At 53.3% G+C, this 115,343-nt stretch carries 99 protein-coding genes and 3 pseudogenes (1 of these 102 running past the window's edge); 56 read left to right on the top strand and 46 right to left on the bottom strand.

What is annotated here, in order from left to right; translation table 11 throughout:
- Window positions 1-154 carry the 3' end of a cupin domain-containing protein gene (locus tag ABRZ28_RS15670; protein ID WP_319605400.1) on the top strand. 197 nt of this gene lie to the left of the window's left edge, so the window shows 154 of its 351 coding nt (coding positions 198-351); the start codon falls outside the window, past its left edge; its stop codon occupies window positions 152-154.
- 152 nt (window positions 155-306) lie between these two features.
- Here the strand turns inward: ABRZ28_RS15670 and ABRZ28_RS15665 are convergent, their stop codons facing one another.
- Window positions 307-1,089, bottom strand: coding sequence for a tyrosine-protein phosphatase (locus ABRZ28_RS15665; RefSeq protein WP_319605401.1), 783 nt, complete (start codon window positions 1,087-1,089; stop codon window positions 307-309).
- A 67-nt stretch (window positions 1,090-1,156) separates the two neighbouring features.
- Complete coding sequence (gene udp, locus ABRZ28_RS15660; protein ID WP_319605402.1) at window positions 1,157-1,927, bottom strand: uridine phosphorylase; 771 nt, start codon at window positions 1,925-1,927, stop codon at window positions 1,157-1,159.
- A gap of 410 nt (window positions 1,928-2,337) precedes the next feature.
- On the opposite strand from udp, the gene ABRZ28_RS15655 reads away from it, so the two are divergent.
- Window positions 2,338-3,165 (top strand): dienelactone hydrolase family protein, encoded by an 828-nt coding sequence (locus ABRZ28_RS15655; protein ID WP_319605403.1) that lies wholly within the window; start codon window positions 2,338-2,340, stop codon window positions 3,163-3,165.
- Between the two features lie 43 nt (window positions 3,166-3,208).
- Here the strand turns inward: ABRZ28_RS15655 and metE are convergent, their stop codons facing one another.
- Window positions 3,209-5,473: a 5-methyltetrahydropteroyltriglutamate--homocysteine S-methyltransferase gene (gene metE, locus ABRZ28_RS15650; protein WP_330520854.1), complete on the bottom strand. Its 2,265-nt coding sequence runs from the start codon at window positions 5,471-5,473 to the stop codon at window positions 3,209-3,211.
- Between the two features lie 103 nt (window positions 5,474-5,576).
- Between metE and metR the strand changes: the two genes are divergently transcribed.
- A complete protein-coding gene (metR, locus tag ABRZ28_RS15645; protein WP_319605405.1) occupies window positions 5,577-6,512 on the top strand; it encodes an HTH-type transcriptional regulator MetR in 936 nt (311 codons plus the stop codon).
- Here metR and ABRZ28_RS15640 read toward each other — a convergent pair.
- From ABRZ28_RS15640 to ABRZ28_RS15615, 6 genes are all read right to left on the bottom strand, one after another.
- A complete protein-coding gene (locus ABRZ28_RS15640; protein WP_330520853.1) occupies window positions 6,418-7,317 on the bottom strand; it encodes a carboxylate/amino acid/amine transporter in 900 nt (299 codons plus the stop codon). The genes metR and ABRZ28_RS15640 overlap by 95 nt on opposite strands.
- Window positions 7,318-7,517: 200 nt before the next feature.
- Complete coding sequence (gene pagP / locus ABRZ28_RS15635) at window positions 7,518-8,075, bottom strand: lipid IV(A) palmitoyltransferase PagP (protein WP_442878710.1); 558 nt, start codon at window positions 8,073-8,075, stop codon at window positions 7,518-7,520.
- Between the two features lie 397 nt (window positions 8,076-8,472).
- On the bottom strand, window positions 8,473-9,294 hold the full coding sequence (gene cysE / locus ABRZ28_RS15630; RefSeq protein WP_319605408.1) for a serine O-acetyltransferase: 822 nt from the start codon (window positions 9,292-9,294) through the stop codon (window positions 8,473-8,475).
- Window positions 9,295-9,405: 111 nt separating this feature from the next.
- Entirely contained in the window at window positions 9,406-10,422 is a 1,017-nt protein-coding gene (gene gpsA / locus ABRZ28_RS15625; protein ID WP_319605409.1) for an NAD(P)H-dependent glycerol-3-phosphate dehydrogenase, read from the bottom strand.
- Window positions 10,422-10,892 (bottom strand): protein-export chaperone SecB, encoded by a 471-nt coding sequence (secB, locus tag ABRZ28_RS15620; protein ID WP_319605410.1) that lies wholly within the window; start codon window positions 10,890-10,892, stop codon window positions 10,422-10,424. Before secB ends, gpsA begins: the two co-directional genes overlap by 1 nt.
- Before the next feature lie 133 nt (window positions 10,893-11,025).
- Window positions 11,026-11,457 carry a rhodanese-like domain-containing protein gene (locus ABRZ28_RS15615; RefSeq protein WP_319605411.1) on the bottom strand — a complete coding sequence of 144 codons (432 nt, stop codon included), beginning with the start codon at window positions 11,455-11,457 and terminating at the stop codon, window positions 11,026-11,028.
- A 348-nt stretch (window positions 11,458-11,805) separates the two neighbouring features.
- On the opposite strand from ABRZ28_RS15615, the gene envC reads away from it, so the two are divergent.
- From envC to coaD, 17 genes are all read left to right on the top strand, one after another.
- A complete protein-coding gene (gene envC / locus ABRZ28_RS15610; protein ID WP_319605412.1) occupies window positions 11,806-13,107 on the top strand; it encodes a murein hydrolase activator EnvC in 1,302 nt (433 codons plus the stop codon).
- Between the two features lie 65 nt (window positions 13,108-13,172).
- On the top strand, window positions 13,173-14,075 hold the full coding sequence (locus tag ABRZ28_RS15605) for a divergent polysaccharide deacetylase family protein (protein ID WP_330520872.1): 903 nt from the start codon (window positions 13,173-13,175) through the stop codon (window positions 14,073-14,075).
- Window positions 14,076-14,230: 155 nt separating this feature from the next.
- The gene (gene rfaD / locus ABRZ28_RS15600) at window positions 14,231-15,163 is read left to right on the top strand and encodes an ADP-glyceromanno-heptose 6-epimerase (protein WP_330520850.1); all 933 of its coding nucleotides are present in this window, start codon (window positions 14,231-14,233) and stop codon (window positions 15,161-15,163) included.
- A gap of 71 nt (window positions 15,164-15,234) precedes the next feature.
- The gene (gene rfaF / locus ABRZ28_RS15595; RefSeq protein WP_330520849.1) at window positions 15,235-16,287 is read left to right on the top strand and encodes an ADP-heptose--LPS heptosyltransferase RfaF; all 1,053 of its coding nucleotides are present in this window, start codon (window positions 15,235-15,237) and stop codon (window positions 16,285-16,287) included.
- Window positions 16,284-17,267: a lipopolysaccharide heptosyltransferase RfaC gene (rfaC, locus tag ABRZ28_RS15590; protein ID WP_330520848.1), complete on the top strand. Its 984-nt coding sequence runs from the start codon at window positions 16,284-16,286 to the stop codon at window positions 17,265-17,267. The genes rfaF and rfaC overlap by 4 nt, the downstream gene beginning before the upstream one ends.
- 29 nt (window positions 17,268-17,296) lie before the next feature.
- Window positions 17,297-18,550, top strand: a complete 1,254-nt coding sequence (locus ABRZ28_RS15585; RefSeq protein ID WP_319605416.1) for an O-antigen ligase family protein — start codon at window positions 17,297-17,299, stop codon at window positions 18,548-18,550.
- A gap of 243 nt (window positions 18,551-18,793) precedes the next feature.
- Window positions 18,794-19,876 carry a lipopolysaccharide core heptosyltransferase RfaQ gene (gene rfaQ / locus ABRZ28_RS15580; RefSeq protein WP_330520846.1) on the top strand — a complete coding sequence of 361 codons (1,083 nt, stop codon included), beginning with the start codon at window positions 18,794-18,796 and terminating at the stop codon, window positions 19,874-19,876.
- Window positions 19,873-20,994: a glycosyltransferase family 4 protein gene (locus tag ABRZ28_RS15575; protein ID WP_330520845.1), complete on the top strand. Its 1,122-nt coding sequence runs from the start codon at window positions 19,873-19,875 to the stop codon at window positions 20,992-20,994. Before rfaQ ends, ABRZ28_RS15575 begins: the two co-directional genes overlap by 4 nt.
- A gap of 9 nt (window positions 20,995-21,003) precedes the next feature.
- A complete protein-coding gene (gene rfaP / locus ABRZ28_RS15570; RefSeq protein ID WP_330520844.1) occupies window positions 21,004-21,801 on the top strand; it encodes a lipopolysaccharide core heptose(I) kinase RfaP in 798 nt (265 codons plus the stop codon).
- A gap of 22 nt (window positions 21,802-21,823) precedes the next feature.
- Complete coding sequence (waaB, locus tag ABRZ28_RS15565; RefSeq protein ID WP_330520843.1) at window positions 21,824-22,924, top strand: lipopolysaccharide 1,6-galactosyltransferase; 1,101 nt, start codon at window positions 21,824-21,826, stop codon at window positions 22,922-22,924.
- Between the two features lie 11 nt (window positions 22,925-22,935).
- The gene (gene waaO / locus ABRZ28_RS15560) at window positions 22,936-23,949 is read left to right on the top strand and encodes a lipopolysaccharide 3-alpha-galactosyltransferase (protein WP_330520841.1); all 1,014 of its coding nucleotides are present in this window, start codon (window positions 22,936-22,938) and stop codon (window positions 23,947-23,949) included.
- Window positions 23,950-23,972: 23 nt separating this feature from the next.
- Entirely contained in the window at window positions 23,973-24,965 is a 993-nt protein-coding gene (locus tag ABRZ28_RS15555; protein WP_330520839.1) for a glycosyltransferase family 8 protein, read from the top strand.
- Between the two features lie 32 nt (window positions 24,966-24,997).
- Window positions 24,998-25,762, top strand: coding sequence for a glycosyltransferase family 25 protein (locus tag ABRZ28_RS15550; RefSeq protein WP_330520838.1), 765 nt, complete (start codon window positions 24,998-25,000; stop codon window positions 25,760-25,762).
- Window positions 25,763-25,910: 148 nt separating this feature from the next.
- Complete coding sequence (locus tag ABRZ28_RS15545; protein WP_330520837.1) at window positions 25,911-26,690, top strand: hypothetical protein; 780 nt, start codon at window positions 25,911-25,913, stop codon at window positions 26,688-26,690.
- 100 nt (window positions 26,691-26,790) lie between these two features.
- Entirely contained in the window at window positions 26,791-27,759 is a 969-nt protein-coding gene (locus ABRZ28_RS15540) for a hypothetical protein (RefSeq protein ID WP_330520836.1), read from the top strand.
- 160 nt (window positions 27,760-27,919) lie between these two features.
- A complete protein-coding gene (gene waaA, locus ABRZ28_RS15535; protein WP_330520835.1) occupies window positions 27,920-29,197 on the top strand; it encodes a lipid IV(A) 3-deoxy-D-manno-octulosonic acid transferase in 1,278 nt (425 codons plus the stop codon).
- Between the two features lie 35 nt (window positions 29,198-29,232).
- Entirely contained in the window at window positions 29,233-29,712 is a 480-nt protein-coding gene (gene coaD, locus ABRZ28_RS15530) for a pantetheine-phosphate adenylyltransferase (protein ID WP_330520834.1), read from the top strand.
- Between the two features lie 88 nt (window positions 29,713-29,800).
- Here the strand turns inward: coaD and ABRZ28_RS15525 are convergent, their stop codons facing one another.
- The 5 genes from ABRZ28_RS15525 to radC form a co-directional block, all read right to left on the bottom strand.
- Complete coding sequence (locus tag ABRZ28_RS15525) at window positions 29,801-30,694, bottom strand: glycosyltransferase family A protein (protein WP_330520833.1); 894 nt, start codon at window positions 30,692-30,694, stop codon at window positions 29,801-29,803.
- A 118-nt stretch (window positions 30,695-30,812) separates the two neighbouring features.
- Window positions 30,813-31,622 (bottom strand): bifunctional DNA-formamidopyrimidine glycosylase/DNA-(apurinic or apyrimidinic site) lyase, encoded by an 810-nt coding sequence (mutM, locus tag ABRZ28_RS15520; protein ID WP_319605429.1) that lies wholly within the window; start codon window positions 31,620-31,622, stop codon window positions 30,813-30,815.
- 304 nt (window positions 31,623-31,926) lie between these two features.
- Window positions 31,927-32,094 (bottom strand): 50S ribosomal protein L33, encoded by a 168-nt coding sequence (gene rpmG, locus ABRZ28_RS15515; protein ID WP_004392084.1) that lies wholly within the window; start codon window positions 32,092-32,094, stop codon window positions 31,927-31,929.
- Between the two features lie 11 nt (window positions 32,095-32,105).
- On the bottom strand, window positions 32,106-32,342 hold the full coding sequence (gene rpmB / locus ABRZ28_RS15510) for a 50S ribosomal protein L28 (protein WP_048637009.1): 237 nt from the start codon (window positions 32,340-32,342) through the stop codon (window positions 32,106-32,108).
- Between the two features lie 238 nt (window positions 32,343-32,580).
- Window positions 32,581-33,246: a RadC family protein gene (gene radC / locus ABRZ28_RS15505; protein ID WP_319605430.1), complete on the bottom strand. Its 666-nt coding sequence runs from the start codon at window positions 33,244-33,246 to the stop codon at window positions 32,581-32,583.
- A 183-nt stretch (window positions 33,247-33,429) separates the two neighbouring features.
- Here radC and coaBC point away from each other — a divergent pair, with 183 nt between their 5' ends.
- The 3 genes from coaBC to slmA all read left to right on the top strand — a co-directional run bounded on the left by coaBC (window position 33,430) and on the right by slmA (window position 35,832).
- Entirely contained in the window at window positions 33,430-34,683 is a 1,254-nt protein-coding gene (coaBC, locus tag ABRZ28_RS15500) for a bifunctional phosphopantothenoylcysteine decarboxylase/phosphopantothenate--cysteine ligase CoaBC (RefSeq protein ID WP_413556315.1), read from the top strand.
- On the top strand, window positions 34,661-35,119 hold the full coding sequence (gene dut / locus ABRZ28_RS15495; RefSeq protein ID WP_319605431.1) for a dUTP diphosphatase: 459 nt from the start codon (window positions 34,661-34,663) through the stop codon (window positions 35,117-35,119). Before coaBC ends, dut begins: the two co-directional genes overlap by 23 nt.
- Before the next feature lie 116 nt (window positions 35,120-35,235).
- Complete coding sequence (slmA, locus tag ABRZ28_RS15490) at window positions 35,236-35,832, top strand: nucleoid occlusion factor SlmA (RefSeq protein ID WP_319605432.1); 597 nt, start codon at window positions 35,236-35,238, stop codon at window positions 35,830-35,832.
- Between the two features lie 114 nt (window positions 35,833-35,946).
- Here the strand turns inward: slmA and pyrE are convergent, their stop codons facing one another.
- A complete protein-coding gene (gene pyrE / locus ABRZ28_RS15485) occupies window positions 35,947-36,588 on the bottom strand; it encodes an orotate phosphoribosyltransferase (protein ID WP_319605433.1) in 642 nt (213 codons plus the stop codon).
- A 105-nt stretch (window positions 36,589-36,693) separates the two neighbouring features.
- A complete protein-coding gene (gene rph, locus ABRZ28_RS15480; RefSeq protein WP_330520810.1) occupies window positions 36,694-37,410 on the bottom strand; it encodes a ribonuclease PH in 717 nt (238 codons plus the stop codon).
- 339 nt (window positions 37,411-37,749) lie between these two features.
- Here rph and dgcA point away from each other — a divergent pair, with 339 nt between their 5' ends.
- From dgcA to ABRZ28_RS15440, 8 genes are read left to right on the top strand one after another with little or no spacing between them, the layout of a single operon-like run.
- A complete protein-coding gene (gene dgcA / locus ABRZ28_RS15475) occupies window positions 37,750-38,715 on the top strand; it encodes an N-acetyl-D-Glu racemase DgcA (protein WP_319605435.1) in 966 nt (321 codons plus the stop codon).
- Between the two features lie 20 nt (window positions 38,716-38,735).
- Window positions 38,736-40,625: an ABC transporter ATP-binding protein gene (locus ABRZ28_RS15470; protein ID WP_330520809.1), complete on the top strand. Its 1,890-nt coding sequence runs from the start codon at window positions 38,736-38,738 to the stop codon at window positions 40,623-40,625.
- A gap of 39 nt (window positions 40,626-40,664) precedes the next feature.
- Window positions 40,665-42,206 carry a glutathione ABC transporter substrate-binding protein gene (locus ABRZ28_RS15465; RefSeq protein WP_330520808.1) on the top strand — a complete coding sequence of 514 codons (1,542 nt, stop codon included), beginning with the start codon at window positions 40,665-40,667 and terminating at the stop codon, window positions 42,204-42,206.
- A gap of 25 nt (window positions 42,207-42,231) precedes the next feature.
- The gene (locus ABRZ28_RS15460) at window positions 42,232-43,152 is read left to right on the top strand and encodes an ABC transporter permease (protein ID WP_319605438.1); all 921 of its coding nucleotides are present in this window, start codon (window positions 42,232-42,234) and stop codon (window positions 43,150-43,152) included.
- 8 nt (window positions 43,153-43,160) lie between these two features.
- Window positions 43,161-44,060: an ABC transporter permease subunit gene (locus tag ABRZ28_RS15455; RefSeq protein ID WP_319605439.1), complete on the top strand. Its 900-nt coding sequence runs from the start codon at window positions 43,161-43,163 to the stop codon at window positions 44,058-44,060.
- A 9-nt stretch (window positions 44,061-44,069) separates the two neighbouring features.
- Window positions 44,070-45,128: a DmpA family aminopeptidase gene (locus ABRZ28_RS15450; RefSeq protein WP_330520806.1), complete on the top strand. Its 1,059-nt coding sequence runs from the start codon at window positions 44,070-44,072 to the stop codon at window positions 45,126-45,128.
- A gap of 10 nt (window positions 45,129-45,138) precedes the next feature.
- Complete coding sequence (locus tag ABRZ28_RS15445) at window positions 45,139-45,960, top strand: M55 family metallopeptidase (RefSeq protein ID WP_319605441.1); 822 nt, start codon at window positions 45,139-45,141, stop codon at window positions 45,958-45,960.
- Window positions 45,961-45,982: 22 nt separating this feature from the next.
- Window positions 45,983-46,933 (top strand): isoaspartyl peptidase/L-asparaginase family protein, encoded by a 951-nt coding sequence (locus ABRZ28_RS15440; RefSeq protein WP_330520804.1) that lies wholly within the window; start codon window positions 45,983-45,985, stop codon window positions 46,931-46,933.
- Here ABRZ28_RS15440 and ABRZ28_RS15435 read toward each other — a convergent pair.
- The 6 genes from ABRZ28_RS15435 to ABRZ28_RS15410 are packed head-to-tail and all read right to left on the bottom strand — an operon-like array spanning window position 46,924 to window position 53,501.
- Entirely contained in the window at window positions 46,924-48,432 is a 1,509-nt protein-coding gene (locus ABRZ28_RS15435; protein ID WP_330520871.1) for a serine hydrolase domain-containing protein, read from the bottom strand. The genes ABRZ28_RS15440 and ABRZ28_RS15435 overlap by 10 nt on opposite strands.
- On the bottom strand, window positions 48,423-49,169 hold the full coding sequence (locus ABRZ28_RS15430) for an ABC transporter ATP-binding protein (RefSeq protein WP_319605443.1): 747 nt from the start codon (window positions 49,167-49,169) through the stop codon (window positions 48,423-48,425). Before ABRZ28_RS15430 ends, ABRZ28_RS15435 begins: the two co-directional genes overlap by 10 nt.
- On the bottom strand, window positions 49,169-49,996 hold the full coding sequence (locus ABRZ28_RS15425) for an ABC transporter ATP-binding protein (protein ID WP_319605444.1): 828 nt from the start codon (window positions 49,994-49,996) through the stop codon (window positions 49,169-49,171). The genes ABRZ28_RS15430 and ABRZ28_RS15425 overlap by 1 nt, the downstream gene beginning before the upstream one ends.
- The gene (locus tag ABRZ28_RS15420) at window positions 49,997-50,899 is read right to left on the bottom strand and encodes an ABC transporter permease (RefSeq protein ID WP_330520803.1); all 903 of its coding nucleotides are present in this window, start codon (window positions 50,897-50,899) and stop codon (window positions 49,997-49,999) included. It lies immediately after the preceding gene.
- Window positions 50,896-51,906: an ABC transporter permease gene (locus ABRZ28_RS15415; protein WP_319605446.1), complete on the bottom strand. Its 1,011-nt coding sequence runs from the start codon at window positions 51,904-51,906 to the stop codon at window positions 50,896-50,898. Before ABRZ28_RS15415 ends, ABRZ28_RS15420 begins: the two co-directional genes overlap by 4 nt.
- Window positions 51,906-53,501: an ABC transporter substrate-binding protein gene (locus ABRZ28_RS15410; protein WP_319605447.1), complete on the bottom strand. Its 1,596-nt coding sequence runs from the start codon at window positions 53,499-53,501 to the stop codon at window positions 51,906-51,908. The genes ABRZ28_RS15415 and ABRZ28_RS15410 overlap by 1 nt, the downstream gene beginning before the upstream one ends.
- A 208-nt stretch (window positions 53,502-53,709) precedes the next feature.
- Here ABRZ28_RS15410 and ABRZ28_RS15405 point away from each other — a divergent pair, with 208 nt between their 5' ends.
- The 5 genes and pseudogenes from ABRZ28_RS15405 (at window position 53,710) to ABRZ28_RS15385 (ending at window position 57,581) form a co-directional block, all read left to right on the top strand.
- Complete coding sequence (locus tag ABRZ28_RS15405; RefSeq protein WP_330520801.1) at window positions 53,710-54,786, top strand: dipeptidase; 1,077 nt, start codon at window positions 53,710-53,712, stop codon at window positions 54,784-54,786.
- 130 nt (window positions 54,787-54,916) lie between these two features.
- Window positions 54,917-55,825, top strand: coding sequence for a LysR family transcriptional regulator (locus tag ABRZ28_RS15400; protein ID WP_319605449.1), 909 nt, complete (start codon window positions 54,917-54,919; stop codon window positions 55,823-55,825).
- A 115-nt stretch (window positions 55,826-55,940) separates the two neighbouring features.
- Entirely contained in the window at window positions 55,941-56,804 is an 864-nt protein-coding gene (locus ABRZ28_RS15395) for a YicC/YloC family endoribonuclease (protein ID WP_330520800.1), read from the top strand.
- 191 nt (window positions 56,805-56,995) lie between these two features.
- Window positions 56,996-57,176 (top strand): annotated as a pseudogene (locus tag ABRZ28_RS15390) (hypothetical protein); the annotation flags it as partial.
- 87 nt (window positions 57,177-57,263) lie between these two features.
- Window positions 57,264-57,581, top strand: coding sequence for a helix-turn-helix domain-containing protein (locus ABRZ28_RS15385; protein ID WP_330520798.1), 318 nt, complete (start codon window positions 57,264-57,266; stop codon window positions 57,579-57,581).
- Between the two features lie 21 nt (window positions 57,582-57,602).
- On the opposite strand, the gene ABRZ28_RS15380 is transcribed toward ABRZ28_RS15385, so the two are convergent.
- Window positions 57,603-57,863 carry a helix-turn-helix domain-containing protein gene (locus ABRZ28_RS15380; protein ID WP_121576508.1) on the bottom strand — a complete coding sequence of 87 codons (261 nt, stop codon included), beginning with the start codon at window positions 57,861-57,863 and terminating at the stop codon, window positions 57,603-57,605.
- A gap of 98 nt (window positions 57,864-57,961) precedes the next feature.
- On the opposite strand from ABRZ28_RS15380, the gene ABRZ28_RS15375 reads away from it, so the two are divergent.
- Together ABRZ28_RS15375 and ABRZ28_RS15370 are read left to right on the top strand one after the other, a co-directional pair.
- Window positions 57,962-58,285, top strand: a complete 324-nt coding sequence (locus ABRZ28_RS15375; RefSeq protein WP_330520797.1) for a helix-turn-helix domain-containing protein — start codon at window positions 57,962-57,964, stop codon at window positions 58,283-58,285.
- Between the two features lie 1,422 nt (window positions 58,286-59,707).
- Window positions 59,708-61,540 carry an NACHT domain-containing protein gene (locus ABRZ28_RS15370; protein ID WP_330520796.1) on the top strand — a complete coding sequence of 611 codons (1,833 nt, stop codon included), beginning with the start codon at window positions 59,708-59,710 and terminating at the stop codon, window positions 61,538-61,540.
- Window positions 61,541-61,809: 269 nt separating this feature from the next.
- On the opposite strand, the gene ABRZ28_RS15365 is transcribed toward ABRZ28_RS15370, so the two are convergent.
- The gene (locus ABRZ28_RS15365) at window positions 61,810-62,928 is read right to left on the bottom strand and encodes a PIN domain-containing protein (RefSeq protein ID WP_330520795.1); all 1,119 of its coding nucleotides are present in this window, start codon (window positions 62,926-62,928) and stop codon (window positions 61,810-61,812) included.
- An 822-nt stretch (window positions 62,929-63,750) separates the two neighbouring features.
- Between ABRZ28_RS15365 and ABRZ28_RS15360 the strand changes: the two genes are divergently transcribed.
- A complete protein-coding gene (locus ABRZ28_RS15360; RefSeq protein WP_330520794.1) occupies window positions 63,751-64,446 on the top strand; it encodes a DJ-1/PfpI family protein in 696 nt (231 codons plus the stop codon).
- Between the two features lie 77 nt (window positions 64,447-64,523).
- Here ABRZ28_RS15360 and ABRZ28_RS15355 read toward each other — a convergent pair whose 3' ends face one another.
- From ABRZ28_RS15355 to ABRZ28_RS15345, 3 genes are all read right to left on the bottom strand, one after another.
- The gene (locus ABRZ28_RS15355) at window positions 64,524-65,045 is read right to left on the bottom strand and encodes a hypothetical protein (RefSeq protein ID WP_330520793.1); all 522 of its coding nucleotides are present in this window, start codon (window positions 65,043-65,045) and stop codon (window positions 64,524-64,526) included.
- Between the two features lie 310 nt (window positions 65,046-65,355).
- Complete coding sequence (locus ABRZ28_RS15350) at window positions 65,356-66,777, bottom strand: DASS family sodium-coupled anion symporter (protein WP_330520792.1); 1,422 nt, start codon at window positions 66,775-66,777, stop codon at window positions 65,356-65,358.
- Between the two features lie 35 nt (window positions 66,778-66,812).
- Window positions 66,813-68,165: a class-II fumarase/aspartase family protein gene (locus tag ABRZ28_RS15345; RefSeq protein ID WP_330520791.1), complete on the bottom strand. Its 1,353-nt coding sequence runs from the start codon at window positions 68,163-68,165 to the stop codon at window positions 66,813-66,815.
- 244 nt (window positions 68,166-68,409) lie between these two features.
- Here ABRZ28_RS15345 and ABRZ28_RS15340 point away from each other — a divergent pair, with 244 nt between their 5' ends.
- Window positions 68,410-69,144, top strand: coding sequence for a GntR family transcriptional regulator (locus tag ABRZ28_RS15340; RefSeq protein ID WP_330520790.1), 735 nt, complete (start codon window positions 68,410-68,412; stop codon window positions 69,142-69,144).
- Between the two features lie 158 nt (window positions 69,145-69,302).
- The gene (locus ABRZ28_RS15335) at window positions 69,303-70,346 is read left to right on the top strand and encodes a MerR family transcriptional regulator (RefSeq protein ID WP_330520789.1); all 1,044 of its coding nucleotides are present in this window, start codon (window positions 69,303-69,305) and stop codon (window positions 70,344-70,346) included.
- Window positions 70,347-70,369: 23 nt separating this feature from the next.
- On the opposite strand, the gene ABRZ28_RS15330 is transcribed toward ABRZ28_RS15335, so the two are convergent.
- The gene (locus ABRZ28_RS15330) at window positions 70,370-71,728 is read right to left on the bottom strand and encodes a DHA2 family efflux MFS transporter permease subunit (protein WP_330520788.1); all 1,359 of its coding nucleotides are present in this window, start codon (window positions 71,726-71,728) and stop codon (window positions 70,370-70,372) included.
- 102 nt (window positions 71,729-71,830) lie between these two features.
- Here ABRZ28_RS15330 and ABRZ28_RS15325 point away from each other — a divergent pair, with 102 nt between their 5' ends.
- Complete coding sequence (locus ABRZ28_RS15325; protein ID WP_330520787.1) at window positions 71,831-72,721, top strand: LysR family transcriptional regulator; 891 nt, start codon at window positions 71,831-71,833, stop codon at window positions 72,719-72,721.
- Window positions 72,722-72,759: 38 nt separating this feature from the next.
- Here ABRZ28_RS15325 and ABRZ28_RS15320 read toward each other — a convergent pair whose 3' ends face one another.
- Window positions 72,760-73,659: a LysR family transcriptional regulator gene (locus tag ABRZ28_RS15320; protein WP_319605462.1), complete on the bottom strand. Its 900-nt coding sequence runs from the start codon at window positions 73,657-73,659 to the stop codon at window positions 72,760-72,762.
- Window positions 73,660-74,332: 673 nt separating this feature from the next.
- Here ABRZ28_RS15320 and ABRZ28_RS15315 point away from each other — a divergent pair.
- The 6 genes and pseudogenes from ABRZ28_RS15315 to ABRZ28_RS15290 all read left to right on the top strand — a co-directional run bounded on the left by ABRZ28_RS15315 (window position 74,333) and on the right by ABRZ28_RS15290 (window position 81,369).
- Window positions 74,333-75,985: pseudogene (locus ABRZ28_RS15315) on the top strand (ABC transporter substrate-binding protein).
- Between the two features lie 58 nt (window positions 75,986-76,043).
- Window positions 76,044-76,978: pseudogene (locus ABRZ28_RS15310) on the top strand (ABC transporter permease).
- A complete protein-coding gene (locus ABRZ28_RS15305; RefSeq protein ID WP_249245003.1) occupies window positions 76,978-77,850 on the top strand; it encodes an ABC transporter permease in 873 nt (290 codons plus the stop codon). Before ABRZ28_RS15310 ends, ABRZ28_RS15305 begins: the two are co-directional and overlap by 1 nt.
- A 10-nt stretch (window positions 77,851-77,860) precedes the next feature.
- Window positions 77,861-79,498, top strand: a complete 1,638-nt coding sequence (locus ABRZ28_RS15300) for a dipeptide ABC transporter ATP-binding protein (protein WP_319605465.1) — start codon at window positions 77,861-77,863, stop codon at window positions 79,496-79,498.
- 75 nt (window positions 79,499-79,573) lie between these two features.
- Window positions 79,574-81,061: an amidase gene (locus ABRZ28_RS15295; protein ID WP_330520785.1), complete on the top strand. Its 1,488-nt coding sequence runs from the start codon at window positions 79,574-79,576 to the stop codon at window positions 81,059-81,061.
- 47 nt (window positions 81,062-81,108) lie between these two features.
- Entirely contained in the window at window positions 81,109-81,369 is a 261-nt protein-coding gene (locus tag ABRZ28_RS15290; RefSeq protein WP_349824365.1) for a GNAT family N-acetyltransferase, read from the top strand.
- A 131-nt stretch (window positions 81,370-81,500) separates the two neighbouring features.
- On the opposite strand, the gene ABRZ28_RS15285 is transcribed toward ABRZ28_RS15290, so the two are convergent.
- Together ABRZ28_RS15285 and argG are read right to left on the bottom strand one after the other, a co-directional pair.
- Window positions 81,501-82,469, bottom strand: a complete 969-nt coding sequence (locus ABRZ28_RS15285) for an Rpn family recombination-promoting nuclease/putative transposase (protein ID WP_330520784.1) — start codon at window positions 82,467-82,469, stop codon at window positions 81,501-81,503.
- A gap of 676 nt (window positions 82,470-83,145) precedes the next feature.
- A complete protein-coding gene (gene argG, locus ABRZ28_RS15280; protein ID WP_319605100.1) occupies window positions 83,146-84,489 on the bottom strand; it encodes an argininosuccinate synthase in 1,344 nt (447 codons plus the stop codon).
- Window positions 84,490-84,887: 398 nt separating this feature from the next.
- Here argG and ABRZ28_RS15275 point away from each other — a divergent pair, with 398 nt between their 5' ends.
- Complete coding sequence (locus ABRZ28_RS15275; protein ID WP_319605099.1) at window positions 84,888-85,463, top strand: DJ-1/PfpI family protein; 576 nt, start codon at window positions 84,888-84,890, stop codon at window positions 85,461-85,463.
- A 223-nt stretch (window positions 85,464-85,686) separates the two neighbouring features.
- Here the strand turns inward: ABRZ28_RS15275 and ABRZ28_RS15270 are convergent, their stop codons facing one another.
- Together ABRZ28_RS15270 and exaC are read right to left on the bottom strand one after the other, a co-directional pair.
- A complete protein-coding gene (locus tag ABRZ28_RS15270) occupies window positions 85,687-86,679 on the bottom strand; it encodes an acyltransferase (RefSeq protein ID WP_330520783.1) in 993 nt (330 codons plus the stop codon).
- A 219-nt stretch (window positions 86,680-86,898) separates the two neighbouring features.
- Window positions 86,899-88,434: an acetaldehyde dehydrogenase ExaC gene (gene exaC / locus ABRZ28_RS15265; protein WP_330520782.1), complete on the bottom strand. Its 1,536-nt coding sequence runs from the start codon at window positions 88,432-88,434 to the stop codon at window positions 86,899-86,901.
- Window positions 88,435-88,736: 302 nt separating this feature from the next.
- On the opposite strand from exaC, the gene fdhD reads away from it, so the two are divergent.
- The 3 genes from fdhD to ABRZ28_RS15250 all read left to right on the top strand — a co-directional run bounded on the left by fdhD (window position 88,737) and on the right by ABRZ28_RS15250 (window position 92,681).
- Complete coding sequence (gene fdhD / locus ABRZ28_RS15260; RefSeq protein ID WP_330520781.1) at window positions 88,737-89,555, top strand: formate dehydrogenase accessory sulfurtransferase FdhD; 819 nt, start codon at window positions 88,737-88,739, stop codon at window positions 89,553-89,555.
- 289 nt (window positions 89,556-89,844) lie between these two features.
- A complete protein-coding gene (sodA, locus tag ABRZ28_RS15255; RefSeq protein ID WP_330520779.1) occupies window positions 89,845-90,471 on the top strand; it encodes a superoxide dismutase [Mn] in 627 nt (208 codons plus the stop codon).
- 311 nt (window positions 90,472-90,782) lie between these two features.
- A complete protein-coding gene (locus ABRZ28_RS15250) occupies window positions 90,783-92,681 on the top strand; it encodes a methyl-accepting chemotaxis protein (RefSeq protein WP_330520778.1) in 1,899 nt (632 codons plus the stop codon).
- 1,254 nt (window positions 92,682-93,935) lie between these two features.
- On the opposite strand, the gene ABRZ28_RS15245 is transcribed toward ABRZ28_RS15250, so the two are convergent.
- The 5 genes from ABRZ28_RS15245 to ABRZ28_RS15225 form a co-directional block, all read right to left on the bottom strand.
- Window positions 93,936-94,298: a YibL family ribosome-associated protein gene (locus tag ABRZ28_RS15245; RefSeq protein WP_330520777.1), complete on the bottom strand. Its 363-nt coding sequence runs from the start codon at window positions 94,296-94,298 to the stop codon at window positions 93,936-93,938.
- A 94-nt stretch (window positions 94,299-94,392) separates the two neighbouring features.
- Window positions 94,393-94,929 carry an MltR family transcriptional regulator gene (locus tag ABRZ28_RS15240; RefSeq protein WP_330520776.1) on the bottom strand — a complete coding sequence of 179 codons (537 nt, stop codon included), beginning with the start codon at window positions 94,927-94,929 and terminating at the stop codon, window positions 94,393-94,395.
- Between the two features lie 134 nt (window positions 94,930-95,063).
- On the bottom strand, window positions 95,064-96,212 hold the full coding sequence (locus ABRZ28_RS15235) for a mannitol-1-phosphate 5-dehydrogenase (RefSeq protein ID WP_319605110.1): 1,149 nt from the start codon (window positions 96,210-96,212) through the stop codon (window positions 95,064-95,066).
- A gap of 62 nt (window positions 96,213-96,274) precedes the next feature.
- Window positions 96,275-98,191 (bottom strand): PTS mannitol transporter subunit IICBA, encoded by a 1,917-nt coding sequence (locus ABRZ28_RS15230; protein ID WP_319605089.1) that lies wholly within the window; start codon window positions 98,189-98,191, stop codon window positions 96,275-96,277.
- A gap of 350 nt (window positions 98,192-98,541) precedes the next feature.
- Window positions 98,542-99,249 carry a DUF3053 domain-containing protein gene (locus ABRZ28_RS15225; protein WP_330520775.1) on the bottom strand — a complete coding sequence of 236 codons (708 nt, stop codon included), beginning with the start codon at window positions 99,247-99,249 and terminating at the stop codon, window positions 98,542-98,544.
- Between the two features lie 419 nt (window positions 99,250-99,668).
- Between ABRZ28_RS15225 and ABRZ28_RS15220 the strand changes: the two genes are divergently transcribed.
- From ABRZ28_RS15220 to ABRZ28_RS15210, 3 genes are all read left to right on the top strand, one after another.
- Window positions 99,669-100,631: a helix-turn-helix domain-containing protein gene (locus ABRZ28_RS15220; RefSeq protein ID WP_330520774.1), complete on the top strand. Its 963-nt coding sequence runs from the start codon at window positions 99,669-99,671 to the stop codon at window positions 100,629-100,631.
- An 80-nt stretch (window positions 100,632-100,711) separates the two neighbouring features.
- Window positions 100,712-102,169, top strand: coding sequence for an APC family permease (locus tag ABRZ28_RS15215; protein WP_330520773.1), 1,458 nt, complete (start codon window positions 100,712-100,714; stop codon window positions 102,167-102,169).
- Window positions 102,170-102,191: 22 nt separating this feature from the next.
- Window positions 102,192-103,553, top strand: coding sequence for an aminotransferase class III-fold pyridoxal phosphate-dependent enzyme (locus ABRZ28_RS15210; RefSeq protein ID WP_330520771.1), 1,362 nt, complete (start codon window positions 102,192-102,194; stop codon window positions 103,551-103,553).
- A 61-nt stretch (window positions 103,554-103,614) separates the two neighbouring features.
- Here the strand turns inward: ABRZ28_RS15210 and ABRZ28_RS15205 are convergent, their stop codons facing one another.
- Entirely contained in the window at window positions 103,615-104,760 is a 1,146-nt protein-coding gene (locus ABRZ28_RS15205) for an iron-containing alcohol dehydrogenase (RefSeq protein ID WP_330520770.1), read from the bottom strand.
- A gap of 745 nt (window positions 104,761-105,505) precedes the next feature.
- On the bottom strand, window positions 105,506-106,819 hold the full coding sequence (pgtP, locus tag ABRZ28_RS15200; RefSeq protein ID WP_330520769.1) for a phosphoglycerate transporter protein PgtP: 1,314 nt from the start codon (window positions 106,817-106,819) through the stop codon (window positions 105,506-105,508).
- A gap of 420 nt (window positions 106,820-107,239) precedes the next feature.
- Between pgtP and ABRZ28_RS15195 the strand changes: the two genes are divergently transcribed.
- Complete coding sequence (locus ABRZ28_RS15195; RefSeq protein ID WP_330520768.1) at window positions 107,240-107,758, top strand: helix-turn-helix domain-containing protein; 519 nt, start codon at window positions 107,240-107,242, stop codon at window positions 107,756-107,758.
- Between the two features lie 19 nt (window positions 107,759-107,777).
- On the opposite strand, the gene glyS is transcribed toward ABRZ28_RS15195, so the two are convergent.
- From glyS to ABRZ28_RS15165, 6 genes are all read right to left on the bottom strand, one after another.
- Window positions 107,778-109,847 (bottom strand): glycine--tRNA ligase subunit beta, encoded by a 2,070-nt coding sequence (glyS, locus tag ABRZ28_RS15190; protein WP_319605081.1) that lies wholly within the window; start codon window positions 109,845-109,847, stop codon window positions 107,778-107,780.
- A gap of 9 nt (window positions 109,848-109,856) precedes the next feature.
- A complete protein-coding gene (gene glyQ / locus ABRZ28_RS15185; protein WP_319605080.1) occupies window positions 109,857-110,786 on the bottom strand; it encodes a glycine--tRNA ligase subunit alpha in 930 nt (309 codons plus the stop codon).
- 320 nt (window positions 110,787-111,106) lie between these two features.
- A complete protein-coding gene (locus ABRZ28_RS15180) occupies window positions 111,107-111,784 on the bottom strand; it encodes a hypothetical protein (protein ID WP_330520765.1) in 678 nt (225 codons plus the stop codon).
- The gene (locus ABRZ28_RS15175; RefSeq protein WP_330520764.1) at window positions 111,781-113,715 is read right to left on the bottom strand and encodes a LysM peptidoglycan-binding domain-containing protein; all 1,935 of its coding nucleotides are present in this window, start codon (window positions 113,713-113,715) and stop codon (window positions 111,781-111,783) included. The genes ABRZ28_RS15180 and ABRZ28_RS15175 overlap by 4 nt, the downstream gene beginning before the upstream one ends.
- Before the next feature lie 13 nt (window positions 113,716-113,728).
- Window positions 113,729-114,271 (bottom strand): hypothetical protein, encoded by a 543-nt coding sequence (locus tag ABRZ28_RS15170; protein WP_330520763.1) that lies wholly within the window; start codon window positions 114,269-114,271, stop codon window positions 113,729-113,731.
- Window positions 114,264-115,211 carry a DUF2345 domain-containing protein gene (locus tag ABRZ28_RS15165; protein WP_330520870.1) on the bottom strand — a complete coding sequence of 316 codons (948 nt, stop codon included), beginning with the start codon at window positions 115,209-115,211 and terminating at the stop codon, window positions 114,264-114,266. Before ABRZ28_RS15165 ends, ABRZ28_RS15170 begins: the two co-directional genes overlap by 8 nt.
- Between the last annotated feature and the right edge of the window lie 132 nt (window positions 115,212-115,343).

The raw sequence follows: 115,343 nt of genomic DNA, 5'->3' as shown, positions 1-115,343 counted from the left end.
AATGCACATTTTGCGCGAAGGGGATGTGCTCCAGTGCGATCCGGGAGAAGCGCATTTTCTGATCAATCATGGAACACAGCCATGGAAGGGCGTTTTTGTAAAATCACCTCATCTGGCAAGCGATAGCCATCCCGCAGAACCAGAAGCCTATTAAAACACGCCCCTAAACCGATATGGCTATCGGGGCGTGTGGCAGAAATCCTGGGGATATTATCGCTTACAACCCGGTAAGGTCGGCGCTAAAGCGAACGGAGATGATTTTAATATCCCTCTTTTTACGCATAGGATTAGCGCCAAGGGCCGGCATCAAGCCAGATACTTGTCCTGTAGGCGGCGGCGGGCGCGCTCGTCCAGCCCGTACTCGTTTTCCAGCCAGCCATCGACCGAACCATAGCGTTCATTAATCGCCCGCAATGCCGTCGCGATGAACTCCTCCTGTACCGACAGCACGTAGGAGAACTGCGTCAGCGCCTTCTCATTGAGCGTGGTTGACAGACGGGTCAGCAACTGCTGGCGAAACGGCGTCAGCGTGGTTTCGGTCAACAGGTAATCTTCAATCACCGTTTGCTCGTCCGCGCCCAGGGCGAACATCACCAGAGCCGACCCCATCCCGGTACGATCTTTACCCACGGCGCAGTGCTGCACCAGCGCGCCGTCGTCGTCCTGAAGCAGAAGCGATACCAATTGGCGATAGGCGGAATTATCGAACGGCAACAGGCTATAGAGCTTCAGCATAAATGCGCGCGAATCAAAAGCCGCCAGCACCTCGGAGCCGAGCGAATCCAGATTCGCCGTGACTTCATGGCGCAGCGGGTTCGCCGGGAAAGCGTGATAGTGGGCGCCGGGCCACAGAATATCGGGCTTTAGCGCGATTTCATCATCATCCCGGTAGTCAACCACCTGTGAAACCGGCACCCCGGCCAGACGTTGGCAGTCCGCCGGACTTAACCGATCCAGCGAACCGGAGCGGAACAATTTTCCGTGACGAATAAGGCGTCCGTCCGCCGCGCGGTTCCCGCCCAGATCGCGGAAGTTAATCCCGCCATCCAGCGGAACCAGTGAAGGATGGAGTAACGTAGGTTCGGTCATACATCTCCTTGCGATTGTCATCGATAAAGAGCCGGCCTGAAATACGCCCATCAGACCGATGTAAAGCCTATGCGCCGGCCAGCAGCCGTCGCGTAGCGTCCAGCAGTACCTTAACGACCGTCGTTTCCGCCTGTTTCATGGTTTCGACATCGGGAATTTCCTGCTGGGTGCGATTGACGATAACCCCGGCTATCATCCCGGCGCGCAGCCCCTGGCTGGCGCACATGGTCAACAAGGTGGCCGACTCCATTTCATAATTCAGTACGCCCATGCTTTGCCACTCTGCCATGGAACCCTGAAAACGGCGTACCACACGGCCGGAAAACGTATCATAGCGCTCTTGTCCGGGATAAAACGTATCGGATGACGCGGTCACGCCGATATGAAGCGCCGCATCCGCCGCCTTCGCCGCCTCGACCAGCGCGGTGGTACAGGCAAAATCGGCTACCGCCGGGAACTCCATCGGCGCAAAGTGCAGACTCGCGCCGTCGAGGCGCACCGCCGCCGTGGTAACCAGCACATCGCCCACATTGATGTCCGGCTGAATCGCGCCGGTCGTACCTACCCGCAGAAAAGTGCGAATACCCAGTTGGGCCAACTCTTCTACCGCTATCGACGTTGACGGCCCGCCGATACCGGTGGAACAGACGATAACCGCCTTGCCGTCCAATTCGGCGCGCCAGGAGGTAAATTCACGATGCGACGCCAGATGCGCCGGATTCTCCATCAATCGGGCTATTTTTTCGACACGCGCCGGATCGCCGGGTACAATCGCCAGCGTCGCACCCTGTAAATCCGGCTTCGTCAGGCCGAGATGGAATACATCAGATGTAGACATACATGCCTCCCAGGCAATGAGTTGAGTAATCAGAGAAAGAAAAAAACACCGGGCACATTTTTAAACGTTGTATAACAGCGGCCTCAGGAAGATGACGGGCGAAAATAGCCCACCATCGCCAAGACTCTATCGTATTGCCACGGCTATTTTTGTGACCATAATCACCAATAAAAAAGAAATAAAGGCCAGTAATACATTAAATATGTGACACATATCACCAATTAAAGAGCTTCAGCGCCGCATCCGCCAATCGATAGCCTCAATGACCAAAACATTCGCGCCGTCCTTCATTCCTCTCCTGACGGTTATTCAGCCTGTTTATTGTAGTTTCTTCAATCGTTGATACTCTTTGTCATAGACGCGAAACCTGACATCACTATGAATTGAACGCACCCAAAGGGGAAAACGCCATGAATACCGATGAGCAAACCGTTCTCAGACAGATGCCGCGGGAATTGACTTCGGCGGTCAGCGCGCAGACGTCTTCAACCATCAATACGGATACTGCCGGGATCATCGCCAGTGAAACGACGGTCCCGTCGCAAGGGGAGCTGTTGCCGGCCTATTTCGCCAAGCCCGCCGCGCAAAACGAACCCTTTCCCGTGGTATTGGTGGTGCAGGAAATTTTCGGCGTTCACCACTATATCCAGGATCTGTGCCGCAGACTGGCTAAGCAAGGCTATTTGGCCATCGCGCCCGAACTCTATTTCCGTCAGGGCGATCCCCATCAATATCAGGATATTCAGCGAATTCTCAGCGAACTGGTCGGCAACGTGCCGGATGCGCAGGTGTTATCGGATCTGGACCATACGGCGAACTGGGCCATCAAACACGGCGGGGATGCCAATAAACTCGCCATTACCGGCTTCTGCTGGGGGGGACGAATCAGCTGGCTGTATGCCGCCCATAATCCGCAGTTGAAAGCCGCGGTCGCCTGGTACGGAAAATTCACCGCGCCCAAGACGATAAATACCCCCACGCACCCGCTTGACGTCGCCACATCGCTCAACGCGCCGGTTCTCGGATTGTACGGCGCCCGGGACGACAGTATTCCGCCGGAGCAGATAGATAAAATGCGCCAGGCGCTGCGGGCCGGCAATGCCAACGCGGAGATCATCGTCTACCCGGATGCGGGACATGCTTTCCATGCCGATTATCGCCCCAGTTATCATGCCGAATCGGCTCAGGACGGCTGGCAGCGGATGCTGGCGTGGTTTAAGAAATACGGGATAGGCTGAGTTTAGGTCAGGGAGGCTTTCGCCTCCCTGTGCGCTTCGATACTTACTGCGCTTCGCGCAGACGGCGCGCCGCCTGAACCAGATTGGCCAGCGCCTGACGGGTTTCCGGCCAGCCGCGGGTTTTCAGACCGCAGTCCGGATTAACCCACAGACGTTGCGCCGGGATACGCTGCGCCGCTTTCTTCAGCAGCGCTTCGATCCACTCCACGCTCGGGACGTTCGGCGAGTGGATATCATAGACGCCCGGGCCGATTTCGTTCGGATACTCAAACTCTTCAAACGACTCCAGCAGTTCCATATCGGAACGCGAGGTTTCGATGGTGATCACATCGGCGTCCAGCGCGGCGATGGAATCCATAATGTCGTTGAACTCGCAGTAACACATATGGGTGTGGATCTGCGTATCGTCTTGCGCCACGGCCGCGTTCAGACGAAACGCCTCTACCGCCCAGGCCAGATAGGCATCCCAGTCGGAGCGATGCAGCGGCAGGCCTTCACGCAGAGCGGGCTCATCGATCTGGATGATGCCGATACCGGCTTTTTCCAAATCGGCCACTTCGTCGCGCAGCGCCAGCGCAATCTGCTTGGCGATGGTTTCACGCGTTACGTCTTCGCGCGGGAACGACCAGCACAGAATGGTGACCGGGCCGGTCAGCATCCCTTTCATCGGCTTGTCGGTCAGGGATTGCGCATATTTCGCCCACTCAACGGTAATGGCCTGCGGGCGGCTGATGTCGCCGATAATCACCGGCGGCTTGACGCAGCGGGAACCATAGCTCTGCACCCAGCCATTCTGGGTAAAGACGAAACCGTCCAGATGCTCGCCGAAGTATTCCACCATATCGTTACGCTCGGCTTCGCCATGCACCAGCACGTCCAGCCCCAGACGTTCCTGCTCGATCACCGCTTGCTTAATGTGCTCGGCGATACCGGTACGATAGTTGTTGCCGTCCAGACGCCCTTGCTTGAAGTCCAGCCGCAGGCCGCGAATTTCCGTGGTTTGCGGGAACGAACCGATAGTGGTGGTCGGCCATGCCGGCAGCTTGAAGCGCGCGCGCTGAGCCGCCGCGCGCTGCGGGTAAGGGCTCTGACGCTGACTATCCTGCGCAGTGATGGCCGCCAGACGCTGAGCCACCGCCGGGTTGTTGACGCGGGAGGACGTACGACGGGCGCGAATCGGCGCGCTGTACGCCTCCAGCGCCCGACCATCGCCGCTGTTCAGCGCCTGGGAGAGCAGAGACAGCTCCGCGCATTTCTGAATGGCGAAGGCAAACCAGCTTTTCACCTCATCGTCCAGCCGCGTTTCGACGCTTAAATCGATCGGGCTGTGCAGCAGCGAGCAGGAGCTTCCCAGCCACAGATTTCGTTTGCCCGCCAGCGGTTGCAGACGTTCAAACCACTGGCTCAGGTCGGCGCGCCAGACGTTGCGCCCGTTAATCACCCCCAGCGACAGCAGCCAGTCCGCCGGCAATTGCGCATGCAGCGCGGCCGCGTCGTCTTTACCGTGAACCAAATCAACGTGCAGCCCCTGTACCGGCAGCGCTTTGATGGTGTCCAGGTTCTGGCCGATGCTATCGAAATAGGTGGTCAGCAACACATTCACCCGCCCTTGCAGCGCATCGTACGCCGGCTTGAACGCGGCCAGCCATTCCGGCGGCAGTTCCAGCGCCAGCGCCGGCTCATCAATCTGTACCCATTCAATGCCGCGTTTAGCCAATTCAGCCAATACCTGCTGATAAACCGGTAAAATAGCCGGCAACAGCGACAGGCGATCGAACGACTCGCCTTTGACCTTACCCAGCCACAGGTAGGTAACCGGCCCCAGCAGCACCGGCTTCACCTTGTGGCCCAGCGCCAGCGCTTCGTCTACTTCGTCCAGCAGTTGCGTCCAGGTCAGTTTGAACTGCTGGCCTTTGACAAATTCCGGCACCATGTAATGGTAGTTAGTGTTGAACCATTTGGTCATCTCGGCGGCGGCGGCAGGCTCGCCGGTCGGCGCGCGGCCGCGGCCGATGCGGAACAGCGTGTCCAGATCGACCGTGCCGTCGGCATTCTGATGGCGGGCCGGCACGTTCCCCAGCAGCAGGCTGGTGGTCAGCACATGATCGTACCAGGCGAAATCCCCCACCGGCAGCAAATCGACGCCCGCATCCTTTTGTTGCTGCCAGTGACGCGCCCGCAGTTCGCGTCCAACGGCCAGCAACGCTTCCTGCGTCGCATTACCAGCCCAATAACTTTCCTGCGCTTTTTTCAGTTCGCGCCGCAGTCCAACTCGTGGAAAACCCAGCGTGTGATTTAAAATCGTCATCGTTAACCCTTATTTAGCCGTCCAGATGTTTACACATCCATAATCCGCAGGTAGTGTATTCGGCACAAGCGCAATTTATTCACTATCACTGTGAAGGACTCTCATGATCGAACTCAAACACCTGCGAACGTTGCAAGCGCTGCGTAATACGGGATCGTTAGCCGCCGCCGCCGCCGCGCTGCATCAGACCCAATCGGCGTTGTCGCACCAGTTCAGCGATCTGGAACAGCGTCTCGGGTTCAGGTTATTTGTGCGTAAAAGTCAGCCGCTGCGTTTTACGCCGCAGGGAGAGATCCTGTTGCAACTGGCGGAGCAGGTCTTGCCGCAAATCCAGCAGGCATTGCAGGCATGCAATGAACCGCATCAGGCGACGCTGCGTCTGGCGATTGAGTGCCATAGCTGTATTCAGTGGCTGACGCCGGCGCTGGACGAGTTCCACCAAAACTGGCCGCAGGTGGTGATGGACTTTAAATCCGGCGTCACCTTTGATCCGCAGCCCGCTTTGCAGCAGGGCGAGCTGGACCTGGTGATGACATCCGATATCCTGCCGCGCAGCGGATTGCACTATTCGCCGCTGTTTGATTTTGAAGTCAGGCTGGTGCTGGCGCCTGAACATCCGCTGGTCGCAAAAGCGGTCATTGAACCGGAGGATTTAACTGAGGAGACGTTGATGATTTACCCGGTGCAGCGCCAGCGGCTGGATATCTGGCGTCATTTTCTGCAACCCGCCGGCATCAGCCCGACGCTGAAAAACGTCGATAACACGCTGTTGCTGATCCAGATGGTCAGCGCCCGCATGGGGATCGCCGCTCTGCCGCACTGGGTGGTGGAAAGTTTCGAACGTCAGGGGCTGATTGTGACAAAAACGCTGGGAGACGGGTTGTGGAGCCGGTTGTACGCCGCCGTGCGGGACGGAGAGCAGCGTCAACCGGTAATCGACGCGTTTATTCGTTCGGCGCGTCGGCACGCTTGCGAGCATCTGCCGTTTGTACGGGACGCTTCACGACCCAGTGCCGGTGTACCCACAGTGAGGACATAATGATCATCGCGCCGATGATGAAACTCGGCCAATGCACTTTTTCCTGCCAGATGGCCAGATTAACCAGCAGCCCGGCAGGAACATGGAAATTATTCATGATGCCCAGCGTTCCGGCATCAACCTGGGTCGCGCCGTAGTTCCACATAAAATAACCCAGCCCCGACGCGACGACGCCCAGCCAGACCAGAACGCCCCATTGCAACGAGGTGGTAGGTAGTTTCTCGGCGTTGCCGAACAGCAGCCACGCGACCACCGCAACCGCCAGCGCCCCCAGATAGAACCACGAAAAGGCGGTATGCTGCGGCATCGGATGCACTTCCATCAGGCGCTTGTAGCCGACCTGGCCGATGGCGAAGAAAATATTGGCGGCCTGCACCAGCACCAATCCCCACAGAAAATGCGAGCTGACCTCGTCGTAGCGGATCACCGCCGCGCCCAGCACCGCCAGCAGCGCGCTGAACATATAGCCCCAGCGCAGGCGCTCGCCTCGCAGCAGATCGTAAATCAACGTGACATACAGCGGCGTCATCACCGTGAAGAGTAAAAATTCAGGCACCGTAAGGTAGAGATAGGCCTGGAAAACGAACAGATACATGATCCCCAACTGACAGGCGCCCACCAGCAGATAGAGTAAAATCACCCGCGGCGCATAGCCCCGCCAGCGTAAAAACGGCAGGAAGACCAGCGCAGCCAGCCCGACGCGCATCAATACGGAAAACCAGCTATCGACATGGCCCGCCAGATATTCGCCAATCAGGCTGAATGAAAAAGCCCACAAGATCGTGGTGATGATAAGTAATGGCACAGCAATATCCACCGCTCAGAAAAAAAGAAGCGCTATTGTAACGGAGGATAGCGAATAAATTTCAACCAATATGGTTGACATGAGAATAAATAACAATCAATCGATAGACCTTTGCCGCACAGCCTAAAGTCGATTGCGGAAGGCAAGCCCCTTTCGACGCCGCGAAAAGGGGCTGAATATCCGGACACGCTAATCTCTGATTAAATTTGCCATCTAAACCAGGCGAAAAAAACGTTGCCGTTATTATAAGTACCGGGAATATAGGTCGCCTGGAAAGAGAGCTTCTGGTAACTGATGGATGCCAGCGGCAACAATACCGGGATCGGAATATAGTTCCAGTTGTCGCGCATGGTAACGCCGGCGGTAAATCCCAGGCCCAGTTGGAAATCCTGATCGCGGGTTGGGCGCCAGCGCTTCTCAAAGCCATAGCCGCCAATCGGTTCCCACTTGTTATGCGAATCCTTGAACGCCATCAGGTATAGCGAATGCCAGTCGCCGTCTTCATCCAGCCGGGAGACGCCGTAACCCGCGCCCCACGGGCGTTCATTATATTCATCGGTCTTTTCTTTATCGTACGTCCAGCGGTTATGCCAGGTAATCGCGGGAATGTAGATGTCATGGTTCGGTGATTCCGACCAGGTTTTCGACAGATTGTTTTTGCTTCTTTGCCACCAGCTTTCGTCATGCCCGACGGCACTGTCCTTATTCACCACGCTGCCGGCGCTCGCCGCGTCAGTTGCATGAGCCAGAATCGGCATGGCGGACGACGCCATCAAACACAGGATGATTATCACTCGCTTTAAATACATTATTGGACTCTCTGCAACTTTAATATCACTATCCGAATACCCGTCATTATTTCCATTATCGACGCGTTAACCCTATTGCCGCGCCCTGAAATATTCAGGGGATAATAAAATATATAGTTCAACTCATGCTGTTTTCACAGATGGCGCCCCGCGAAAACAGGCGCGCCATTATGCCGGAATAAACGGCGATGGCAGCCAAATAGGGGAAAGGGGGAAAGGGTTTCAGACTGTTCCTACTGGTAAAACATCTTGGCGACGGCGCCGTCATCGCTCGCCGCCTTATTTCGTATATTCACCGCGCACATGAGAATATCAGCCGTTTTGATTGATGCGCCGCCCGGCGAGATTAAATGCCGTCGCCATACTCAAAGCCGCGGTTCGCGCCGTTGAAATACTGATCCATATCCATCGACGGTTTGTCCGTTTCCGGCCGGCCGACTATCCGCGCGGGAACGCCGGCGGCGGTAGTATGAGGCGGAACCGGCTGCAATACTACCGAGCCCGCGCCGATTTTCGCGCCGCGTCCGACCTCGATATTCCCCAGGATCTTGGCGCCCGCGCCGATCATCACGCCTTCACGGATTTTCGGGTGACGATCGCCGCTGGTTTTCCCCGTACCGCCAAGGGTGACGGATTGCAGGATAGAGACGTCATTCTCCACGACCGCGGTTTCACCGATCACGATGCCTGTGGCGTGATCGAGCATAATGCCGTAGCCAATCGTCGCCGCCGGATGGATATCAACGCCAAAAGAGACTGAAATCTGATTCTGGAAATAGACCGCCAGCGCCCGACGGTCCTGCGACCATAGCCAGTGACCGATGCGATAGGCCTGCAACGCATGAAAACCTTTCAGGTAAAGCAGCGGCGTTGAATATTTATCCACAGCGGGATCGCGCAGGCACACCGCCTGGATATCGCGCGCGGCGGCGACAATCATTTGCGCGTCGGCATGGTACGCCTCTTCGGCCACTTCGCGAATCGCGATGGCCGGCATGATCGGACTCGCCAGTTTATTAGCCAGCATATAGCTCAGCGCGCTGCCCAGATTCTCGTGTTTCAGCAATGTGGCATGAAAAAAACTGGCCAGCATAGGTTCGCTATCGGCCAAGCTACGCGCTTCCGCCTTAATGTTGTTCCAGACCAGTTCCAGTTCTTCTGTCGACATTGCCTTACTCTCCGAAATGCCACATCAGGCAGACATAGCCCCCGATGTCTATTACTCACAAAAACATCCGGGCCGTCTTTATTAAGAAAGCCCTAAAAAATCATCATGTTATTAATTGGTGCTTTCGTCTTTACGGGTACGCCCCAGCAAACTTAGCGCTGCTTCCCGGGCGTCTTTTCCACAGTATAAAACTTGCCAAAGCTGTTCGGTGATCGGCATTTCAACAGCGTAGCGCTGCGCCAACGCCAGCACCTCTTTCGTATTGCGATAGCCTTCGACAACCTGACCGATTTTATCCTGCGCGGCCTGAACATCCATCCCCTGCCCCAGCATCATACCGAAACGCCGGTTACGGGATTGGTTATCCGTACAGGTCAGCACCAGATCGCCCAATCCGGCCATCCCCATAAAGGTGGAGGGATCCGCGCCCAGCGCCACCCCCAGCCGGGTCATCTCGGCCAGTCCACGGGTAATCAACGCCGTACGGGCGTTAGCGCCAAAGCCGATGCCGTCGGACATGCCGGCGCCGATCGCGATGACGTTTTTAACCGCGCCCCCCAGTTGTACGCCGATAAAATCCGGATTGCTGTACACGCGAAAACTTTTGCCGCAATGCAGCAAACGTTGCAGGTCGTCAGCGAATTCGCTATCGGTCGCCGCCAGCGCAATCGCCGTCGGCAGACCGGCGGCCAGCTCTTTGGCGAAGGTCGGGCCGGAAACGACCGCCAGCGGAATTTGTTCGCCCAACGCTTCACGCGCCACATCCTGCAACAAGCGTCCGGTTTCCGCTTCCAGTCCCTTCGTCGCCCACACCAGCCGCGCATCCGCGCGCAGATGGGGTTTAATCTGACGCAGGACGTCCCCGAACACATGGCTGGGTACCACGACCAGCACATTACGGCTGGCTGCCAATGCCTGCGCCAAATCAGCTTCCAGCCGCAGCGTATCCGGAAAGGGAACGTCGGGAAGAAACGCCTGGTTACAGCGGGCGGCCTGCAAAGCATGAATATGGTCGGGATCGTGTCCCCAGAGCACGACCTGATGGCCATTACGCGCCAGCGTAATGGCTAATGCGGTGCCGTAGGAACCGGCGCCGATGACGGTCATTGAGGCGTCAGACGCGTTCATCAGGCATCCTGGCTCGGCGCGGCGCCTTCGCCTTCCGCCTGCTGTTGCAGGTAGTTCATAAACAGCGCGTCAAAGTTAACCGGCGCCAGGTTCAACTGCGGGAAAGTACCGCGGGAAACCAGGCTGGTAATGCACTCGCGCGCATAAGGGAACAGAATGTTCGGGCAATATGCGCCCAGGCAATGCGCCAGCTGCGTGCCTTCAATGCCGCCGACGGTGAAAATCCCGCCCTGCTGAACTTCGCACAGAAATGCCGTTTCTTCACCCAGAGAAGCCGTTACCGTAACGCGCAGAACCACTTCATAAATATCTTCCGCCAGTTGGCTGGATGCCGTATCCAGATCCAGTTTCACTTCCGGCTGCCAGTCTTTCTGGAATACCTGAGGCGCGTTCGGCGCTTCAAAAGAGATATCCTTGGTATAGATACGTTGGATTTGGAAAGACATTTCGGCGTTGTTTTGTTCAGACATGTTAAATAATACCTTTTGTTGGATTTCTTTGACGCCTTCCGTCGTCGGCGAAGGCAGGCATCAGTCGATTACGTAATCTTGGCCTGGCGTTGCAGCCAGTCCGCACTGCGAAATTTGTTATATCGCGAACCGTTTATTTACCGCGCACCAGGGGCAGGTTTTCACCGCTCCAGCCAGCCAGGCCGTCCTTCAGCACCATTACGCGTTCAAAACCCGCTTTCAGCAGCTCGTTCGCCGCATCGCGAGAGGTCAATCCGTTGGCGCACACCACGATCACCGGCTGCGTTTTATGCTTTTCCAACTCGCCTACGCTGCCGCTTTTAATATCATTGGGCAACAGGTTAAACGCATTGGCGATATGACCACGACGATAGTCGTCACGATTTCGGATATCGACAATCACCGCATCTTCTTTATTGATCAGTTGGATCGCTTCGCCGCGAACCACTTCCTTCACTTTAGAAAGTTTACTCTTCACCGTAAGCACGATCACAACAACGAACAGGGCAACCCAGGCCACACTCAATATAGGGTGCTTGCTAATGAATGGCATAATCTCTTGCATGGGGTATAACGACTCCCGAATCAGTTAAGCGATAAAATATAAGGTTCCTGAGTATACCTGCGCGATACGGCAATTACAGCCCGTAAGCCAACATCGCGTACTGAATCTGCGGCGCGATACATAATTTCCAGGAGAAATGCCCGACATTGCGCCGGCAACGGCCCGTCCGGCGACGCCGGGCCGCTAAAAATCACTCGCCGGACGCGTAATTCAATCATTCTATGCGCATAGGTTCCCATTTATCCATCCCCTGCCGCGGATTCCATGCCATGCTTGTCACGAATGGAAATAGAAATCCAGAATTAGACGACTGGTAAGCCGCTGTTCATCGTGGAATAATCCTTTGCTATGAGTAAAAAAGCGTTATCTGTACAGTTGAGAACCGCCTGTCGCGCCACGGCTCAATTTCCGTCGTTACAGCAGCGGTTCGCCCGGAGCGCCTGCGCGTTTTGCGTCGGCGTTTTGCTGTTGTCCGATATCAGCCTGGCCGCTGATAATCAGCAGCAGCTCAAAAATCTGCAACAGGATATCGCGGCAAAAGAAAAAAGCGTTCAGCAGCAGCGGCAGCAACGCGGCGCGCTGCTCCAGCAATTGAAAAAACAGGAACAGTCGATTGCCCAATCGAGTCGCCAGCTGCGCGAAACACGCAATACGCTGTCCGCCTTAAACAAAGAGTTGAGCGAACTCGGCGCCTCCATCGCCAGATTGCAGTCACAGCAAAAAAAACAACAAGATATGCTGTCGCGCCAGCTTGACGCCGCCTTCCGACAGGGACAGCACAGCGCGCTGCAACTGATCCTGAGCGGCGAAGAGAGCCAGCGCAGCGAACGTATTCTCGCCTATTTCGGTTATCTGAACGAAGCGCGTCAGAAATCCATCAATGAGTTACAGCAAACGCGAACCGAGCTGGCCAGCCAGAAACAGTTGCTGGAACAAAAGCAAAACCAGCAAAAAACCCTGTTGAGCGACCAACAACAGCAGCAGCAAACGCTGGAACAGGCGCAGTCCGAGCGCAGGAAAACGCTGACGACGCTGGAAAGCTCGCTGGAAAAAGACCAGCGTTTGCTCACTGAACTGCGGCAGAATGAAACCCGGCTGCGCGATCAAATCGCACGGGCGGAGCGGGAAGCCAAGGCAAGGGCGGAGCGTGAAGCGCGGGAAGCAGCCAAAGTGCGGGCCAAAGAGCAGCAGGCCAAACGCAGCGGCGGCAGCTATAAACCGACGGCAAGCGAGCAATCGCTGATGGCGCGCACCGGTGGTTTGGGCCGCCCCGCCGCAAGAGCTTTCTGGCCGGTGCGCGGCCGTATCGAACATCGTTTCGGCGAATCGCTGCAAGGCGAATTACGCTGGAAAGGTATGGTGATCGCCGCGCCGGAAGGCACCGAAGTGAAGGCGATCGCCGACGGCACCGTTTTGATGGCCGACTGGCTGCAAGGCTACGGCCTGGTGGTGGTGGTGCAGCACGGTAAAGGCGATATGAGCTTATACGGCTATAACCAGAGCGCGCTGGTTTCCGTCGGCGCTCAGGTCAAAGCGGGCGAGCCGATTGCGCTGGTAGGGACCAGCGGAGGACAAAGCCAGCCCGCGCTCTATTTTGAAATTCGTCGCCAGGGGCAGGCGGTAAACCCACAACCTTGGTTGGGAAGATAGTCTTGTACCAGTTAAAATCAAAAATACTATTGCTTTTCAGCCTGTTGTCGTTATCTCCGTTCATCATGGCCGGTAAACTTTCCATTGTGATTGACGACTTCGGCTATCGCCCTCATAACGAGAATCAGGTTTTAAACATGCCCACCGCCATTTCGGTCGCGGTTTTGCCCAATGCGCCCTATGCCAGAGAAATGGCGACCAAGGCGCATAATCAAGGCCGTGAAGTGCTGATCCACCTGCCGATGGCGCCGCTCAGCAAACAGCCCCTGGAGCGCGACACCCTGCATCCTGACATGAGCAGCGAAGAGATTGCGCGTATCATTCGCCAGTCGGTCAACAATGTGCCTTACGCCGTCGGGATGAATAATCATATGGGCAGCGCGATGACCTCCAGCCTGCCGGGCATGCAAAAAGTGATGCAGTCGCTGAGCGCCTATCACCTCTATTTTCTCGACAGCATGACCATCGGCAGCAGTCAGGCCAGCCGCGCGGCCGCCGGAACCGGCGTCAAGGTCATTAAGCGCAAAGTATTCCTGGATGACTCGCAAAATGAGGCCGATATCCGCCAGCAGTTTAACCGGGCGGTGCAGATTGCGCGGCGCAGCGGCTCCGCCATCGCCATCGGCCACCCGCATCCGTCGACCATTAAGGTTTTGCAGCAGATGCTGCCCACGCTGGCGCCTGACATCGTTTTAGTTCGCCCCAGCCAGTTGCTGAATGAACCGATGCCGCACGACGAGCCTTTATCCGCGCCAGTTACGCCGAAAGCGCCACAAACCCGGACGCCGGCCGACGGCGGCAAACCATTCATTGGGATAAAACAGTGCAGGGTGAAACATCCGCCTGAAGCCGTGAAAAACGGAGCGATGCTCCAACTGTTCGGCGATGCCGTTCACGACAACGCGGCCGTCGTGTTTGTAAAACGTCGCTGGCAAACCTGGTTCGGATCCGCGGAAAAATCACATTAAACGCTAAACCGTTGCGCTATTTTTCTTTTTCCGCTCGCAGAAATCCCGGATAAACGCACGCCGGGCTGCTTGCGATAAAATGAAATGCTATTATAGCGTTCATAAACAGCGTGAGGCGCGGTGCCTCACCGGCAAGATTAACAAGGGTAGATCCCATGATTATCGTTACTGGCGGTGCCGGTTTCATCGGCAGCAATATCGTAAAAGCGCTCAATGACATTGGCTATCGGGATATTCTGGTTGTCGATAACCTGAAAGACGGGACGAAATTCGTCAATCTGGCGGATTTGGATATCACCGATTACATGGATAAAGAGGATTTCATCGCCAATATCATCGCCGGCGACAATCTGGGCGATATCGACGCCGTGTTCCATGAAGGCGCCTGCTCGTCGACCACCGAGTGGGACGGCAAGTACATGATGGAAAACAACTATCAGTACTCCAAAGAGCTGCTGCACTACTGCCTCGATCGCAATATCCCGTTCCTGTACGCCTCTTCCGCCGCAACCTATGGCGGTCGCGACAATAACTTCATTGAAGATCGCCAATATGAGCAACCGCTGAACGTCTACGGCTACTCCAAGTTCCTGTTCGACCAATACGTACGCGAAATTCTGCCGCAGGCCGAATCGCAAATTTGCGGCTTCCGCTATTTCAACGTGTACGGTCCGCGCGAAGGACATAAAGGGAGCATGGCCAGCGTCGCCTTCCACCTGAACAAACAGATTAATCAGGGTGAAAATCCGAAGCTGTTCACCGGCAGCGAAAACTTCAAACGGGACTTTATCTACGTCGGCGATGTCGCCGCCGTCAACCTGTGGTTCTGGCAAAAAGGCGTGTCCGGCATTTTCAACTGCGGCACCGGCCGGGCTGAATCTTTCCAGGCCGTTGCCGATGCCACGCTGGCGTTCCATCAACAAGGCAGCGTGGAATATATTGAATTCCCGGATAAGCTGAAAGGCCGTTACCAGGCGTACACCCAGGCAGACCTGACCAAACTGCGCGCGGCTGGTTACGACAAACCGTTTAAAACCGTTGCCGAAGGCGTCGCTGAATATATGGCCTGGCTGAACCGTACCGCTTAATCCGGGATCGTTACGCCCCATAGGCAGGCATGCGCCATTAAGGAACTGATAAACAGTATGAAAGCAAAAGCATGAGAATCCTGGTTATCGGCCCTTCCTGGGTCGGCGATATGATGATGTCGCACAGCCTGTATCGCACGCTGAAGGCGGAACATCCGCAAGCGATCATCGACGTGATGGCGCCGGCCTGGTGCCGCCCTCTTCTCGCGCGCATGCCCGAGGTCAATCAGGCGCTGGCGATGCCGTTGGGCCACGGCGCACTGGCGCTGGGAGAACGTCGTCGCCTCGGTATTTCTCTGCGGGCCGCCCATTACGACCGCGCCTATGTATTACCTAATTCATTTAAATCGGCGCTGGTGCCTTTTTTCGCCGGCATCCCGCAGCGGACCGGCTGGCGTGGGGAAATGCGCTATGGGCTGCTGACGGATGTCCGCGTGCTGGATAAAGCCGCCTTTCCGCTGATGGTGCAGCGCTATGTCGCGCTGGCCTACGAACGTGACCGTATTCACAGCGCGCAGGATCTTCCTCAGCCGATATTGTGGCCCCGGCTACAGGTCGGCAACGAGGAAATCGCGACGACGGCGGCGACCTTCAAACTGAAGGGGCCGCGTCCGGTTATCGGTTTTTGCCCCGGCGCGGAATTTGGCCCCGCCAAACGTTGGCCGCATTATCACTACGCCGCGCTGGCGCAAATGCTGATTGAACGGGGTTATCAGGTCGCCTTGTTTGGATCCGCCAACGACCGGCCGGCAGGCGATGATATTCGCTCGGCGTTGCCGGAAAACGCCCGGCCGCACTGCCTCAACCTTGCCGGCCAAACGTCGCTGGAACAGGCGGTGGTGCTGATTGCCGCCTGTCACGCGGTTGTGAGCAACGACTCGGGGTTAATGCACGTCACCGCCGCGCTCGATCGTCCGCTGATCGCGCTCTACGGCCCCAGCAGTCCTGACTTTACGCCGCCGTTGTCGCATCGGGCGGAAGTTATTCGCTTAATTACCGGTTATCAGCGGGTGCGTAAAGGCGATGCAGAACAGGGCTACCATCAAAGTCTCATCGATATTCAGCCGGAACAGGTTCTCACCGCGCTGGAAAAATACCTGACCGCGCCGGGAGAAGGCGCATGAGGGTGCTAATCGTCAAAACATCCTCGATGGGCGATGTTCTTCATACGTTACCCGCCCTGACCGACGCCATGCAGGCATTGCCCGGCATCCAGTTTGACTGGGTGGTGGAAGAAGGGTTCGCACAGATCCCCAGTTGGCACCCTGCGGTATCCCGCGTGCTCCCGGTGGCTCTCCGTCGCTGGAGAAAAAGCTGGTTCAGCGCCGAAACACGCCGGGAACGCGCGCGCTTCAGGCAACAACTGCGTGAATACCGGTATGACGCGGTGATCGATGCGCAGGGGTTGATTAAAAGCGCCGCGCTGGTTACGCGCCTCGCGCGCGGCAAAAAACACGGACTGGATTACAAAAGCGCCCGCGAACCGCTCGCCAGCTGGTTCTATAACTATCGTCATTACGTCAGTCGTCGGCTGCATGCGGTTGAACGTGTACGCGAGCTTTTCGCCGCCAGCCTGCACTATAAAAAACCGGTCGAGAAAGGCGACTATGCCATCGCCCCGCGCTTTCTTTCCCGCTTGCCGGCCGACGCCAATCAATATTTAGTGTTTCTTCATGCCACCACACGCGATGAAAAACACTGGCCGGAGGCGCACTGGCGGGAACTGATCGCCTTGCTGCAACCCAGCGGCTTAAGGATTAAGCTGCCCTGGGGCGCCGAACATGAACATCAGCGCGCGCTGCGTCTGGCACAAGGGTTTCATCACGTCGAGGTTTTACCTCGCCTTGCATTGCAACAAGTCGCGGAAGTGTTGGCCGGCGCGAAAGCGGTGGTTTCCGTCGATACCGGGTTAAGCCACTTAACCGCCGCGCTGGATCGTCCCAACATCACGCTGTATGGCCCGACAGATCCGGGGTTGATCGGCGGATATGGATTGAATCAGGTGGCGGAACTGTCTGAAAATCGGCACATGGCGGCCATTACCGCCGGGGAAATCCGGCAAAAACTGGATCAAATGATAGACTTAACCCCATCAGGCGAGTAATCCCACTCCCGACTTTTGAATAAAAATACATGCTTAATTATTTAAGATATGGGCTGGTAAAAACACCAGACCTGAGTTCCGCGCTGGCGCTAAAAGCCCTTTTTCCCGGTTGTTTATTGACGTTATGTATTATGCCGTTCAGCACCGTTATCGCCGGATGGTTTTTCTATTTAACCGGTTCATTTGCCGTTTTTTATGTGATGACCCATCTGAAAACGGTGCTTGCGGCCAAACGCCTGCTGATTACGCCGCTGTGCCTGCTGATTATCGGCATCATCAATCTCATTTGGTTTTATCACTACTCTCGCCAGGATAGTTTATTTTTTTACGTCTACGACGCCCACTTGTCTGCCGCCCATGCCTGTATTTTGGGGGCGTTCATTATGCTTGCCGCGTTGAACAATATTCAGGAGCGGCGAAAATATCACCTGCCCTGCATACTGGCGATCTGTCTGCTTACGGTAGGCTATGCGTTTTATCAATCCGTATTTGATGATATGCACCGTATCAGGCTGATGTTCGGTCAGGCGACCAGCGCCGCTTATTTCCTGACCTTTATCGGCGCGCTGAGCGCGCAGGTGCTGCTCAAACTCAACTCACGCTATAAATATTATCTCTATCTGGCGCACTTCTTACTCGTCACCGTTGCGATCATTTTGACAGAGACGCGGGCGGCCATTTTTGTCTATCCGATTGTCGGCGTCATGATCCTGTTATCAGAGGTTCGGCACGATAAACCGCTGCTCATCAAAGCCTTTGTCGGCTCCGTCATGACTATTCTGCTGTGTTCGCTGCTGTTTCACGACACCATCCAGAAACGCGCCGACGACCTGCGCAACGACATACGCAACTACAGCATGAATAACAGCAAGACCTCGGTCGGCGCGCGCATTGCCATGTATCAATCGGGGATTGAAGCGGGAGAAGAGGCGTTGTTCGGGCAATCCGCCGAGCAGCGTTCCGCGCACATTACCGCCCTGGCCGCGCAAAAGCCCGGTTTAAGCGGCGCGGTGGAATACCTGAATGTTCACCTGCATAACGAAGCGATCGAGGCGTTTTCCCTTAAAGGGTTGCCTGGCGTCGCGATGTTAACCCTCTTTTATGCGTCCCTGATCTACTTTTCCCTGTTTGTTCTCAGAAGCCACCTGCTGGCGGCCATTGTCTTTGCGCTGATCATGTACGGTTTGAGCGATGTTATTTTGTACTCACGGGATATGTTAATCGCCTGGCTGCTGACCTTTTGCCTCGCCGCCACATTGACCGGCACGTTACTGAAACGATAACCGGGTACAACGGCGGAAATCAGCGCCTGCCAGCGACGTCCCCGCCGCTGGCAAGATGGCGGATATAATCTTAATTATCACTGTGAGAGCATAGCGGCTTTTAGTACCATAGCGGCATAAAGCGGCGCGGCAGTCGCGTGCGCGCCCTATTGGTGATAATCCGGAGCATGACCCGCAGTCTATTGGTAGCTGTTGAGCCAGGGGCGGTAGCGTTCCGTTATTTAAGGAAAGTAAGGAAAGCGAGTGAGTGAAAAAGCCCTTCCCTGTCATCGGATTCTGGTTGTGAAACTGCGCTTTCACGGCGATATGCTGCTTACCACGCCGCTTATCAGCACATTGAAAGCCCATTATCCCGCTGCCAAGATCGATGTGCTGCTGTACGAAGACACTCGCCCCATACTGTCGAAAAATCCGGATATTCATCATCTCTACGGCTTAAAAAGAAAAACGGCGAGTCTGCCGGAAAAAATAAAAGAATTCATTGCAATACGAAAAACGCTTAAGCGCAATCATTACGATCTGATCGTCAATCTGGCCGACCAATGGCCCGTCGCGCTGTTAATCAAATCGCTGGCAAGCCGCAGCATCGCCCTAGACCGCGGCGATAGCCTGAAAGGGAAATGGTGGCGTTCACTGTTCAGCGAATGCGTGCGCCCGCAGGGCGAGCATATTATCGAGCAAAATCGCTCGATGCTTGCGCCGTTGGGTTTGCCTGCGGCACAGCGGAAAGAACGCATGACCCTTGCTTACGGCGCTGAAGAGGCGGCACGCATTTTCGCCGCGCATCCGCACCTGCTGGATCAGCCCTACGTGGTGATTCAACCGACGGCCAGACAGTTATTCAAATGCTGGGATAACGATAAGTTCGCCCAGGTTATTGATCATCTGAAACAAAAGGGATGGGAAGTCGTGCTGACCTGCGGCCCGTCGTCGGACGATCTCGATATGGTCCGCGATATTCACGCACAATGCGGACATAAGCCGGATATCTCCCTCGCCGGCAAAACCAGCTTTCCGGAACTGGCCGCATTGATCGACAAAGCGGTGCTGTATATCGGCGTGGATTCGGCGCCGATGCATATGGCGGCGGCGTTAAACACCCCCGCCGTATGCCTGTTTGGTCCTACCGACCATAAAAAATGGCGGCCCTGGTCGGATAACAGCATCGTCATCTGGGCGGGAGATTATCAGGCCATGCCGGAGCGGCGGCATCTCGACCGAAGCCGCAAGTACCTCTCCTGCATTCCCGCTCAGGACGTGATTCAGGCGGCGGAAAGCCTGTTTGCCGACCACATCTCGCCAGCGGGAAATAAGGAATCGCCATGAATATCGCCATCTGCCTGTACAAATATTTTCCTTTTGGCGGGCTACAGCGTGACTTTTACAGTATTGCCCAGGCCTGCGTCGCCCAGGGGCATCACGTCCGCGTCTATGTTTTGTCATGGCAAGGCGAAAAACCGGATAACCTGGAGATTATTCTGGTACCCGTATCCGGCATCAGCAACCATACCCGCAACCGCCGCTATGCCGAGTGGGTACGCCGCCATTTGCAGCAACATCCGGTCGATCGCGTGCTGGGCTTTAATAAAATGCCGGGACTGGATTTCTATTATGCGGCCGACGTGTGCTATGCGGAAAAGGTGGCGCAGGAAAAGGGCTGGCTCTACCGCCTGACGCCGCGCTACCGCCATTACGCCGCGTTTGAGCAAGCGGTATTCGATCGCGCCGGCCACACCAAAATGCTGATGCTGACCCAGCGCCAGATTGCGGATTTTAAAAAGCATTACGCCACGCAGGATGAACGCTTCTTTATTCTGCCACCGGGCATCGCTCTCGACCGCAAATACGATCGCCGGGCGCCCGACGCCCGCCAGACATTCCGCCGCGCGCAAGGCATCGACGAAAACGCCGTCGTCCTGCTTCAGGTCGGTTCCGATTTCAAACGCAAAGGCGTGGAGCGCAGCATCCGGGCCATCGCCAGTTTGCCGGAGGAACTCCGCCGGCACGTGGTGTTCCTGGTTGTCGGGCAGGATAGACCTGAGCGCTACCAGTCGCTGGCCGCCCAGTCGGGCATTGGTGACAATGTTCGTTTTTTCTCCGGGCGCGATGATATCGCCGACTTTATGGCCGCCGCCGACCTGCTGATGCATCCGGCTTATCAGGAAGCCGCCGGCATCGTACTGCTGGAAGCGCTCACCGCCGGATTACCGGTGATGGTTACCGAGGTGTGCGGCTATGCTTTCTATATCGACAAGGCGCAGGCGGGGCGCGTCATCCCCTCGCCCTACCGTCAGGACGCCCTGAACGACGCCTTGCGGGACGCGCTGAGCCAGCCGGACAGCTTACGGAACTGGGCGCATAATGCCCGCCATTTCGCCGATAGCGAAGATTTATACAGTTTGCCGCAGAAAGCAGCCAGGCTGATTTCAGGCGACGATGAGTAAATGAGCCGTATGATTGAATTAAAACCCCCTTTCGCTTCTTTATGGAAAGATAAAGATCCCTTTAAAGAAGTCGACAAACTCGACGGCGAGATATTTCGGGCGCTTGAAAGCCGACGAACCTTGCGTTTCACCCTGGACGGCCAGTCGTATTTCATCAAAATACATCGCGGCACCACGCTGAAAGAAGCGCTTAAAAACCTGGTTTCGCTCAGGCTGCCGGTACTGGGCGCCGACCGCGAGTGGCATGCCATCCACCGTCTGGCCGAGGCGGGCGTGGATACCATGCGCGGCGTGGGCTTTGGTCAGCGTGGGTTAAACCCATTGCGCCGCCACTCTTTTATTATCACGGAAGATCTTAACCCGGCGATCAGCCTGGAGGATTACTGCGCCGAGTGGCCGCGCCGCCGACCGCTGTTACGGGAGAAAAGGTCGATTATCCGCCGGGTGGCGGAAATGGTGCGCAAAATGCACGCCGCCGGCGTCAATCATCGCGATTGCTATATCTGCCACTTTTTACTCCACCTGTCCTATACGCCGGGCAGCGACGAGCTGAAAATATCGGTGATTGATTTACATCGTTCTCAGATAAGGGCAACAGTCCCTACCCGCTGGCGTAATAAAGACCTTATTGGTTTATATTTTTCATCGCTGGATATCGGCTTGACGAAATCGGATATCTTTTATTTCATGAAAATTTATTTTAATCAGCCGTTGCGCATGATAGTAACAGATGAAAAAAACCTGCTCAGTGAAGCTGAAATTAAGGCTGATAAAATCAAACGCAGAACCGAGCGCAAATCACTCTAATCCACGGCAAGATTGAATCAATATGAATATACTTTTCGTTGGCGAAGCCGTATCCGGGTTTGGCGGCATTGAAACGGTAATACAAAAGGTAACCCGCTTTCTCACCGACGATCCTGAAACCAGGAACAGCTATACGCTCTATTTCCTTTGCCGTGACGACAGAATGGACAAAAACTGGCTTGCAGGTAAAAACGCCGTTTATTCCCGTTCAGGCATCAAGATTTCCTTTATCAGACGACTCAGGCATACCTGCGCGCTCGGACGTTATATTGCAAAAAACCATCCTGATGTTGTGATTTCGTTTGATGCGCCATCCTGTCTGATTGCCTCCAGAGCGATAAAAGCCAGCAAAAGAGATATTCGGCTGATTTCATGGATCCACTATTCTCTCGATCATAAAAAGCACGCCGATCGCGTGCTGACGGCCGATTATCATCTGGCTATCAGCTCGGGTATTCAACAGCAATTGGTCGCCCGCGGCGTGCCGGCGGATAACATCTTTACAATATTCAATCCGGTAACGCCGACGGAGAAAATCATTCCCCGCCCAGGCCCAGCCCAGCCGGCCTCGTTTTTATATGTCGGCAGAATAAAATTCACCGGCCAGAAGCGGCTTAAAGACTTACTGGATACGCTCGCCAAACTTGACGGCGACTGGATATTTCATGCCGTGGGCGATGGTTCGGATATGAAAATCTGCCAGGATTACGCACAGACGTTGGGCATCGGTCAGCGCATCCACTGGCATGGCTGGCAGGCGAATCCGTGGGAATACGTTCAGGACAAAATAAAGCACGTCAGCGCATTCGTGATGACCTCGGCATTTGAAGGTCTGCCAATGACCTTACTTGAGGCGATGTCTCACGGCGTCTACTGCATCAGTTCCGATTGTCCTTCAGGACCGGGAGATATCATTAGGAATGGAATTAACGGGCAGCTCTACCCACCACATGATTTGCCAGCATTACAAAAAATATTACTTTCTCTTATTCAAGATAGAACATTTCCTGATGCTGAAGAAATAAAAAAATCAATTTATGACTTTTATGATAAGAATTATTACTCAAATTTCATTAAAACAATAAATTCATTTTTAGAAAACCACCACTCACTCAAAAAATAATCGGCGGAAAGATGTACTTTGACAAAAAAGTTGTTATTAATAAGAAAATAACTCTCAATAACGATTTACTCACTGCTGAAAATGAGACTTTCAATATTGCCTACGGGATCGATAGGAACTTCATATTTGGTTGTGGAATATCTATTGCCTCTATTTTGCTTAACAACAAAGATATGAATTTTACATTTCATATCTTTACGGATTTCTTCTCACCACAAGATATTATTGATTTTCAAAACCTGTGCCAACAATACAACACACAAATAATCATTTATATTGTAAACTGCGAAGAATTAAAGCAATTGCCTAGTACAAAGAACTGGTCATATGCGACTTACTTTAGGTTCGTTATCGCAGATTTTTTCTATAACGTACTGAATAGCATTCTATATTTAGATGCAGATATAATTTGCAAAGGTAGCATACGGAACTTACAAAAGGTAAATATAGAGAATCATCTCGCAGCTGTTGTAACTGAAGGTGAAAAAGAGTGGTGGGATAAAAGAGCCATCGCATTAGGCGATCATAATATCAGTAATGGTTATTTTAACGCAGGTTTTTTACTGATAAACATTACACAATGGGGAACTGAAGATATCAGCCGGGCTGCGATGGCTCTCCTTGCTAAAGATGAGATCAAGGAAAGAATATCATTTCTTGATCAGGATATATTAAATATACTTTTAGTTGAAAGGGTCGTTTTTGTAAGTAAAGCATACAATACACAATACAGTATAAATTACGAACTAAAAAAAATAAAAAAACACATCATCCCTATTACACAAGATAGCGTTCTTGTTCACTATATTGGCCCAACCAAACCGTGGCATGAATGGGCTAGCTATTATGAATGTTCCAGTTATTTTCTCACTGCAAAGAAAAACTCGCCGTGGTATGACTCAAAACTGCTTAAGGCACACACAGCAAGCCAGTTGCGGTACAGCGCAAAACATCAATTACATAACAGAAAATTACTTTTGGGCTTAAAAAGTTATGCATCTTACTTTTTAAAGAAAATCCTCTAACTATCAAACAACTAAATATAAATATGTATTTTAACGAAAATATCATCAAGCAAAAGATAGAGTTATATCGATCCCATAAAAAAAATCCAAATAAAAAAACATTACATATAGCATACGGCATTGATAAAAATTTTTTATTTGGCGCAGCCATTTCTTCCACATCAGTATTAATCAATAATACTTTATCTATTTCTCTACATTTTTTTATCGATTTCATTGACGCTGATATTATTCATCGATTCGAAAAGATGGCAGAGAAATTTAAAATTGACATCACAATATATCATATCGACAATACTCCCTTAGAGAAACTACCAGCGAAAAACTGGCCATACTCTGCTTACTATCGACTTATTGCTTTTGATTACCTTGGGAAAGATATTAATAAATTACTATATCTTGATGCTGATGTCATGTGTAAAGGAAACCTTGACGAGCTTATAACATTGGACTTAGTTGATCATGTATGTGCCGTTGTTCCCGATATAAAAGAAATGCATCCTAAAGCCGTAGAAAGATTAAATATTCCTGAACTGAAAGATGTATATTTTAACTCAGGGGTGATGTTAGTAAACCTTAAAAAATGGCATCAAGAACAACTAACATCAAAAACTATTTCATTTATATTAGAAAACTCACATCTGAAATATCCCGATCAAGATGCTCTGAATGTATTATTGATTAATCGAACATATCTTCTACCTAGAAAATTCAACTGTATATACAGTATAAAAAGCGAATTGAGTGATAAATCGCATCAACAATATAAACACCTGATTAATAATGAGTCTATTCTTATTCACTACGTAGGCACTACCAAGCCGTGGAGTGAATGGGGGCAATATCCCTCAACCATTTTCTTCAAACAAGCCTATGAACAATCAACCTGGCAAGATGTTCCCCTGCTCGCACCCGGGACGCCTCTGCAGTGGAAGAAAAAATCGAAGCATGAATTCGTTAAAAGAAAGTATATATCTGCGATAAAAAGCAGAATAAAATATATTCTTAGCAAGTAACTATAAAATCATCATTATAGATCCCACAATATATGAGAACATTCATAATAAATCTGCGAGAGAATACTCAACGCAGAGAAGACATGATCGCACAATGCTCTGCGTTAGGTATTGAGCATGAGATATTCCCTGCGATAAAGGGATCCCAGCTTACTGAAGAAGAAAAGAAAAAACACTCATCACCAATAAACTTGCTTAACAATCCCGGTGAGATGGGATGCGCGCTAAGCCATCTATTTATTTATAAGAAAATGATAGATGAAAATATTGCCATGGCGCTTATTTTAGAGGATGACGCGTTACTCGGTGAAGAGACCCCAGATGTCCTGGCATTCCTTGAAAAGGAAAAAATAAATCAACCAACGGCCACATTATTAACACCCGTATCGACATACATCGATAATGAAAAGACCGATGTCGATCATTCGCACGCTATATACAATGCCCTTTCCGCCACGCGCACTCATGGTTATGTTATTAACAATAAGGGTGCTCACGCGCTGTATAATTTTCTTTACCCCGTGTGGTCGGTTGCCGACCATTGGTTTATCTTTAAAGAATATGACATTATAAACCTAAGAGGGCTTATACCGCACTGCATTCATTTAAGTACCTTTGCTGAAAGTTCCGATATCGGTGATGAAAGATTCACTACGGAAAATATCAATAAAAATAGAATAAAGAAGCGAATAATCAGAAGCACATTCCCAATAAAGTTAAAAATAAAAAGAAGAATAAATAAACTATTTTATAGATACATAAAAAAATCCAGAATAAAAAGCTATTCAACAGAATAACCGTCTCGCAGAATTAAAATTTTTATTAGAAACAACGTGTTAATACCTAACAATATTTCAGCGCTGCAGCTTACATGAAAAAATATTATTTTCATTAAATCAATCATATTTCCCTGCGTACAAAATCAGCGCGTTACAAGGACATCGAATGGCAACCAATCATCATTTAGCAGACCCACAGGTTAAAATATTTTCTTTCTATTGGAATAACATAGATCCTCGTCTAGTTAATTCGCAAAGAAAAGTTTTTCAATCCTTTGGCCTAACGATAGAACAACATAATCGCCATGGTATGGATCATGGTTTATGGATGGAAGAAATACTCAATACCGCTAAAGATAACGAAATTATCATTATTGTGGATATCGATTGTATTCCTTTAAACAGGGAAGCTGTACAAAAGGCCATTGACGTAGCGCAAAGCGGGGCTGTTTTCGGCTGCGCTCAATCCGCCAATCATATAGATCATCGCTATATTTATGCTGGGCCAATGTTTTTCGCAATAAAAGCCGAGACATGGCGAGCGTTGGGACGACCATCAATGCAAGCCAGCGATAAATTTGATGTTGGTGGGCAGCTAACTGCGGCCGCATTACAGAATAACGTCAATATAGAGATGGTTTATCCTTCCCACTCAGCCGTTCCCAAGTGGCTGCTTGGCGATAAATATATATATGGTTTATTTACCATCTATGAGGATGGCTATCTTCACCTTTTCGAGTCCCGCAATAAAGCAATGATTGAATGCTTTATCGAAATCGCTGATGAAATCAGCTCAGGGGGAACGCAAATTGATTATAGAAAATATATTTTAAAAGCCTCGATTGAAAGTCACAATAGCTATGCCTTGAACTACTTTATGAAGAAAAGTATATTAGGAAAATTAAAAAAAGAGTTATTACGTTTCAAAAAGAAATTAAAAAAATAATATGATTTATTTTAAAAAATCAATTTTTTCGAGATTATTAAAAATCAACCAATCTAATTTAATATTTTCCCCAACAGCCTCTTAAATACCCGGGTCACATATGAAGATAATATTTCATGAAAATCAATTATGTTATAGAGGAACAACCAATGCAATGTTCCATTACGCATATGAAAACAAAAACACACTTAAAAACGAATCTATAATCTTATATAACAAAAACAGTCCAAATAATTTTTTACCTACTATCGACTTGTTCAAAAAACACTTTGAAGTATATAGTTACACACATCATGAACAGATAGATAAAATAATAAAAGAAACACAGTCGGATATTTTATACGTTATTAACTCAGGAGAAAAATCTAATATTATCAGCGAAAAAATAAAAACCGTAATCCATGCTGTTTTCAAACACCATGAACCACATGGTGATGTATATGCTTATGTTTCAAAATGGCTTTCCGATGAAATGACCGCCGGAGCCGCTCCCTACGTGCCACATATGATATGTTTACCGGACGAGCATGAAAACCTTAGGGATGAGCTGGGTATTCCCAAAGATGCAATCGTTTTTGGTAGACATGGAGGCGCAGAGACATTTGATATAATTTTTGCTCATAAAATCATTAAAAAAATAGCACGAAAAAGGAAAGATATTTTCTTTTTATTTTTAGGGACTGACCCTTTTGTTAAAAAAGGTTTTTTTTATAAATATGATAATATCATCTTTCTTAATGCTTCATCTGACCCCCACTACAAAACAAAATTTATAAATACTTGTGATGCATACCTTCATGCAAGGATCAATGGTGAAACATTTGGTATTGCTATAGGGGAGTTTTCAATAAAAAACAAACCTATAATAACCTGGTCGCAATCAGAAGAACGTTGCCACCTCGATATTTTAGGCTCTAAAGCTCTTACCTATAAAGATGAAAATGAGCTTTTCTCCATCCTTACTGAATTTGATAAAGACTATATGAGCCAACAAAATTGGGATTGTTATAGCAATGAATTCAATAAATATTCCGTAATGGAGAAATTCGATAACGTGTTCATTAAATGATTTCAAAACTTCTGACGCCGCGTCAGCCTGTCTGGCGCACGTTAAGACATCAACTACCCGCTATCAACGCGAGCAATGCCGGTCCTCGGTTTTACAAATAGCCTTCTCCTGCGTAACCCGATAAAATCGCCACCAGCGATAACCAACTATAGTAAAACGCATGCTACAAACCCTCTACACCGTTCTTTTATACCTAATCCAACCATTGATATGGATCCGACTGTGGCTGCGCGGCCGCAAAGCGCCCGCTTATCGCCGACGCTGGAGCGAGCGCTACGGTTTCTGCGCGGAAAAAGTCAAACCCGACGGCATCATGCTGCACTCCGTTTCCGTGGGAGAAACGCTGGCGGCCATTCCGCTGGTCAGAGCGTTACGCCATCGTTATCCCGATCTGCCGATAACCGTCACCACCATGACGCCCACCGGCTCCGAACGCGTGCGCTCAGCCTTCGGCGACTCGGTTTATCATGTCTATCTGCCCTATGATCTGCCCTGCGCCCTGAAGCGTTTCTTTAATCAGGTGCGTCCTAAAGTCGTGATCATCATGGAAACCGAGCTGTGGCCGAACCTGATTGCCGAATTACACCGGCGTAAAGTCCCTCTGGTGATAGCCAATGCCCGTCTGTCGGCGCGTTCTGCCGTCGGTTATAAAAAAATAGGCAGTTTGACCCGCCATATTCTGCAACGAATCACGCTGGTCGCCGCGCAAAATCAGGAAGACGGCCAACGGTTTATCGATCTCGGTCTAAAACGCGCCAGCCTGGCGGTCACCGGCAGCCTCAAGTTTGATATTTCCGTTACGCCGGAACTGGCGGCGCGCGCGGTGACGCTCCGGCGTCAGTGGGCGCCGCACCGTCCGGTGTGGATCGCAACCAGCACCCATGAGGGCGAGGAGGCGATCGTGTTAGCGGCCCATCGCCAGCTGCTGGCGACTTTTCCCGATCTCTTGCTGATCCTGGTTCCCCGTCATCCGGAACGTTTCCCTACGACGCAAGCGCTGACGCAAGAGCTGGGATTCAACTATATTCTGCGCAGCAGCGGGGAGACGCCTTCTGCCGCCACTCAGGTTATTGTCGGCGACACCATGGGCGAACTCATGCTGCTATACGGCATTGCCGACCTGGCGTTTGTCGGCGGCAGCCTGGTGGAACGCGGCGGGCATAATCCGCTGGAGGCGGCCGCGCATGCCATTCCGGTACTGATGGGGCCGCACACGTTTAACTTCAAAGATATCTGCAACAAGCTTGAACAGGCAGACGGGCTGATTACGGTTACCGATACCGCGTCGCTGGCTAAAGAAGTGGGCAATCTGCTCGCTGATGAAGACTATCGTCGCTATTATGGCCGACACGCCGTAGAGGTTTTGCACCAGAATCAGGGGGCGTTGCAGAAGTTACTCTCATTACTCGAACCTTATCTGCCGCCCCGGGCTCACTGATTGAGCGTGGTTTGCGCACAGAGCGGAGGAACGCCATGACGACTAAAGCGATTTATCCCGGAACTTTCGATCCGCTGACCAATGGCCATCTGGATCTGCTGACCCGCGCATCGCACATGTTCGACCATCTGGTGCTGGCGATTGCCGCCAGTCCAGGCAAAAATACGTTATTTACGCTTGAGGAACGCGTGGCGCTGGCAAAAGAGGTCACGCAACATTTGCCCAATGTGGAAGTTATCGGCTTCAGCGAACTGATGGCGCATTTCGCGCAAAGCCAAAATGCCAATATTTTGGTGCGCGGATTGCGTGCGGTTGCTGATTTCGAGTACGAGCTGCAACTGGCTAAAATGAACCATCATCTGATGCCGACATTGGAAAGCGTATTCCTGATGCCGTCAGAAGAATGGTCTTTTATCTCATCATCTCTGGTTAAGGAAGTGGCGAAGCACGGCGGGGATGTTACCCATTTTCTGCCGGCTCCCATCGAGAAAGCCCTACGCGCCAGGCTGCCGTAGCGCCGCCCTGCTTCACCGCGATGCCCGATCGCCAATAACACAGATGTTCAAATGGGGCAGAACGAATCATTTTGCCCCTGACGATTTATTATCGTGAAAGAGGCTCAAATAAATATCTGAACCACCAAAGTGATTTCCAGCATTTATTGAATGGCGGGAGCGTGACGGGCCGTTTGTTATGACGGTATTTTATTTCCCAGGTGAAATTAAGGAATATTCGACTTTGTCCATATTCATCACCAAATAGTTCACATTCCTCTTTTTTTCTTAGATCAATCGGTGTATTACCGGCTAAATCCCGCTGTAATGAATGGTAACTTCCATCTCTATCCACATTGCGCTCAAAGCAGCATATCCTTTTCGGTAAATACTGCTGCTGAGACCCGTGATACTTTTGATATTTCACGAACCGAAAATCTTCCGAGCCGTAGTTACCGGCAAACTCTTCATCATAGCCAAAAAAGCGCATAAATCTGGCGCGCGACATAAAGAACGTATTCGGATGTCCATAATAGCGCTCGCCGGTATTATAGACTTTTCCTCTGCGGACAATCCCGTCCTCTCTACTTTTCCGATAGATTTTATAAAATTTCCTTCCCGGATTTTTTAATTTAATCAAGTACCTGAATGTCTCTTCCGGTAATTCATGATCTAAATCCGTTACGAAAAACTTATCGGATTTTGCATAGGTGACGCCTAAATTCCGCGCCCCCGCCTGATTCCATCTTATATCTTCCTTTATCCTCAGCCAGGTGATGTTTAAATCAAATTCACCGACTTCATATTCAATCGGCGAACCATCATCAACAATAACAAATTCAACCGCGGTACGAATATCTTCAGGAAGTTGCTCATATTTCCTCAGTAAGCTGGTTACTGAATCCATATTATTTTGATTACAATAAAAATGTGTTACATAAGTTAATTTGATATGTTGTTTGTCAAGCGGATGCCTTGTCAAACAAGAATAATCACTGCCCATCTACCCTCTCCTTTACTCTGCTCTTTATATCTTATAAAAAAATAAAACCTTACAAAAACGATTAGCCAATAGATGTTTTCATGACTTAATACGATCGCAACGACCAATTATTCGTCGCTTATCTCTGACAACGACGACAAAAAAAGGTGCTGCGCTGTCCGTGTTTCGCCGTTTCTATCGGCGTTCCGCACACCCGACAACGCTCCCCCGTCCGCCCGTAGACCTGAAGTTCCTGAGCAAAATAGCCGGGTTTGCCATCTGATTGCAGAAAATCACGCAACGTTGTCCCGCCCTGCTCGATAGAACGCAGCAGCACCTGTTTAATCGTTTCCACCAGCCGATCAGCTTCCGCTTCACTCAACGACCCGGCGGCTCTGTCCGGCCTGATGCCGGCCGTAAACAGCGACTCGCTGGCATAGATGTTCCCTACGCCCACCACCACCTTGTTATCCATAATCCAGGGTTTGACCAGCGTCTTTTTACCGCGTGACTTCTGATACAGATAGGCGCCGGAAAAATCCTCGCTCAGCGGCTCCGGCCCTAAATGCGCCAGCACCGCGCTTTCTTGCAGACTGTTGGCCCATAGCCAGGCGCCGAAGCGGCGGGGATCGGTATAACGCAGCACCTTGCCGCTATCCATGACAAGATCAACGTGATCGTGTTTACCCGGCTCAATGTATTCAGGCAGGATCCGCAGGCTGCCGGACATGCCCAGATGGACGATAATCCATCCGGCGGCCAATTCGATCAGCAGATATTTGGCGCGGCGATGAACGCCCAGCACCGTCTGATCGCTGAGGGATAAAATTTCGCCGGCGACCGGCCAGCGCAAACGGGCGTTACGCACTTCAGCATAGAGAATGGTATGACCAACAAGATAAGGCGAAATCCCCCGACGACTGGTTTCAACCTCCGGCAATTCCGGCATGTGTTATCTCCTGAAAAATCCGACAGATGAGTTAAGCCGCTGCCAGAAAGACTATTTCCGCCCGTGCTGTTGTTGCAGTTACGCCTGATATAGCCGCTATTCGCATCGCTGTTTACCCGAGACCGGTTTATCCGGCTAACCGCATAATCGGCCGCATAATCATAAGCTTTACGACGGCCTGAGGCCAGCGGCTGGCGAAAACAGACGCCGGAAAGCGCGGCATGTCAGGGAAACTACGCGTCGGATCGGAATGACGGCCATAAAAAAACCCCGCCGAAGCAGGGTTTTTAGCAATCCGCCAAAATTATTTAATTTTAGCTTCTTTGTAGATTACGTGCTGACGGACAACCGGATCGAATTTCTTCAGTTCCAGTTTTTCCGGCTTAGTACGCTTGTTCTTCGTAGTGGTATAAAAGTGACCAGTACCAGCAGAAGAAACCAGCTTGATCTTCTCGCGAACACCCTTAGCCATGATTCAATTCCTTAATACTTTTCACCGCGGGCACGCAGATCGGCCAGAACCGTCTCAATACCCTTTTTATCGATAACACGCATACCTTTAGCGGATACGCGCAGCGTAACAAAGCGCTTTTCACCCTCAACCCAAAAACGGTGTGAGTGCAGGTTCGGCAGAAAACGGCGTTTAGTCGCGTTCAGTGCATGGGAACGGTTGTTACCGCTCACCGGGCGCTTGCCAGTAACTTGGCAGACTCGGGACATGTCTATTCTCCAAAAATCAAAATCAGCTCGAGCTTCGTATAGGATTTGGCCGCCTCGTCAGGCTCTAGAGCCCATCTCAGCAACTTCACTGAAAAGACTCCGTCATCAGGATAAACCTGCTGAGATAGGCTCTTAACGCCAAACCCAAGATTCTCAAAGGTGGCGTAGTATACGCTCTGAAGCGTAAGTGCTCAAGTCCCGAACAGCTAAAGATCTCTTTGGATCGCGGAAATATCGGTTAAATCCATCCGCGCTCGGCAAAAGAGACATACTCGCCGTGTCCAATGACCAGATGATCAAGCACACGAATCTCTAATAGCAGGCAAGCTTTAATGATTTGTTCGGTTATCGCACGGTCGGCCTGACTCGGTTCCGCTTTCCCCGATGGATGATTGTGCGCCAGAATCAATGCGGCGGCATTGGCTTTCAACGCTTCACGCACAATTTCCCGTGGGTGTACTTCTACGCAGTTAATAGTACCAGCAAACATCTCCTGATGACGAATAACCCGATGCTGATTATCCAGAAACATGACTAAAAAGACCTCCCGCTCCTGGCGAGCCAGCAATAATTGCAGGTATTGCCCGGTTATTTCAGGGCTCAGCATCGCATCTTCTTTCGCCAGACGGGATGAAAACAGCCGGCGCGACAACTCCACCACCGCTTTTAACTGCGTATATTTTGAAATGCCGATGCCCTTCACCCGATCAAACTCGGACTGGCTGGCGAACATCAATTGATGCAGCGAACCAAACTGCGTCAACAGGCTGTCCGCCAACTGCATGACGTCCATGCCGGAAATCCCGGTACGTAAAAAAATCGCCAGCAGCTCGGTATCCGTCAACGCGTTGGCCCCTAAATTGACCAATTTTTCGCGCGGCGCCTGCTTATCTCCCCAGTCCATCGAACCTCCTTTCCGGCAGAGCGACATCATGGCACGGCCGACATCACGGGACGATGCCGACGATCGCAGGCTGCGAATCGGTGCGCAATTTTTGTCGGGAAAAGCGGCGACACCGTTAAGATTCATCTCATGAGCCAAGGTTATGGTAAAATAGCGCCTTCTTTAAGGTTTAATCGGACCATGATGATGACGGCACTTTCCAGCCCGAATGGGCTCTCTTCTGACCAAGGTCTTGCCGGCAAACGAATTTTGCTCGGTATCAGCGGCGGCATCGCGGCGTACAAATGTCCGGAACTGGTAAGGCGTCTGCGCGATTATGGCGCGGAGGTACGCGTCGTCATGACGCAGGCCGCGCAGGCCTTTATCACACCGTTGACGATGCAGGCGGTCTCCGGTCACCCGGTGGCGGACGATCTGTTCGACCCGGCGGCGGAAGCCTCGATGGGTCATATCGAGCTGGGGAAATGGGCCGATTTGGTTATTCTGGCGCCGGCGACGGCCGACCTGATCGCGCGTCTGGCCGCCGGTATGGCGAATGACCTGCTGACCACGCTCTGCCTGGCGACGCCCGCGCCCATCGCCGTTGTTCCCGCCATGAACCAGCAGATGTACCGCGCCGCGCCGACGCAGGACAACCTGCGAACGCTCGCCGCGCGCGGTTTGCCTATCTGGGGTCCGGACAGCGGCAGCCAGGCCTGCGGCGATGTCGGCCCCGGCAGAATGATTGACCCGCAGGCGATTGTCGAACTGGCCCGGCGCTATTTCACTGCGGTCTGCGACCTGCAACATCTGAATATTCTGATCACCGCCGGTCCGACGCGAGAGGCGATGGATCCGGTGCGCTTCATCAGCAACCACAGCTCGGGGAAAATGGGATTTGCCATTGCCCAGGCCGCCGCCGACAGAGGGGCCAACGTAACGCTGGTCGCCGGACCGGTGACCCTGGCTACCCCGGCTAACGTCAGGCGCATCGATGTCGGCAGCGCGCTGGATATGCGGCAGGCGGTGATGGCGGAAGCCGCGCGACAGCACATTGTCATCGGCTGCGCGGCCGTTGCGGACTACCGGCCCAAACAGGTCGCGAACGAAAAAATCAAAAAGCAGGGTGATGAAATCACTGTCGCCATGATAAAAAATCCGGATATTATCGCTGATGTCGCCGCCATGGGTGAAAATCGGCCTTATGTCGTCGGGTTTGCCGCCGAAACCCAGAATGTGGAAGAATACGCCCGCCAAAAGCTGGCGCGTAAGAATCTGGATTTGATCTGCGCTAACGACGTATCCCTTTCCGGGCATGGTTTTAACAGTGAAACCAATGCATTACATCTTTTCTGGCCCACCGGAGACAAGCTGTTGCCGCAATGCGACAAACGTCTTCTTGGCCAAAACTTAATCGACGAGATTGTCAGCCGTTATGATGAAAAAAATCGACGTTAAGATTGTTGACCCGCGAATCGGTCAACAATTCCCGTTACCCACCTACGCCACGCCTGGCTCCGCCGGGCTGGATTTGCGGGCCTGCCTGGATCAGGCCGTGGAACTGAAAGCCGGGGAAACCGTTCTGATCCCCACAGGACTGGCGATTCATATCGCCGATCCCAATCTGGCGGCGATGATTCTGCCCCGTTCCGGCCTGGGTCACAAACACGGCGTGGTGTTGGGTAACCTGGTCGGGCTGATCGACTCCGACTATCAGGGACAACTCATGGTTTCCGTCTGGAACCGCGGTCAACAGACCTTCACCATTGAACCCGGCGAACGTCTCGCCCAGATGGTTATCGTTCCGGTCGTTCAGGTTGAATTTAATCTGGTCGACGATTTCGTCAGCAGCGAACGCGGGGAAGGCGGCTTCGGCCATTCGGGCCGTAGCTGACGCGTCTTCGCCTGCCGTCCGGCAGGATAAAAATTCATATAAGCCACAGCACGCAGCGTGACTGTGGCGCTAGCGGGTGTTTGTCCGTCAAATTTTTAGCAAGGGTATTTTCATACATGGCAGAACAAGGAAATACGAAAAGGAATCGTCGCGAGGAAATTTTGCAGGCGCTGGCGCAAATGCTGGAGTCCAGCGACGGCAGCCAGCGCATTACCACGGCCAAGCTGGCCGCGAACGTTGGGGTATCCGAAGCGGCGCTTTATCGGCATTTTCCCAGCAAAACGCGGATGTTTGACAGCCTGATCGAGTTTATTGAGGATAGCCTGACGACCCGCATCAACCTGATTCTGCAAGATGAAAAAGAGACCTTTACTCGTCTGCGACTGATTTTATTGCTGATCCTGGGGTTTGCCGAACGCAATCCGGGTTTGACCCGCATTCTGACCGGCCACGCCTTGATGTTTGAACAGGATCGTTTGCAGGGCCGCATCAATCAGCTATTTGAACGCATCGAATCACAGCTGCGACAGGTATTACGTGAACAAAAGCTACGTGACGGCAAAGGTTTTCAGCATGACGAAACGCTGCTGGCCAGCCAGTTACTGGCGTTCTGCGAAGGGATGCTCTCACGCTTTATTCGTTCTGAATTTCGCTATCGCCCCACCCAGGAATTTGATACCCGCTGGCCGCTGCTGGCCGCTCAGTTGCACTAACGCCACAAGTCAGAGCGTATTCCTCATTATTCCCGCGCAGGCGGGAATAATGAGGGAGGGACGCAGGCATAACAGGCAGGATGAGAAATATTGCAACCTGCCTTTCAGAGCCGATCACACGCCGTAGCGATCGCGGTAGGCTTCAACGGCGGCGAGATGCGTCGCCATTTCAGGTTTTTCCGCCAGATAGGCGATGAGATCCCGCAGCGTAATGATGGAAATCACTTTGCACTGGTAGTCGCGCTCGACTTCCTGGATCGCGGAAATATCGGCGCGCCCGCGTTCCTGACGATCCAGCGCAATCATTACCCCGGCCAGCCGGGCGCGGTTGGCGGCGATAATCTCCATCGATTCGCGGATCGCCGTCCCCGCGGTAATCACATCATCGACCAGCATCACCCGGCCTTGCAGCGGACTACCCACCAGATTGCCGCCTTCGCCGTGATCTTTGGCTTCTTTACGGTTAAAGCAGTAAGGCAGATCGCGCTCATGGTGTTCGGCCAGCGCCACCGCCGTGGTGGTGGCGATAGGGATGCCCTTGTAAGCCGGGCCGAACAGCAAATCAAACTCGATGGCCGAATCCACCAGCGCCTCGGCATAAAAACGCCCCAGCAACGCCAAATCCCGCCCGGTATTAAACAAGCCGGCATTAAAGAAATAGGGACTGATGCGTCCGGATTTCAGCGTAAATTCGCCGAACTTCAATACCTGTTTGCTGAGCGCAAACTCAATAAACTGGCGCTGATAGGCTTTCATTACTGCATCTCCTCATATCATGCGGTTATGGATTTATTGCTCGCGCCGGTCAACGCCATAAACGACAGACCGTAAAAAAGCGACCTGGCGGTCGCTATCAAAAAATTAATCAGCCAACGCAGCTTTCTGCGCCTGAATGATATGTTCTATCCCCCCGCGCGCCAGCGCCAGCAAAGACAATAACTCCTCATGAGTAAAGGGTTCGCCTTCCGCCGTACCCTGCACTTCAATCATGCGGCCATCTTCGGTCATCACCACATTCATGTCGGTTTCCGCCGCGGAGTCTTCAACATACTCCAGATCGCAGACCGCTTCACCGTTGACGATACCAACCGATACCGCCGCCACCATGCCCTTCAGCGGATTCTTTTTCAGCTTGCCGTTGGCCACCAGGGTATTCAGCGCGTCGGCAAGCGCTACGCAGGCGCCGGTAATCGACGCGGTACGGGTGCCGCCATCCGCCTGCAACACATCGCAATCCAGCGTGATGGTGTATTCGCCCAACACTTTCAGATCGATGGCGGCACGCAGCGAACGCGCAATCAGCCGCTGAATTTCCATCGTCCGTCCGCCTTGTTTGCCCTTCGCTGCCTCGCGGGCGTTACGGCTATGCGTGGCGCGCGGCAACATGCCGTATTCGGCGGTCACCCATCCCTGACCCTGTCCTTTGAGAAAGCGCGGCACACCGTCTTCAACCGTGGCGTTACATAGAACCTTGGTGTCGCCGAACTCAACCAGAACAGACCCTTCGGCATGTTTGGTGTAATGGCGGGTTAATTTCAGGGGGCGCACTTGCTGTGCATTTCGGCCTGTAGGGCGCATGGAACATCTCCGGCGGGTGAAAAGTTAACTGGCGCGCATTATACGGACTTCACGCTGCAATGCCTACCTTGCCTCGCGGCAATAACAAAAAGTCATACGCCGTCGGGGTATAACCTGAGGTTATACCCTACCCATGAACAAGTATTCGTCAGTACGAATTGCGCATGAAATATTCTTCTCAGGTCCTTCCCTTCGCAGAGATAAGCGCGATGTCGACGCGCTTCGGCAACGAGGCGGAAAAATACCGGCAGGCGGCCTGTTTCACTTCCGTCTGATACGCGTTTTCGAACGCCCGTCCGTCGGTATCAATATTGAACAGCACACGGAGCAAGGTTAACAATGCGCCATATGCAAATCGAAGCGGTAAATCTGCCGTTAGCACGAGCGTTCACCATTTCGCGCGGCACGCGTCACGCCGTTTCGGTCGTGCGGGTGACGCTGGAAGAACAGGGATTCATCGGGCAGGGCGAATGTACGCCGACGCCCCACTACGGCGAATCGGTGGAGAGCGTTTGTCGGCAGCTAAATAGCGTTGTTGAAGCGGTGGAAAGCGGACTCAGTCTCGAACAACTGCAAACATACCTGCCGCCCGGCGCCGCCCGCAATGCGCTGAACTGCGCGTTATGGCGGCTCAAGGCGGCGCTGAAAAAACAGACCCTATGGCAATGTCTCGCTATTCAGCCGCCCAAATCCGTCATCACCGCGGAAACCCTGTCCCTCGATAGTCAGGAAAACATGGCCGCCGCCGCCGCGGATGCGGCTTCCCGCGGCGCCTTGTTGCTGAAAATCAAACTGGACCGCGACCTGATCCTGGAGAAAGTCGCGGCCATTCGCCAGGCGGCGCCCGACGTCAGGCTGATTATCGACGCCAACGAGGCCTGGAGCGGTCTGGATCTCGGCAGCCTGTTCAATGCGCTGACCCGCTATCAGGTAGCCATGGTGGAACAACCGCTGCCCGCCGGCAAAGATGATGATTTGCTGCGTTTTTCCCACCCCATACCGATTTGCGCGGATGAAAGTTGTCACCACAGCGGCGATATCGCCGGGCTGCGCAGCCGTTACGACATGATAAACATCAAGCTGGATAAGTGCGGCGGCATCAGCGAAGCGCTGGCGATGGTGGAAGAAGCGAAACTTTACGGCTTGCAGGTGATGGTGGGCTGCATGCTGGGTTCATCCATGGCGATGGAAGCCGCCCTGCCGATCGTCAACGCGGCGGAATATGTCGATCTCGACGGCCCTATCTGGCTGGCGGCGGACAGCTCGCCCTACCTAACCTATAAACTCGGTCGTATCTGGCTATGACCCAACCAACCGGAGTGACAATGACGGATATCATGCAAACTGGTGCGGTAACCGCCCCTGCACCCGGTACAACCCCCAGACCGGTGCTGGAAATCGACGATCTGAGCGTCAGCTTCAGCGGACGTTCCGGCAAGCATCTGGCGCTGAAAGGCATCTCATTCACTCTGAATAAAGGGGAAGTGGTGGCGGTAGTGGGGGAAAGCGGTTCAGGCAAATCCGTCACCTCGTTAACCGTGATGGGGCTGCTGGCCGAGGCCGCCAGCATCGAACGCGGCGGCATCAATTTCACCGCCCGCGACGGTCGGCGTCATAACCTGTTAAACATGAAAGCCGAACAGCGCCGTCAGCTACGCGGCAGCGAAATGGCGATGATATTTCAGGAACCGATGACCTCGCTGAATCCGGTGCTAAAAGTCGGCGATCAGTTGACGGAAGCGCTCTGCGACCACCGGATTTGCGATCGGGCCAGTGCGGATAAAAAAGCGCGCGAGCTGTTGCGCAAGGTACGCATCGCCGATGTCGATCGGGTGATGAAAAGCTATCCCCACTCGCTTTCCGGCGGTATGCGCCAGCGCGTGATGATCGCGCAGGCGCTGGCCTGCGACCCGCAGTTGCTGATCGCCGATGAACCCACCACCGCGCTGGATGTCACCGTGCAGGCGCGTATTCTGCAAATCCTGCGCGATCTGCAACAGCAAAGCGATATGGCGGTGCTGTTTATTACGCACGATATGGGCGTGGTGGCGGAAATCGCCGATCGCGTGGTGGTGATGTATCGGGGCGAAGTGGTGGAACAAGGCAGCGTGGAGCAGATTTTCGCCCGGCCTAAACATCCTTATACCCAGTCTCTGCTGGCCGCCGTACCCAAACTGGGCGACATGCGCGAAAGCGCCTGGCCGAAACGCTTCCCGCTGCTCGGTCAGCAGTCCGGCAGCGATGACGACGATCAAATCACGGCCCGTTACGACGACGATCCGTTGCTGGATATCCGCGGCCTGCGCGTCTACTACCCGGTGCGCGGCGGGATATTTTCTTCCATCACCCACAATGTGCATGCCGTGGAGCAGATTGATTTCAACGTTTGGCCGGGCGAAACCCTGGCCATTGTGGGCGAAAGCGGCTGCGGCAAATCCACCACCGGCCGCGCATTGCTGCGTCTGGTTCAGAGCGAGGCCGAAAGTATTTACTTTCAGGGGAAAGAAATTTCCCTGATGAAAGACAGCGAGTTCCAGCCGCTGCGCCGGGAAATGCAGATGGTATTTCAGGATCCCTATGCCTCGCTGAACCCGCGTCTTACCGTCGGCTTCACCATCGCCGAACCGTTGCTGCTGCACGGGCTGGTGAAATCGCTGGAAGAAGCCACGCCGCAGGTACAGGCGCTATTGAAAAGCGTGGGCCTGCTGCCGGAACACGCCCGGCGTTATCCCCATGAATTTTCCGGCGGTCAGCGTCAGCGCATCGCGATAGCCCGCGCCATGGCGCTGAAACCGCAGGTCATTATCGCCGATGAAGCCGTGTCCGCGCTGGATGTGTCCATTCAGGCGCAGGTGGTCAACCTGATGATGGATTTGCAAAAAAATACCGGCGTGTCGTGGATTTTCATCTCGCACGATATGGCGGTGGTCGAGCGTATCGCCAACCGGGTGGCGGTGATGTACCTCGGGCAGATTGTGGAAATCGGCCCGCGCCAGTCGGTATTCAACTCGCCGCAGCATCCCTACACCCGCCGTTTGCTGGCGTCCGTGCCTGTCGCCGATCCCGCCCGGCGCGGCACGCGCCAGTTCGACGACAGTGAAATCCCCTCTCCGCTGCGTAAAGCCGGCGAGAGCGTCGCCAAAACGCGCTATCGACAGGTCGCGCCGCACCATTGGGTGGCGGACAGCGGTCCCGATGCCCAACCCATGAGTTGACGTTGTTTATTGCATTTTTATCGCTAACCAGGAGACACCATGAAGCTATTCGTTCGCCGTACCGCCGTCGCCCTCGGGCTCTCATTGTGTCTGGCAGCCGTTGCCCAGGCACAGGACCTTCGCATTTCCATCTACGCCGACATTACCGGACTGGATCCGCACGATACTTCCGATACGCTGAGCTACTCGGTGCAAAGCGGCATCTTTGAGCGCCTGTTCCAGTTTGATAATAAAATGAAACTGGTTCCCAAACTGGCCACCGGCTACACCAGCAATGAAGACGCCACGGAATTCGTCATTACGCTGCACGAAGGCATCACCTTCCAGGACGGCGCGCCCTTCAACGCCGACGCCGTTAAAGCCAACCTCGACAGACTCGCCGATCAGACCAAAGGGCTGAAACGCAACAGCCTGTTTAAAATGATAAAAACGGTTACCGTCGTTTCCCCGACCCAGGTGAAAATCGATCTTAACCAGTCGTTCGGCGCCTTTGTGAATACCCTGGCCCACCCGTCTGCGGTGATGCACAGCCCGGAAGCATTGAAAAAATATCCCGACGAAGCCCAGTTGCGTCTCAACCCGGTGGGAACCGGCCCGTTCAAATTTGCTGCGTGGCAGCAGGGCAAAGACGTGAAGCTGGTGAAAAATGACCACTATTGGCAGCAAGGCTGGCCGAAAGTCGACAGCATCACCTTCTTCCCGACGCCGGAAGACTCCACCCGCGTCGCGTCGCTGAAATCCGGTCAGGTCGACGCCATCTATCCGCTGCCGTCCGACCTGCTGAACGCGGTGCAAAACGACGCCAAACTGGCGGTACAGCGCGATGAAGGCATTTACCTCTACTACATGTCGATCAACGCGCAGCACAAGCCGCTACAGGATTTGCGCGTCCGTCAGGCGATCAACTACGCCATCAACCGCGATATGTGGCTGAAAGTCGGATTCGCCGGCATGGGCGTGCCGGCCACCTCGGCCATGCCGCCTAACGTTCAGTTCTACCAGAAACAAACTTCGCCGGACTACAGCTACAACCCGGAAAAAGCCAGGGCGCTGCTGAAAGAGGCCGGTTACGGCGACGGGCTCGATCTGAAACTGTGGACCACCAACCGCACGGACTACATCCGCAGCGCGCAGTTCTTCAAACAGCAGCTGGCCCAGGTCGGCATCCGCGCCACCGTCACGCCGATGGACTCCGGCGCGCGCAACGCCAAGCTGTGGGGCGTGCAGGACCCGAAACAGGCGGAATATGATCTCTACTACGGCGCCTGGTCAACCTCCACCGGCGATGCCGACTGGGCGTTGCGTCCGCTGTTCGCCACCGAATCCTGGGTGCCGACCGCCTATAACGTCTCTTATTACAGCAACCCGGCGGTAGATAAGGCCATTATGGCCGGCCTGCAAACCGCCGATCCGGCCAAACGCGCCGCCGCCTATGCCGAAGCGCAGAAACTGATTTGGCAGGATGCGGCCGTCGCCTTCCTCGGCGCGCCGGACAATCTGGTGGGTAAAACGAAAAATCTGAACGGCGTTTATATCCTGGCGGATGGTTCGCTGGTCTTCAATCAGGCGGAATTCAAGTAATACAGCGGGAAGCGGGGAGAACACCATGTTTGCCTATATCGTCCGACGTTTGCTGGAAATGATCCCGGTTCTGCTGGTGGTCTCCCTGTTAGTGTTCGGTTTTATCAAACTGCTGCCGGGCGACCCGGCACGCATCTACGCCGGCGCGGATGCCTCTATCGAGGCCGTAGAATCCGCGCGCCGGATTCTGGGGCTGAACGATCCGCTGCCGCAGCAGTACATCAACTGGCTTGGCGGTTTGTTCAAAGGCGAGCTGGGCGTCACCTATCGCACCCAGCAACCCGTTACCGAGGTCATCGGTAAAAGTTTTATGCCCACCATGTGGCTGGCGCTGGCCGGTTTTGCCTGGTCGGTGGTGCTGGGCCTGTTGGTGGGCGTCGTTTCCGCGCTCAAGCGGGGAAAATGGCAGGATTGGACATTAATGAGCGTCGCCATCGGCGGCATCTCCATGCCGCCGTTCTGGCTGGGTTTACTGTTGATCCAGTTTGTCGCCATGCCGTTCGGCATCTTTTCCGTCAGCGGCTTTAATCAGCCCAGCGACCTGATTCTGCCCGCGCTCACGCTGGGCGCCTCGGTGGCGGCGGTGATGGCGCGCTTTACCCGTTCCGCTTTTCTGGAAGTCGCGCAGGAAGATTATGTGCGTACCGCCCGCTCCAAAGGGCTGCGTAACCGGCTGATTACCTGGAAACATGTGATGCGCAACGCGCTGATTCCGGTGATCACCATGCTGGGGTTGCAGTTCGGCTTCCTGCTCGGCGGTTCCATCGTGGTGGAAAGCGTATTCAGTTGGCCGGGGTTGGGCTGGCTGCTGATCGAATCGATAAAAACGCAGGATCAGCCGGTGATTCAGGCGCTGGTCATGCTGTTTGTTTTTGAATTCATTGTTATTAACCTGTTGGTGGACCTGCTGTATGCGGTGGTCAATCCGGCGATTCGCTTACGTTAGGAGATAAGATGAACCTTCCTTCCGAGCCCGCCGTAGCGGCTGCGACCCTTGGCGAAAACACCATTCGCTCGCCCTGGCGCGATTTTATCCAGGTGTTTATCCATAATCCGATGGCGCTGATTTCCGGCGGATTTATTTTGTTGCTGGTGCTGGTGGCGGTATTCGCGCCCTGGCTAGCGCCCTGGGATCCGATGGAACCGGACTGGATGGCGCTCTCCGCGCCGCCCTCGGCCGCTCACTGGATGGGAACCGACGACCTGGGGCGCGACGTGATGAGCCGTATTATCTACGGCGCGCGTATCTCGTTGTATATCGGCACTTTCTCCGTCACGCTGGGTATGCTGGCGGGTATTGTATTGGGTCTGCTGGCCGGGTATTACGGCCGTTGGATCGATATGCTGATCATGCGCGGCTCCGATGTGCTGTTCGCCTTTCCCGGCATGTTGCTGGCGATCGCCGTGGTGGCGATCCTCGGGCCGGGATTGAATAATGTTATTATCGCCGTCGCCATTTTCAGCGTGCCGGTCTTCGCCCGTATTGTGCGCGCCTCCACGCTGACCCTGAAGCAGGCGGCCTACGTCGAGGCGGTGCGCTGCGCCGGCGCGCCAAACCGTATCGTGCTGATGCGTCATATTCTGCCGGGTACGCTGCCCAGCGTGATTGTCTATTTCACCATGCGCATCGGCACCAGCATTCTGACGGCCGCCAGCCTCAGCTTTATCGGTCTTGGCCCGGAACCGGACGTACCGGAGTGGGGCAATATTCTGGCCATGAGCCGCAGCCTGATGATGGCCGGCCTGTGGCACGTCAGCGTCTTCCCCGGTCTGGCCATCTTTTTCACCGTATTGGCTTTCAACCTGCTGGGCGATGCGCTGCGCGATACGCTCGATCCCAAACTGAAAAGCTAAGGAATCCACATGTCATCCTATCGACAGGAACAGATCGCGCTGCTGTTGCGCCGCTGGCAAGAACAGAGGCAGCTTGGCGCGCCGCGTTCCGCCGGCGGGCCGCGCAACAGCATCAGCGATGTCGCCGGCGTACGCGTTGGACACTACACGCTGGCGAAAGGCGAAATCCAGACCGGCGTCACGGCGATACGGCCCGCCGACGGCAATCTGTTTACCCATCCCCTGCCCTGCGGCGCCGCGGTATTAAACGGCTTCGCCAAACCTGTCGGGCTGATACAGATTGAAGAACTCGGTCTGTTGCAGACGCCCATTCTGCTCGGCAATACGCTGTCCGTCGGCACGTTATTCACCGCGCTGGCCCGCGAGGCGATCGTGCATAATCCCGAGTTGGGCCGCACCCTTCCCACCGTTAACCCGCTGGTGCTGGAATGTAACGACGGTTGGCTGAATGATATTCAGGCGCTGGCCGTGACCGAACAGATGGCGCGCGAAGCGCTGGAAGACGTCGACGACGCCTTTGCCCGCGGCAGCGTCGGCGCGGGTCGCGGCATGAGCTGCTTCGGTTTGAAAGGCGGTATCGGCACCGCTTCGCGCCTTATTCCGCAATTGCACGCCACGCTGGGCGTGCTGGTGCTGGCGAATTTCGGCGCGCTCTCCGCGCTGACGCTTGACGGCGTACAGATCGGCGCAACCATTGAGCCGCTGTTGCCTGAGCTGGCGCCGCAAAACGATGCGGGTTCGATCATCATTATTATGGCGACGGATGCGCCGCTGGATGCCCGTCAGCTTGGCCGTATCGCCAAACGCGCCGGCGCGGGGCTGGGCCGTCTGGGCAGTTACTGGGGCCACGGTTCCGGCGATATCGCCGTGGCGTTCTCCACTTGCCGGCAACCGCAACCGCCGGCGGACAGCCAGCTCGAACCGCTGCTGAGCGCCGCCGCCGACGCCACCGAACACGCGGTGCTGGACGCGCTATTAAGCGCGGATGCCGTCACCGGCTTTCGCGGACACCACCGTCCGACGCTGCCTCAGGTACTGGATCGTCTGGCGGCAACGCTATCTGATTAAGGAATTGGTCATGAAAATTTTCATTTCGGCAGATATTGAGGGGATTGCCGGGGTCATGCGCCCGGAACAATGCAGCCCCGGCACAGCGGAATATCAACTCGCCCGCGGGCTGATGGAGCAGGAAGTGAATGCCGCCATCGACGGCGCCTTCGCCGGCGGCGCCAGCGAGGTTGTGGTCGCCGACAGCCATGCCGCCATGGTGAATCTGCGGGCGGAAAATATCGATCCCCGCGCGCGGCTGGTGCAGGGTAAGCCGCGCGGCTTGTCCATGGTGGAAGGGCTGGAACAGCAGCAGTATGACGGCCTGATGTTTATCGGCTACCATAGCGCCGCCGGCGAGTTCGGCGTACTGGCGCACACCATCAACGGCCGGGCCTTTTATCGGGTGCGGATTAACGGTGAAATCATGGGCGAAAGCGATATCTACGCCGCCGCCGGCGCGGAACAGAACACGCCGCTCTGGCTGGTCAGCGGCGACGATACGCTGCAACAGTGGATCGCCCGCTATTATCCCGCCGCCGGCTATGCCTGCGTAAAACGCGCCATCTCGCAGAATGCGGCTGAATCGCTCAGCCCGGTCTCCGCCCGCCAGCTGATTCGACAGTCCGCCATGAAAGCGGTGCAGAACGCGCATGACAGCGTGGTCTCGCGCATCCAGGCGCCCTATCGTCTTGAACTGATGGTGGCGAAACCCGTGCTGGCGGATCTGTTCTGTCTGCTGCCCGGCATCGAGCGGCTGGACGCCATTACCGTCGGTTATACCGCGCAAACCATGGCGGAGCTGATCAGTTTGCTGAGCGCGTTTTCTTATCTGGCGACGACGCAGAATTGAGATTGAAAAGAGAATCGGCAGTATGAAAAAACCAGTGATTGTGATCCACGGCGGCGCTGGCGCGCTGACCCGCGCCGCCATGAGCACGGAGAAAGAGCAACGCTATCTGAGCGCATTACAGGCGATTATCGCCGGCGGGCAGCAGATTCTGGCGCAGCGCGGCAGCGCGCTGGATGCGGTCACCGAGGCCGTCAGGCTGCTGGAAGAGTGTCCGCTGTTCAATGCCGGACACGGCGCGGTATTCACCCATAACGAAACCCACGAACTGGACGCCAGCATCATGGACGGCCGCACGCTGGATGCCGGCGCCGTCAGTTGCGTCAACCATATCCGCAACCCGGTGCTGGCGGCCAGAAGCGTATTGGAAAACAGCCAGCATGTGATGTTCACCGCCGCCGGCGCCGAGGATTTCGCCCGCGGGCAACGGCTGGAAATGGTGGCGCCGGACTTTTTCTCTACCGAAGAACGCCGACTCCAGTTGCATAACGCCCAATCAGGAACAGGGAAAGTGGTGCTGGATCACGACGGTCAGACACAGGATCCTATCGATCCCGACCGCAAGTTCGGCACCGTCGGCGCGGTGGCGCTGGACGGCTACGGCAATCTGGCCGCGGCCACCTCCACCGGTGGCATGACCAATAAGCAAGCCGGACGCGTAGGGGATAGCCCCATTATCGGCGCCGGATGTTATGCCAACAACCAGACCTGCGCCGTCTCCTGCACCGGCACGGGCGAAGTTTTCATGCGCGCCGTCGCCGCCTACGATGTCTCCGCGCTGATGGAATACGCCGGACTGACTCTGCAACAGGCCGCCGATCGCGTGGTGATGGAAAAACTGACGCGGCTGGCGGGCAGCGGCGGCCTGATCGCCGTCGACGGCGACGGCAACATTGCGTTGCCGTTCAACAGTGAAGGGATGTACCGCGGTTACGGTTATGTCGGGGAAGATCCGGTCGCCGATATTTATCGCTGATATTTCACCACCCGGCTGCGGTTCAGCAGTAACGTCATGCTGTTATCCTCAAGCTGGATAGCGAAGCGTTTTTCCCACGGGCCATCCTGCGCGGTGGCCAGCAGGCGGCGCTTTCCGAGCGATATCAACGATGCGGTGACGGCCGCCGGCCCAATGCCCATCACCAGCCTGTCGCCCGTAATCGTCAGTTCGCTGCGCCATTGCGGACAGAACCAGCGCCCTTGCGCCCGCTCGATGCCGTCGTCCGCCTGCACGGGCAGGAAGCGACGCGGCACATGACCAATCTCCCCTTCTATCGCCGCCCCGTTCTGCCGCAGCCGCATGGGCATATGGCTGGAAAGCGACGCCGCCTCCGCCGGATCCTCGCTAAGATACAGCGTATCGCTCGCGCCCAGCCAGCAGGCGGTATCGCCGCTAATCTCCAGCCAGTCGCCGCCGCCGTCGGACGCATATAGCCCGCGGGTCAACGCATGTCCCGGCTGCGGCAACGGCTGTTCCAGCAGCGCCGCCATAATGCGCAACGCGCCGTCATAGGTGGCGACATCTTCGCGGTTGGCGACCAGCACGACGCCCGCGCCCTGCTCAGGATCGAGCAGGAAGTAGGTTTTATAGCCGGCATGGGAGCCGCCGTGTCCGACCAGATGCGCCGCGCCAAGTTGCGTATGGGCGATCCCCAGCCCGTAGCCCGTCACCCGGCCGTCGGCCAGCCGACGCGGCGCGCAAAGTCGGGCCAGCACGCCGGCGCCGGGGCCGTCGCTGCTCAGCAACGCCTGTAGCCAGACGCTCAGGTCGCGCACGCTGCCGGTCACGCTGCCGGATGCGGATAAATGCAGGCCGGCGCTGGCCAGTTGCCAGCCGTTTTCCCCCTGCCAATAGCCGGGTACCAGTCCGGGTACAATATCAAACCAGGTTTCCGGCGCGTGCAGATGAATATTCAGCGGCGCGCAGACATGCCGTTGCAGCAAATCCTCGAACAGAATGCCCTTAGCCTTCAACGCTTCCTCCACCAGCCTATAACCGGTGTTGGAATAGGAAATTTCGCTGCCGGCCGGATAGTTGAGCGCGCCCATATCGGCTTCGAACTGCAACAAATCGGCGGCCTGCGTCGCGTTATAAACCGATAGCCCCAGCAGGGACAGCGTCTCGCGGATATCGTCCAGTCCCGACGTCATATCCAGCGCCTGGCCTACGGTGACCTGGCCGTTCGGGCCGGTCAGCTGCGGCAGATGCTGCGCCAGCGTATCCGTCAGCGCGATTTTGTCGGCCATCGGCCCGGTGACCAGCGCGGCAAACAGATGCTTGGTGACCGAGGCGAAACGCACCACGCTGCTGGTGCTGAACGGCGTCCCCTGAGCCAAATCCGCCAGCCCGCCGCAGCACGCGGCCTGGATCTGTTCGCGGTCAAACAGCACTATCGCCCCGCCGGGCTGATGGTCGTGATCCCAGCGCTCGGTTATTGATTGGGCGACTTCCGTCGCCCGTTTCCAGTTCAACATGATGCCGGCTCCTCTAACGCCATACTTAGCGCGTACAATTCCGTGGTGTGCGGGTGCTGCATACGACCCGCGCGTAAATCTTCGGCGCTCAATATTTCTACCATTTCCCCGTGCTGCATGACGCCGACCCGCTCGCAAAGATGGGTCACCACCGCCAGATTATGGCTCACCATCAGGTAGGTGAGTTTCCGCGCCTGCCGGATATCCATCAACAGATTAAGAATTTCCGCCTGCACCGACACATCCAGCGCCGACGTCGGCTCATCCAGCAGCAGCACTTCCGGTTCGGCAATCAGCGCCCGCGCGATGGCGACGCGCTGCCGCTGTCCGCCGGATAGTTGATGCGGAAAACGAAAACGTACCGTCGACGGCAATCCCACGTCATCAAGCGCCTGGGCGATGCGCTGTTCAGCGCGATCGATGTGATGTACCAACAGCGGCTCTTGCAGAATACGGTCAATGGTCTGACGCGGATGCAGGGAACCGTAAGGGTCTTGAAACACCATCTGCACCTGACGGAAGAAATCGCGCCCGCGATGCGCCGTCAGCGCCATGCCGCCGAACAGCATGCCGCCCTGCCAGTCATGGTTAAGCCCGGCCAGCGCGCGCAAAATGGTCGATTTACCCGAACCGCTCTCACCCACGATGCCGAAACTGGCGCCGCTGTCCACCTGAAAAGAGACCCCCTTCACCACCGCGGTCGATCCGAATGAAATACGTAAGTTATCCAGTCTAATCATCAGTTTTTCCAGGCCGCGTCACGTTTCATCACCGGCAGGCGATCCCGCGGATGTTTTAAAGAAGGAAGACAGGCCAGCAGGCCCTGGGTATAAGGATGCTGAGCACGATGCAAATCGCCGGCGGCCAGCATTTCCACAATGCGGCCGGCGTACATCACCGCCACCCGATCGCAAAAATGCGAGACCAGCGGCAGGTCGTGGCTGATTAAAATCAGGCCCATGCCCCGCTGCGAAACCAGATCGTCGATCAGTTTCAGAATATCCGCCTGTACGGTGGCATCCAGCGCGCTGGTCGGTTCATCGGCGATCAGCAACTCCGGGTCGGGCGCCAGCATCATGGCGATCATCGCCCGCTGCCCCATTCCGCCCGACACCTCATGCGGATAGCGCGCCGCCGCCTGCTGCGGATCGCGGATGCGCACCTGATCCAGCAATTCGATCGCCGCCGTCATCGCCGCGCGTTTGCCGCCGCCTTTATGTTCCCGCCAGGCTTCCGCCACCTGCTCGCCGATGGTCATCACCGGATTCAGCGAGTATTTCGGATCCTGTAAAATAAAGCCGACGCGCTTGCCGCGAATGCGACGCATGGTTTTTTCATTGGCGCCGCGCAGATCGATGCCGTCAAAGCTGAGTTTATCCGCCTGAATCTGCGCATTGCCCGGCAGCAACTGCATCAGACTGCGGGCGGTGAGCGATTTACCCGAACCGCTCTCCCCGACGATGGCGAACTTCTCTTTATCCATGCTCAGGGACACGCCCCGAACCGCCTCTGACCTTTCGCGCCCGTTGCTGAACGAGATGCGAAGATTTTCAATTTCCACCAGCATTTAACGCTCCTTTGGATCCAGCACGTCGCGCAAACCGTCACCTAAAAAGTTAAACGCCAGCGAAGTCAGGAAAATGGCAATGCAAGGCATCAACGGCACCCACCATTCGGTAAACAGGAAACGCCGCGCGGTGGCGATCATCGTTCCCCACTCCGGCGACGGCGGCTGCGCGCCCATGCCGAGAAAGCCAAGACTGGCCGCGGTGATAATGATCGAACTCATATCCAGCGTCACGCGCACGATCAGGCTCGGCACGCACAGCGGCATGATATGGCGCAGAATAATGCGCATCGGCGTCGCTCCGGTCAGGCGATTGGCGGCAATAAAGTCGCTGTGGCGAAACTGCATGGTTTCCGCCCGCGCCAGACGGGCATACGGCGGCCACGCGGTGAGCGCAATCGCCAGAATGGCGCTTTCCACGCCGGGCTTTAACGCGGCCACAAAAGCCAACGCCAGAATCAGACGCGGGAACGACAGAAAAATATCCGTCACGCGCATCAGCGTTTTATCCAACAGCCCGCCGGCGTATCCCGCGACGCAGCCCACCAGTAAACCAATCGGCGCGGTAAGCGCCACCACGGCAATCACCATACCCAGCGTGGTGCGGCCGCCGTACAGGATACGGGTATAGATATCGCGCCCCAGTTCGTCCGTCCCTAACCAGTGCGCGGCCGAAGGCGGCGCCAGCCGGTTGGACAAATCCTGAAAACCCGGATTGAAAGGCGTTAATAACGGGGCCGCCAGCGACAACAGCAGCACGGACAGAATAATGACCAGCCCGATCATCGCCATGGGATTGGCCCGTAACCCCAGCCACAGGCGGTAGCGCCGTCCCCATACCGCCTGACGGCGGGTGGCGGGCGTTTCGTCGAGCAACCAGGCTCGTGAGACAGAAAAAATCATTTTACGCGCGGATCCCAAAGTCGGTAGAGAATATCGGCACAGAGATTCAACAGAACATACAGCGTGCCGACCAACAGCGTGGCGCCAACCACCGGATTCATATCGGCGTTCATCAGCGAGGTGGTGAGGTATTGCCCCAGCCCCGGCCAGGAGAAGACGTTTTCCGTTACCACCGCGCCTTCCAGCAGACCGGCGTAGGTCAACGCCAACACGGTTACCAGTTGCACCGCCACCGTCGGAAAGGCGTGACGCCAGATCACCCGGCGCGACGACAACCCTTTCGCCCGTGCGGTAATCACGAACTCGCCGCTCAGCGCATTCAGCATGAAGGTTCGCGTCATGCGCGTGATATAGGCCATGCTGAAGTACGCCAGTATCAAGACCGGCTGCGCCATGTGGGCGACGGCGTCCTTAAAGGCGTCGTAATCGCCGGCCAGCAGCGAATCCACCGTCAGCAGCCCGGTCACCTGCGGCACCATGTCCTGAAAGATGATGTCCTGCCGGCCCGGCCCCGGCGCGATACCCAGCACCGCATAGAAAATCAGCAGGCTGAGCAGCGCCAGCACAAACACCGGCAGGGAATGTCCGGCCAGGCAGACCACCCGGATGATTTGATCGACCCAGGAGCCCTGACGCACCGCCGCCCACACGCCCAGCGGAATGCCGACCAGCGCGGCGATAATAATCGCCGCGGTCGCCAGTTCCAGCGTGGCGGGGAAAAAGCGCGCGATATCCGAAATAACCGGGTTAGAGGTGAGCGCCGAATTCCCCAGGTCGCCTTGCAGCAGTTGATGCAGATAACGGGCAAACTGCACCCACAACGGCTGGTCCAGCCCCATTTCCTGACGTACGCGCGCCACCACGGATTCCGGCGCGTTATCGCCGACCACCGCCAACACCGGATCGGTCGGCATTACCCGACCGATAAAAAATGTCAGCACCGACAGGCCGAACAACGTCAGTATCAGGCTACCCAGCGTACTGAGAACACGTTTGAATACCGACATTACGCTTTTTTCACCCGATCGTAAGCGCTATCGCGCAGCACCGTCATGTTGACGCCGCTGATATTCTTACGGCAGGCAATCGGCAGCGTATTCTGCATCAGCATGATAAACGGGCTGTGTTCCCGATGTTCGCGCTGGATGGTTTCATACAGCGCAATACGCTTATCCGCATCGCTTTCATGCAGCGCCTGCTCGGTCAGGGTATTGAATTTCTCGTCAGACCAGCCGCAGCGCCATGCCAGCGTGCGGCTGCGAGCGTTTTCGCTGTTATCGGTATTCACGCAAAACGCTTCGGTATTGGAGTTGGGATCGAAATAATCCGCGCCCCACGCGGTAACGGCCAGTTGATGCTGGCGGGCGCGCATTTTGGTCAATACCTGACGGTTTTCCGAGGAAATCAGTCTGACTTTAATGCCGATGGCGCCCAGTTGCGTCTGGAGCGCCTGGGCGATATCCGGATAAGGCTGAGCGGAGTAGTGATCGAGCGTGATCTCGAAACCGTTCGGATAACCCGCTTCGGCCAGCAGGGCTTTCGCCTTGGCGATATCCTGATGGAACGGGGTATCGTCCAGCGCGGCCGGGAAGCCGCCGGGCAGGAAGCTCTGATGCACGCGGTGCGTCAGTGGAATGATGTTTTTCTGGATGCCGTCATAATCCACCGCCCACTTCAGCGCCTGCCAGACCTGCGGTTTTTTCAGCGCTTCATGAGTGGTGTTGCAGGACATCAGCATAATGGCGGAAACATCCTTACGAATCACATGGTAATTCTCATCGTTCAGAATCGGGCGCAGTTGTTCGCTGGTCAGATTACGCGCGATATCCACATCCCCTTTCTGCAACATCAACAACTGCGCGGACGGATCGATAATATGCTTCATGATGATGCGCTGGATTTTACTGTCCGTCGGATAATGGGGGTTTTTCTCCAGAATCACGCTCTCGCTGGCTTTCCAACTACGCAGGGCGAACGGCCCCGAACCGGCGCTGTGCTGTTTCACCCAGGCGTTGCCCAGATCGTCGCCCTTCTGATTGGCCAACGCGGCCTTCTTCTGCACCACGCTGCTCACCGGGGCGGACAGGCAATAGAGCAGGAAACTTTCCGCCGCCGGCTGATCCAGATTAATCACCAGCGTACTCGCGTCCGAGGCGGTAACGTGCTGTTCGACGTTGTCTTTGGTAAAACCAAACTGGTTAATGATAAACGCCGGGCTTTTATCCAGCTTGACCGCACGCTGCAACGAAAACGCCGCATCCTCCGCCGTCACCGCGCTGCCGTCGGAAAATTTGGCGTTGGGATCGATATGGAACGTAAAGGTTTTTCCCCCGTTGCTCACTTCCCAATGGGTCGCCAGCTCCCCTTTGACTTCGCTCGGTTTATCCGGGTTTGGCATCACCAGACGCTGATAGAGGTTACCGGCGATTTCAGAGCCGTCGGCTTCAAAACTCTCATGCGGATCGAGACTGGTCATGTTGTCCAGTTGCATCGCCATCACCAGTATGGAAGGCGGGGTCGCGGCGAAGGCGGAGTGAAGATTCAGATAGGAAAGGAACGGCACGGCGCCGCACCCGGCAAGAAAACGTCTCCTGGTAACCATAAACACCTCAACATGTTGATATTAAAATAGTTTTTTGATTTTTTTATTTCAGGTATTGTCTTGACATCGACAAACAAGGCTGGCTTAAAATGGATGAACTAAGGCATTATTTTCCCTTAGCGGCGGTTTGTTCACTTTTGGTGCAGAGCACTGAAATGAAGCAAGCTTACGCACCACTCCATCGCATCCAGAGCCGGTACTTGTGACTATGTCAGACAATCAGTTTCCCTTCAGTGAACAAATCCCTGTTTTCGACGGACATAACGACGTACTCCTGCGTCTTTGGTCTTCTCATCGGGATAACCCGGTAGAAGCCTTCCTAAACGGACCGGCCGCGGGCCAGATCGATCTGCCGCGCATCCGGCAAGGCCGCTTTGCCGGCGGTTTGTTTGCCGTTTATGTTCCCTCACCCAAAGCACCAGCAAAAACCGTACCAGAAAACGGGGGACTATTTGTGCCTCACGCCACGCCGACGATGGAAAACGCAAGGGAGATCACGTTTTCATTCATTTCCACTCTGCTGCGCATTGAGGCGGCGTCCGCCGGGCAGGCCAAAATCTGCCGCAGCGCGGCGGATATCCGCCAGTGTATGGCGGAAGGCGTGCTGGCGATGGTGATGCATATTGAAGGCGCCGAAGCGCTCGATCCCGACCTGACGCTGCTGGATATCCTGCACGCGGCCGGATTACGCACGCTGGGGCCGCTATGGAGCCGCCCGAATATTTTTGGTCAGGGCGTGCCGTTCCGCTTCCCTTCCTCGCCGGATACCGGGGATGGATTAACGGAAGCCGGTAAACGTCTGGTGCGGGCCTGTAACGCCAAACGCATTATGGTGGACGTCTCGCATATGGATGAAAAAGGCTTCTGGCAAACCGCCGCCATCAGCGACGCGCCGCTGGTCGCCAGCCATTCCAACGCTCACGCGCTCTGCGCCCAGTCACGCAACCTGACCGACAAACAGCTGGCCGCGATCCGCGAAAGCCGCGGTTTCGTCGGCGTGAACTTCGGCACCATGTTCCTGCGCGAGGACGGTAAAAAAGATCCTAACGCGACGGTAGGCGAAATCGTCCGCCATGTTGATTATCTGCTGACAAAACTGGGTGAAGACGGCGTCGGCCTGGGCTCGGACTTCGACGGCACCACCGTGCCGCCGGATCTGGCCGATGTCGCCGGTCTGCCGCTATTGGTCGATGCGCTGGCTAAACAGGGTTACGATCGCCCGCTGCTGGAAAAGATTTGCTACGGCAACTGGCTGCGCGTATTGGAAACGACCTGGGGCGGGTGAGGTAAACCAGCGGAAACGGAAAAGGAGCGCTAACCTCTGCCGTATGGCGTGGATATTGCATAGTGAATATTGCAGACAGCGTTGTGCCTGACGGTACAACCACCACCACAGATACACGGGGCGTGCTCCCATGCGTTTACGACATATCGAAATTTTTCAGGCTATCGTACAGGCCGGCACCATCAGCGGCGCCGCCCGTTTGCTCAACGTTTCTCAGCCCAATGTCAGCCGGGTGCTTAACCATGCTGAACAACAGCTGGGCTTCGCCCTGTTTGAACGACATACGCAAGGCATGATCGCCACGGAAGAAGGACGCAGCCTGATCCCCAAAGTGCAGGAGTTGTATAAACAGCTGCAAAACATCAGTAGGTTGACCGAGCAGATTAAAATCGGCAAACAGCAGTCCGTTCGCCTAGGCGCCGCGCACGCGTTTGGACAAATGATTGTCGCCCCGGCATTGGTCGAGTTTCATAAACAGGAAACGCGCGTCAACGTGGAACTGGTAACGGAGCATTTCAGCACCCTGTGCCTGAACATCCTGCAAGACCAGCTCGATTTCGCCCTGGTGTTCGGGCAGCAGGTCGACACGGCATTGCTGGCGGAACCGCTGTTTCAGTCCTCCATGGTGGCGCTGCTGCCGAAAACCAGTCCGGTGAACGGCCCGGTGTCGCTCGAATGGTTATGTGCAAACAATCTGTTGATGATGCAGCGCCAGGATCCGCTCGGACAGGTATTGCACCGCGCGCTGCGCGATCGGAATCTGCAACCGCCGGCCTCGTTGTACATCAAAACCTACTCGGTCATTGCGGATATGGTGCTGGCCGGCGGCGGCGTCGGCGTGGTCGACCTCTTTACCGCCTGTCGCTATGCCGATCTGCTTAAAATCGTGCCGATCGATCAACCCTTGCCGTTTGAAGTCACGCTGATCAGCCGACGAGATAACCCGCAGTCGCGGGCGACATTGCAGCTAAAGCAGATGATGAAAAACAAATGCCGGGAGATCGCCAGACAAAATGAAGCGCTGCTGCACGCCGTATAGCCGCAACCCTGCCCCCAAACGGGCAGCCTGACTGCCGGTTCAAGGATTTTGTCCTACCCTGCCCGCAGACACGACGCTATAATCCCTGCATCATTTGCTTTACAGGTATGCACCGATGATTCGCAGTATGACCGCTTACGCCCGGCAGGAAGTCAAGGGCGACTGGGGCAGCGCAGCCTGGGAACTGCGTTCCGTTAACCAGCGCTATCTGGAAACCTACATCCGTTTACCGGAACAGTTCCGCAGTCTGGAGCCTGTTATTCGCGATCGCATCCGCTCCCGTCTGACCCGCGGTAAAATTGAATGCAACCTGCGTTTTGATCTCGACCCGCGCGCGCAAAGCTCGCTGATTCTGAATGAAAATCTGGCTAAACAGCTGGTCAGCGCCGCCAACTGGGTAAAAATGCAGAGCGACGAAGGGGAAATCAATCCGGTCGATATCCTGCGCTGGCCCGGCGTCATGGCGGCGGAAGAACAGGATCTGGACGCCATCAGCGCCGAGCTGTTGCAGGCATTGGATCGCACGCTGGATGACTTCATCAGCGCGCGGGAAAGCGAAGGCCATGCATTAAAAACGCTGATTGAACAGCGTCTGGCCGGCGTCAGCGCCGAAGTCGCCAAAGTGCGCACGCAGATGCCGAATATTCTGCAATGGCAGCGCGAACGGCTGCTCAGCAAGCTGGAAGACGCGCAGGTACAGCTGGAAAATAACCGGCTGGAACAGGAACTGGTCATCATGGCCCAGCGCATCGACGTCGCGGAAGAGCTCGACCGCCTGGAAGCGCACGTGGCGGAAACCTATAAAATTCTGAAGAAAGAGGAAGCCGTCGGCCGTCGTCTGGACTTTATGATGCAGGAGTTCAACCGTGAATCCAACACGCTGGCCTCCAAATCCATCAACGCCGACGTCACCGCCTCCGCCATCGAACTCAAGGTGCTGATTGAGCAGATGCGCGAGCAGATCCAGAATATCGAATAATTTCCACCCTGCTCCACCGACTGCCACAACGCCCTGTTTTCAGGGCGTTTTTGTTGCTATCGCCGAACGTAAACGCAATCGCCCCGCCAGAATCCATAACGTCAACGATCTGTTTAACGACTGGAAACAGGATTTGGTGCGACGCCTTAAACACCCGCCTATCCCACAGCGGATCTTCGCCAGAGAGATCGCGCCACACCTGCCGCAGCCTGCTGGCTGCGTTAGGCGTTCTGCTATGTCGCCGAACGGTGCCTTAATCATAAGCTGAAAGGCGTTGAAGGCATTTATGATCGGTATGATTACTTTGAGGAACAGCGGGAAGCGCATTGTAAACTGGCAGACCTCGGTAAGCCGATTATTGCGAACTATTAATTTTCTCTACTTCCGGTTGTACCAGCGACATATAAGCTACGACATTCGTAGTATGCAGGCGGATTTATACCTACGAATATCGTAGTCATGAATACTCGCCGACAGCATCGTGATATTTTCAGTCAACGTCTTAAGGATGCCCGCTTACTTCGGGGCTTGTCCCAGAAAGGGCTGGGTATTGCTGCCGGGATTGATGAGTTTGTTGCCAGTGCGCGTATTAACCGTTATGAGAAAGGCGTGCATGAAGCCAACATCGTAACGGCAAACCGATTAGCGGAAGCATTAAACGTCCCGCTGGCGTATTTCTATGCGGATGATGACAATCTGGCGGAAATAATCCTGCTTTTCTCCGATCTGCCCGCCGCACAACAAAGCGCACTGCTTGCATCGTTAGAAAACAAATAAACAAAGTAACGCAATCATGTTTTACTCAGACTGCCGCCCTCTAATTCTTATCTTGCGATCGATTAATTTCCCTGTCTCATCATAATAGCGACTCGGCCAGATCTCGGCAGGATGAATGCCCAATTCCTCAGCAATCATCCATTCACCTTTCGGCCAGGGACGAGCAATTACGTTTGCCAGCGTCGATGAACTCAGCCCTGCCGCACGGGAAAGCGCAGCCATTGTGGTGCCTTGTTTGTGCAAGGCCGCAACGATATCCGCCTTATGCCAGTCGTTTTTCATGTAACCCCCTAACCCTTCGTCGTAAAAGGATCATGCACAACCCAATACTACGTTATTCGTAGTATCCGACTCAAGCAAAAACTACGATTCTCGTAGCCATGAAAACAAGACCTAATTATCACGACATTTTCTGTCAACGGCTTAAGCAGGCGCGTCATGCCAAAGGACTCTCGCAAAAACAGCTTGGTATTGACGCCGGGATAGATGAGTTTGTCGCCAGTACGCGCATCAATCGCTATGAAAGAGGCATACATCAGGCCAATATCGAGACGATTCAACTGCTGGCGGAGGTGCTGGAATTACCTGTAGCTTATTTTTATACCGCCGATGACGAACTGGCCGAACTAATACTGGCATTTCAGGCGCTGCCGCCTGAGGAAAAACCGGAAATTCTGGCGCTGGTAAAAAGCCGGGCTGAATAGCGTCGCTAAAGGCTGCTTCCTACATATTTCTTTTATCTTCAAGCATTACCCTCTCTTCCATCCTCAATAACCTCTGTTCTCCGGCGCACGGCGATTTACGACACGGATTTACCGTGCCGCGCTGAACAATACCTGCGCGCCGGAGCGGCAGCGGTTGAGGTATGACGGAGATATCGGTTATGCACTCGGTGCAGCCGCCTGCATCAGCAGGGTAATCCCCTCAGGCTGAAAGCCTGCCTCAGATATCGGTTCAGTCCTCCTCTGATAAGTGGGTTGATAAGAATTGACGCAGAAAATGTGCGTCAGATGACAGGTCGCGCCGGAAAGCGCTGTGGCGTAAGGGCTGGCGCAGAGATCGTTCGCGGCATCACTTGCAACGGCTTTGCGCCGTATGAAGTGACGCCGCTGCCTCATGGATGCATTCGCTGAGGAAGCAAAAGGCCGCAGACGGTTGCGCCAGCTATAAAGGGTGTTGTACGCATCAGTGCATATGCGAAAGGCGGAACAAACAGGATGCAACCCTAAGGCGTTGGGATAAGTTAACTACCATCGCCGCAGCGATCACCCGCAAAGTGATAGCGAGGCGGGTTGGGAGTCGACCACACAGGTTGGGCCTGCGCGTTGCCCTAAAGGTCGTGGCAACGTGGGATGCTGCTTGCAGCAGCGATGTGACAACGATAATTTACTGCGCTAAGATCTGTGCATCAAGCGGCTAACTCGCTGCGCTTGTTGGCTCCTTACTGAATTTCTATTCCATAGAAATTCAGTAAGGAGCGTGGGAGTCCACACTCGGCAAGATAAAAAATTTGTAAATTACCGAATAATCATCCAGTTAAAAACCATCTTATCAATATGACCTGCCCTCCAATGTTTAACACACCGTAGTGTGAGTAATGCCCGCTTCTGGCAGTGACCACTGCCGACTATGAGAGAAGCGGACGTTATTGGCATGGCAAATAGGAGCTGGCAGCAACGGTTGATTATACTATTCAGCCACCAATGCGGTGCTATATTCCCGTGTTGTGGTTTTAAGATCAGATGGATATCTGAAATCTTACCCAAAGGTGGTCTTAGCAGATAAACGATATTTGAGCCGATATCTTCGTTATCATCTAAAATAAAAGGGATAAAAGCTGTAATCCATTCCAAACCGAATGAAAAAGACAGGTACGATGGATATTCGAAGCTGAATGTACAGATTCTACAAAATGCGCAGTGTAGTTGAATGTTGCTTTCCGCTATTAAAAAAACCTGACGGATCGCCTAAAAGTTCAGAAAAAAAGGCCAGAAACTATCACCGCGTGGTCTAACTGAGCTCCATCCGGTTGGTTTGGACGCAATCTCTCAAGAAGAGGAGCACAGCGTAATCTTTATTGATACAATAGATCTTGCAAGTTACTAACATGAGGTCTGAGTGTATCTATGGGAGCAGTTACTGGAGCAGTGTTAACCTCAGCAGCGAATGATATCGCAAAAAGAACAATAGCATCCGCTTTTGATTTCTTAGTCAAAAAATATGAATTAATAGACATACTGAGATTTAAGGATAACTATCTAGAATATTGTGAAAAAAATTTAGAAATAAAAACATTAGTTTCTCAAGATAAGTCTTTTCACGTTGATGATATTTATATTCCTATCCATATAATTCAGTCAGGCACTCAGAGTAGACAAGAAATAAATGACATTACTGCTTTAGATAATGACAGAGCCATATTAATAAAAGGGTTGGCGGGGCAAGGAAAATCTACCTTATTGCGAAAGTTATTATCTAACAATGCAAAAAGATATAGCCGACTTCCAGTTTTTTATGAACTTAAAAACTATAATGGTGGTACTTTAGAACTGTCAATATCGAAATCATTAAGTAATTTTGGCGTTAAGATATCAGAATACGCGCTAAAAAAATTACTTTCAGACAGTAATGTTAAAATATATCTTGATGCTTTTGATGAGGTCAAGCCTGAGTTTAGACTTGAACTAATCGATGAAATAAAACGCTTTATTAACTCGTTTAAATGTCATGTAATCTGTACAAGCAGGCCCGACACTGAAATAGATGTTTTATCAGAATTCATAACATTTTCAGTATGCGAATTAACTGAAGGTCAAATATTTGGGATTATTAAAAAAACAGCTTCCGATCAAGAAAAATGCAATGAGCTATGTGATGCTCTTAAACGAAGCCCTTTACATACAAATAAAGATTCAATCCTCAAGTCACCTATTTTAGTTGTTTTATTCTGCATCAGTTACAATTTAGGAGAAGATATACCAAATACTCTTTCTCAATTTTATTCCAACATTTTTGATACTGTTTTTCACCGACACGACAATATAAAAGGGAAAGTATACAGAGAACGCCATTGGAATGATAATAGACGGATTTATAGAGAACTGTTCGATTGCTTATGTTTTATCTCTTTGAGAGATGGTCTAAATGGATTCAGTTATGAGAAACTTGTAAACTTTGTAGCAATTTCACTCAAGCATATAAACGAAGAGCACTCCATAGCTGAAAAGGCCGTAAAAGAGTTATCTTCAATCACAAACTTGATTATCGAAGATGGTTTTAATGAATATCGCTTTGTCCATAAGTCAATTCAAGAATTCTTTGCCGCATCATTTATTACTTCATTGCAACACGATAAAAAAATATCATTTTACAAAAAATGTTTTAACGATTACTCTTTTTACACTACATTTCATAATACATTATTCTTCCTGGAAGAATTAGACTATTATAACTACCATGAATATGGGTTTATTCCTGCAATAACCGATTTCCTCTCTTTATCGTCTCAAGATATAAAAATTGATAATTACACAATTCCTACCTCTGTTAAAGATGCTTTCTTGGATGATATCCACATTCGCACCAAATTCACTATTTTTAAAGCTGGCACTAAAGAAAGCTATGAAATAGAAAAAACAAATTTTATCTTTGATACGTCAGAATCCTATCCAAGTATATTCTCAAGCGTATTCATATTCTCTCTTGACTTTATAAAAATGGAATTAACTGATAAAGAATTAATGAATCTTATTAAAAAAAATCATAATATGTCAGAGAATGGTTGGTGCAAATTAAGCATTCGAACAATTCTTGAATTTAAAAGTTTGCCAGAAATGGTTGCTTTAGATGCATTAAAACTAGGCGTTGACGTGCTTATCAGAAAGAGATTCAATAAAGCAGTTGATAAATTAAATAACAGAAGAGATTCATTAAACTCTACTGATTACTTCAATTTCTGATGGAGAGTATAATTCATGTTATATTTTAAAACACGTAAATCTGTTTGAGTGATTTTATCTGAAAAACAAATATTATAGTCAGAAAAAATCATCACTAAATAATTAAAGACGTCCGCTTCTGGCACTTACCTGTCGACAGGTTGACCTCTGTCGGCTTAGAGCGAATAGCGGATATTTACCTCTAAGTGGAAGCAGGAAGCTTTCTAAAATTGATTGGCCCAGTAAAGTTAGAAGCTTACTGCAGTACTGTTATAAAACAAATTTTCGAATTAGAATTTTATTCTCACACCCAAGTTATCAATATTTATTTTTTCAATATTATTGCTAGCCAAATCAATAATTCCACTACCATAAAAATAGATTCTGGGGTAAGAGTAAAACCTTGTGATTGTTTGACCGATTTCAATATTCATAAATTCATTGGTTATGATTTCTTTATTTTTATGATAAATCCCTGTGTCAATGTAGAATTCAAAGCTACATATTCTGAAGTTATAAGAGTACTCGAATGCATATTTATTATCAGGTAGTTTATATCCAGAATACATTGAAGGATCTTCTGTTCCCTCTATGACATCAAAGTCAAAGTCTTTACACATCCTAATTATTGCCACATTAAAACCAGATGACTCATATAGAGATGCGCACTCATCTAAACTTAAATTACTCATATAAATAGGAGTGAAATCCTCAAATTCATCTTCAATAGCTTTGATGTATCTCTCTTCTATTTCCTCTATATTTCCATGTGAAAAACTATGTAGTTTTTGATCTACATGCTCAGTTATAAATTCATTTAATGAGTTGTAGAGTAAAAAATCATTATGTAAACCAAGATTAGCTATATCTTCTTTTAAATCAGAATGGAACTCTTTTGTTTTTTTGTCTGGAGACATAAAGTCATGTGAGTTATTTGTAATGAAAACAATCTTATCTTCCATTTTACTCTTATGTAAATATTGTGTCAGACTATTCCAGATTAACGCATCTCGATAGCCTTTTTCATTGTCTCTAAATGGCCTCTTGGAAAAAATTGCTTTATTTAATAATAGGTCATTATCAATGTATGATGATGGTATAATATGTGTATGGGGGAAAGTTTTTAACAATTCATTCTGAAAGCTAAATTTTTTTATCTCATCGTTCAAATCATCGATGAAAAACTCATTCTCTGAGAGTTTCTTTATTCTCCCTTTTAGTTGGGATATTTCTTTTTGTAACTTTTCAAGTTCCTCATTGTATTTTTTTTGAGTTTCTTTAAATACTACGAAAGGTATAACAAGTTGATTTCCTGTTGTGTTTTTAATAAAATTAGATAAAACTTGAAACATAGCGCTAGACATCTTCCAATTATTATAGAATATGTTCGTATCTATTAATATTAACATTTCATCCCTTCCATTAACTTTTGTTAAACCACTTGACTTAAAATAACCTCACTGTACTGCTTTTCAAGTTTATAAATATAAACAGAGATTTTTATTTTGCTTCATTTATTAAATAAAACAAATAGCTAGTGGATTATTTTGTCAAATACTAATCATAAAAACAACATAATAAAATCCGCATGGCTAACCTACGCCCAGTTGTTTGGCATGCAATAGATTTAGAAAGGTCTACTTTTGGCACTGAGCCGACTATCAGAGCGAATTGAAGCCAAACAGCCAGTTACATTCCTCAACCTCTGACTCTGACTCTGACTCTGACTCTGACTCTGACTCTGAAGCCAGATTACGACTCTGCAGGTCTATAAATCTCCAACCCAAAACGGGTAGTACATCGGGTAGTAAACCACCATAACCACAGACAAAATCCCACTAACAAGCTAATTTCTAATACCTTTTATTCATATTCAATAAACAGATCCAATCGAATAACTTCCCCCCTGTTCCACCAACTTCCACAACGCCCTGTTTTCAGGGTGTTTCCTCTTACTATGCCAAGCGGGTAGTGCAACTGCTTTCAGACCCTCTGGCGCCTGTCCCATCTAAAGCTTGAAGAGATCCCGGCTACTGGCTATCGTGGAAATCACGATATGCGGCTAAAACCTGTTAGCGGCATACCAAACAACTTTCCGTGCCGGCTTTCACTGGATTTTTCGGGGCTTTTGATATGGGTGGCAGAAGATTAATGCTTCCTTTGCCCTGCGGGGAGATCCCCTCAAGACTCCGTGCAATCAGCATGAGGAATCACCTACAAGGAATGCCGCTATGTCACTTCCCGTCCCACTCACTATCGGGTTGCTGCTGTTTCCTGAACTGACACAGCTCGATCTTACCGGCCCTTTTGAGGTCTTTGCCCGCACGCCTGGCGTGCAAACTCACCTTATCTGGAAAAACCGTGAACCGGTGTATTCCGATCGCGGTTTAGCGATGCTGCCCACCACCACCTTTGCCGACTGTCCGCTGCTGGATGTGGTTTGCGTCCCTGGGGGGCCGGGTCAGATTGCGCTGATGTCGGATGAAGAAACACTGTGCTTTTTACGCCGTCAGGCACAACAGGCGAGGTTGATTACCTCGGTATGCACCGGATCGCTGGTGCTGGGCGCGGCGGGATTGTTGCAAGGCTATCGGGCCACTTCTCACTGGACTTCCGTCGATCAACTGGCCTTGCTGGGGGCGATACCCGTACATGAACGCGTGGTGCGCGATGGTAATCGCATAACCGGCGCAGGGGTGACCTCCGGTATTGATTTTGCTCTGACGCTGGTGGCTGAACTGTATGGCGCGGAAACGGCGCAGGCGATTCAATTGCAGATGGAGTATGACCCAGCCCCGCCCTTTCGCAGCGGTTCGCCTCGTTCAGCCACGCCGGAGCAGGTTGCCGCCGCGCGAGAAAAAATCGCTGATTTCATCGCAACACGCCGCGAGGCGACGCTACTGGCGGCCAAAAAACTGACGTCGTAATACAGAAGATGATGTTAGATCCCCTTAATATCTGTACCGCCATCATCTTTCAGCTACCTATCACCGTAATTGGCATTTTACCAATTCCGTTTATTTACTAATCTAGCGCTGAAATAATAGAAAACAATCGTTATCAAAAGATTAAAACCCACTACTGTCGCCATAGTGGCAAAAGAAATCCTTTGATTATCAGAGATAAAAATTTCATAGGGAAATATTCTAAATACCCCCAAAAACAGAAAAGTAAAAGTAAATATTTTTACAAACCGTCTCACAATAGACAAAGCACATTCACTCAGGTGTTCAGTGAATTTCACTCGGTTAGTTATAACATTAAAAACAGTTATCATCGCACTGAGTAATGGCACACTGATGAGAAGATTAATAAGAATGTTGATGTAATAGCTGACTGATTCGTAAGGTTCTGGATCGGCCTCTCCGAAGAGCAATTTACCTAATTTATCGGCGGTATCGAAGCTGACGTACTTGTTCATGATGTTGTTGACCAAATCATCATAATGCCCAAATTTAGCAACCATCATCATTACCGCAAAAAACAGGACAAGTTTTATTATCAAATCAATAACACGTTTCGCCACTAGAGAACACCTCGATTGTGCCGTTTGCTTTTAATTTACTCATGCTGGGAGCGCCTATTCTTTGAATTCTTAAATAGCGCATTCGAGTTGCAGGAAGGCGGCAACTGAAGCGGCCAAGTAACAACGCCAACACACAGGCAACTGGAAGTGTGAAGATTATAAACCACTTATCGCGTATGCCAACAGGATAATTTCAGCTTAAAACCGCAATGATAAATGATTTTATATGCAGAGGATGGCAACTTACCGCAAAAAAAGGCCCTATCCGCCTATTCGTTAAATAAGGGATACGGCCTTATTTTATGACTTATTAGTAGTAACCGAGTAATTTCCACCATGCCAAACCGACGGCGAAAATCAGGAACACATTAAAGGTGACAATGACAAAGTTAATTTTATAGAAGCGCGCGCGTTCAAAATATCCCTGGGCAAAATAAATCGGCCCCGGCCCGCCGCCATATTCCGTGGTGCTCCACATCAGGTTGCTAAAAATACCGAAGCAAATGGCGACCATCATCGGCGGCGCGCCTGCGGCGATGGCCGTCGCGGCAAAAGGAACATACAGCGCCGCAACATGGCCGGAGGCGGTGGCAAAGAGGTAATGCACGTAAATATACAGCACCCCCAATAATACAAATGTTTGTATCGCGCCAAAGCCATCAACAGAGTCGCCTAATATCGCGGCCATCCATTTAATAAAGCCCAGTTCGGAAAGTCCGCCGGCCAGGCTGATAATCACGCTGAACCAGATGACGGTATCCCAGGCCGCATGATCTTTAAGCAACGCTTTCCAGTCGACGGCGCCGACGGCAAACAGGTAGGCGGCCAGTCCGAGCCCAATCGATGTGGCGGATAACCCGGTGATCAAGCTGGTTCCCCATCCAACCAGCGCGAGAATAAAGCCAATGGCGACCTTTTTCTCCACCCTTGTCATGGGGCCTAGCGTTTCCAGCGAGCGACGCCCCATCTCTTTCGCTTCCGGAGTGCGTTTTAACTCGGGATTAAGCATTTTATACAGCAGCAGCGGCATCAGGCAAAAGCACACCATAGCGGGAACCACTGCCGCGATAAACCAGCCTCCCCAGGTGATTTCCACCTGCAAAGAGTTTTTCGCCAGACTGGTGACCAGCGGGTTGGCCGCCATTCCGGTAAGGAAGATCGCGCCGGTGATCGGCGTAAACTGAAAACAGACCATAGTGAGAAAATCACCGATCTTTTTCCCGGTCTCGCCCGGCGCAGAGCCAAGAACGACATTAATCGAACGGGCTATCGGAAAAATAATGCCGCCCGATCGTGCCGTTACCGAAGGCATGGCCGGCGCCATGATCAAATCGGATACCCCTAATGAATAGGCGATACCGAGACTGCTGCCGCCGAATAACGACAGCATTTTATACGCAATTCGATTCCCCAGACCGGAAGTCACAAAACCGAGAGAAAGAATATAAGCGCAAAATATCAACCATACGGTGCCGCTGGAAAAACCGGATAATGCTTTTGCTTCAGTTAATGTATTGGTGAATATGGTCACGCACAGCGCAATTAACATCACTGCGCCAGAGGGTAATGGCTGGGTTAGAATTGCCGCGATAGTCGCGGCAAAAATAGCAAACATATGCCATGCCTGAGGCGTGAGACCTTCCGGGACAGGAGAAAACCAGATTATTCCGCCGATGGCGACAGGAATAATGGCGGCAATCAGCTTTTTCCCCGTAGACGATCCAGATGACATAATCATCTCCTCAATCGTTGTACGATTAGCGTGAATTAATTGCGCGCGGCCGAACTTTTTAATACCTGATCGACCATGGCCGGCGCCATGCCGAGATAATTAGCCGGGTTCGTCAGTCGTTCTATTAATTCAGCATCAAGACGGCTGGAAACGCTGGGCATCGCATTCAACACATCGGCAAGACGACCGCCTTGCTCGTTCACTATCCGGCAGGCGTCGTAAACGATGTCGTGCGCATCCTGACGGCCGATATACGGCGCCAACCCCATCATGACGGCTTCCGCAACGATCAGTCCTTTGGTCATATCGAGATTTCTGGCCATCGCCTCTTCGTCCACGATCAGTCCGCTCAGCATAAATTTGGCCTGATGCAACGCGCCGGCCGTCAACACGAAACTTTCAGGGATGGCGATCCATTCCGCGTGCCACGGCCCGGTGGCGCGTTCCAAATCCTGCACCATGGCGTCCAGCATCAAACCCGCCTGTTGACGCACGCCCTTGGCGCAGGCCAGCATCAATTCGCTGGAGATAGGATTACGTTTTTGCGGCATGGTGCTGCTGGCGCCGCGGCCTTTCACGAACGGCTCATACAGCTCGCCGAACTCGTTGGAAGCCATCAGCATCACGTCATAGGCAATCTTGCCCAGTGAACCGGTGATCAACGCCAATAAATTGACCGCTTCGGCAAACCCATCGCGCGCGACGTGCCAGGTTGAAACCGGCACGCCCAGGCCCAGCTCCTCCATCATGGCTTTTTGCACATCCAGCCCTTTATCGCCCAGAGAGGCCAGCGTGCCGGCGGCGCCCGCGAACTCGCCGACCAGAATACGCGGGCTGGCTTGCTGAAGACGCTCTTCATGACGATCAAAAATATCCAGCCAGATCGCGGCCTTGTAGCCGAATGTCACCGGCAACGCCTGCTGTAAATGGGTACGACCCGCCATCGGCGTATTGCGGTAACGTTGCGCCAGATCGGCCAGCGTGCCGCGCAGCGTTTTGATATCCGCTTTGATGAGTTCAAAAGCGTCGCGGATTTGCAGCACCACGGCGGTATCCATAATGTCCTGCGTGGTTGCGCCCCAGTGGACATAACCGCCGGACTCCCCCGCCTGCTTAGAGATTTGATGCACCAGCGGGAGAATGGGATAACCGACGATTTCCGTTTCGTGACGCAGCAGATCGAAATCCAGCGCGTCGGCGTCGCATTTGGCGGCGATTTCCCGCGCGGCCGCATCAGGAATAACGCCGCAGCGAGCCTGAGCTTTCGCCAGCGCGATTTCCACCTCCACGTATTTGCGAATCAGTTCGTGGTCGTCAAAAATAGCGCGCATTTCCGGTGTGCCGAAAGAATCACGAAATAAAATTGAATCAAGTACATTCGAGGCCATAAAAGAATCCTTGATACATCATGAAGGGTGATAAAATGCGACATGCCTTACGTCGGAACGCGGCGACTATCTGTTGAATGCCGTACGATGATGAGACATACGCAGCCGGTCAAATGGCCGAACAACATCAAATGTCCGTACATTTAATTTGTGCAGACAAGATAAAATGTACGGACATTTAAAGGGAAGTTTTTTTCTATCCCTTTGTGATGGGGATCATCAATATTTATTGAAGCCGTTACCTATGAAAGAATCTTTGTATAAACGTATTTCGCGTGAACTGGTTCAAAACATCGCGTCCGGCCAGTTTCCGGCAGGCTCGCTTTTGCCGTCCGAATTGGAATTGTGCGAACAGTATCAGGTCAGCCGTCATACGGTACGCGAAGCACTGCGCGAGCTGACCGAGCAGGGATTAATTCTGCGCCGTAAAGGTATCGGCACCCTGGTGGCCGACAGAACGGCAAACCAAGGACTCAACCATCCGCTGGCATGTCTTGAAGATTTATTTTTCCTGGCGAAAAACAATCTGCGGGTCGTGAAGAAGATCGATGAAATCGTTGCGGACTATGAGCTTTCCCAAATCATCGGCGGCGCGCCCGGCGCGCGCTGGCTGCATATCGCCAGTATCCGTGAAGACAGCGAGAAAAAAGATGAACCGATATGCTGGACCGACAGTTACGCGAGCCCAAGGTACAGCAAAATACGCCAGTTGGTGCGCAGCGATCCGTTCGCGTTAATCAGCGATTTAATCGAAGAACACTATGGCGTGCAGAGCGAGGAAGTCAGGCAGACCATTTCCGCCGTCAGCATTCCCGCCAGGATAGCCAGAGCGCTTGGCGTTGAAAACGGTTCGCCCGCCCTGAAAATCATACGCCGCTATATCGATCGCAACGGTGAAACGTTTGAAACCACGGTATCGATCCATCCCGCGGACCGATACACCTGCTCTATTGTGCTAAAACGGCAGAACAACAGCTAACAAGCGCTGAACGCCACTGGCCGCGCTTCGTCAGCAGATCTCGAAGAGGCGCTTAAGCGGGGTATTTAACGCCTTCAGGCATTTTTTGCATATTGTCTTGACCCTCACGTAACGTAAGGCCGCAGAGTAGCGCAACTGGCTAAGGACAAGGAGCAGCGATGTTGATACAAGTGGGGGAACTGGCGAAACGCGCCGGGATCACCGTTCGTACTTTACACCACTACGAGCAAACAGGGTTGCTGTTGCCTTCCGCCAGAAGCGCGGCGGGTTACCGGCTGTATAATCTCGCGGATGTTCAGCGCCTGCATATGATTCAGGCGCTGGCAAAAGCGGGGCTGGAGCTTGCCGAGATCAAGGATTTTCTGGAGCAGGATACGCTCTCTATGCCGGAACTTCTCGACGCGCAAATCGCCTTGCTGGATAAACACATGCGCAGCATTAATACGCTGCGCGACCAGTTGGTTTTTTTGCGTACGGAGCTGGCGGCTGGAGAAGAGCCTGACCTGGAGTCCTGGTTACAGACTCTGGAGTTAATGAATATGTATGATCGCTGGTTTAGCAAAGAAGAGTTGCAGCAGTTGCCGTTCGTCTCGCAGAGCGAACGACTGTCATCCCTCTGGGCGGCGCTGGTGATGGAAGCGCAAACGCTGATGTCGCAGAAAGTCGATGAGGCCGATCCGCGGGCGATAGATCTGGCGATCCGCTGGATGGAGCGGCTGGAGCAGGATACCGCGGGGAAAGCGGAGTTTTTAAACCGGCTGAACGCGATGCACAGCGTCGAGCCGCAAATGCGGGAACTGACCGGAATTACCGCACAGATGACCGACTACATCACCCGCGCCTTCGCCGAAAGCAAGCTGGCTATCTGGCAGCATTATCTCACGCCGGAAGAGCTGGCCTTTACCCGGACGCACTATTTTGATCGCCTGATGGAGTGGCCGCCGCTGGTGGCGAAGCTGCATCAGGCCAGCCGGGACAGGCTCGATCCGGCGTCCGAGGACGGACAGGCGCTGGCGGAAAACTGGCTTGAACTCTTCCAGTCGTATGCGGGGGAAGATCCCGTCACGCAGCAAAAATTTCATTTCGCCATGCAGCAGGAGCCGCATATGCTGAAAGGAACCTGGATGACGCCCGACGTGCTCCAGTGGCTGCAACAGGCGATCGGGATAATGGCGCAATGTCGTCAGGCCAAAATACCGTAACCCAACCTGCCGCAAGCGAGGGCTCAATCATCCATGCTCAACATGCAGGCAATCACTAACGCCAGCAGTATGTGAATCAGCGCCGCCAGCGCCATCAGCAGCGTCAATGGCGAGGCCGCCAGCGAAAATATCAGGCCGGCCAGAGCGATACCCATTAACGACCCAATCTGGCGAAAAGCGGTATGGGCTGCCGACGCCGTGCCGGCGGTATCCGGGGAACGGCCGGACAACACCGTCGCGGTCATCGGCGGCACCACAAATGCCACGCCGCCGGCCAGCAGCGCCATCGCTATCACCACGGGAAACGTTACCTGTTCGTCTAAACACAACATGCCGGCATATCCCATGGCGCTCAGCAGCAATCCGGCGATCATCTGTTTTTTCACGCCCCAGCGCGACATTGAGCGGCCAGCCAATAAATTGCCGACCATCAGACAAGCCGCCAGCGGCAGCAGCGCGATCCCGGTCTGCAAAGGCGTATAGCGCAGGTGCTGCTGTAGAAGCAGGCTCAGGGCATAAAGGCTGCCAAAATAGCAGACGTTAATCAAAAAACCGGTAAGGTTGGCGAGGTTAAACGCGCGACGGCGAAAGAAAGATAACGGCAGCATGGGGGAAACGGCGCGCCGTTCCACTACGATGAAACCCGCTCCGCATATCAGCGCAAACAGCGTCATAAACGGTAACAGACTATGCGACCATCCCTGCGCCGGAAGCTGTATCAGCACATAGCTGATGCAGCCCAGCGTGGCGATCGCCAAAATCTGTCCCGCCATATCCAGCCCTTTTCCCGGATTCGCCAACGAACAAGGCAGCAGGCGGCAACCGGTCAGCACGCCATACAACCCAATAGGCAAATTAATCAAGAAGATACCGCGCCAGCTGAAATAGCCGACCAGAAAGCCGCCGAGTACCGGTCCCGCTGCCGCCGCCACCGATACCATGCCGCCAAACAGCCCTATCGCCCGCTGTCGCGACTGATTATCCGACCAGATAACCGACAGCAATGAAAATGACGCGGGAATAAACAGCGCCGACCCCACACCCTGCGCCAGACGCAGCAGAATTAATTGCGGCATCGACCCGCTGATGCCGCAACCGACCGATGCGCCGGTAAACACGACCAGGCCAAGCAACCACATACGTCGGGCGCCGTAGCGATCGGCCAGAACCCCCGCCGAAAGCATCAGCCCGGAAAGCGTCAGATTATAAGCATCCACGGCCCAGGTCACCGCGGAGAGGGATGCATGAAACTCGGACTGAATATTCATCGTGGCGATATTAATCACATTGACGTCCAGAATCGCCATAAACATTCCGGCACACAGCGTCAGCAGGGTATGAACCTGACGCGGTTCATCGGTGACCAAACTCAGCGGCGACATCATTTTCCCCTATTGGCGGAACAGGGCTACGAGTGTAAAAAGAGAAGGATGAGTTGAAAACGCAGCGGAAATAGACTTATCCGCAGCAAAAATGCAGAGGGGATGATGAACTGGGACAACGCCCGTTATTTATTAGCCGTCGCCCGTACTGGAAGTTTACGCGCCGCCGCCGCCTGCCTGGGCGTCGATCAGGCAACGGTTGCCCGCCGATTACGCTCGCTGGAGCAAGAACTGAATACCTCGTTATTCCATCGTTCTCCGGAAGGCTATCGTCTGACGGCAAGCGGGAAGCAACTGCTGCCCGATATCGAACGGATGGAAGCGACGGCGGCATCTATCGAACGAAAAAGCATGGGGATGAATGCGTCTTTAGCGGGCAAAGTGCATATTGCTTCCACCGACTCGCTGGCCCGCTGTTTTTTGCTGCCGGCGCTGCGTGAACTCCAACAAGCCTGCCCCAACATTACGATAACCCTGTCCACCGCCCCCGGCGTGGTGGATATCCGGCGCGGTGAAGCCGATTTGGCGGTACGCAGCGCCCGTCCCACGGATAGCAATTTAATCATCCGCCGTCTGGCGACGTTGCAGCTTGGTCTGTATGCCTCCGGGGAATATGTTTCCCGGCGAGGCCGACCCGTACCCGGCAATGCGTTTTCCGGCCACGATCTGGTGATGTTTCCACAGGAAACCGTGCCGCAATACTGGCAAAGGCTGTGCGGGGAGCCCCTGACCAATGGCCGTATCGTGCTGGAAACCAATTCGCAGTGGATGTACATCGAAGCCCTTCGCCAGGGCCAGGGTATCGGCATGATGGCGCGGGAAATCATGCAACGCTGCTGTCCTGAACTGATAAACGTTATGCCCGCCCGCAGCGAGCCCGCCGACATCTGGCTGGTGGTCAATCCGGACGTCTGGTCGGCGGGGCGCGTTCAGGCGACGATTTCGGCGATAAGCGATTGTTTTAAAAATCTCACCTTATCAGGTTACGATTAACATCCCGGAACAAGGCGTCGTCGCTCCCCGTGATCTGATTAAATCGAGCAATCCGCCATAATTTGCGCCAGCATACTCTGGCAGGTTTTGATGGCGATGGATGACGTCCTCTGCCGGGGCAGACACAGATCGACCCGTACGCGCTCAATCAGCGGATCCAGCAACGGGACGGCGACCAGGCCATCCCCCAGATCCCGATTCTGGCGCGCGGCCTGCGGCAGCACCAGCAAGGCGATACCGGCCCGAGCCAGGGATTTTTGTACTTCCACCGAACTGGTGGTGTAGGCGACATTAAGCTGAACGCCCTCTTTTCGTGCCGCGGCTTCGATGATTTGCCGGGTGGAGAAGGTGGAATTGGGTATCGCCAGCGGCTGGCCGGCAAGATCTCGTATGGTGATGGAGTGGCGTTCGGTGAACGCATGTCCTTTCGGCACCAGAACCCGATGCCATACATCGCAATGGTGGGTCACTTCAATTTCGGCGCAGGGCGGCATGTAGAAGGTCAGCCCGATATCCGCTTCTCCGGCGCGAAACGCATCCGCAATACGGGGCGCGCTGCCGGTTTCGATTTGAAACTGCACTTTGGGGTACTGTTGGGAAAATTTCGCCAGCACCGGCGCCAGCATGCTGGCGATTAAGCTCTCGCTGACGAACATCCGAATGGTGCCCGCCACCACCCCCTGACTGTTGGCAATATGTTCCTTCACATGATCCAGTTCGCGCAACGTGGCGCTGACCGCCTGCGCAAGAAACTCGCCTTCTCGTGTTAAACGGATGCCGCGCGGATTCCGTTCAATCAGCGAAGCGCCATAAAAATGCTCCAGCTGTTCAATCTGGCGGCTTACCGCACTGGGCGTCACATAGAGTCGGGTGGCCGCTTTACGTAACGAAACGCATTGCGCCACTTCATTAAAATATCGTAATGCCCTGAGTTGCATGACGACTCCTGCAAATAACGGTTCTATTCCACTGCCTCAGCAATAAATATGCCATTCTCCGTTTATCTTGTTTTATTCCGGCTCAGACCTTTTCATTGCTCGCTTTAGGTAAAAAAACGAAACCCCATTTAATACAGTCTATTTTCTTATGGCTAAAAAAAACAGCCAAATTGCACTATGTCAGTGCAACTTAGCATAGGAAATCAGTGCATCACGCCAGGATAAAGAATAAAAAAATGAACGACGGCGCCTGCATTTATCAATTATTAATTAAAAACATCCATTTACTATGAAATGCCTATTCATAACTAATAATAATATCTCTTTTCACACTGCACTACGATGCGGCACCGCCGCCATGACGCGTCTTATTGGCTACCTTTTGCCTGCACAGAATCGCAGACAAAACAATAATTAACTGATAAATAAAGATAATGATTTTAATTCCCTGTTTGATGAACGCAGCCAGGCGTCTACTTTTTATCAACACTGAGTCGCTGATGTTGTGATAGTCTCGTGAATCAGACTTTTGTAGTGTTTTTAGCAGCAGGAGGAGATCGTTTTATTTTATTAGCGGCGCGCCATGCCAGTAATGCTTTTTGCTTTCCATTCCACTTAACCTGTTATACCCAATAAATTTTAAGTAACAGAACGGCCGCAGGCGACTTAAAACATGACGGGTATTGATATCATCGGGGATATTATGAAATTAATAACGGTTAAAAATGCATTTATCGATAAAATAGCCACAAAAATAACCTCACATCGAATTATTTGCGGCCTGCTGGCGACGTTTTTCAGCCTGTCGTCTTTTGCCGAAACCCCTGCCGACGTATTGAAAATCATCCCCAGCAGCAACCTGGTCTCGCTCGATCCCATGTGGACGACCGCCAACGTGACCCGTAATCATGGCTATATGATTTACGACACGCTGTTCGGCACCGATATCGACGGCAACATCAAGCCGCAGATGGTAGAGAGCTGGAAGGTATCTGATGATAACCTGACCTGGACATTCGTCCTGCGCGACGGGCTGAAATTCAGCGACGGTACGCCGGTGACCAGCGATGACGTGATCCCTTCCCTGTAACGCTGGTCCACGCGCGACAGCTTTGGCAGCGTACTGGCGTCGTTCGTCGAGCGCTATCAGGCGGTGGATGCGAAAACCTTTACCCTCACCCTGAAAGAACCCTTCGGCATGATGCTGGAGGCATTGGGCAAACCCTCTTCCAACGTGCCGTTTATCATGCCGAAGGCGGTCGCCCAGACATCCGGCGACGTGCAGATCCGCAGCACCCTCGGTTCCGGCCCCTATATGTTCAAGAACGACGAGTTCAAATCCGGCGAACGGGTGGTCTACGTGAAAAACCCTTACTACGTGCCGCGCGATGAGCCGCCTTCCGGCACCACGGGCGGGAAAAAAGTCTACATTGACCGCGTGGAGTGGCTGATCATCCGCGATCCGCAAACGCAGTTTAACGCGTTGATCAACGGTGAAGCCGATATTCTGGAACAGCCGGCGTTCGAACAAATCCCCGCATTAGGCAAAACCCCCAATATCAATCTGGTCAAGGCGCAGCCGATCGGCATGTTGCAAATCATCCGCTTTAATTTCCTGCAACCGCCGTTCAACGATGCGCGTATTCGTCGCGCCGCCATGCTGGCTCTGGGCGAACAGCAAATGCTGCGCGTGCAAATCGGCGTGCCGGAACTGCAAAAATTCTGTAAAAGCATGTATCCCTGCGGCACTACTTTCGCCTCGGACGAGACCGGCGAGTTCACCGGCGTAGCCAATCCGCAAAAAGCCAAGGCGCTGCTGCAAGAGGCCGGCTACCAGGGCCAGCCGGTTGTGTTGATGCGCCCCACCGACTCCCCGACCATCGCCAAACTGCCGCTGGTCGCCAAACAGCAGCTTGAGCAAGCCGGCTTCAAGGTCGATTTGCAGAATATGGACTGGCAGACCCTGGTGGCCCGGCGCGCCAAAAAAGACGCGCCTTCAGCCGGCGGCTGGAATGCGTTTATGACCGCCTGGGCGGCGGAGGACGTCCTCAACCCGCTAACCATGGCGATGATGAACGCGCGCGGCGAAAAAGGCTGGTTCGGCTGGCAGGACGATCCTGAACTGGAAGCGCTGAAAGCCCGCTTCGCCCGCACCATGGACGAAGGAGAGAAGAAAAAACTCGCCACGCAAATTCAGCTACGCGCCTTTGAAACCGTCACCCATGTGCCGCTGGGCCAGTACGAACTGCGGGCGGCCGTCCGTTCCAACGTAACCGGGCTGGTGTCTTCCGGCGCTCAGGTGTACTGGAATATCCGCAAGCAGTGATCCCGACGGGCGCGCAGGCGCCCGTCGACCAGTTGGCTAGTCGCAACGAGGAACGAGCATGTTGACATTTACCGGCAAACGCCTGCTGGCGACACTCCCTGTTCTGCTGGTGGTCGCGGTCGCCATTTTTATGATCGTCCGGCTGATTCCCGGCGATCCCGCCGCGGTTATCGGCGGCAACAGCGCCACCAACGAGGATATCGACCGCATCCGCGAGCAACTGGGCCTGACCCTGCCGCTGTGGAAGCAGTTCGTCATCTGGGCGCAGGGCGTGCTGCACGGCGATTTCGGCTACTCATTTTTCATGAATCAGCCGGTGACCTCGCTGCTGATGCAGCGCATGGAACCCACCCTGTCGCTGACGTTCGGCACGCTGCTGTTCACCGTGCTGATCGCGCTGCCGCTGGGCGCGCTGGCGGCCTGGCGCATGGGCGGCTGGCTGGATCGCTGCGTGATGTCCTGTTCCGTGGTCGGCTTCTCCATACCGGTGTTTGTGATTGGCTACCTGCTGATCTATGTGCTGGCGCTCAAGCTGCAATGGCTGCCGGTGCAGGGCTATAACCCGCTGTCAAAGGGCGTTCTCCCCTGGTTGAACAACCTGATTCTCCCCTGTCTCACGCTGTCGGTGACCTATGTGGCGCTGCTCGCCAGGGTAACGCGCGCGGCGGTCAGCGAAGCCTTGACCGAAGATTTCATTCGCACCGCGCGCGCCAAAGGCATCACCGAACTACAGGTGCTCAGGCATCACGCGCTCAGGGTGGCGGCGGTGCCGGTGGCGACGTCAGCGCCGCCCTGCTGCTTGGCGGCGTGGTGGTGACGGAAACGGTGTTTGCCATTCCCGGCCTGGGACAGCTCACGGTGGACGCCGTACTCAACCGGGATTTTCCGGTCTTGCAAGGCGTGGTTCTGTTCTTCGCCGTGACCTATATCCTGCTGAATTTCCTGATAGATCTGAGCTATCTGTGGCTGGATCCGCGCATCCGGGATGAATAATGAATACAGCTAAACGACTCTGGCGTAATACTTCGGTAAAAATCGGCGTGCTGACCCTGACGGCGTTAGCCATGATGGGGATCGGCGCGCCCTGGCTCGGGACTTTCGACCCCGGCGTGATGGACATGAATTTCATTTCCGTCAACGCCGGCACCCACGGCCTGGTAACCCTGCTGGACGGCACGCAAATCCCGCATACCTTCTGGATGGGCAGCGACAGTCTGGGACGCGATATCTGGAGCCGCGTGCTTTATGGCACGCGCATCTCGCTGACCGTCGGCCTGATGACCGCGCTGACCGCCATTCTGGCCGGCTGCCTGCTCGGCATGCTGGCGGGCTATTTCCGCACGCTGGATATGCTGCTGATGCGCATGATGGACGGCCTGATGGCGATCCCCTCGGTACTGGTGGCCATAACGCTGGTCGCCATATTCGGCGGCAATCTGACCACGGTCATCATCGCCATCGCAGTACCCGAAGTGCCGCGGGTCACGCGGCTGGTGCGCTCGCTGGTGCTCAGTCTGCGCCAGGAAGCCTTTGTTGAAGCGGCGCGCGCGCTGGCGACCAGCAATATGATGATCCTGTGGCGCGATATTTTACCCAACGCCATGGCGCCCCTGATTGTACAAGGCACCTTTGTCGCGGCGTCGGCGGTGCTGACGGAAGCGATCCTCAGCTTTCTCGGCTTAGGGCTCCCCGCCGACATTCCCACCTGGGGCAACATCATGGCCGAAGGCCGCGTGATGTTCTCGCAACGTCCGGGGGATGTGCTGTTCCCCGCGCTATTCCTGGTTCCCTCGGTGCTGGCCATCAATCTGCTCGGCGATGGCCTGCGTGATGTCCTCGATCCCAAATTCTCAAAACGGCTGTAGGGGAAATCTGATGAACAAGCTTGAACATAACGCCCCGGTGTTGCAAATCGTCGACCTACAGGTCGCTCTGCCGGCGGATGCCGACCGTCCGTACGCCATTCAACAGCTCGATCTGGCGATCGAGGCAGGAAAAACGCTGTGCGTGGTCGGCGAATCAGGTTCGGGAAAATCGGTTCTGGCCACTACCATCATGGGATTGATGGCCAAAGAGCTGCGCATCAACAGCGGCACGATCAGGCTGGCGGGCAATACGCTGCTGGATTCAGGCCATTACGCCAGCAATCGGCGGATGCGCCAGCTGCGCGCCACCAGTATGGGGATGGTTTTTCAGGAGCCGATGACCGCGTTGAATCCGGTTCATAGCTGCGGAGAACAGGTTGACGAGCTGCTGCGCGCGCATACCCACTGGCCCGCCGCCGAACGCAAGGCCAGAATATTGGCGATGTTCGAGCGGGTGCGTCTGCCCGACCCGGCGCGTATCTACAAAAGCTATCCGCACCAGCTCTCGGGCGGCCAGCGCCAGCGCATCGTTATCGCGATGGCGATCGTCCTTAAACCGCAGTTGCTGATTTGCGATGAACCCACCACCGCGCTGGATGTCACCACGCAGGCGGAAATCCTTAAGCTGATCCGCGAACTCCAGGCGGAACAGGGCAGCGCGGTGCTTTTCATTACCCATGACATGGGCGTGGTCTCGGAAATCGCCGACCACATCCTGGTGATGTATCGCGGCGAGATGGTGGAACAGGGCGCCTGCGAACAGGTGCTGCGACATCCCGCCACCGACTATACCCGTTCACTGCTGGCGGCGGTCCCCGATATTACGCCGCCGCCGCCGCGCCAGCCGCCCGGCAATCGCCTCCCGCCGCTGCTGGTGGGCCAGTCGGTCGGCAAAACCTATGTCAGCCGCGACTGGCTGGGGCGCAGCAAACGCTTCGACGCTCTGCGGCAGGCCAGCGTCGCGGTTCACCGCGGCGAAACCGTCGGCATCGTGGGGGAATCCGGCTCAGGGAAATCTACCTTCGCACGCTGCATGATCCGCATGATCGCGCCCAGTTCGGGCAAGATCCTATGGGGAGACCGCGAAGTACAAACCTTGCCCGAATCCCAGGTGCGGACATTGCGTTCGCGCGTTCAGGTGGTTTTTCAGGATCCGAACCGATCGCTGAATCCGCGCCGCACCATCGGATCTTCGATCATGGAAGGCGCGATGAATTTTGGTCAGAGCCGGCAGCAGGCCCGCCACACCGCCGAAGCGTTGATGGATCGCATCAACCTGCCGCGCGCGTCGCTCGATCGCTATCCGCATCAGTTTTCCGGCGGACAACGGCAACGGCTGGCCATCGCTCGCGCCATCGCCTGCGATCCTCAGGTGCTGGTGGCGGATGAAGCCGTCTCCGCGCTGGATGTATCGGTGCAGGCGCAAATCCTCGACCTACTGCGCGAATTACAGCGGGATTTGGGGCTGGGGCTGCTGTTCATCACCCACGATCTGCGCGTCGCGGCCCAGCTTTGCGATCGCGTCATCGTGATGCATCAGGGAGAGGTGGTTGAACAAGGCATCACCGCCCAGCTATTCGGCCAGCCCCGGCATGATTACACGCGTCGTCTGCTGGCTGCGGCGCCGCGTTTGGCGTTGATGAAATAACCGGCTTATTTTTCGGGCATATCACGTCATTTCCATAGCGGACGCTGCCCTTAATGTTGCAACCTGGAGTGGTATATGAAGTCACAAGTGATGGACTGGGATGAATGGTCGGCCTATGACGCGGTGGGACTGGCGGAATTGATACGTAAGGGCGACGTCAGCGCGGCCGAGCTGGCCGCACAGGCCGCACAGGCCATTGCCCTGCTGAATCCCACGTTAAGCGCGGTGGTTGAGGTATTCGACGATGTGGTCGCCGACCCGCTGAAAGACGGCATGAACCCGCAGGGCGCCTTCGCCGGCGTGCCTTTTCTGATGAAAGATCTGGGGCCGACCCTGAAAGGCCGTTTGCAAGAGATGGGATCGCTGCTGATGCAGGGCAACCGCTCGCAGAGCGACAGCTTTCTGGTCGGCAAAATGCGTCAGGCCGGTCTGAATCTCATCGGCCGCACCACCACGCCGGAATTCGGCGTATGCAGTTCGGCGGAAAATCCGGCGCTCTATATCACCCGAAACCCCTGGGATCCGGACTACACCACCTGCGGTTCCTCCGCCGGTACGGCGGCCTCGGTGGCGGCCGGCATCGTACCGATGTCCCATGCGACCGACGGCGGCGGCTCGATCCGCATTCCCGCCGGATTTAACGGCAATATCGGCCTGAAACCCTCGCGCGGGGTGTTCTCCATCGCGCCTTACGCCTCCGATCTTACCGGTCTGGTGTCGATTCAGGGGTGCCATACCCGCACGGTGCGCGACACCGCCGCCTTTGTAGACCACTGTCGCGGCGGCGCGCCGGGAGAGTTCATGCCCTACTGGACGGCGGCGGAAAGCTACCGCGAGCTGATTGCGCGCGACCCCGCGCCGCTGCGCATCGCGCTTTCCCATGAATGGGGCGACTATCGGGCTACGCCGCATTTTGTCGCCGAATTGGAGAAAACAGGCCGTTTTCTGGCCGATCTGGGCCACCATGTGGAATGGGTGACGCCGCAGGTGGATTTTCGCGCCGCCTTTGCGGCGCAAACCACCTGTTATATCAGCAACTTTGCGCAGACGATTTCCGCCATGCTCAAAAACCTGCGGCTGGACGCGCCGCCGTCGGATCGGATCGAACCCATCAATATCCGCATCTGGCAGGCCGGCAAAGATATTTCCTTCAGCGAACGCGCGGCGATGCAGACCGTATTCAACAACACATCTCGCGCCTTTGGCGCTTTCTTCCAGTCCTGGGATATTATCCTCACCCCCATCACCGCGCTGCCGACGCCGAAGATCGGCACCATGGAGTACCTGACGCTAAGCGATAACCCGTCGGTGACGGACTGGTTCGCCCACTTATGGGAAAATTTCGCCTATACGCCGTTATCCAATCTGTGCGGCATTCCGGCGATCTCCCTGCCGCTGGCCGCGCAGGAGAACGGACTGCCCTTCGGCATTCAGGCGCAAACGCGCCAGGGCGACGACGGCCTGCTGCTACAGCTTGCCGCGCAGATTGAACGCGCCATCGACGGTAAGTGGAACGGAGGCAGAAGGCCCGGCGTACATGTGACCCACGCGCCGGGCGTATAAAGTTTAATGGTCTCTCCGCAAACGAAACGCCGTATCTGCGTTACTGACTGGGCGCGGAAAACTGGGGAAAAGGATATTGTACGGAAGCGGTGCGGGCGATGATTCATTATGGCTTCCGGCAGCTTGGGCTATGCCGGATCAACGCCCGCTGCGACGATGAGAATATCGCCTCAAAGCATGTGATGCTGCGCTGTGGAATGCGCCGACGGCCCGCAGGGTGGCAGGCAGGGATAGCTCGCCATAAAAAATCGCCGGGAGCGATTTTAAACGTCGCTTGCGACGGCCCGAAGGGTGGCAGGCAGAGATAGCTCGCCATAAAAAATTTCCGGGAGAAATTTTTAACGTCGCTTGCGACGGCCCGCAGGGTGGCAGGCAGGGATAGCCTGCCATAAAAAATTGCCGGGAACCTGGGAATCCCAGAAAATAATGATAAATCATCTTAAATGTTTGCGGAGAGCGCCAACTGCGCCATCTCCTCGTCGGAAAGCCGGGTAATTTGCTGGACCTGCTCGCGCGCCATGCCGGTCAGCAGTAACTGGCGCGCAATCTGCCGCGCGCTGGTTTTCATACCTTGCTCTATGCCTTGTTCTATACCTTGTTCTATACCTTGTTCTATGCCTTGCTCTCTTCCCTGTATTACTCCGGCCTGCAACCCCTCTTCAAATCCAATTTGTTTCAGCTGCTGTGCAATCGTCATTATCTCCTCCCGATCCGTTGACAACGGCTCCGCCACTATTTCGATAAAATCGGCTGGTCTGGATGTATTGCCGGTTTGCGCGATGTAGTACAACAACGCCTTTTTCTGCCTCAGCGGCACCTGCCAGCGTTCAAATAATAACCCGATGTCTCGCGCCAGTTCCAGCATATCCCGCGTACGGATATGCTTTTGCACCAACTCCAGCAACGCCGCCCGCCGGTGGGTTTTAATCTCCTCATCAGAAGTCACGGTCAGATCAATCAGCGGAAAAGCCTTGCTGTATATCCGGGTCGCCAAAAGCGGATCATCAAAGGCATCCAGCCAGCGCAGGCTGTACGGATACGGACTGCGTTCTCCCTGATAGAACAGCAGCGGCACCACCAGCGGCAACTGATCATGGCCCTGTTCAAGATGTTGCTGCATCGCCGCCAGACAGTAACGAATCAGGCGGAATGCCATCATGTTTTCCGGTTTGCTCTGATGCTCAATCAAACAGTAGATATAGCCGGTTCCGGCAGTGGTTTCCAGCGAATAGAGCATATCGGATACCCGGGCGCGCAGCGCTTCATCCACAAACGAGGCTGACTCCAGTTGCAGCGTGTTGAAATCGCAGCGTTCACCTATATCCGGCGGCAGATGGATGGACAGAAAATCCCGCGCCACAGCAATATCGCTGAGAAAAAGTTTGAATACCTTATCATGTGATTGCATGTCGTCCCTGGCGAATGGCGTTCCCTAAGAACTCACGATAACGCCTGCCGCTCGCGGGTAAAGGTAATACGCCCCACCCTGCAAACACGCTCGCAAGAAAAAATTGCCAGGAGAAATTTTTAACGTCGCTTGCGACGGCCCGGATGGCTGAGGGATCCCCAGAAATTGAAATATGTAACGCCGGAGAATATTTCGTGCGCGATAAAGCCGCCATTTTTCTGCTACGTCGTAGCACGCGCCCGACGCAGGGTGGTTCAAACGCCACCACCCTCCGGACCCGGGCTTGTGGCTGAAATCACGCCGCTAACGCGGTTCCTTCGGCGGCCGTCCCCTTTTTCGAACCGCCAGTGACGCGGAATACTCGCCCCATCCATGGGGCTCGCCCTGCGGGCCAGCACAAGTGCTGTTCAAAAACGCTCCAGGCGTTTTTGTCCGACGCGGCACTGGCTTGAGCCGCATCCTTGCGGCTCATTCGCGGGGTCGTCCATCTCAGCGTAATTTCTTACGCCATGGGGTGAACAGCTTAAACACTGATTTTATATTTAATATCAGCATTTTAAATATAAAATACAAAAAAATTATTTTTGTGGGGATTCCTCAGCACGCCATAAAAAAAGCCCGGCGACGCAAAACGCCGCCGGGCCGTCACATCAGCTAACTGTCGAGCCGCTGTGAATTATTTTTTGCTTTTATCCTGCAACTGCTCGACCTGCGGCACGCCGGCCTTGGAAGACGACAGCAGCCCGGTACTCGCATAATTGAACAGTTTTTCACGCGTATCGGTGATATCCAGGTTACGCATGGTCAACTGACCGATACGGTCGTCCGGCGAGAATACGGAATCGCCTTTTTCCATCGTCAGCCGTTCCGGCTTGTAGGTCAGGTTGTCGGAAACGGTGTTCAGGATGGAGTAGTCGTTGCCGCGACGCAGCTCCAGCGTGACTTCGCCGGTGATGGCGCTGGCGATCCAACGTTGAGAAGAATCACGCAGCATCAGCGCCTGGGAATCGAACCAACGTCCCTGATACAGGAAGCGACCCAGTTGACGGCCATTGGCATGATACTGTTCGATGGTGTCTTCGTTGTGAATCCCGGTCAGCAGACGCTCATAAGCGATATGCAGCAACGCCATTCCCGGCGCCTCATAAATACCGCGGCTCTTCGCTTCGATAATACGGTTTTCAATCTGGTCGCTCATGCCTAAGCCGTGACGTCCGCCAATGCGGTTGGCTTCCAGCATCAGTTCCACATCGTCGGCGAACGTTTTGCCGTTCAGCGCAACCGGATGGCCGCGATCAAAACGAACCGTCACTTCTTCCGCCGCGATTTTTACGTTTTCATCCCAGAATTTAACGCCCATGATCGGGTTAACGATTTTGATGCTGGAATTCAGGAACTCCAGATCCTTGGCTTCGTGCGTCGCGCCCAGCATATTGGAGTCGGTGGAATAGGCTTTTTCGGCCGACATTTTGTAATCAAAACCGGCCTGCGTCATAAACTCGGACATCTCCTGACGGCCGCCCAGCTCATCGATAAAGTCGGTATCCAGCCAGGGTTTGTAGATTTGCAGCTCGGCATTGGTCAGCAGACCATAGCGATAAAAACGCTCGATATCGTTGCCCTTATAGGTGCTGCCGTCGCCCCAGATATTGACGCCGTCTTCTTTCATCGCCGCAACCAGCATGGTGCCGGTTACCGCGCGCCCCAGCGGCGTGGTGTTGAAATAGGTGACGCCGGCGGTGGTGTTATGGAAAGCGCCGCATTGAATTGCCGCGATACCTTCCGCAACCAGTTGCTTACGGCAATCGACCAGCCGGGCGTTTTCCGCGCCGTATTCCATCGCGCGGCGAGGGATCTCATCGTAATCATCCTCATCCGGCTGACCCAGATTCGCGGTATAAGCATAAGGAACCGCGCCTTTTTGACGCATCCAAAGCAGTGCGGCGCTGGTATCCAGACCACCGGAAAACGCAATACCAATACGCTGACCAACCGGAAGGTGTTTGAGAATCGTTGTCATAAATAAAATCCCTGCTCGAAGATCGATGGCTAGAAACTAGCTGCTATACCATTATGTTACGCAATACATTGCTGAGAGGCCATGACTTCGCCGAATGGCGGTTTGGTCCGGTTCGTCTTATCGGCAAAACCGCTCTCAGGAAATGCATATTTATGCAAAATAAGTGAGTGATAATTTAATCATCTTTTTGCCGGCACAGGAAGAGAAGAGTCGTGCTTTAGGCAAAAAAAATCCGCACTCGATTTGCGCCCAAGTGGTCGAGTATAACGCGATTTCATCAACACGCTAAGCGGTAAAGACCGGTTACGCGACCCAAATTACAAAAATAAAACATCGTTTCATTTTATTTGTATTCTTTGCTATTCTGCTTTCTCCCTCAGTATATTGCTGGAGATGCTATGTCTAAAAAAGTCGCCATTCTGCTGGCTCCCGGTTTTGAAGAAGCAGAAGCGATTATGGTGATTGATGTACTGCACCGCATGAAAATAGATGTCGCCATGCTGTCGTGCGACGACAGGCTGGAGCTGTACAGCTATCACAATATTCGTATGTTTGCCGATGACCTGCTGGAAAGGAATCGCGATGTCCTGTTTGACGCGGTAATTATTCCCGGCGGCCCGCAGGGAACGGTCAATCTGGCAGCCAATCCCCTGGTGGTTGAATTCATTCGCCGCCACGATGAAGCCAACCGGTTGATCTGCCCAATCTGTTCTGCGGCGGCGCGCGTACTGGGCGGCAATCATTTATTGAAAGGCCGACGTTATGTGTGCTCGGGCGAACTGTGGCAAAACGTGACCGACGGAACCTACGTCAACGAGAAAGTCGTCGAAGACGGCAACCTGATCAGCGGTAAAGGACTGGGCGTCGCGTTTGATTTCGCCTTCACTATCGCCTACCGGCTGACCGGCGATAAGGAAGACACGAATTTTCAGGTTGAACATATCGATTACGACTACTGGCGCGTACCCGAGTAAATCACCTCTTCAGCGCGACGTGATGTGTCGCGCTGCCGGCAGGCGGTATTCTCATCATCCCCGGCGTGATCAATTCCCGGCATCATTTTTCCCTGCTGCAGACGACAACCGCCCGTCGCGGGCTGGAGCGGCTCAAACCCGCGCTGAGCGCGCAAACCCTGACGCTGGTCTGCGTGTACGCCGCGCGCAGCTGCGCCAGAGACAGCAAGACGAGTAACCGGCCTTAACTGACCAGACGCCGGCTGTCGATTTTCTGTAACGCCATCGACAACAGCAGGCTACCCAGCAAGGCGGCGCTGAAGATGTAAAAGATATCCAGCACCGGCTGCGACGGGATATCCATACCGTGGGTGCGCAGATAGTGAATGATCGGCGCATGAAAACCGTAAATCGCCAGCGAATGGCGCGATATCAGATCAAATCCGGGCAGCACGCGGTGGTTCAGATAACGTTTGAACGCCATCAGCAGGCTGACCGCCGCCAGAAAAACCAGCGGGCCGCCGTAGAGGTAAAACGTCTGATTGAAATTATCGTTCAGCAACGAGTGATGTTTTGTTCCCATCGCCACCAGCAACACGCACAAAATAAACGCCGGAATGGCCGCCAGCGCCGCGCGCCGGGGAATATCCAGCATGCCGAGCGCCCGGCCGACCAGCGCATACAGCAGATAGTAAAAGGTATCGCCGTAGACATAGAGGTTTACCGGCAATAGCTTAACGCCGGCAAAATCAACCTGTCCCGTATTGGGGTTGGCAATCACCGCCAGCGCCACGATGAAAATAGCCAGATACTTGCCCGACACGGGCTTGACGTGAATTAACGGTGAGAGCAGATAGATCACCACAATCGCATAGAAAAACCACAGGTGATAAAAAATCGGTTTTTGCAGGAAATATCTGGCGGCGTTCAGCGGGTTGATTGGCGTTAGCGTCGCCATATAAATCAGCGAGACGACGCTATAAAACAGAATACACAAGCCAATCCGCAGAAAATGTTTTTGCCGCGCGCTACGCTCGCCAAAAAACAGATAGCCGGAAATCATGAAGAACAGCGGCACGCAAGCCCGCGAGGCCGAATTAAGGATATTCGCCACATCCCAGTGCGTATCGCCCGGCGCGCCGCCGGCGGTGATGTAGTAGGTTGTGCTATGAATCAGAACGACCATCAGGCAGGCCACCGCCCGCAGGTTATCAATCCAGCCGATCTTCCCGGTCATGCATAACCTCTTGGAGAGACAAAGGATATCGCACAGGGTAGAGCCTGTTGATAAGCCATACAATGGGGAATGGGCTGAATACGAGACGCCGCCATGCGCGCCCTACCTCGGGCGCGCGCCAGCGGGCGGTATAAAAATGGTGTTGTCGCGCATAAAACATTCAATTGCCGGGACTCGCCCGTCGCGCCTCCGCCGGCAAAGCGGAGGCGCGATAGCGAATCAGAACAGCCCCAGCGGTTTATCCGAATAGCTCACCAGCAAACATTTGGTTTGCTGGTAATGCTCCAGCATCATCTTGTGGTTTTCGCGTCCGATGCCCGACTGTTTGTAACCGCCGAACGCCGCGTGCGCCGGATAAGCATGGTAGCAGTTGGTCCAGACGCGTCCGGCCTGAATACCGCGCCCCATCCGGTAGGCCACGCTGCCGTTGCGGCTCCATACGCCCGCGCCGAGACCGTATTCGGTGTCGTTCGCGATCTCCAGCGCATCATCCATAGTTTTGAAGGTCGTCACCGCCAGCACCGGCCCGAAGATCTCTTCCTGGAACACCCGCATACTGTTTTTACCAAACAGAATCGTGGGTTCCAGATAATATCCCTGCGCCAGGTCGCTGGGCATCGCTTTACGCTGGCCCCCCGTCAGCACGCGGGCGCCTTCTTTCTTACCGATATCGATGTAGTTGAGAATGGTATCCATCTGTCCGGCGGACACCTGAGCGCCCATCATGGTTTTGTCGTCCAGCGGATGACCGATACGAATGGATTCCACGCGCTTAATCGCCCGCTCCATAAAACGCTCGTAGATGGATTCCTGAACCAGCGCCCGGCTCGGACAGGTACAGACTTCGCCCTGATTAAAGGCGAACAGCGTGAACCCTTCCAGCACTTTGTCAAAGAAGCTGTCTTCTTTATCCATCACATCCGCAAAAAAGATATTAGGCGATTTGCCGCCCAGCTCCAGCGTAACCGGCGTCACGTTCTGCGCCGCATAACCCATGATTTGCTGACCTACTTCCGTCGAACCGGTAAACGCCACTTTGGCGACGCGCTTCGAGGTCGCCAGATATTCGCCAATTTCGCTGCCTGAACCGTTCACCACGTTAATCACGCCCGGCGGCAGAATATCCTGAATCAACTCCATCAGCACCAGCACCGACACCGGCGTCAGCTTGGCGGGCTTAAGCACGATGCAGTTTCCCGCCGCCAGCGCGGGCGCCATTTTCCAGCAGGCCATCAATAGCGGGAAATTCCAGGGAATGATCTGGCCGACGACGCCCAGCGGTTCATGGAAATGATAGGCCACGGTATCGCCGTCGATTTCACTGATAGCCCCCTCCTGCGAGCGAATGCAGGCGGCAAAATAGCGGAAGTGATCAATCGCCAGCGGCACATCCGCGCCGCGGGTTTCCCGAATGGGTTTACCGTTATCCCAGGTTTCCACCATCGCCAGACGTTCAAGGTTTTGCTCCATTCGGTCGGCAATGCGGTTCAGAAGCAGCGCGCGTTGCTGCACGGACATGGCGCCCCATTCTGCTTTCGCCTGGTGGGCGGCGTCCAGCGCGTGATCGACATCCCGCGAGGTGGAACTGGCGACTTCACACAGCGGCTGGCCGGTCACCGGCGTCAGATTAACAAAATACTCTCCCTCATCAGGCGGGACCCAAGCTCCCCCGATAAAGTTGTCGTAACGTTTTTTCAGATTAAGCGCGTCGTATTCACCGGTCGTCGTCCGGCTTTCAGCGATGTCATATGCCATGTCAATCTCCTTCTCGCGGTCTGGGTACGCGGCGGAGCCGCAGTGAAAACAGGGGCAATGTGAAAACGAACGTGAGTCAGGGAACATGGTTAAATCGTAAGCAGGGATCGGCGTTTATGACAGCGCCCAGGCAGGGAGAATAGTCACTCTTCGAGATGGGTCACATTTTTGCAACCATAAATAAACAAATAAGCAACCAGCAATCCACGCGCGATCGCGGTTCGCAGAGAAAAGTTCGCATCGGCCGGGAGGCGGTGAAATAATACCGGTATGAATCAGCGACACGAACACAGGTATTCCAGGTGAAAAGCGTTAATCCACAAACGATCGCGCTGCCGACAGGCGCATGCCGGCGGACAGTCAGCCATCAGGGGACGCTGGCGCAGCCGCAGGCCGACTGGCTGGCGGAGGAAGTGCCGGTGGCGCTGGTCTATAACGGTATTTCACATGTGGTGATGATGGCTTCGCCGAAAGATCTTGAGCTGTTCGCGCTGGGATTCTCCCTGTCCGAGGGCATCATTCAGTCGCCGCAGGATATTTACGGCATAGACGTGCAGCCGGCGTGCAACGGCATTGAAGTTCAGATCGAGCTTTCCAGCCGCCGCTTCGCCGGTTTAAAAGAACGGCGCCGGGCGATGGATGGCCGTACCGGCTGCGGCGTCTGCGGCGTGGAGCAACTGGCGGAGATCGGCAAGCCCGTTACGCCCCTGCCCTTTACCCAAACTTTTTCGCTCAGCCGCCTTGAGTCGGCGTTGACGCAGTTGAAGAACGTACAACAGGTGGGTCAGTTGACGGGTTGTACGCATGCCGCGGCCTGGATTACGCCGGAGGGCGCGCTGAGCGGCGGCTGCGAGGATGTCGGACGCCACGTCGCGCTGGATAAACTGCTCGGCATGCGCGCGAAAAACCCCTGGCGGCAAGGCGCCGTGCTGGTTTCCAGCCGGGCCAGTTACGAGATGGTGCAAAAGTCCGCCATGTGCGGCGTGGAGATCCTGTTTGCGGTTTCCGCCGCCACCTCGTTGGCCGTGGAGGTCGCCGAGCGATGCAATTTGACGCTGGTGGGATTTTGTCGTCCGGGGCGCTGCACCATCTATACTCATCCGCAGCGGCTGCATGAATAACGGCCGGGATCAAAAAGCTTAGTCTGATGACGCATTACTTAGACTGATTTGTTTCATCACATAGCAGAAGCACATAACCGCTTGTTATACGGCCCTAAAACAACAAGCGGAAACGCCTTCAAACAAGAATAATCATTTTCAATATCATTTAATTAACTATAATGAACCTAATTCTTACGCGGTGCTAACAAAAGCGGTGCCGCAAAATTTTGTGTACTAGAATAATTGTGTACGATACCTGTTTTCAGTACTACAACACTTAGGTACGACAACCACGGAGATGCTAAACATGAGTTATTCACTACCGCCACTGCCTTATGCTTATGATGCGCTGGAGCCACATTTCGACAAACAAACGATGGAAATCCATCACTCCAAGCACCATCAGACCTACGTTAATAATTCTAATGCAGCGCTGGAATCCCTGCCTGAATTCGCACAACTGACGCCGGAAGAACTGATCGCGCAATTGGACAAAGTACCGGCGGATAAAAAGACCGCTTTACGCAACAACGTGGGCGGACACGCCAACCATAGCCTGTTCTGGAAAGGCCTGAAACTGGACACGACGTTGACCGGCGATCTGAAAGCCGCCATTGAACGCGATTTCGGCAGCGTCGACGCTTTCAAAGAAAAATTTGAAAAGGCCGCCGCAACCCGATTTGGCTCCGGCTGGGCCTGGCTGGTACTGAAAGATGACGGCAAACTGGACGTTGTTTCCACCGCCAATCAGGATAGCCCGCTGATGGGCGAAGCCATTTCCGGCGCTTCCGGCTATCCGATTGTGGCGCTGGACGTCTGGGAACACGCTTACTACCTGAAATTCCAGAACCGTCGTCCTGACTATATCAAGGCGTTCTGGAACGTCGTCAACTGGGACGAAGCCGCCAAACGTTTCTCGGAAGCGAAAAAATAATCGGCCGCATTAATTACCCGTCAATTCATATTTGATAACAGAACCGGAATAACAAATTGTTATTCCGGTTTTTTATTTTCTTTTTACTTTCTGTTTTTCATACCTATTTTTCATCGCCGCGCCGTCACGGAAGATGTTAAAGTTTTATTACTTATTGCCGATAATTTATACGTGATTCTATCGCGTGGTTTTTATACCGATATGTTGTACTTCACACGACATCTTATGGCGCAACCTTCCATTGTCAGCGTGATAAAACGTGATGCGTGCGCCAGAGAACGTATTCTGTTTATGGGATAATGGAAGAAAAAATGGCGATAAAATTCGAAGATATCAACGTCGGTAAAAAATTAGGCTTAGGCTTCTTCCTGGTCTTAATAATGACGATCATTATTGCCGGCGCAGGCATCATGCACATTGAGGAATTACAAGAAAGCATTGATAAGGTGAACTTAAGCAACAATATCAATGATGAAATTAATCAGGCAAAATATTATCGCGTACGCTATAGCTCCACCTATGACGCTGAAGATATAAAACAAAACAATGTCAGCATCGATAAAATCAATACCTATGCCTCTCACGCCAAAGAACTGGACTGGCCGGAAAACATCAGCGAAAAATTTCCGCAGATAGAAAGTCTGATCGCCGAATATCGGCAAAAACAGCAAAACTACATTGAAGCCGTCGACAAAAAAGATAATGTCAGGAAAAGCTGGAATATTTCCGAAACGGAAGAACCATTAAAAAAATTGGGCGATCAATTAATTAGCGACTACAGCGCGACCGCGCTGCAATTACTGTTTACCGAACTGAATTATAAACTGATGGCCGTACGCTATCATGTCCGCGGCTTATTGCTGTCGCGCGATGAGGAAGCGCAGGAAAACCTCGCCGCCGCCATTAAAGAAGCACAGGCCACGCTGAATGAGCTGCATCAGCATCCGTATCTGACCGCGGAACAAAAGGCGACGCTTACGCCGGTTCTCAACACCCTGAGCGTTTATGAAGGGCGCGCCATGGCCTATATTCCCGCCTATCGGGAAGAGCTGGCTCAGGCGCAACAGCTGCAAAATATCGCTGAGCAGCTCAATCTGATCATCAAGTCCCTGCTGAACGAGCAGCTACAGCTCACGCAGCAGGACATCCGCACGGCCGAGATACAGATGGGCATCACCGCGCTGATTACCCTTATCCTTGGCTTGCTGATTTCCTGGTTTATCTCACGCCAGATAACGACGCCGCTGCATAACACGCTGAATATGGCCGAACGCATCGCCACCGGCGATCTTACCATGAGCCTCGACACCACCCGCCGTGATGAGCTGGGCCAGCTCATCAGAGCCATGTCGAAGATGAATGCCAACCTGCACAATATGATCGATGAGATCCGCATCGGCGTTAGCCAGATCTTCACCGCCTCAAGGGAGATCGTCGCCGGCAACACCGATCTGTCCTCGCGTACCGAGCAACAGGCCGCCGCCGTTGAACAAACCGCCGCCAGCATGGAACAGCTGACCGCAACGGTAAAACAAAATGCGGACAATGCCCATCACGCCAATACGCTGGTGATCAACGCCTCCCAAACGGCGAAACAAGGCGGCGAGCAGGTGAATAACGTGGTGAAAACCATGACGGAGATTGAGCACAGCTCCCGACGTATCGCGGAGATCACCTCGGTGATTAACGGCATCGCTTTCCAGACCAATATTCTGGCCCTGAACGCCGCCGTTGAAGCCGCCCGCGCGGGCGAGCAAGGCCGGGGATTCGCCGTGGTCGCCAGCGAAGTTCGCAATCTGGCGCAGCGCAGTTCGCAGGCGGCCAAAGAAATCGCCAGCCTGATCGCCGAATCCGTCGAACAGGTGAGCCACGGGGCAACGCTGGTCGGCAACGCGGGTAAAACGATGAATGATATCGTCACCTCTGTGACCCAGGTACATAGCATTATGGGCGAGATCGCCACCGCGTCGGATGAACAGAGCCGGGGAATTACGCAGATCAATCAGGCGATTGTGGAAATGGACAGCACCACCCAGCAGAATGCCGCGCTGGTTCAACAGTCCTCCGCGGCGGCGGATTCGCTGGAAGAGCAGGCCGCGTTGCTCAAACAGGCGGTTTCCGTATTTCGACTGGCGAACGCACAGGACGATGACTCGCCGGCCGGCATCGCGCTTTCCCGCCCATCGCCGCAGTTAGGTTTTAAACAGTAACGTCCGCAAACCGCCGGAGGACGAATAAACGGCGCCCGGCTTCATTCTCGCGTAGGCGGGAATCAGTCAATGGCTATCTACGGTTTCAGCCGGCGATCCCCGCCGTCATTCTCGCGTAGGCGGGAATCAGTCAATGACTGTCTACGGTTTCAGCCGGCGATCCCCGCCTACTGCCGCGGGGATGACGAGGAGTTAACGGGGATGACGCAGTGTTGACGGGAATGGCGAGGGGTTAACTGGGCGCCGAAGTATTACGGGGATAATAAGGTAGCGGCAGATACGCCTCCCCACCGTCATTCTCGCGTAGGCGGGAATCAGTCAATGGCTGTCTACGGTTTCAGCCGGCGATCCCCGCCGACTGCCGCGGGGATGACGAGGAGTTAACGGGGATGACGCAGTGTTGACGGGAATGGCGAGGGGTTAACTGGGCGCCGAAGTATTACGGGGATAACCAGGTTGCGGCAGAGACGCACCCCCACCGTCATTCTCGCGTAGGCGGGAATCAGTCAATGACTGTCTACGGTTTCAGCAGGCGATCCCCGCCGACTGCCGCGGGGATGACGAGGAGTTAACGGGGATGACACAGTGTTAACGGGAATGGCGAGGCGTTAACTGGGTGCCGAAGTATTAACGGGGATAACAAGGTTGCGGCGGAGACGCCTCCCCACCGTCATTCTCGCGTAGGCGGGAATCAGTCAATGACTGTCTACGGTTTCAGCAGGCGATCCCCGCCGACTGCCGCGGGGATGACGAGGAGTTAACGGGGATGACGAGGGGTTAACGGGGATGACGCAGTGTTGACGGGAATGGCGAGGGGTTAACTGGGCGCCGAAGTATTACGGGGATAATAAGGTAGCGGCAGATACGCCTCCCCACCGTCATTCTCGCGTAGGCGGGAATCAGTCAATGGCTGTCTACGGTTTCAGCCGGCGATCCCCGCCGACTGCCGCGGGGATGACGAGGAGTTAACGGGGATGACGCAGTGTTGACGGGAATGGCGAGGGGTTAACTGGGCGCCGAAGTATTAACGGGGATAACCAGGTTGCGGCAGAGACGCACCCCCACCGTCATTCTCGCGTAGGCGGGAATCAGTCAATGGCTGTCTACGGTTTCAGCCGGCGATCCCCGCCTACTACCGCGGGGATGACGAGGAGTTAACGGGGATGACGCAGTGTTGACGGGAATGGCAAGGGGTTAACTGGGCGCCGAAGTATTACGGGGATAATAAGGTAGCGGCAGAGACGGATCGGCGGGTTAAAATGCTTTGGGCGCGTAACCCGTCATCTCTTGCAAACCCATTTCGCGTCCCAGCGCCGTCATGGGATGCACCACCACCAATCCGCGTACGCTTTTCTTCAGCGCGCCCAGATTCGCCTGCTCTTTTTTGCTGATGGCGCGGCTGAATGGCAAACGGGTCAGCTTTTTCGCTTCCTGGCTGAGTTTCTGCTCCCTCACATTGCGCAGGCGTTCAATTTCCGCCGCCAGCTTCTCGCATGCTTCCAGATTAAGCGCTATCGCTTCGGCATCGCCCTGTTCAAGCAGGGAGATCTGCTTACGATTCAACTTATCCAATTGATCGCTAAGGCGTTTAATTTCTGTTTTTTCCTGCTCTTTCATAACGTATAAACCTGTATCACGGGAGAATCATGCGGGTGCAAGCATACACGAAACCGTGTCGCAGGTGCAGTGGTCAAGGGGAAGGAAACCTCGGCTAAAAGGCTTTTTTCAAGCTAATCCGGGAAATCAATTCCGTGAGCGATAACACCAGCGTGGAACGAATCATCTGCTGATAACGCTGTTGTTGCATGCCGATCAATACGTTATCGGCAGCGGCGGCGGGCAATGGCGGCTCGGCGGGCAATACGCTGACGCAGTGCAATTCGCCAATCGGGCCAAGAATTTCATCGTCGGTAAAATGATAATTATGCTCGTCGTGCGCCAATTCGTCGCTCAACGCCAGCAGCAATTCGGCATCCTCATACTCTTTACGGCTGATCATCCCTAACCCGTAAATCAGCTTGAGACGCACGCACAGATCCCCCAGCGGGCCGGTTCCCGTCATCAGCGGTTCAACCGCGTATTTAACGGCATAGTCATCCTTGCGGAATACCTGCAACATCAGAATACTGACCGCTTCAGCTAATAACTCGGCGGCCCGGAGCATGAAATCACGTACCGTGGAGGCCGAATTGAGTGATTCAAGAACCCGGTTTTCAAACGCCTGTGTTTCTTCCATCGTCACTTCCATTGCGCTAATCCGTACACCGATTATCTCCAATCCGGTAACCTGACTTACCGACGGATACGGTGATGTCGGTTATGCCCGGCATCACCAGTTCCAAACATCAACGGTACTGAACGCAACCAGGGATCGCGCGCCGATTACTGCATGGCGTTATACACACTCACCGCCCGGGCGACAACTTCACTCTCCGCATCCAGACCGGAAATCTGCGCCAGCGCCGCCTGCGGCCCCAGTTTTTCCAGTAATGCGGCTAACTCCCGCGCTTGCGGATCCTGCTCGCTGCGGAAATGCATCGCCGCGGCAATGCCGGTAATCAGATTATCATGCGGCAATTGATATTCCAGCGTCCCCAGCAGCGGCTTAATCAGCCGGTCGCCCGCGCTCAGTTTACGCAGGGGCTGGCGTCCCACACGTTCAACATCATCATGCAGGTAAGGGTTTTCAAAGCGGCTGAGAATTTTATCGATATAGGCCGCGTGTTTTTCAGGATCGAAACCGTAGCGTTGAATCAATACGGCGCCGCTCTCTTCCATCGCGCCTTTAACCACGGCGCGTATCTTCGGGTCGAGAATGGCGTCACGCACCGTCTGGCGTTTCGCCAACTGACCCAGATACGCGGTGATGGCATGGCCGGTGTTCAGCGTAAACAGTTTGCGCTCGACAAACGCCATCAGGTTATCGGTCAGCTCCATCCCCGGAATGGCCGGCGGCGTTTCCTTGAACTGAGTCTGGTCGACGATCCATTCGCTGAAGGTTTCCACCGTAACGGCCAGGATATCGCCGCCGCCGGCTTCGGCAGGCGGGACGATACGGTCGACGGCGGAATCGACGAATCCCACATGTTCCTCGACCCACTGCCGCTGGTCGGCCGGCAACAGCTTCAGCACGTGCTGTTTAAGCTGGCTGGTGCCGCGCACCATATTCTCGCAGGCGATAATGTTCAACGGACGCTCGTTGCCGTCGGCGCGACGTTTCACCAGCCCCTGCGCGATGGTTCCGGCGATCTTTTCCAGAATTTGCGGCCCGACGGCCGTGGTGACCAGATCGGCCTCGGCGATCAGCGCCACCGCGTCCTGACTGCCGCTGTGAACGGCGCTGACATTGCTGACGGCATCGAGCCGCGTTTGTTCGCCCACGATGCGTACCTGATAGCTATTGCGGCTATTCAACGCATCCAACAGCGGCTGATTAACATCCGCAAAGGTCAGTTCGGTATCGGCGTCAGCCAACAGTTTACCGATGAACCCGCGACCGATATTACCAGCACCAAAATGTAATGCTTTCATCATGCTTTACCCTTTTAAAACAACATTCTGATAAGAGGCCGCCCGCAGGCGGCGTCACCGTTTCAGGCGCTCTTTTTGCCCGACAGCAGGTCGAGCACATCCTGTACGTTCTGGGTATGCGTCAGACGCTCAATCACGGATTCGTCGTCCAGCGCATTGGTCAGGCTGGTAATCACCTGAATGTGTTCGTTATTCCGGGCGGCAATACCGATAACCAGGCGCGCGACGTCATCGTCGCTCTCGCCGAAGCGCACGCCGTCGGGGTACTGACAGAAGACCACGCCGGTTTTCAGCACCTGGTCTTTGGCTTCGATCGTCCCGTGCGGCACCGCGATGGATTCGCCCAGATAGGTTGACGTCAGTTCTTCACGCTCCAACATCGCATCGACGTAGGCCGGCTCCACGTAACCGCCTTTCACCAGTTGTTCACCGGCAAAACGGATAGCCTGTTCTTTGCTTGCGGCCTGTTGGTTGAGGAAGACATTGGCGGCGCCAAGCTGGAACAGCGTGGCCCCTTCACCGACGACATCCGGTTTGGCGGCCGCGGTTGCCGGCGCCGGAGAAGCGCTGCCCTGCGCGGCGACCAGACGGGCGACCAGATCGCCATACAGTTGGCTATCGAGGAAGTTGGTCAGCGAGATGTGCTGAGCCTGCGGCGCATGGCGCAATGCGCGTTCGGTAAGATCGCGGTGGGTAATGACCAGATCGACATCCGGCGGCAGGTTATTGATGGCGCTGTTGGTGACGGAGACATTCGCCAGCCCGGCATCCTGCACTTTTTTGCGCAGCACGCCGGCGCCCATGGCGCTGGAGCCCATGCCGGCGTCGCAGGCAACGATAATTTTACGCACGGTGCTTAAATCGCCGCTGACGCCGGTACTGACGCTATCCGCGCCTTTGGTCGACGATTTCAACGCCTGCACGCGCCGAGTCGCTTCGTCGAGGTCTTCTTCAGGTTTGTTTTTCGTGCTTTTCAGCAGAACCACGGCAACCACGAAAGAGACGGCGAATGCCGCCACAATGGCCGTCAGGTTGGCGAAATAAGCGCCTTTCGGCGTCATGGCGAGCACAGCCAGAATAGAGCCCGGAGACGCCGGAGAAATCAGGCCGCCGCCCAGCAGGCTCAGCGTGAATACGCCGGTCATACCGCCGAGGATAACGGCGATGATCAGGCGCGGATTCATCAGCACGTAGGGGAAGTAGATTTCGTGGATACCGCCAAAAAAGTGGATGATGGCCGCGCCCGGAGCGGACTCTTTGGCGTTGCCGCGGCCAAAAAGCATATACGCGACCAGTACGCCCAGACCGGGGCCAGGGTTGGTTTCAATCAGGAAGAAGATGGATTTGCCGGTTTCCGTCGCCTGCTGAATGCCCAGCGGCGAGAAGATACCGTGGTTGATGGCGTTGTTCAGGAACAGAATTTTTGCCGGTTCGACGAAGATAGAGGTCAACGGCAACAGGCTGTTGCGTACCATCACGTTAACGCCGGCGGCCAGCGCCTGCGAGAACACCTCGACCAGCGGACCGATAGCCAGAAACGACAGGATCGCCAGCAGCATACCGATGATGCCGGCAGAGAAGTTGTTGACCAGCATTTCAAAACCGCTTTTGATTTTGCCGTCAACCAGCGTGTCGAAGCGCTTAATCGCCCACCCGCCCAACGGACCGGCAATCATCGCTCCCATGAACATCGGGATATCGGTCCCGGCGATCACCCCGATGGTGGTGATGGCGCCGACCACGCCGCCGCGTTCGCCAAACACCAGACGGCCGCCGGTATAACCAATCAGCAACGGCAGCAGATAGGTGATCATGGGGCCGACCAGTTTCGCCAGCGTTTCGTTGGGAAGCCAACCGGTAGGAATAAACAGCGCGGTAATAATACCCCAGGCGATAAATGCGCCGATGTTGGGCATCACCATGTTGCTAAGAAAGCGACCAAAGTTCTGAACCTTGATCTTGATGTCTGGTGAAAGCATAAAAACACACTCCTGTTGAACGCGCTGACGTTGAGAGCGCGTGGTCATTTTCGTGAGACGGAGTGAGTAATTTCCGTCCGATCCCCGTATGCAGATCGGACTCTAGCATTCTGTTTTCACTTAGCAATCGAAGGGAAATTTGTGACAAATGTCACACATTTGAAAAACATGTGAGTCACAAATTAGTGATGGAGTTCACAAAAGGCGGGATTTTGGACAAATATTGCGCATTCACACGTTAGCGGAGATGTGACAAGAATCACAATTCCGCAACATGCTTTTGTATCGCTTATGAGAGATAAATCACAATTTATTTTCGGCTGAACGCCAAATCAGGAGCACGGAACATTCTAACGCTTTACCGCGCCATTCAACGCACTCATCAAACTCTGTTGTTGAACCGCGAGCGCCGCCACCATGCCGTTATATTGAGCAACCTGCTGCGGCGTACGGAATTGCACCGAATCGCCGTTAAAGATCGCCTGATCGCCCTGCGCTTCAAGGTAGTCGCCTACCTGAATCAGACTTTGTACAAACGAGATGGCGCCGGGAATGATTGGCAGTAAGACATTGGTCGGCTGCGTAACGACCTGCGCGTACAGTCGATGATAGATAACCTGTAGCTCTTCCGGCTGTTTGAGCTGGCGCAGCGCATTGTCTGCCTGCGACTTGGCCGTCTGAATCTGCTGTCCCAGCAGGTTTACCGCGGCGGCGGACTGGCGAAGATTATCGCGCTGCAACAGATAATCCTGCGGTACGCGAATACGGGAAACCTGATCCAGCATCGGCGTCAGGCTGCCCGCCACCGCTTGATCGAACTGCTGGGAAAAAGTGGTTAAAATAGCGTAATCGTTAACAAAAGGCCCGAATTGGGTCTTTTGCTCTTCCGTCAATACAGGTAATTTCCCATCCTGCGGCAAATGAATATTTTGCAGAAAACCGACGAACGCTTTGCGCTGGTCGGCCTCGGAATCGCCGCAGGCGGCCAGTTGCAGCGCAATAAAAAACATCAGAACCGGCAACAGCCAGCGTGAGTGAGATTCCATCAACCCTTTCATTCCATCCCCTTGTTTTGCATGCTTGCCAGGCGTCGCGATCTTCACAGAGAGAACCCGCCGCAAGCCTATTTCAGATAACCGTAAGCATAGTCGAATCAGTCGGTTCATGCCGCAGGGCGAAAAGCGGTGAACACCCCGCTACGCTTGCCGCGCGGGCGCGTCAAAATAATAGCGGACGGGAGCGTCAGGGGAATGGGTGCTTCAAAAATGAGCAATTCACCTATATTGGTGCAACGGGAAAGCGGGTTTTATTTCGGCATATTAAGAAGGCAATAGATTTAGACCTTAATTAAGCGTGGGTTTGAATCAATATCCCGTCGTTTCTTGTTTCACAGATTAAAATTCTGCCAGATTTCGATATTTTCATGGCTTGATTTTTGCTGATCTTTTTTACCCTCTTTTTCAGGTAAGGACAGATTATGGAACTCACTTCTTATTCCAGTCAGCAGAATGGTTTCCGTTGCGCCTCGCATATTCAAGAGCTGGCCCAGCATAGTCAACTCCTTACTGACTGGTCATTACGCTACGACCAGATTTCTCAGGGCCGATTCGAAGGCGAGATTAAAGAAGCCTGGCTGGATGGCGTGCAATTTTACGAAGAGCGGCTGTCGCAATCGGTGTTTCAAAGCGGTGAAGGCCGCGCGGATACGCTCTGTTTAGGGGTATTCAACGCCCTGTCGGGCGATACGCGCTGGATGGGAAAAAATCTGACGTTGCAGGATGTCACCTGGTCTTACAAACGTGGGGAATTGATGCTGCAAACGCCTGAATACTCATCATTGCAGGTATTAAGCATCCCGCTTTCCCTGATCCCCGATATGATCGATGAATTACCGCACGCCGTTTACGCCGTCAGGAACGATGCGTTGGCGTCTCGCATCAGGCGACAGATAACGGCAGTGCTCCACAGCATGATAGAACATCCTCTACAGATGGCGGAAAAACAGGCCAGACTTCAGTTCAAGAGCGACATCAGAGGCTTGGCGTTCGCCTTTTTCGATGTAATCGGCAAGCATCCCCCGGCGGTAAAACATTCGCGCCAGAAAGCGCAGCGCGTTGTGGCTAAAGCGCAGGAAGCGCTGATAGCCAACCGGGACCGGCCGCTGACCATGGATGAGCTATGCCTTATCACGCACACTTCCCGCCGCACGTTACAGAACTGTTTTGAGACGGTGACCGGGCAAAGTCCGGCCGTTTTTCTCAAAAACATGCGGCTGAACGGCGTGAAAAGGATGCTGGTTATGGGTAATGAAGCCTCGAATATCAGCGAGATCGCTTCAAAATGGGGGTTTTGGCACCTGTCTCAATTTACCGTCGACTATAAACGTTTGTTCGGCGAACTGCCGTCGCAGACCCTTAAAGCCATTCGCTGCCCCGGCTGAAATGTTTGCCAGATTTCGATAACGGCAACGTCCCACAGCTTCATAGACTGGCCATGATCCATCAGCAAGGGGACGGGAACATGGCAAAGCACAATTTTCCGCAAGAAAATCGATATCCGCAAAAAAATCAGCTTCAGAAAGGCAGTCTCGGACTGTGGTCGATCATCTTTTTCGTCATTGCGGCCGCCTCGCCGTTAACCGGGGTTATCGGGGGATTGCCCGTCGCGTTTATGGCGGGAAACGGCGCCGGCGTACCGGGCGTATACGTTCTGGCAGGGATATTGCTGATCGTTTTCAGCTTCGGATTCATCGCCATGAGCCGCTACGTGGTCAATGCCGGCGCGTTTTACGCGTATATCGCCCAGGGACTGGGTACCCGCTGCGGCATCGCCGGATTAAGCATCGCCCTGCTGGCCTATACGGCGATACAGCTTGCCGTCACGGCCATGTTCGGCTTCTTTTTCTCGCAGTTCCTTCACGTTCAAACCGGGGTGGTTATTCCCTGGTGGCTGTTCTCGCTGGCCATGCAGATTCTGGTGGTGGCGCTCGGCATCGCCAAGGTCGAGCTGGGCGGCAAGGTGCTTGGGGTCTTGATGCTGCTGGAAGTCGGTATTGTGCTGCTGGCGGATGTCGCTATCTTCACGCGGCCGATCGCCTTCGAGTTAAGTTCATTCAGCCTGGCAACCGTATTTCATGGCGATATCGGGATCGCCATGATATTCGCCATCTGCTCTTTTGTCGGATTCGAAGCCACGGCGATTTACTCGGAAGAGTGCCGTGAACCGGGAAAAGTCATCCCTCGCGCCACGCTGTTGGCGGTGACGTTGATTACCGCCTTTTTCGCCCTGACCGGCTGGGCGTTCGTGCAGTATGCCGGTTCGGCGAACATCGCGGCGATGGCGGCAAAGGATCCGGGCATGTTCGTCTTTAGCGTGACGGAGAGCGTATTAGGGCCCTGGGCGATCCATGTGATGTCCGTCCTGCTGCTGACCAGTCTTTTTGCGGCGGCGCAGGCGTTTCACAATACCCTTTCACGTTATTTATTCGCCATCAGCCGCGACGGCCTGGCGTGGTCGAAAATGGCGAAAACGCACCCGAGGCACCAAACGCCCTATGTGGCAAGCCTTGCGCAGGGCGTCTTTATGTTTTGCGCAACGGCGCTGTTCGCCCTCGCCCGGCTCGACCCGATGGCGCACGTCTTTGCCTGGGCGTCTGCATTGGGCAGCATGTCGATTCTGCTGTTGCAGCTTTGCGTTTCCGTCGCGGTGGTGGTGTATTTCCTGCGCCACTCATCACTGCGGGTTTCCCTGTGGAGCCGGCTGATTGCCCCCGTTATCTCGGCGATCGGCATGTCGGCGGCGCTGATCATGGTGGTCGGCAACCTTGACGTATTGAGCGGCTCCGCCTCCCCCGTGGTTTCATCCCTGCCTTATCTGGTGCTGATCGTCGCATTGGGCGGCTTTCTGGGCGCGCATTTTTTGCGCCGTCTGAATCCGCAGCGCTACTCGCGAGTAGGTCAAATCGTCGAAAATCTTTAATAACTTTTCACGGAGTATTGCTATGACTATGCCGAACACCTCCGCCGGGAATAGCGGTTACCGCTTCTGGCACCCCATGGCCCACCCTAACGACTGGTCGGGCCGCGATCCGCTACGCATCGTCAAGGGCGACGGCGTGTTTGTCTGGGACGACAAAGGCCGGAAAATGCTGGATGGCTTTGCGGGACTGTGGTGCGTCAACGTCGGCCATAACCGCCCGGAAGTGAAAGCCGCCATCGCCAAACAGATGGATGAGCTGGCTTACTACCAGTTGTTTGACGGCGTGAGCCACCCGGCGGCGGAAAAGCTGGCGAACCGGCTCATCCAGATGACCCGGCAAGAGAACATGAGCCGCGTACTTTACGGCATGGGCGGGTCGGATGGCGTGGAGACGGCGCTAAAGGTCGCGCGACAATATTGGATATTGCAAGGCGAACCTCAGCGCACCCGTTTTATTTCGCTGAAAAACGCCTATCACGGCGTCCATATGGGGGGAACCTCGGTGTCCGGGCTGCCGGTTTATCGCCTGAACTACGGCCCCATGCTGGAGGGCTGCACCCAGATTGAATCACCGTGGCTCTATCGCAATCCCTGGAACTGCGACGATCCCATTGAGCTGGGCAAGCTGGTCGCCGCACAGTTGGAGCGTGATATTCTTTACTACGGCCCGCAAACCATCGCGGCCTTTATCGCGGAGCCGATACAGGGCGCGGGCGGCGTCATTGTTCCGCCAGCCAACTTCTGGCCTTTGGTGCGGGAAGTGTGCGACAGGTACGGCGTACTGTTGATTGCCGATGAAGTCGTGACCGGCTTCGGCCGCAGCGGTTCGATGTTCGGCTCCCGCGGCTGGGGCGTCAAACCCGATATCATGGTGTTCGCCAAAGCCCTGACGGCGGGCTATGTACCGCTCTCGGCCACCGTGTTCAACCAGCGTATTGAATCCGTCTATCTGGAAAATCGTGATGCCCGCGGCCTGCTGATGACGGGTTACACCTATGGCGGCCATCCGCTGGCCTGCGCGGCCGGGCTGGCGGTGCTGGATATTGTGGAGAACGAAAACTTGCCGGCTAACGCGGCGCATATGGGGGAATATTTACTGGGCCGGCTGCAATCCTTCGAACAGCGCTTTCCCTCCGTTGGCGACGTGCGCGGCAAAGGGTTGATGATCGCGCTTGATCTGGTTGAAGATAAAACGACCAAAGCCTCCCTGGCGGCCGATAATAATCTGGCTTTTCGTATCGCCGAGGCAACCCGCGATGCGGGGGCGGTGGTTCGCCCGGTTGGCCCGAAACTGGTGCTCGCGCCGCCGCTGGTGATTGATAAAGCCGGTTGCGATCTGCTGGCATCAGCACTGCAGACCGCGTTTGAACAGCAGGATAGGTAAATAAAAAACGTCCGCGAGCGGAAAACCGCTCCCGGACGTTGGTTGTTAGCGCGGACGGAGATTAATTGCCGTAATAGGAGACGGTATACAGTTCCTTCATATCTTCTACTTGCGGATTGCCGGGATTGGTCAGCGTACAAGGGTCTTCCAGCGCGTTCTGACTCATACGATCGAGCACCTTATTGAATTTTTCTTCGCTGAAATCCACTTCATCGCACTCACGGAACGTATCGGGAATATTAAGCCGATGGTTCAGATCCCGAATGGCGCTGGCCAGATTGATGATGCCGAAACGCTTCTCAATCTGTTGATATTTACTGGTCCAGTGGCGATTAAACTGAATCACGTACGGCAGCATTATCGCGTTGGCCAGACCGTGGGTAACGCCGAATTCGCCGCCAATCTTATGCGCCAGCGAATGAATAATCCCCAGAGAGGCGTTGGTAAAAGCGATGCCCGCCAGCGCCGAGGCGTTATGCATGTGGAAACGGGCCTGCATATTGTCCGGCGACAGATAAGCGGTTTCCAGATTCTCAAACACCAGCCGAATGGCCTCCAGCGCGTAAGGGTCGGTAAACGAGGTGGCGGCGGTAGACACATAGGCTTCCAGCGCATGAGTCAACACATCCATGCCCGAATGCGCCGTAATGTGCGGCGGACAGGTTGCCGGAATAGCCGGATCGAGGATAGCGATATCCGGCACCATATCCGCGGCGACGATGGGGTATTTAATATGGCTTTCCGTATCGGTAATCACGGAAAAGGCGGTGATTTCCGAAGCCGAACCGCTGGTGGAAGGAATGGCCACGAATTTGGCCTTGTTGCGCAGCGGCGGCATCGAACCGACGGGCAGGATATCCTCCAGCGTCAGATGCGGATGCTCATAGAAACACCACATGACTTTCGCCGCGTCGATAGCGGAGCCGCCGCCGATCGCCACGATCCAGTCCGGCTGGAATTCCAGCATCGCTTTGGCGCCGCGCTGCACCGTCGCCACCGAGGGATTCGGCTCGACGTTATCAATCAGCAGGCAGTCCATTCCAGCCTGATTGAGCAGTTTCTCAGCCTGGGCCAGAAAACCGTGCCGCTTCATGGAACTGCCGCCGGTCACAAGGGCCGCCCGGCTGCCGCGTAAGGTGGCGAGCCGCTCCATCGCATTTTCACCGTAGGTGATGTCACGCGGAATAGAAAAGTTAATCGCACTCATAATGAACTCCTGTAATTAATAATAAGCTATATAAACTGTTCTACAGCTGACAGAGAGTCACGATGCTATCGGTTCACCTTACCGGGTTATACTCGTCATACTTCAAGTTGCCGGTGCGTGGAATTTTCTATCCGCCACTTCCAGCCCCTCGAATTATGCAGAGTAGATTATTTTCATTCTTTTTTGTCCTGGCCGATCAACAACAGGACTATTCCTCTGTCTGGCGATCAATAAATAAAATATCTCTTTCAGATGCATATGCGTTGGCTTCATTGAATGACCCGGTTACTCTCCCTTGCGCGTTGATACCGGGTTGAAATAAACAAACCAAATAAAATCATGATATTATTTATTTCATTTATACTTTCACTGACATCAGACGTAATCTGAATTTATTTTTAGTATAAACCTGATATTAAATGATAATTGTGATCTTTATTCTATTTCATAAAAAATGAAATAGAATAAAAACAGCAGTATTTTCATGGTTATAATTCACATCATCGGTATCATCCAGGCACGTAAAAATAATTATCATTATGTTGACAAGATGAAATATTAATTAACAAAAACCGTTAATGGAATGATATTTAATTTATATTAGCGTGTTAAACAATCAATACCGAACGCCGCTGACCTTCGGTATTGATTTAGTGCCGCGGTTATCATGCAAGAATATCAGCCGCCGGCAAAAACGGCAGACCTGGTTATCCCCGGTTGCATCCGCGTTGTCAGACAAGTCGTGCTATTTTCTTAGCGTTAAACATAAAAATACGATAGCCAGGAGGCAAGAGAGGATTAATGTGATAAATCCGCCGCTCCACCCGGCAATATCGACGACAAACCCCATAAATACGCCGGCGCAGGCAGAACCGATAAGATAACCAAGCAAGCCCGTTAACCCTGTAGCGCTTCCCGTCGCCTCTCTGGGAACCAGATCGGCGGCCTGTAGGCCGATCATCATGACAGGGCCGTAGATCAGAAAACCAATGGCGACCAGGCTGATATTATCAATCAGCGGCTTTCCGGGAGGATTAAACCAGTAAACCAGAATGGCAATCAACACCCCGACCATAAAGAGCATGGTTGCCGGCGCTCTTTTCCCTTTAAACGCCAGATCGCTTAAATAGCCGCTAACCAGCATGCCCGGTATCCCCGCCCACTCATACAGGAAATATGCCCATCTTGAATTCTCTTTACTAAAACCTTTTACTTCGGACAGATAGGTCGGCGCCCAGTCAACTACGCCATAACGAATAAAATAAACGAAAATATTGGCGACCGCGATATACCAAAGATATTTATTTTTCAGTACATACTTAACGAATATCTCTTTATGCGATAAATCCGACGATAATTGGCAAGACGCATTTTCCACATTTTCTTTTTTATAAACGTCTATAGGCGGCAACCCGCAAGACTGCGGCGTATCTTTCATTAAAAAGAAAGTAACCACGGCAATTATTATGGCGATGACCGCAGGAAAGAAAAAGATACTGTGCCATGTACTAAATAAAAAAATCCCCAGTGTGGCTAATGGCGCGATAAGTCCGCCGCCCAAATTGTGAGAAACGTTCCACCATGACCACCATTTCCCGCGTTCTTTTTGTGAAAACCAGGTCACCATGGTTTTCGCATAGGGAGGATAGCCCATCCCTTGCGCCCAACCATTCATGAAACTTAATACGCACATGATCGGGATACTCGCCATGACGCCCGGCATGAGTCCAAAAATCATACAGATAAGCGCGCTGATTAATAGCCCCGTCGTGGCAAAATATTTAGGATTGGATCGGTCGGAAACGCTTCCCATAATAAACTTGCTTATTCCATAAGCAACGGAAAGCAGCGTCAGGGAGATGCCTAGCGAAGCTTTGGTATAACCGTAATCTTCTATCATGTAAGGAATAGCCAGACTGTAGTTTTTCCTTAAAAGATAAAAAGCGGCGTATCCCAAAAACGTAGCTAAAAAAACCTGATACCGGATATTTTTATACTCTTTATCTATTTCTGACCTGGGTAATAGATCTTTATGCTTTGCCGGTGTAAAAATAGACACATTATTTTCCTTATAAAGAATGAAATTCAGGAAGTCATAACATCTCCACCAAAAGGTTTATTTCCTTCCCTGTTGAAATGAACGAAAAGATTAATTTTATATGCGAGTCAATACGGACTGATGAATCAGACATCAGCCTATTAAATTCCCCTTTATACCCGTCATACTTCAAGCTACAGGTGCGTTGGTTGCGCTCAGTATCCACACATCCGGGCATTCTTATATAATCGGAGACAATAACCCATCGAACCAATCTTGTTTAATGGCCGGTATTGTGTGATTCTCTAACGTTTATCTGTATTTACCCTCATTAACGCCTGGGTATAGACAAACATTATCCGAACAAAAAGACTATATCAAGCCCTTATATCGAATTTTTGTGACGGTAAATATACTTTTAATTCGAAGGGAGTATTTTGCATGGCGGAAGCGCGACAAAACGACGAATACGATGCAAAACATGACCGGGAGTCCGTCATAGAAAAACAGTCTATTCACCGATTTGGTGAGCGGCTGAAAATCGCTATGAACGGAATCAGTAACATGGAGCTATCACGGCGTAGCGGTTTATCCGAAACGACGATTCGCAAGTATGTTCAGGGAAAGATTTATCCGGGGCTGGACAGCCTTGCGCTCGTCGCCGAAGCCTGTGGCGTATCGCTCGCCTGGTTGGCTACGGGCAACGACAACTCGAATAAAAGTTCGAAAGATGAAAGCGGGACAACGTATCAGGCAAGGGAAGGCGCGCCGCAGGCCGGCAATGACAATGACGCCAGCAAAGAACTGGAGGCCATTTTCCGCCGTCTGACAAATGAAGATAAAAACGCGCTGATTGACACCATTTACCGCATTGGCATTGAAGGGCTGCTAAACCAATTAAAAGCAGAGCAGAAAGATAAAACCACAGCGCCGAAAAATGACGTTCCCCCCGCATCGTGAAGAGGGAACGCCGTAAACGTTACTGCAACAGCGAAATATCCGCCACTTTAAGGAACAGATTGCGCAGCGCATCAAGCAAGGTCAGGCGATTCACGCGCACAGACTCATTTTCGTCCATCACCATAACCTGCTCGAAGAAGGCATCCACCGGTTCGCGCAGCTCGGCCAGCTCAACCAGCGCTTCCTGATAACGACCTTCGGCGAACAGCGGCTCCAGCTTGTCGCGCAGTACCACCAGATACGTCGCCAATTTGATTTCCGCCGGGTCTTTCAGCACCGCCGCATTCACGCGCTCATTCAGCGTATCGCTGGATTTCGCCAGAATATTGGACACGCGCTTATTGGCCGCCGCCAGCGCGGCGGAAGCGTCCAGGGTACGGAAATGGCTTACCGCTTTCACCCGCGCATCGAAATCCGCCGGGCGGGTCGGACGGCGCGCCAGCACCGCCTGAATGGTATCCACGCTGTGACCCTCTTCCTGATACCAGGCGCGGAAACGACCGAGCATAAACTCAATCACCTCATCCACCACCTTGGCATTGGTCAGCTTGTCGCCATACAGGCGCACCGCTTCTTCCGTCAGGGTTTGCAGATCCAGCGGCAGTTGCTTCTCGACGATGATGCGCAATACCCCTAACGCCGCGCGACGCAACGCAAACGGGTCTTTATCCCCTTTCGGGTGCTGCCCGATGCCGAAAATCCCCGCCAGCGAATCCATCTTGTCGGCAATCGCCAGCGCGCAGGCCACCGGGGAAGAAGGCAAATCGTCGCCGGCGAAGCGCGGCTGATACTGTTCATTCAGCGCAACGGCGACATCTTCCGCCTCGCCGTCATGACGCGCATAGTGCATGCCCATCACGCCCTGCGTGTCGGTAAACTCAAACACCATGTTGGTCATCAGATCGCACTTGGACAGCAGTCCCGCACGGGTGGCGTGATTCACATCGGCGCCGATCTGCTCGGCTACCCAACCCGCCAACGCCTGAATACGGTCGGTTTTATCGCGTAATGAGCCGAGCTGTTGCTGGAACAACACGGTTTCCAGCCGCGGCAAATGATCTTCCAGCCGCTTTTTCCGGTCGGTATTGAAGAAGAACTCCGCATCCGCCAGACGCGGCCGCACCACTTTTTCGTTACCGGCGATGATTTGCTGCGGATCGCTGGATTCAATGTTGGCGACGAAAATAAAGTTCGGCAGCAGCTTGCCGTCGTCGTCATAAACCGGGAAGTATTTCTGGTCGCCCTTCATGGTATACACCAGCGCTTCCGCCGGCACGGCCAGGAATTTTTCTTCAAATTTGGCGGTCAGCACCACCGGCCATTCCACCAGCGAGGCCACTTCTTCCAGCAGACTGTCGCTCAGATCGGCGTTGCCGCCGATGTTGCGGGCGGCCTCTTCGGCATCCGCTTTGATTTTGGCTTTACGCGCCTCGTAATCCGCCACCACCTTGCCGCGCTCCAGCAGGATGTCAGGATATTGATCGGCGTTCTCGATAGTGAATTCCGCCTCGCCCATGAAGCGGTGACCGCGAATGGTGCGGGCGGCGTCAATCCCCAGCACCTGCCCCGGGATCAGTTCATCGCCCAGCAGCAGAGTAACGGTATGCACCGGACGCACAAACTGGGTGTCTTTATCGCCCCAGTGCATCAGTTTCGGGATCGGCAGCTTAGACAGCGAAACGCTGACCATGTCCGTCAGCAGCGCCTGCGCCTGCTTGCCTTTCACCTGCGCGCGGTACAGCAGCCATTCGCCTTTATCGGTTTTCAGACGTTCAGCCTGATCGACCGCGATACCGCAGCCGCGCGCCCAGCCTTCGGCCGCTTTGGTCGGCTTGCCGGAAGCGTCAAACGCCTGCGCTATCGCCGGGCCGCGTTTTTCTATTTCACGATCCGGCTGCGCGGCGCTTAGGTTCGCCACTTTCAACGCCAGACGGCGCGGCGCGGCAAACCATTTCACCTCGCCGTGAGTCAGGCCGGCGGCATCCAGCTCGGCGGTAAAGTTCGCGGCGAAAGATTCCGCCAGATTACGGAGAGCCTTCGGCGGCAGCTCTTCCGTGCCGATTTCCACCAAAAAAGTCTTGTCAGTCATGGCTGCCTCTTAGCTCTCTTTCTTATTGCACACATTTTTGGCACACAAAGGGAAGCCCAGCGCCTCGCGGGAGGCGTAATAGGCTTCGGCTACCGCTTTGGTCAGGGTACGAATACGCAGAATGTAGCGCTGACGTTCGGTAACGGAAATGGCTTTGCGCGCATCCAGCAGGTTAAAGCTGTGCGCCGCTTTCAAAATTCGTTCGTAAGCGGGCAACGGCAGCGGTTTTTCCAGCGCCAGCAGATGCTGGGCTTCTTTTTCGTACTGCTCGAAGCAGTAGAACAGGAAATCGACGTCGGCATGTTCGAAATTGTAAGTCGATTGCTCCACTTCGTTCTGATGGAACACGTCGCCGTAGGTGGTTTTGCCTAACGGGCCGTCGCTCCACACCAGATCGTAAACGCTGTCCACACCCTGAATGTACATCGCCAGACGTTCCAGACCATAGGTCACCTCACCGGTGACAGGTTTACACTCCAGACCGCCGACCTGTTGGAAATAGGTAAACTGCGTGACTTCCATACCGTTCAGCCACACTTCCCAGCCCAGTCCCCAGGCGCCCAACGTCGGGTTTTCCCAGTTATCTTCCACGAAACGTATATCGTGGACGGTCGGATCCAGCCCCAGCGCTTTCAGGGAGCCGAGGTATAGCTCCTGAATATTATCGGGCGAGGGCTTAATGACGACCTGGAACTGATAGTAGTGTTGCAGGCGGTTGGGGTTTTCGCCGTAGCGGCCGTCGGTAGGACGGCGAGACGGCTGGACATAGGCGGTCGCCATCGGCTCAGGGCCAAGCGCCCGCAGACAGGTCATTGGATGAGAGGTGCCGGCGCCGACTTCCATGTCCAACGGTTGAACGATGGTGCAGCCCTGACGCGCCCAATAATCCTGTAACGTCAGGATCAGGCCCTGGAAGGTCTTGGTATCAAACTTTTGCATTTGGATTCGCACGCGATACAGTGGATTGACAATGAAAGGCGTCAGTATACCCTCTGAGTGCGAGATATACAGCCAGAATGCGGCGAGAAGTTCATATCGGCGCTATTTTTTGGCGGATGGCAGGAGATGAATCATCATGGTTCCAGGTTATCCCGCATCCATCATCATTTACTATTCAATCCGGTAAACAAATCTCGACCACCCTCACCGGGTCATTCGGCCCCAATACTACGGAAGTATCTAACTGATAGCGGAGAAGCTGGGCGGGTATCCTGATTCGGGAGCACCCAAGCAATATCCTGTATTCCATTTCATCAAGTTTATTTAACTCGTTTAAACACAATCCACCCGTTGTTGATCTCCGTAGCGGTAATGTCATCACTCTCATCAAATGAAGATCCGCATATATCAGTAGTATTGAAAAATACCGCGCGTTTATCATCATTGGGCATATCAATTATGTAGCTTTCATCAATTCGATTCACTTCCAGATAACGTAAACAACTTAATTTATATTCATCATTATTTATCTTTTCCAATGGAATAACTTCAGGATTTTTTAAGGAGTACACTCGCCCTTTAAGTTTTTTACCGACCAAATTCACATCAGAATTTTTATCAATTTCTTTTGTATGGTTTGAACCAGAAGTAAAATCACCAACATATTTAAAATGAATTTCATCAATCAATAAAAAATCATTTTCATAAAAAGCACTAGCCCATCCTATAGTGGGTGATGTTTCAATTTCCATATGTTTATAAAAAAAATGAACCGAATTATTTTTCATTTCCATATATATTTCATTATATGAACCCTCATCTATAGCATTATGAAAATAAAAGTTATTTTCTTTTTTTTGCGGATTGTTTGCCAATATAGAATGCGAACTATAGTTTTCGTTTCCATATACCCAATAGGCATAGTAAAGTCCATCATTCATACTTGAAAATGATGTGCTAGCATACATCGATATACATAAACATAATAATTTTTTCATTGAACAATCTCTAAATGAAATGCTGGCTCGCCACGATTAGCATAAGGACTAATATATTTAACCCCATCAATACCATCAATATAATTTTGTATTTCTCTATCAAAAATATTACCATAACGTCCTAATCTAGTTTTACTTATATCTAAAACATTTCTTTTCGAATACATTTCTTCTGAAACACAATGCCTGGAAACAAGCTTATCATCATTGATTAGTTCTATAATTTTTTCTTCCATTTTTTTAATAGCAAATTCTCGATTATTAATACCAGCATCAACACCAGCCTGAATGACCATCCTACCATATTCTTTATAATAGCGTTGAGAAGCCACACCTTTTGAGCGAATATTCTCATACATCGCTCTGGCTTGTTCACGCGGGGTTCGTAAGGTACTTGTAACATGAATTTTTTGAATACCTGCTTTTTTAGCAATGTCTTTAATGATATTTTTTGTTTTATCGCTTACTCGATTTTCATCCATTTTACCTTTAAGAAAAATAATAACAGGTTCGAAACCATTTGATGCAGTATACTCTTTGGCGGTTCCTTCCGTGTCAGTTTGATGTTGTTCAACTGTCTTATTTTGTTCTATTGATATATCAGTTGTTGTTTTAAGATGTACGATGTTTTCCTTATTTTCTACATCTGCTGATACGCTGCCGGCAGGGAGTGCGATATGGCTTCTGCTGTATGCTATGGCACCTTGCGTATTTCCATTTTCAACACCGAGATACTTAACAATCTGTTGCTTTATTTCTTCATTGATATAACGACTAGTGTACGTTATTGCCGATTTAGGATTATCCTGATAATCCCTATCATGAACTATTTTAATCTTCTGACCAACATGAATAATATTTGGGTCCTTCAGGTTATTGTCCTCGGCGATTTCTTCCACTTTTTTATCATAACGTTTGGCAAGCTTTAACAGGGTATCGCCTGGCTTCACTATATATATTTCAAAAGAAGCGCTATTCCCTAATTCGTGTATCTGTTTTTGCTTTGATATATCTTCCTTGTCAGAACGTTTTGCATTACCGGACATAGTAAAATATTTATAATTACCCCTCAAGATTGAGAACACGATTTCAGAACCAGGCCGAGTACAGATTTCCATTGTCATACCATTACTATCCGTAACGCCTCTAAAGAAAATGGGCCGCGATTCCAAATGAGAAACAATGTCTGGAAATAAAGGACTTGCTCCATTAGTAATCATTGCAATGTAGTTTTTCCCAGCTACCGGGATACCTGAACCAGAAGACAGTTTAAATTTCGTATTCACTTTTTTATTCTTTAACAATGACGTAATATCAGAAAGATGAGAAACAATATAATTACCCCATTTTACGGCGTCCGGACTAACGTTTCTCTGCTCACTATGGAATTTTCTTAAGCTAGACATGCCATCATGATGCAGATAATACAACCACTTCCAGTATTCATCGTCGCTTGAAGAATAATGATCTGCAACTAAGTCTCGAGCTCTAAGAAATGAAAATATAACTGTATAGCACCCAAGCTCCGCATCAAATATTCGTTCTCCTTTAATATCAAGAACGAACCCTAGCCATTTTGAAGAATTACGGTAAGTATAATCAACAAAGTCAATAGTTGCCTGCGCCAAGCCAGCCGCAGTCGTACTTCCGGCCGCAGCATCAGGGTTGAATCCAGATTCAATATGTGTACACAATAAAACATAAGCAATTTCTCTATAATTTAAACCATATCTCACGCCTATTGTTATCAACATATCTATTATTTTTTGTTGACTTTGCTTATCAATATCACCACTAATTCTACTATTACCCTTAATTTTTTTATTTAAATTCACATCAGGGTAAATTTTAAGTCGAGAACTACTTATAATAGCGTCTTTATAATACTCCTTACCTTTGCTGGCATACAACCTGCTATATAAATCACTCATACGCACACCCTAATTAATCTTTATGGTTAACGAAATCAATATAGACAAACGGAGCTTCTTCTCTAATAGCTTTACCCCGCAAAAAAGACGCTTTATCGCCAATAACAAAATCTCCATTAAAATCAAAAATCGGCGACTCAGAGGGTAAACTTAATGAACCTAAAATATTTTCAGCATTGTTCATACCATTCCAATACCCTATCAATATATATTCATCATCTATACAATAAATTTTTTGAGGAACCCAGTTTGTTTCATCAACAACATCATTGAAAGCATCCCCTTGTTTTTCTAATATAATTTTTTGTTTTTTCGACATATACGGTAATTTAAACTCTTTGCTATCAGAGTTTAGCGTAATCTTCAAATTAATACCCTTACAAATATTCGCAGCATGATCTTCAGGGTCCGCCATACAATCAGCCGAAATGCTTAAAAGCGCATTATTGCATTGCATTTGCACATTTTTATGGTGCCATATATCACCGGCTTGGGAACAAAAAGAGAACAAGAACAGTAGCGAAAATAATGCCCATCTTCCTATAAAATTATTCATATTCAACCTCTTGACATCCATCGCAGCCACAATCCGCTTCATGGGATATTGCGTCCTTAATATTCGTGTAATGGACTCTTTCGACAATATCTTCACTGTCATACCAGAAATCATCGTTTAGCATTTCAACAGTAAAGGTTTCTCCTACTTCATTTGAATATACTGGTACAGTATGGCCATCTGAATCAGTAACGCCCAGCATAGTCTGACCATTCGGCAACGTCAGAATATAATTTCTCTGAGCTAAAGGAAAACCATCATCCGACACCGCCGTAAAAACACCACTATATACTGAAGGAATTTTAGGCAAAGGCACATTCAGGCTGGCCGCGCTCATCTTCTGCACATTGGCCGACTTCAGCAGGATATTGCCCGGACAGCCCAGCTCGATTTTCCCGCCCTTCAGCCGGATATATCCCCCGCCGCAGCTCAGCGTCAGCTCTTCTCCCGCCGTGATAAGCACCTTACCCGCCACGCTGCTCACGCTCACATCACGCTGTCCCGTCAGCTCCAGCTCATCGCTCTGCGCCTGCACCGACACCTTTCCCCCGCCCGCAAACAGCTTCATCCCCGACTTCGCCGCATACAGACTCACCTTCTCCCCCGACGACGCCGTCAGCGCCTTCCCCGTACTGATGTCCACATCCTTTCTCGACACCAGCGACACGCTCTCCTCCCCCGACGAAATATGCACCTGCTTCGGACTCACCACCCCTATCCCTTCCGGACCGTGCAACAACACCCCCGCCTGCGCCAGTCCACTCAGACTTTGCACCAGCGCCGACTGGCTGTCGCTATCCCCTTCTTCCGCCTTCGCTATCCCCGCACCCGACTGCAACGTCCTCGCCAGCGACAGCGCCTGCTCCAGCTGCGCTATCGCCGCCGTCATATCCAGCGCCTCGCCCTGCGCGCCTGCCTGTTCGTCCGCGCTGATGAACAGCCCTTTCCCCGCGCAGCTGGTGTTGCTGGTTCAGCAGCCGTTCATGCCGCAGCCGCGCGTAGAAATTGCCCCCTTCCGCCGTCTCGCCTGACGAATCCTCGCCGCTTTCCCCGTCCAGCGTCAGGTAGTGGT

The organism is Brenneria sp. g21c3 (assembly GCF_040240345.1).
GTDB lineage: Bacteria > Pseudomonadota > Gammaproteobacteria > Enterobacterales > Enterobacteriaceae > Brenneria.
The sequence above is the reverse complement of the archived record's forward strand: the minus strand, read 5'-3'. Positions and strand labels throughout refer to the sequence as shown.

Bases quoted from the DNA above. Each gene is read 5' to 3' on its own strand.
- ABRZ28_RS15665 (WP_319605401.1), bottom strand. From the start codon at position 1,089: ATGACCGAACCTACGTTACTCCATCCTTCACTGGTTCCGCTGGATGGC.
- udp (WP_319605402.1), bottom strand. From the start codon at position 1,927: ATGTCTACATCTGATGTATTCCATCTCGGCCTGACGAAGCCGGATTTA.
- ABRZ28_RS15655 (WP_319605403.1), top strand. From the start codon at position 2,338: ATGAATACCGATGAGCAAACCGTTCTCAGACAGATGCCGCGGGAATTG.
- metE (WP_330520854.1), bottom strand. From the start codon at position 5,473: ATGACGATTTTAAATCACACGCTGGGTTTTCCACGAGTTGGACTGCGG.
- metR (WP_319605405.1), top strand. From the start codon at position 5,577: ATGATCGAACTCAAACACCTGCGAACGTTGCAAGCGCTGCGTAATACG.
- pagP (WP_442878710.1), bottom strand. From the start codon at position 8,075: ATGCCGATTCTGGCTCATGCAACTGACGCGGCGAGCGCCGGCAGCGTG.
- cysE (WP_319605408.1), bottom strand. From the start codon at position 9,294: ATGTCGACAGAAGAACTGGAACTGGTCTGGAACAACATTAAGGCGGAA.
- gpsA (WP_319605409.1), bottom strand. From the start codon at position 10,422: ATGAACGCGTCTGACGCCTCAATGACCGTCATCGGCGCCGGTTCCTAC.
- secB (WP_319605410.1), bottom strand. From the start codon at position 10,892: ATGTCTGAACAAAACAACGCCGAAATGTCTTTCCAAATCCAACGTATC.
- ABRZ28_RS15615 (WP_319605411.1), bottom strand. From the start codon at position 11,457: ATGCAAGAGATTATGCCATTCATTAGCAAGCACCCTATATTGAGTGTG.
- envC (WP_319605412.1), top strand. From the start codon at position 11,806: ATGAGTAAAAAAGCGTTATCTGTACAGTTGAGAACCGCCTGTCGCGCC.
- ABRZ28_RS15605 (WP_330520872.1), top strand. From the start codon at position 13,173: ATGGCCGGTAAACTTTCCATTGTGATTGACGACTTCGGCTATCGCCCT.
- rfaD (WP_330520850.1), top strand. From the start codon at position 14,231: ATGATTATCGTTACTGGCGGTGCCGGTTTCATCGGCAGCAATATCGTA.
- rfaF (WP_330520849.1), top strand. From the start codon at position 15,235: ATGAGAATCCTGGTTATCGGCCCTTCCTGGGTCGGCGATATGATGATG.
- rfaC (WP_330520848.1), top strand. From the start codon at position 16,284: ATGAGGGTGCTAATCGTCAAAACATCCTCGATGGGCGATGTTCTTCAT.
- ABRZ28_RS15585 (WP_319605416.1), top strand. From the start codon at position 17,297: ATGCTTAATTATTTAAGATATGGGCTGGTAAAAACACCAGACCTGAGT.
- ABRZ28_RS15575 (WP_330520845.1), top strand. From the start codon at position 19,873: ATGAATATCGCCATCTGCCTGTACAAATATTTTCCTTTTGGCGGGCTA.
- rfaP (WP_330520844.1), top strand. From the start codon at position 21,004: ATGATTGAATTAAAACCCCCTTTCGCTTCTTTATGGAAAGATAAAGAT.
- waaB (WP_330520843.1), top strand. From the start codon at position 21,824: ATGAATATACTTTTCGTTGGCGAAGCCGTATCCGGGTTTGGCGGCATT.
- waaO (WP_330520841.1), top strand. From the start codon at position 22,936: ATGTACTTTGACAAAAAAGTTGTTATTAATAAGAAAATAACTCTCAAT.
- ABRZ28_RS15555 (WP_330520839.1), top strand. From the start codon at position 23,973: ATGTATTTTAACGAAAATATCATCAAGCAAAAGATAGAGTTATATCGA.
- ABRZ28_RS15550 (WP_330520838.1), top strand. From the start codon at position 24,998: ATGAGAACATTCATAATAAATCTGCGAGAGAATACTCAACGCAGAGAA.
- ABRZ28_RS15545 (WP_330520837.1), top strand. From the start codon at position 25,911: ATGGCAACCAATCATCATTTAGCAGACCCACAGGTTAAAATATTTTCT.
- ABRZ28_RS15540 (WP_330520836.1), top strand. From the start codon at position 26,791: ATGAAGATAATATTTCATGAAAATCAATTATGTTATAGAGGAACAACC.
- waaA (WP_330520835.1), top strand. From the start codon at position 27,920: ATGCTACAAACCCTCTACACCGTTCTTTTATACCTAATCCAACCATTG.
- coaD (WP_330520834.1), top strand. From the start codon at position 29,233: ATGACGACTAAAGCGATTTATCCCGGAACTTTCGATCCGCTGACCAAT.
- ABRZ28_RS15525 (WP_330520833.1), bottom strand. From the start codon at position 30,694: ATGGGCAGTGATTATTCTTGTTTGACAAGGCATCCGCTTGACAAACAA.
- mutM (WP_319605429.1), bottom strand. From the start codon at position 31,622: ATGCCGGAATTGCCGGAGGTTGAAACCAGTCGTCGGGGGATTTCGCCT.
- rpmG (WP_004392084.1), bottom strand. From the start codon at position 32,094: ATGGCTAAGGGTGTTCGCGAGAAGATCAAGCTGGTTTCTTCTGCTGGT.
- rpmB (WP_048637009.1), bottom strand. From the start codon at position 32,342: ATGTCCCGAGTCTGCCAAGTTACTGGCAAGCGCCCGGTGAGCGGTAAC.
- radC (WP_319605430.1), bottom strand. From the start codon at position 33,246: ATGGACTGGGGAGATAAGCAGGCGCCGCGCGAAAAATTGGTCAATTTA.
- coaBC (WP_413556315.1), top strand. From the start codon at position 33,430: ATGATGACGGCACTTTCCAGCCCGAATGGGCTCTCTTCTGACCAAGGT.
- dut (WP_319605431.1), top strand. From the start codon at position 34,661: ATGATGAAAAAAATCGACGTTAAGATTGTTGACCCGCGAATCGGTCAA.
- slmA (WP_319605432.1), top strand. From the start codon at position 35,236: ATGGCAGAACAAGGAAATACGAAAAGGAATCGTCGCGAGGAAATTTTG.
- pyrE (WP_319605433.1), bottom strand. From the start codon at position 36,588: ATGAAAGCCTATCAGCGCCAGTTTATTGAGTTTGCGCTCAGCAAACAG.
- rph (WP_330520810.1), bottom strand. From the start codon at position 37,410: ATGCGCCCTACAGGCCGAAATGCACAGCAAGTGCGCCCCCTGAAATTA.
- dgcA (WP_319605435.1), top strand. From the start codon at position 37,750: ATGCGCCATATGCAAATCGAAGCGGTAAATCTGCCGTTAGCACGAGCG.
- ABRZ28_RS15470 (WP_330520809.1), top strand. From the start codon at position 38,736: ATGACGGATATCATGCAAACTGGTGCGGTAACCGCCCCTGCACCCGGT.
- ABRZ28_RS15465 (WP_330520808.1), top strand. From the start codon at position 40,665: ATGAAGCTATTCGTTCGCCGTACCGCCGTCGCCCTCGGGCTCTCATTG.
- ABRZ28_RS15460 (WP_319605438.1), top strand. From the start codon at position 42,232: ATGTTTGCCTATATCGTCCGACGTTTGCTGGAAATGATCCCGGTTCTG.
- ABRZ28_RS15455 (WP_319605439.1), top strand. From the start codon at position 43,161: ATGAACCTTCCTTCCGAGCCCGCCGTAGCGGCTGCGACCCTTGGCGAA.
- ABRZ28_RS15450 (WP_330520806.1), top strand. From the start codon at position 44,070: ATGTCATCCTATCGACAGGAACAGATCGCGCTGCTGTTGCGCCGCTGG.
- ABRZ28_RS15445 (WP_319605441.1), top strand. From the start codon at position 45,139: ATGAAAATTTTCATTTCGGCAGATATTGAGGGGATTGCCGGGGTCATG.
- ABRZ28_RS15440 (WP_330520804.1), top strand. From the start codon at position 45,983: ATGAAAAAACCAGTGATTGTGATCCACGGCGGCGCTGGCGCGCTGACC.
- ABRZ28_RS15430 (WP_319605443.1), bottom strand. From the start codon at position 49,169: ATGATTAGACTGGATAACTTACGTATTTCATTCGGATCGACCGCGGTG.
- ABRZ28_RS15425 (WP_319605444.1), bottom strand. From the start codon at position 49,996: ATGCTGGTGGAAATTGAAAATCTTCGCATCTCGTTCAGCAACGGGCGC.
- ABRZ28_RS15420 (WP_330520803.1), bottom strand. From the start codon at position 50,899: ATGATTTTTTCTGTCTCACGAGCCTGGTTGCTCGACGAAACGCCCGCC.
- ABRZ28_RS15415 (WP_319605446.1), bottom strand. From the start codon at position 51,906: ATGTCGGTATTCAAACGTGTTCTCAGTACGCTGGGTAGCCTGATACTG.
- ABRZ28_RS15410 (WP_319605447.1), bottom strand. From the start codon at position 53,501: ATGGTTACCAGGAGACGTTTTCTTGCCGGGTGCGGCGCCGTGCCGTTC.
- ABRZ28_RS15405 (WP_330520801.1), top strand. From the start codon at position 53,710: ATGTCAGACAATCAGTTTCCCTTCAGTGAACAAATCCCTGTTTTCGAC.
- ABRZ28_RS15400 (WP_319605449.1), top strand. From the start codon at position 54,917: ATGCGTTTACGACATATCGAAATTTTTCAGGCTATCGTACAGGCCGGC.
- ABRZ28_RS15395 (WP_330520800.1), top strand. From the start codon at position 55,941: ATGATTCGCAGTATGACCGCTTACGCCCGGCAGGAAGTCAAGGGCGAC.
- ABRZ28_RS15385 (WP_330520798.1), top strand. From the start codon at position 57,264: ATGAATACTCGCCGACAGCATCGTGATATTTTCAGTCAACGTCTTAAG.
- ABRZ28_RS15380 (WP_121576508.1), bottom strand. From the start codon at position 57,863: ATGAAAAACGACTGGCATAAGGCGGATATCGTTGCGGCCTTGCACAAA.
- ABRZ28_RS15375 (WP_330520797.1), top strand. From the start codon at position 57,962: ATGAAAACAAGACCTAATTATCACGACATTTTCTGTCAACGGCTTAAG.
- ABRZ28_RS15370 (WP_330520796.1), top strand. From the start codon at position 59,708: ATGGGAGCAGTTACTGGAGCAGTGTTAACCTCAGCAGCGAATGATATC.
- ABRZ28_RS15365 (WP_330520795.1), bottom strand. From the start codon at position 62,928: ATGTTAATATTAATAGATACGAACATATTCTATAATAATTGGAAGATG.
- ABRZ28_RS15360 (WP_330520794.1), top strand. From the start codon at position 63,751: ATGTCACTTCCCGTCCCACTCACTATCGGGTTGCTGCTGTTTCCTGAA.
- ABRZ28_RS15350 (WP_330520792.1), bottom strand. From the start codon at position 66,777: ATGTCATCTGGATCGTCTACGGGGAAAAAGCTGATTGCCGCCATTATT.
- ABRZ28_RS15345 (WP_330520791.1), bottom strand. From the start codon at position 68,165: ATGGCCTCGAATGTACTTGATTCAATTTTATTTCGTGATTCTTTCGGC.
- ABRZ28_RS15340 (WP_330520790.1), top strand. From the start codon at position 68,410: ATGAAAGAATCTTTGTATAAACGTATTTCGCGTGAACTGGTTCAAAAC.
- ABRZ28_RS15335 (WP_330520789.1), top strand. From the start codon at position 69,303: ATGTTGATACAAGTGGGGGAACTGGCGAAACGCGCCGGGATCACCGTT.
- ABRZ28_RS15330 (WP_330520788.1), bottom strand. From the start codon at position 71,728: ATGTCGCCGCTGAGTTTGGTCACCGATGAACCGCGTCAGGTTCATACC.
- ABRZ28_RS15325 (WP_330520787.1), top strand. From the start codon at position 71,831: ATGATGAACTGGGACAACGCCCGTTATTTATTAGCCGTCGCCCGTACT.
- ABRZ28_RS15320 (WP_319605462.1), bottom strand. From the start codon at position 73,659: ATGCAACTCAGGGCATTACGATATTTTAATGAAGTGGCGCAATGCGTT.
- ABRZ28_RS15305 (WP_249245003.1), top strand. From the start codon at position 76,978: ATGAATACAGCTAAACGACTCTGGCGTAATACTTCGGTAAAAATCGGC.
- ABRZ28_RS15300 (WP_319605465.1), top strand. From the start codon at position 77,861: ATGAACAAGCTTGAACATAACGCCCCGGTGTTGCAAATCGTCGACCTA.
- ABRZ28_RS15295 (WP_330520785.1), top strand. From the start codon at position 79,574: ATGAAGTCACAAGTGATGGACTGGGATGAATGGTCGGCCTATGACGCG.
- ABRZ28_RS15285 (WP_330520784.1), bottom strand. From the start codon at position 82,469: ATGCAATCACATGATAAGGTATTCAAACTTTTTCTCAGCGATATTGCT.
- argG (WP_319605100.1), bottom strand. From the start codon at position 84,489: ATGACAACGATTCTCAAACACCTTCCGGTTGGTCAGCGTATTGGTATT.
- ABRZ28_RS15275 (WP_319605099.1), top strand. From the start codon at position 84,888: ATGTCTAAAAAAGTCGCCATTCTGCTGGCTCCCGGTTTTGAAGAAGCA.
- ABRZ28_RS15270 (WP_330520783.1), bottom strand. From the start codon at position 86,679: ATGACCGGGAAGATCGGCTGGATTGATAACCTGCGGGCGGTGGCCTGC.
- exaC (WP_330520782.1), bottom strand. From the start codon at position 88,434: ATGGCATATGACATCGCTGAAAGCCGGACGACGACCGGTGAATACGAC.
- sodA (WP_330520779.1), top strand. From the start codon at position 89,845: ATGAGTTATTCACTACCGCCACTGCCTTATGCTTATGATGCGCTGGAG.
- ABRZ28_RS15250 (WP_330520778.1), top strand. From the start codon at position 90,783: ATGGCGATAAAATTCGAAGATATCAACGTCGGTAAAAAATTAGGCTTA.
- ABRZ28_RS15245 (WP_330520777.1), bottom strand. From the start codon at position 94,298: ATGAAAGAGCAGGAAAAAACAGAAATTAAACGCCTTAGCGATCAATTG.
- ABRZ28_RS15240 (WP_330520776.1), bottom strand. From the start codon at position 94,929: ATGGAAGTGACGATGGAAGAAACACAGGCGTTTGAAAACCGGGTTCTT.
- ABRZ28_RS15235 (WP_319605110.1), bottom strand. From the start codon at position 96,212: ATGAAAGCATTACATTTTGGTGCTGGTAATATCGGTCGCGGGTTCATC.
- ABRZ28_RS15230 (WP_319605089.1), bottom strand. From the start codon at position 98,191: ATGCTTTCACCAGACATCAAGATCAAGGTTCAGAACTTTGGTCGCTTT.
- ABRZ28_RS15225 (WP_330520775.1), bottom strand. From the start codon at position 99,249: ATGAAAGGGTTGATGGAATCTCACTCACGCTGGCTGTTGCCGGTTCTG.
- ABRZ28_RS15220 (WP_330520774.1), top strand. From the start codon at position 99,669: ATGGAACTCACTTCTTATTCCAGTCAGCAGAATGGTTTCCGTTGCGCC.
- ABRZ28_RS15215 (WP_330520773.1), top strand. From the start codon at position 100,712: ATGGCAAAGCACAATTTTCCGCAAGAAAATCGATATCCGCAAAAAAAT.
- ABRZ28_RS15210 (WP_330520771.1), top strand. From the start codon at position 102,192: ATGACTATGCCGAACACCTCCGCCGGGAATAGCGGTTACCGCTTCTGG.
- ABRZ28_RS15205 (WP_330520770.1), bottom strand. From the start codon at position 104,760: ATGAGTGCGATTAACTTTTCTATTCCGCGTGACATCACCTACGGTGAA.
- ABRZ28_RS15195 (WP_330520768.1), top strand. From the start codon at position 107,240: ATGGCGGAAGCGCGACAAAACGACGAATACGATGCAAAACATGACCGG.
- glyS (WP_319605081.1), bottom strand. From the start codon at position 109,847: ATGACTGACAAGACTTTTTTGGTGGAAATCGGCACGGAAGAGCTGCCG.
- glyQ (WP_319605080.1), bottom strand. From the start codon at position 110,786: ATGCAAAAGTTTGATACCAAGACCTTCCAGGGCCTGATCCTGACGTTA.
- ABRZ28_RS15180 (WP_330520765.1), bottom strand. From the start codon at position 111,784: ATGAAAAAATTATTATGTTTATGTATATCGATGTATGCTAGCACATCA.
- ABRZ28_RS15175 (WP_330520764.1), bottom strand. From the start codon at position 113,715: ATGAGTGATTTATATAGCAGGTTGTATGCCAGCAAAGGTAAGGAGTAT.
- ABRZ28_RS15170 (WP_330520763.1), bottom strand. From the start codon at position 114,271: ATGAATAATTTTATAGGAAGATGGGCATTATTTTCGCTACTGTTCTTG.